This is a genomic window from Pseudomonas thermotolerans DSM 14292, assembly GCF_000364625.1.
GTDB classification, from domain to species: Bacteria; Pseudomonadota; Gammaproteobacteria; order Pseudomonadales; family Pseudomonadaceae; genus Aquipseudomonas; species Aquipseudomonas thermotolerans.
On sequence record NZ_KB822600.1, the window covers coordinates 109,392 to 221,572 of the forward strand.

Sequence of the window (112,181 nt, forward strand, 5' to 3'; positions counted from 1 at the left end):
CCGATCACCACCAGCAGGAAGTGCGGGTACTGGGCGGCCAGCATCACCGTGGCGATCTGCGTCTTGTCACCCATCTCGGCGAGGAAGAAAGCGACCAGGGTGGTGAGGAATGGACCGTGGCGACGGAAGTGGGAGAGCTCCTCATCTTCGTCGAGCTTGTCGGGAATCAGCGTCCAGACCGCCACGGCGGCGAAGCTCGCGGCGAGGATCCAGCTCAGGGTGGCGGCGGAGAAGAGGCTGGCGACCCAGGTGCCCACCGCGCCGGCGGCGAAGTGGTTGGCGATGGTGGCGGCGACGATGCCGAAGATGATCGGCCAGGGCTTGCGGAAGCGGGCGGCGAGGAGCAGGGCGAGCAGCTGCGTCTTGTCGCCGATCTCGGCGAGGGCGACGATTCCAGTGGGGACCAGCAGGGATTCCAGCATCAGGCGATTCCTAAGGGGCGGGTCGACGATCACGTATGACACGCACGCCTGCCCGCCCCGGGTCCAGGTCGTGGGTGTCATAGGTCTTGTCAAACCGCTGGCCTGTCTGGACAGGCTTGGGTCGCTCGCGCCATGGGCTGTGGACCAAGTGTGTTGACGCGAGCCAGACGAGCAGGGCGCTCGCAGGAGACTACTCCCCTAGGACGCTGCGCATTGTGCCGATGTTGCGTTGCCAGGGCAAGCCCGGGGCACCACGCCGGACGCGACGGTTCAGGCGCGGCTGGCGCGGTAGATGCGGAAGCCGTCGCGCTCGGCGAGGGTCTGGCAGGGGCCGAGGTACTCCTCGATCAGCGGCGGGTAGCGCAGGAAGTTGTTGGCCACCAGGCGCAGCTCGCCGCTGGTAACCAGATGCCCGGCGGCCTGGCGCAGCAGGTCTTCGCTGGCCTGGTAGTCGGTGTGCACGCCCTCGTGGAACGGCGGGTTGCTGAGGATCGCGGTCAGTCCCTTGGGCGCCGCGGCGATGCCGTCGCCGGCCAGCACCTCGGCGTCCAGACCGTTGGCGGCGAGGGTCAGGCGGCTGCTGGCGAGGGCGAAGGCGTCCACGTCGAGCAGGCTCACCCGGCTCTGCGGGTAGCGGCGCTTGAGCAGCGCGCCGAGCACCCCGGCACCGCAGCCGAAGTCCAGCAGATGGCCGGTGGGCAGGCCGTCCAGGTGCTCGAGCAGCAGGGCGGTGCCGCGGTCCAGGCGGCCGTGGGCGAACACTCCGGGCAGGCTGACCACCTGCAGCGGGCCGTCGGCAAGCGTCAGCTCGTAGCGGCGGGCCAGGGCCTCGAGGTTCGGTTCGGCCGGCGCCTGCTCGATGCGCACCTGCCAGAGCTGGCAGTGTCGGGCGCTGTCCAGCTTGCGCGGCGGGCCGAAGGCGCGCAGCTGCTTGGCGGCGCTCTCCACCCCGGCGCGCTTCTCGCCGACCAGGTACAGGTCGCCGCCGGGCAGGCGGGCGGCCAGGGCGGCGAGCAGGTAGCCGGTCAGCTCGCGGGACTTGGGCAAGAACAGCACGGCGGCGCGGAACGCCCCCTCCGGCGGCGTCACCCCGAACTGGCAGCGTCCCGCGAAGCGCTCGGCGAGACGGGCCTGGTCGCCGGCGTGCCAGGTCCAGCCGCAGGCCTCCGGCAGGCGACCGAGCAGGTCGTCGTCGGGCAATCCGGCGAACAGGGTCGGGCCACCGAACAGGTCGGCCTGGCGCAGCAGCACTTCGCTTCGTGGGTCCATGGGCGGGGCTCCTTGGGGCGCGAAAAGCCGCGCAGTTTAGTTCACCAGGCGGCGCGGCGCACCGGCGAAGAAGGCCTGGGCGTTCTCGACGACCTGGGTGACGATGCGCTGGCGCGCCTCGCGGCTACCCCAGGCGCTGTGCGGGGTGACGATCAGTCGCGGAATGTCGCCGGCGAGCAGCGGGTTGCCGTCGCGCGGCGGCTCCTGGCTCAGAACGTCGGTGGCGGCACCGCCCAGGTGGCCGCTGCGCAGGGCCTCGGCCAGGGCCTGCTCGTCCACCAGACCGCCACGCGCGGTGTTGATCAGGAAGGCGCCGGGCTTCATCAGGCGCAACTGCTCGGCGCCGATCAGGTTGCGGGTCTGCTCGGTGAGCGGGCAGTGCAGGCTCAGGGCGTCCACCTGGGGCAGCAGTTCGTCGAGCGGCAGGCGGTCGGGGCGCGGCGGGCGGCCCGGCAGTTGGCCGAGCAGCACACGCATGCCGAAGGCCTCGGCCAGGCGCGCCACTGCGCTGCCCAGCTCGCCGTGGCCGAGCAGGCCCAGGGTCTTGTCTGCCAGCTCGACGATGGGGAAGTCCAGCAGGCAGAATTGGCTGGCCTGCTGCCAGCGTCCGGCGCGGATCGCGGCCTGATAGTCGGGCAGGCTGGTGGCCAGGGCGAGCAGCAGCATCAGGGTATGTTGGGCCACCGAGGGGGTGCCGTAGCCCTGGCAGTTGCACACGGCGATGCCGCGGGCGCGGGCGGCGGCCAGATCGACGTTGTTGGTGCCGGTGGCGGTGATCAGGATCAGCCGCAGCTCGGGGCAGGCGGCCAGGCAGGCAGCGTCGATGGGAACCTTGTTGACGATCGCCACCTGGGCGCCGGCCAGGCGTTCGACCACCTGCTCGGGGCGGCTGGCGGGATGCAGAAGCAGTTCGCCGAAGGCCTGGTGCAGCGGGCTCAGGTCCAGATCGCCGAGGTCGAGGGAGGCGTGGTCGAGGAAGACGGCATGGGTGTTCATTGAGGCTTTCCGGTTCGTAGGAGAAACTTTCAAGGCTGCCAGCATACCCGGGATGGCGCCGTCGGGCAGGTCTGCCGGCCGCTTCAGGCGGGGGCTGATCCGCCGTGATCCCCGGCAACTGTATCTGTCCGCCCGCGCAGGCAGGCGCTAAGGTTGTCGGCTTCTAGCTTCGGGAGAAACGAGATGAACTGGGCGGAATTCGTCACCGTGGCCCTGATCCACCTGCTGGCGGTGGCCAGCCCCGGGCCCGACTTCGCCGTGGTGGTGCGCGAGAGCGTGGCCAACGGCCGCCGCGCCGGTACCTGGACGGCGCTCGGGGTGGGTACGGGGATCTTCCTGCACGTCGGCTATTCGCTGCTCGGCATCGGCCTGATCGTGTCGCAGTCGGTGCTGCTATTCAATGTCCTCAAGTGGCTGGCCGCCGCCTACCTGCTGTACATAGGCATCAAGGCGCTGCGCGCCCGCCCCGCCGCGCCGACCGACCTGGAGACCCCGGCTGGTGCCCTGGAGCGCAGCGCCCGCGGTGCCTTCGTCAGCGGCTTCGTGACCAACGGGCTGAACCCCAAGGCGACCCTGTTCTTCCTCTCGCTGTTCACCGTGGTTATCGACCCGCACACTCCGCTGTGGGCCCAGGCCGTGTACGGCATCTACCTGGCGGCGGCCACCACGCTGTGGTTCTGCCTGGTGGCGCTGCTGTTCAGTCAGCGCCGCGTGCGCGCCGGCTTCGCGCGCCTCGGTCACTGGTTCGACCGGGCCATGGGCGCGGTGCTGGTAGGGCTGGGGGTCAAGCTGGCTTTCACCCAGTTGCGCTAGTCGTGACGGTCTGCCGAGCCCAATGAAAAAGCCCCGCCGCAGCGGGGCTTTTTCGTGGCCGCAGCCTAGAGCAGTTCGATGGCCACCGCGGTGGCTTCGCCGCCGCCGATGCACAGCGAGGCTACGCCACGCTTGCCACCCTTCTTCTGCAGGGCGTTGATCAGGGTGACGATCAGCCGCGAACCGGTGGAGCCGACCGGGTGGCCCTGGGCGCAGGCTCCGCCGAAGACGTTGACCCTGGCATGCTCCAGACCGTGTTCGCGCATCGCCAGCATGGTGACCATGGCAAAGGCCTCGTTGATTTCGAACAGGTCGACGTCGTCCTTGCTCCAGCCGGTCTTCTTGAACAGGTTGGTGATGGCGCCGATCGGGGCCAGGGTGAACTCGCTCGGGTCCTGGCTCTGGGTTGCGTGGCCGACGATCCTGGCCAGCGGCTTGATACCGCGGCGGGCGGCTTCCTCGGCGGTCATCAGCACCAGTGCGCTGGCGCCGTCGGAGATGGAGCTGGCGTTGGCGGCGGTGATGGTGCCGTCCTTCTTGAACGCTGGCTTGAGGCTGGGAATCTTCTCCAGGTTGGCGGTCAGCGGCTGCTCGTCGTCCTTGACCACCACCTCGCCCTTGCGGGTGCTGACGGTGACCGGAACGATCTCTGCCTCCAGCGAGCCGTCCTGGATGGCGGCCTGGGCGCGCTTCAGCGACTCGATGGCGTAGGCGTCCATCTCCTCGCGGGTCAGGCCGTACTTGTCGGCGGTCTCCTGGGCAAAGGAGCCCATCAGCCGGCCGGTGCGGGCGTCTTCCAGGCCGTCGAGGAACATGTGGTCCTTGAGCTCTGCGTGGCCCATGCGCAGACCGCTGCGGGCCTTCTCCAGCACGTAGGGGGCGTTGGACATGCTCTCCATGCCGCCGGCGACCATCACCTGATTGCTGCCGGCCTTGAGCAGGTCATGGGCGAGCATCACCGCTTTCATGCCCGAGCCGCACAGTTTGTTGATGGTGGTGCAGCCGGTGGAGGCGGGCAGGCCGGCGTTCAGCGCCGCCTGGCGGGCCGGGCCCTGCTTGAGGCCGGCGGGCAGCACGCAGCCCATGATGACTTCCTGCACATCTTCCGCGGCGATGCCGGCACGGCTCACCGCCTCGCGGATGGCGATGGCGCCCAGGTCGACGGCGCCGACGCTGGACAGGCTGCCCTGGAAACCACCCATCGGGGTGCGGGCGCCACTGACAATGACGATCTCGGACATCACGATTTTCCTCTGTGGATGGAGGGCCGGGTTACGGCCGGAGGTCTCGAATGTTACTCCGTGACCAAAAGTGGACAAAGAGTCACGTTCGGAAATCATCCTTAGGGCTGATGCCGGAGGCGGCCAGGGCTATCTAGAGTCTGTCCGACGATCACCAACCATCAGCCCAGGTGTGCCTATGCTCCAGACCCGTCTTATCGCCCCGGCCGAGAACGCCCATCCGTATCCGCTGCTGATCAAGCGCCTGCTGCTCTCCGGCGTCCGCTACGAGAAAAGCCGCGAAATCGTCTACCGCGACCGGGTACGCCACAGCTATGCCACCTTCACCGAGCGGGTCGCCCGCCTGGCCAACGTGCTCAGCGCGGCCGGGGTCAGGGCCGGTGATACCGTCGCGGTGATGGACTGGGACAGCCACCGCTACCTGGAATGCATGTTCGCCATCCCGATGATCGGCGCGGTGCTGCATACCATCAACATTCGCCTGTCGCCCGAGCAGATCCTCTACACCATGAACCACGCCGAAGATCGCTTCGTGCTGGTCAACGAGGACTTCGTGCCGCTGTTCAAGGCGGTTGCCGGGCAACTGACCACCGTGGACAAGACCCTGCTGCTCAGCGATTCCGGGGCGCAGAGTGCCGAGCTCCCCAATCTGGTCGGCGAATATGAGAGCCTGCTGGCAGCGGCCAGTCCGCACTACGACTTTCCGGAGTTCGACGAGAACTCGGTGGCCACCACCTTCTACACCACCGGCACCACCGGCAATCCCAAGGGCGTGTACTTCTCCCACCGCCAACTGGTGCTGCATACCCTGACCATGGCGGCTACCGTCGGCACCCTGGACAGCATCCGCCTGCTGGGCAACGACGACGTCTACATGCCGATCACCCCGATGTTCCACGTGCATGCCTGGGGCGTGCCCTACTTGGCCACCATGCTTGGCGTCAAGCAGGTCTACCCGGGGCGCTACGAACCGGACATGCTGTGCCGGCTGATCCGCGAGGAGAAGGTGACCTTCTCCCACTGCGTGCCGACCATCCTGCAGATGGTGCTCAACGCGCCCACCGCCCGCGACTACGATTTCGGCGGCCTGCGCATGATCATCGGCGGCAGCGCGCTGAACCGCTCGCTGTACGAGCAGGCCAAGGCGCGCGGCATCCAGCTCACTGCCGCCTACGGAATGTCCGAGACCTGCCCGCTGGTGTCCTGTGCCTATCTCAACGAGCAGCTGCGCGCCGGCAGCGAGGACGAGCGCATCACCTACCGGATCAAGGCCGGCGTCCCGGTACCGCTGGTGGAGGCGGCGATCATGGACGAGGATGGCAACCTGCTGCCCGCCGACGGCGAGTCCCAGGGCGAGCTGGTGCTGCGCGCGCCCTGGCTGACCCAAGGCTACTTCCGCGAGCCGGAGAAGAGCGAGGACCTCTGGCGCGGCGGCTGGATGCACACCGGTGACGTGGCGACCCTGGACAGCATGGGCTTCATCGACATCCGTGACCGCATCAAGGATGTGATCAAGACCGGCGGCGAATGGCTGTCCTCCCTGGAGCTGGAGGACCTGATCAGCCGTCACCCGGCGGTGCGCGAGGTGGCGGTGGTCGGAGTGCCCGATCCGCAGTGGGGCGAGCGGCCCTTCGCGCTGCTGGTGCTGAACGAGGCAGGGGGGCTGGATGCCAAGGGCCTGAAGGAACACCTCAAGCCATTCGTGGAGCAGGGACTGATCAACAAGTGGGCGATTCCCACGCAGATCGCCGTTGTTACCGAAATTCCCAAGACCAGTGTCGGCAAGCTCGACAAGAAACGCATCCGCGCCGACATCTCCCGGTGGCAGGCCGGCGGCGATACCTTCCTTTCCACCCTCTGAGCCAGTCGGGCTGCCGGTTTCGCTCGGCAGTCCGTTGACCAAGCAAGCGCTTGGCTCATTTGTTGCGTCATTTCCGCGGGGGTGGTCTAGGGTTAATGCCGAGGGGGAGCGAAGCGATAGGAGTGAGACGCCAAGAAATCACTCTTTAGGCTGATCAAGCGGTATTGGCCCCTAGCTATAGTCCCGTCATCAATAACAAAAAACACATGGAGTAGAGTCGATGACAACACCAAGATCGCTCTGGCGACTGGCCAAACTGCCTCTGGCCGTCAGTCTGGCCTCCAGCCTCGCCTCACCGGCCTTTGCCATCAACTTCAACATCGGTGAAATCGAAGGGCAGTTCGACTCCTCGCTGTCGGTAGGTGCCAGCTGGAGCACCGCCAAGCCGGACAAGAACCTGATCGGCATCAACAACGGGGGGCGCGGCCTGTCGCAGACCTCCGACGACAGCCACCTGAACTTCAAGCGAGGGGAAACCTTCTCGAAGATCTTCAAGGGCATCCACGACCTGGAACTGCGCTACGGCGACTTCGGTTTCTTCACCCGTGGCAAGTACTGGTACGACTTCGAGCTGAAGGACGAGCATCGTCCGTTCAAGGACATCGACGACCACAACCGCAAGGAAGGGGCCCAGGCCTCCGGCGCCGAGCTGCTGGACGCCTTCGTCTACTACAACTACGCCATCGGCGACCAGCCGGGTTCCGTGCGTCTCGGCAAGCAGGTGGTGAGCTGGGGCGAGAGCACCTTCATCCAGAACGGCATCAACGCCATCAACCCGATCGACGTATCCGCCTTCCGCCGCCCCGGTGCGGAGATCAAGGAAGGCCTGATCCCGGTCAACATGTTCTATCTGTCGCAGAGCCTGACCAGCAACCTGTCCGCCGAGGCCTTCTACCAGATCGAGTGGGACCAGACGGTGCTGGACAACTGCGGCACCTTCTTCTCCCAGCCGGATGTGGTGGCCGATGGCTGTGACGACAACCTGAGGCTGCTGCGCAGCCGTTCCAGCCTGCCGGCGGGCGTACCGGAGCTGGCCGCGAACTTCGGCGTCGACGTCAACGAGGAGGGCATCCTGGTGCGCCGTGGCCCGGACCGCGACGCCCGCGACAGCGGCCAGTGGGGCGTGGCCCTGCGCTACCTGTTCGAGCCGCTGGACACCGAGTTCGGCGCCTACTTCATGAACTACCACAGCCGATTCCCGATCTTCAGTGGCTCCCCCGGCCCGCAGAGCATCTTCGATCTCGCGGCCAGCCTGCCGCCGGCCTTCTCGGCGCTCGCCCCGCTGCTGGTGGCGGGTAACTCCAACTACTTCATCGAGTATCCGGAAGACATCAAGCTGTACGGCCTGAGCTTCTCCACCACGCTGCCCTCCGGTACTGCGTGGAGCGGCGAGATCAGCTATCGTCCGAACGCGCCGGTGCAGCTCAACACCACTGACGTCCTCTACGGCGGCCTGACTCCGCTGGATCCCACCGTGTCGCTGATCTCGGCCACGCCGGGCGTCGATGCCCACGGTTACCGGCGCAAGGAAATTACCCAGCTGCAGACCACCTTCACCCATTTCTTCGATCAGGTGATGGGAGCTTCGCGCCTGACCCTGGTCGGCGAAATCGGCTGGACCCATGTCGGTGGCCTGGAAAGCGCCAAAAAGGCCCGCTATGGCCGCGACCCGGTGTTCGGCCCTGGCCCGCTGCCGACTCCCGGCCGTTGCGAGTCGCTGAACGAAAGCACCATCGCCGGCGGTCCCGCGAACAACCTCAGCCGCTACTGCGAGAACGACGGCTTTACCACCGCCGACTCCTGGGGCTATCGCGTGCGCGCCATCTGGGACTACCCGGACGTGTTCGCCGGCGTGAACCTGCGCCCGAACCTGGCCTGGTCCCATGACGTGGACGGCTACTCGCCCGGCCCCGGCGGCAACTTCGAGGAAGGCCGCAAGGCGATCAGCCTGGGCCTGGACGCGGAGTACCAGAACACCTACACCGCCAGCCTGTCCTATACCAACTTCTTCGACGGCAAGTACTCGACCGTGCATGACCGCGACTTCATCGCGCTCAGCTTTGGCGTGAACTTCTAGGCGGACCGGAACGAGGACAAGAGAAGATGAAAGCAACCAAGAGTCTGCTGCAAACCGGTGCCCTGACACTGTCCCTGCTATCCGCCGGCGTCATGGCGGCGGTATCCCCCGAGGAGGCGGCCAAGCTGGGCACCGTCCTCACCCCGATCGGCGCGGAGAAGGCCGGCAATGCCGACGGCACCATCCCCGAGTGGACCGGTGGCCTGCCGACCAATGCCGGCTCCGTGGATGCCCGCGGCTTCCTCTCCGACCCCTTCGCCAACGAGAAGCCGCTGTTCGTGATCACCGCGCAGAACGCCGAGCAGTACAAGGACAAGCTGACCCCCGGCCAACTGGCGATGTTCAAGCGCTATCCGGAAACCTACCGGATGCCGGTGTACCCGACGCACCGCAGCGCCACCGTGCCGGCCAAGGTGATCGAGGACACCAAGTACAACGCGGTCAACACCAAGCTGGTGCAGGGGGGCAACGGCCTGGAGAACTTCCGCACCGCCAACCCCTTCCCGATCCCGAAGGACGGCCTGGAAGTGATCTGGAACCACATCACCCGCTACCGCGGTGGCAGCGTGCGGCGCCTGGTGACCCAGGCGACTCCGCAGCCGAACGGTTCCTACTCGCTGGTCTACTTCCAGGAAGAGTTCACCTTCCGCACCAGCCTGAAGGACTACGACCCGAACAAGCCGAGCAACGTGCTGTTCTACTTCAAGCAGCGGGTGACCGCGCCGGCGCGTCTGGCTGGTAACGTGCTGCTGGTCCACGAGACCCTCGACCAGGTCAAGGAGCCGCGTCTGGCCTGGCTGTACAACGCCGGCCAGCGCCGCGTGCGGCGTGCCCCGCAGGTGTCCTACGACGGCCCGGGTACCGCCGCCGACGGTCTGCGTACCTCGGACAACTTCGACATGTACAACGGTGCGCCGGATCGCTACGACTGGCAGCTGATCGGCAAGCAGGAGCTGTACATCCCCTACAACAGCTACAAGCTGGACGATCCGAAACTGAAGTACAGCGACATCATCAAGGCCGGGCACATCAACCAGGACCTGACCCGCTACGAGCTGCATCGCGTGTGGCACGTCACCGCGACCCTCAAGCCGGGCGAGCGGCACATCTATGCCAAGCGTGACTTTTTCATCGACGAGGACACCTGGCAGGCCGCCGAGATCGACCACTACGACGGTCGCGGCACCCTGTGGCGCGTCGCCGAGGCCCACTCGCAGTACTACTACGACAAGCAGGTGCCCTGGTACACCCTGGAAGCCCTGTACGACATCCTGTCGGGCCGCTACCTGGCATTGGGCATGAAGAACGAGGAGAAACAAGCCTACGACTTCAACTACACCGCCTCGGAAAGCGACTACACTCCGGCGGCCCTGCGCCAGGCCGGCGTTCGCTGAAGCAGGCGCCTCGCCACCCTGAAACCGGCCTTCGGGCCGGTTTTTTCATGCCTGAAGGTTTTCTGTTACCTGTGATGAACTGCACTTCAAATGGCCGGACCAAGCGACTAGGCTGCCAACGTCCGTTAGCAAGATGACTGGCGAATGAGTGATCTTTCCCGCAGTACCAGGCTCGCCGAGCCGGCGGTGACGGTGAGCGATGGTCGCTTCTTCAGACCGCCGTTGCCCGCGGGCCATGTGCCGCGTCCCCGGCTTTGCGAGCGACTCGCGGCCGGACTCGAGGGGCGCCTGCTGCTGGTCTGCGCGCCGGCCGGCTTCGGCAAGAGCTCCCTGGCCAGCGAGTTTTGCCAGTCGTTGCCGGTGCACTGGCGTAGCCTGTGGCTCGGCCTGAGCCAGCGCGACGGCGACCCTGGGCGTTTCCTGGAGCGCCTGCTTGGCGGCCTGCGCCAGTACTTCCCCGGCTTGGGCGACGAGGCCCTGGGCCTGTTGCGCATGCGCCAGCGGCACCAGCCGTTCGCATTCGAGGAGTGGCTGGACGGTGTGCTCGACGAGCTGGCCGAGCGTCTCGATCCCGTCCGTCCGCTGCTGCTGGTACTGGACGACTACCACCTGGCGCAGGGGGCGGTGCTCGACCGCTGCCTGCAGTTCTTCCTCAACCACCTGCCGCCCGGTCTGGTGCTGCTGGTCACCAGCCGCCAGCGTCCGGACTGGCACCTGGCGCGCCTGCGCCTGTCGCGGCAGCTGCTGGAGCTGTGCGAGCAGGACCTGCGCCTGACCGCCGAGGAGCTCTCCCGGCTGCTCGCCAGCCAGGGCGCCGAGCTGGATCGCGCGGACCGGGAGGCCCTGCTGCAGCGCAGCGAGGGCTGGGTGGCCGGGCTGCGCCTCTGGCTTCTGGCCTGCGCCGACGACCCGGCCGGCCGGCTGCCCTCGCTGCATGGTGCCGACGGGCTGATCCGTGACTACCTGCTCGAGGAGGTGATCGAGCGGCAGAGCCCGGAGGTGCAGGCCTTCCTCTACGACACCGCCTGCCTGGACCGCTTCTGCGCCGAGCTCTGCGACGCGGTGCGCGAGAGCCACGACAGCGCTGCCATCCTCGAATACCTGCAGGCCCACCAGGTGTTCCTGGTGCCGCTCGACGACCACGGTCGCTGGTTCCGCTACCACCACCTGTTCTCCGACCTGCTGCGCGCCCGCCAGCCGGAAGGCTGCGGTCAGCCGCCGAGCCGCCTGTACCTGCGCGCCTGCCGCTGGTTCAGCGAGCAGGGCCTGCTCGACGAGGCCATCGACCAGGCGCTGCGCGCCGGCCAGCCGGACGTGGCGGCGAGCCTGGTGCAGAACCTCACCGAACTGCAGCTGCTCGGCGAACAGAACGTCGCCATGCTGTTGCGCTGGAAGCGCGACCTGCCGGACAGCCTGCTGATCAGCTCGCCGCGCCTGATCGTGCTGTACGCCTGGGCGCTGGCTCTGGCCTGCCAGCTGGATGCCGCCGAGGAACTGGCCAGCCATCTGGCGAATTTCCTGCCGGCGCCCTCGGCCACCGCGCAGCGCTCCATGCTCGCCCAGTGGCTGGCCCTGAGCGGAGTGATCGCCCGCGGCCGCGGTGACAGCGCCAAGGCCGAGGCCTACTGCGCCGAGGCGCTGGCCAGCATGCCACGCGAGCGCACCGGGCAGCGGCAGATGTGCCTGTCCACCCTGGCCAACCTGGCGGTGGCCAATGGCGACCTGTGGCGCGCCCGCGGCCTCAACCGCGAGTCACTGGAACTGTCGCGGCGGGTCGGCAACCCGCTGTTCGAGGCTCTGGCCCATTACGATCGGGCGCGGGTGCTGCAGGCCCGTGGCGAGGTGCTGCGCGCCTTCGACGAGGTGCGCCAGGGCCTGGAACGCCTGCACGGCCTGCCGGCGCAGCGGTTGTATGCGGTGCGCGCCCGGCTGACCCTCTACGAGGGGCTGCTGCATGCCCTGCGCCTGCGCCCGGAGCTCGCCCGTGAGCGCCTCCAGGTGGGCATCGCCGAGGCACGCGCCTGTCGCGATCCCAGCCTGCTGCTCGGCTATTACCTGCTGGCTGGCCTGGACGGCCGCGAAGGTCGTTTCGCCGAGGCCTTCGGGCACCTGGCCGAGGCCGAGCGGGTGATGCACATCTGGGACGTGCCGCCGATCTACTACCTGGCCATGCTGACCCTCGCCAAGTGCGAGCTCTGGCTGCTGCAGAGGCAGCTGGAGCAGGCCGGGATCTGGCTGGAGCGTCTGGCGGAAACCTACAGCGGCCCGCAGGCCGCCACCGCGCCGGAGTTCCACCCGCTGCTGCCGCAGTACATCGAGCTGCAGCTGGCCGTCCTGGAGCGCCTGAGCGACCGCTGGCCGCAGGCCGAACGCCGCCTGCGCGCGCTGATCCTGCGGGTGCAGAGCCACGGCGGGCAGGCCGTCGGTCTGGCCGCCCAGGTCCAACTGATCCTCCAGTGGCTGCGTCTGGGCCAGGAACGCGAGGCGCGCCAGCAACTGCTCAGCTGCCTGGAAGCGGCGGCCGGCGGCGCTTTGCAGCCGTTCCACGACCTGCTCAGGGAGCAGCCGCACTGGCTGCGCGAACAGCTGCGCGCCGCACCGGCCTGCGCGGTCAGCGAGGCGCTGCGCGGACTGCTGCCGGCCGACGACGGCCAGGCCGTGGACCTGCTCAGCGGCACTGCCGAGACGCTCAGTGCCCGCGAGCTGGCGGTGCTCAGGCTGATCGCCCAGGGCTGCTCGAACCAGGAGATCAGCGAGCAGCTGTTCATCTCCCTGCACACGGTGAAGACTCACGCCCGGCATATCAACAGCAAGCTGGGCGTCGAGCGGCGTACCCAGGCGGTGGCCCGGGCCAAGGCGTTGGGGTTGCTGGACTGAGCCGCCTGGGCTGGTGGCCGGCTACAGCTCGGCGGGCACGCTGAGGTCCAGCGGGTCGGCCGGCTTGGTCGGTGCCTGGGGCTGGGCGAGCTGGCGTTCGATGTCGTTCTGGATCGCCGCCAGCACCGGCAGCAGCTCGCCCATGCTCTCGCGCACCTGATGGTAGGGGTGCCGCTCCGCCAGTTCGCCGACCCGGGCCAGCAGCTGCGGGCGGATGCCGGCGTCCAGGTGGACGAACAGCTCCGGCAGCTGGCGGGCCATCTCGGCACCGTACAGCTCCAGATCCTCACGGTCGAACTGCTTGGTCAGACCCAGGTAGTCGAGGGCGCTGGAGGTGAGCATGGCCGCCGCCGCCTTGGTTTCCTGCAGCCCCTGCAGGCGCACCGGGTTGCTCTGCTCCTGCTGCGACAGGGTCATCCAGAACTCGGTGGTGAGGGTGAAGAGCACCGCCTGCTGGCGCAGCGAGTGGGTCATCAGGCCGAGGGCCTCGGCGCCGTAAGGCTGCCGGGCGGCGCGGAAGTCGAAGTACAGGCGCATCAGCTCCTTGAGCTGGAACAGTACCTCGCGGGCCTCGTTCTGGCGCAGCTCCAGCGGCGCGTAGATATTCAGCTGGGGGCGGAAGTTCTCCTCGCTGACCATGCGCCGGTAGATCGGCCCGGTGAACTCGCCGCTGCGCCGGGGCAGGGCGTTGACCTGGGTTTCCTCGACCTTCTTCAGCGCCTCCAGCAACTGCTGGTACTCCAGGCTGCTCCAGGGCTTGTTCGGATCGGGAATCCGCTGGCCGAGGTAGAAGAGTTCGGCTGCCGCCAGCGGGCGCCACAGAACCAGCAAAAGGATGGCCAGCGGCCAGAGTGAGTGGCGTGATAGCGTCATGGGCGGATTCCGACGGCAACGGGGCAGGTTGGAAGAGTATCGGGACTGCCACGGGACGTCACCAGGCCTTGGTTGGGGGAGAGGATGGAGGCGGGCAGCGAGCTGGGCGCAGTGCGGGCGGTGTTCGAGGAGCTTGGTGGCCACCAGGCACTGCTGCGTCAGCCGGGGCACGGGACGATCCGCTGATCGGCCATCTGCAGCGCACCAACATCCAGCTGGCGGCCATCCCGGTATTCGTCCGCAAGGGGCTGGCCGACACCACGGTGAACGACCTGCTGGACGCCGCCGGAGTGTCGCGGCGTACCTTCTACAAGTACTTCGCCAACAAGATGGAGGTGCTGGAGGGCATCTACCGCACTGCGGTGCTGCTGCTTCTGGCGCGCTTTCGCGAGCTGGAACACGGCGCTGGCAGCGTCGACGCCTGGCTGCGCGCCATGGTGGACTGCTTCTTCGACTATCACCTGTCGGTGGGGCCGATCATTCGCCTGATGCAGGAGGAGGCGCTGCGCGCCGATTCTCCGCTGGCCCGCCATCGCCTGCACGCGCACTTGGAGATGGTGCGGTTGGTGGACGAGCGCCTGTCGGGCTACGGCCTGCACCGTGACCCGCTGATCACCCGCTCGCTGATCTGGGCCATGGAATCCGCTTCCCTGGACCTGCTCGGTCGCGAGGCCAGTCGCGAGGAGATCGAGCAGGCCAAGCGGGTTCTCGGTGAGCTGGCGTGCCGCTGCCTCGCCCCGCGCTCAACCTAGGTTGGGCAGGCAAGGCGGAGAGGCCATGCTTTGCTAGGCGGCATTCCGACAAGAACGATCGCCGAGGTACGCGCATGTCCGTGTCCAGTCCTTCCCTCCATCCGCCCCTGTCCGTCGGCCTCGCCCGCCTGGGCTTCGGCCACCTGCCGCTGGAGCGGCTGAAGGCCCGCTACGCCAGCCCGGAGAGCGGTTCGCGTTTCGTCGAGCTGGAAGGCGTGCACATCCACTACCGCGACGAGGGCAGCCGCGACAAGCCGGCGCTGGTGCTGATCCACGGTGTGATGGCCTCGCTGCACACCTGGGACGGCTGGGTGCAGGCCATGGCTCCGCACTTCCGGATCATCCGCTTCGACGTGCCCGGCTTCGGCCTCACCGGCCCGGTGCCGGACGGCCAGTACAGTGCCGAGCGCATGCTGGACGCCTTCGGCCAACTGCTCGACTACCTGGGGGTGGAGAAGACGGTGATTGCCGGCAGCTCCCTGGGCGGCTACATCGCCTGGAACTATGCCCTGGCCCACCCTGAGCGGGTCAGCAAGCTGATCCTGGTGGACCCGGCCGGCTACCAGATGAAGAAGGTGCCTTGGATGATCGCCTCTGCGGCGCTGCCTGGCTCGACTTGGTTCATCCCGCTGTGGATGCCGCGCGCCCTGGTCGCCCAGGGGGTCCGCGAGGTGTACGGCGATCGCGGGCGGATCAAGCCCGGGGTGGTGGACCGCTACTACGACATCAGCCGCAGGCCTGGCAACCGCAAGGCGGCCATGGAGATCTTCCGCCTGCTGCTCAAGGTCAACCGCGAGGAGCTGCACACCACACCTCAGCGAGTGGCCCAACTGAAGGTGCCGACCCTGCTGATGTGGGGCGACCGTGACCGTTGGATTCCCCCGGCCCATGTGCCGCTCTGGCAGCGCGATGTGCCGGGCATCCAGGTCAAGGTCTATCCCGGCGTCGGGCACATTCCCATGGAGGAGATTCCTGAACAGAGCGCGGCCGACGCGCTGCGCTTCCTGCTGGGCTGATGGCGGAGGCCGGCGCGGAACAGGACCCGCCCCGAAAGCCCGGTCGTACGGCCGGAGCTTTCGGGGCTGAGTGGTTCGGGGCTCAGGCGCTGGCGGTCCCGGCCGTGGAGTCGAATTCCCTGCGGTACTGCTCGACCAGGTGCAGGTTGTCGTGCTGCCAGGGGTGGAAGTCGCGGCGGTAAAACTCCAGGTAGGCCTTGACCAGCGGACGCAGGATGCCGTCCCTGCCCCACAGCCAGCGCAGGCCGTCGCGCCACACCCGCCAGTTCCACAGCAGGCCGTCGCGGCGGAGCATGTGCACCAGGCCCAGGAAGGTGTCCTTGGTGAAGAAAATGGTGCTCTGCAGCATGGCGCGACGGCGCAGCCAGGGGCTGCCGCAGACCTGCTGGTAGACGTCGAAGGCCACCGCCTTGTGCTCGGTCTCCTCCAGCGCGTGCCAGCGCCATAGGCGTGCCATCGTCGGGTCGGCACCCTCCAGCCAGCGTGGGTTTCTCAGCAGGGCGTCGGCCATGATCGCGGTGAGGTGTTCCACCGCGGTGGTGGCGGCCAGCTGCAGCTGCGGCGAGAGGAACTTGCGGACGAAGGCCAGACGCCGACGCAGGGCTCGCTCCAGATGGTCGATGTCGTAGCCGAGGGCGCGCAGTTGGTTGTTGTAGTCGATGTGCTCGCGGCTGTGGTGACCCTCCTGGCCGATGAAGCCGCGGATCTGCTCCCTGAGCAGCGGGTCGTCGATCCGCTCGCGGAAGTGGCGCACCGAGTCGATGAAGAAGCGCTCGCCGTCGGGGAACAGCACCGACATGGCGTCGAAGAAGTGGCTCTTGAAGGCATCGCCGCCGTGCCAGTGGCGGGGCATCGGCTGCGGCAGGCCGAACTCCGGGCGGCGCGGGCGGATTTCCAAGCCTTTAGGTGTGGTGCCGGTCATCACGACTCCCTCGATAATCTGGAACGTCAGTGCCGACTATGCGCTTTGTCGACTCCGGTGACGAAGGCAGATACGGCCAAGTTGCAGGTCATATCCGGCCAATGCGATCCCGATGGCGGCCGACAGGGACAGGCATGAAGCTAGCATTCAATCTCACCGCCGAAATGGTACCCCTGACCTACGTGGAGGCCCTGCTGGGCATGGCCGAGGAGCGGGGCATCGAGCGCGGGACGCTGCTCGCCGCGGCGCGGCTGCGCCCCGACTTGCTGGCCCACGCCAACGGCCGGCTAGCCTTCGGCGACTTCCATCGGCTGGTCGGCACGTTGCTGCAGCGCTGTACGGAGCCGGCCCTAGGCCTGGAGTTCGGTCGACGCCTGAACATCTCCACTCACGGCATCCTCGGCTATGCGGTTCTGTCCAGCGCCAACCTCGGCAAGGCCATCCAGTTCGCCTTGCGCTACTACCGGGTGCTGGGGCTGGCCTTCGAGCTGGAGCTGGTGGAGGATGGCGAGCGGGTGGAGCTGCGTGCCTGCGAGTCGGTGCCGCTCGGCATGGTGGCGCGCTTCGCCGCCGAGAGCCTGCTGGCCAGCCTGTTCAGCATCGCGCGTTTCCTGGTCGGCGAGGAGCTGAGCGGACTGCAGGTCGGCTTCGCCCATGCGGCGCCGCCCCATGCGGCGCGCTACGCGGAAGTGTTCGGCGTGCCGGTAGCCTTCGATCAGCCCTGGCACTGGCTGAGCCTGCCGCGCACCTACCTGGACAGGCCAATGGCCCTGGCCAACCCGGCCACAGTGCAGATGTGCGAGCAGCAGTGCCAGGCGCTGCTGGCCAACCTGGAGGTGCAGGACGGGCTGCTTGCCCGCGTGCGCCGTTTGCTGCTGTCCCGCCCGGGGGAGTTCCCCGATCTGGACAGCGCTGCCCGGGCTCTGCACACCAGCGGGCGCAGCCTGCGCCGGCACCTGGCACAGCTGGGCACCAGCTACCAGCAGGTGCTCGACGACGTGCGCAAGCGGCTGGCCCTGGAGTACCTGGCCAATACCCAGCTGCCCATGTTCGAGATCGCCGGCCTGCTCGGCTTCAGCGACCCCTCCAACTTCCGCCGGGCCTTCAAGAAGTGGACCGGACGCCTGCCCAGTGATTTCCGCACGGAGTCCGGGGGACGGTCGCGTCTCCGTTCGCATTGCTGGACAGGTAGTGCGACTCGTCGGCAATCACCAGATCCCAGTCGCGTTCGACCAGACTCCGGTTCTGGCCGAAATTGGCATAGGTGGTAACGACCGGGCCGGACTTGCCGTTGCTGTCCTCAAGCTGCTGAAGATTGATGCCAAGCATCCGGGCGAACTTCACCCAGTCCGCCGCAATCTTGTCGCTCGGGACAACAATGATGATGTTGTCTTTGCCGTCGTTGATGAAACGCTTGGCGATGCCAAGGCCGGTCGCAGTCTTCCCGGTTCCCGTGCCGTTGGTAAACAGGATACCGTTGTTGCCGTCCAGCCGCTTCTCGGCCTTGTAGACATCCTCGCGCTGCTCGGGCAGCAGCAGCGGAAGGGAGGCGTCAATGCTGGACTTGTCGCCCCACTTGGTGGTTTTCGGAGCCTTGGCCTGAGCGGCTAGACGTTGATCGATGTCGCCGTCACTAGGGGCGTCAGCATCTTCAGCTCCTGCGTCTTGGCTATAGCGTTCCACACGCTCGGGGGCACCTGGTACATTCTGCCCTCCTTGCGAAGCCGCTTCGCGTGCCGGCGCAGATTCGGTTCTTTGTCCACCTTCGCCAGATGCTCCAGCGTCCGCGCTAGAAGCTCGCGGGCTTGCGAAGATGTCTTGTTGCTGACTGGCTTGTTGCTCTTGTCGTTCGATGCGCTCATTGACATCTCTCAAGATCTCGGCGCCGGTGACTTCCGGCTCGCCGAACATGTTGGGGCCTGGCTTAGAAAGCTGGGCCTGCTCAGTATAGTACTGCAATGCGTCAGCCACCCTATCACGGCTGCGCGCACGGGCGAAGTTCTCACCACGGTAGAAGATCCTCAGGAAAGCGGTAGTGACCGGGTCGATCTCTCCAGAGAAAAAGTCGTTCTGATTCACCAGCTCTGCGACCGGGCGGCCCTCGGCGCGGGCACGGCGCACGATATTGACGGCCTCCAGCAGGTTCGGGGTCAGATCGACGCTGGTGGAAATTACGCCTTCCCGCGCGTTCTCGCGCATTTGCGCCCAGCTGCCGGCCACGTCCAGTAGCGCCCCGCCGATAGACTTGATGTCGGTGTCGGCGCTATCCCGGTTAGCAGCCGCCGACAGGTCGCCGCCTCGGTACAGGCTCAGGATCGGCCTCAGCTTGCGCGCGTCAGCCATGGCGCGCTCGGTCGGGCTCATCTCAAGCGTGGTGCGCTCGTTTGCCTCGGTGGTGTAGGCAATGCGTTCATCCAGGCTCATCGGCGTGATGCGCTCACGCACCAGCACAGGAGCCTTTATGCCCTCGACGTTATAATCCTGCCCAGCCAGCCATTTCCGGTAATGCTCGGTATTCCCCTTGGCGTAGCTCCTCCGGCGGGATCGCGACGCGCCCGGACCGGCCGGTCCGCGGTGGACCATATTGAAAACCCCGCCGCATTGGGCGCACCCTAGTCCGACGCAACGAACCGCCCATTCCGGGCCTTCCAGCAGGACTATCCATGACCACCGCAGAACCCGCGCTGATCCGCGAAACCTTCCCCGTCGGCCCCCTGCAGTGCAACTGCACCATCATCGGCGACCCGCTGAGCAAGAAAGCCATAGTGGTCGACCCGGGCGGTAATCCGGAGCTGATCATGGCACGCCTGGAGGCCCACGGGCTGAAGGTGGTGAGCATCATTCATACCCATGCGCACCTCGACCATTTCCTCGCCGCCGGACAGATGAAGGAGAAGACCGGCGCTACCCTGCACCTGCACCAGGCCGACCAGTTCCTCTGGGACAACCTGGAGCTGCAGTGCCGCATGTTCGGTGTGCCCTACACCCCGGTGCCGGCCCCGGACCGCTGGCTGCACGACGACGAGGAGCTGGCCTGCGGCTGCGGCGTGGCCCTGCACACCCCGGGGCACACCCCAGGCTCGATGAGCTTCTGGTTCCCCCAGGTCAAGCTGCTGATCGCCGGCGACACCCTGTTCCGTCGCGGTATCGGGCGCACCGACCTGTGGGGGGGCGACTACGCGGCCATCGAGCGCTCCATCAAGCAGCGCCTGTACAGCCTCGACGAGGAGGCCATCGTGGTCGCCGGCCATGGTCCGGATACTCGACTCGGCGACGAGATGCGCGAGAATCCCTTCGTCCGCGCCTGAGACGTGGAGATACACTGAAACACCCCTACCTCCCCTGGAGACTGAAGACATGCTTCGTTCGCCGCTACTGACTCTGGGCTGCTGCGCCCTCCTGCTGAGCGGTTGCGCCGCGCAGAACCCCTACGACAACAGTCAGCCGAGCTCCAACAAGACCGCCACCTACGGTGGCATCGGCGCGGTGGCCGGCGCCGTGGCTGGGGCGCTGATCGACCACGACAACCGCGGCAAGGGCGCGCTGATCGGCGCTGCCATCGGCGGCGCGGCAGGGGCCGGCTACGGCTACTACGCCGACAAGCAGGAGGCCGAGCTGCGCCGCAGCATGCAGGGCACAGGCGTGGAGGTGCAGCGTCAGGGTGACACAATCCAACTGATCATGCCCGGCAACATCACCTTCGCCACCGACTCGGCGGAGATTGCCAGCAGCTTCTATACCCCGCTGAACAACCTGGCCAGCTCCTTCCGCCAGTACAACCAGAACAGCATCGAGATCGTCGGCCATACCGACAGCACCGGTAGCCATGCCTACAACATGGACCTGTCGCAGCGCCGCGCGCAGAGCGTGGCCAACTATCTGATCGCCCAGGGCGTGGATGCCGCGCGGGTCAGCACCCGTGGCATGGGACCGGACCAGCCCATCGCCAGCAACGCCACCCCGGACGGCCGCGCGCAGAACCGTCGCGTCGAGGTCACCCTGCGCCCGCTGCCCGGCGCCCAGGGCCCCCAGGGCGCGCAATAGCTCCCGACGCCTTACCTCTCTCGAGGCAGTCCCGTCCAGGGGCTGCCTCCCATCTTCCGTAGAGGATCGCGGACTGCCGCCGGCAGTCCTGGTAACCTTGCGCGGAACTTCGCCGCCAGGCGCGGCTCGAAGTGCCTGGCCCGGGTCGCCGAGACGCTTCGGCCGGGCGCAGCCCGGGCAACAGAAGACAGAGAAGGAAGTACCGAATGAAGAAATGGCGTAACCTGACCGCCCTGGCTGCCGGCGTCGCACTGCTGGCTGGCTGCACCACCAATCCCTATACCGGCGAACGCCAGGCCAGCAAGGCCGGCATGTACGGTGGCATCGGTGCCGTCGCCGGTGCCGCCGTGGGGGCCGCGACCGCGAGCAAGAAGGACCGCGCCAAGGGCGCGCTGATCGGCGCGGCGGTGGGCGGTGCGGCCGGTGGCGGCTACGGCTACTACGTCGACCGCCAGGAAGCCAAGCTGCGCCAGACCCTGCAGGGCACCGGCGTGCAGGTGCAGCGCGACGGCAACAACCTGACCCTGATCATGCCGGGCAACATCACCTTCGCCAGCAACTCGGCGGACATCGCCAGCAACTTCTACCCGACCCTCAACTCGCTGGTGCTGGTGTTCAAGGAGTTCAACCAGAACGGCATCGACATCGTAGGCCACACTGACAGCACTGGTTCGCTGCAGCTCAACCAGAGCCTCTCGCAGCGCCGCGCGCAGAGCGTGGCCAGCTACCTGACCGCCAACGGCATCGCTGCCTCGCGGATCAGCGCCTACGGCGCCGGCCCCAGCCAGCCGATCGCCAGCAACAGCACCGAGGCCGGCCGCGCGCAGAACCGCCGCGTGGAGATCAATCTGCGTCCTCTGCAGTAAGGCCTACCGGTAAGTTTTCCCGGGCGGGCTTGTTTCCGGCCTGCCCGGGATGGCCCCTCTCAACGGGGAGAGGGGATGGCTCCGGAGTTGCCCGAAGGTGGGGCAGGTCTGGCTTCTTTCGCCTCTGGCCCTACTTGCCTGCCGGCGGATACTCCCGGTGCAGGCGTTCCAGTTCCTCATCCGTGTCCTGCCACAGCTGGTTGACCCACTCCTGGAATGCCAGGCGGAAGGCCTCGTCCTCGTTGTAGTCGCGGCCGATGAATTCGGCGGGAATCGGCTGGCGATGGTAGCGCATCACCACCTGGCGGACCCGGCCGCAGAGGAAGTCCCAGAAGCTGGGGATGCCGTCCGGATAGTGGATGGTGATGTTGACCAGCGACTTCAGTTGGTCGCCCATGGCGTCGAGGACGAAGGCGATGCCGCCGGCCTTGGGCTTGAGCAGATAGCGGTACGGCGAGCCCTGGGCGTCGTGCTTGGCCGAGGTGAAGCGGGTGCCTTCCAGGAAGTTGAAGATCGCCACCGGCACATCGCGGAACTTCTCGCAGGCGCGGCGGGTGGTGCGGATGTCCTCGCCGCGCTTCTCCGGGTGGTGCTCCAGGTAGGCCTTGGAGTATCGCTTCATGAAGGGGAAATCCAGTGCCCACCAGCACAAGCCGATCACCGGCACCCAGATCAGCTCCTGCTTGAGGAAGAACTTGAAGAAGGGCATGCGCCGGTTGAGGGTGTGCTGTAGCGCCAGGATGTCCACCCAGCTCTGGTGGTTGCTGGTCACCAGATACCAGCCGTCGTACTTCAGTTGCTCGCGGCCTTCGAGGTTCCAATCGGTCTTCTGGGTCAGCCACATCCAGCCGCTGTTGCCGGCGATCCAGATCTCGGCGATCCAGTTGGACAGCAGGTTGCACAGCTTGCGCACCGGCCGGGCCGGAATGCACAGCTTGACCAGGGCGACGAGGAACAGGAACCAGCACCAGAACAGGGTGTTGGCGATTAGCAGCAGGAGGGCCAGGACGCCGCGCAGCGGGGCGGGAAGGAAGCTCAGCATGGGGTGTTGCGCCGTGTTGTTGTGGCCCGGAGAGGCCCGGGGTTCTTGTCGGGCGCAAATAGTTAACGCTTGTTCACTGAACTGCAAGCACGGCGACCGACCAGTCGGTCACGCCCAGGCCGCCGTGCCAGCGGGCTGCCGGCGGCCCGTCGGGCTCAGGCGCGGGTCGCCGCCTGGATGGCGGTGAGGGCGATGGTGTAGACGATGTCATCGACCCGGGCGCCCCTCGACAGGTCGTTCACCGGCTTGCGCAGGCCCTGCAGCATGGGGCCGACGCTGAGGCAGTTGGCGCTGCGCTGCACCGCCTTGTAGGTGGTGTTGCCGGTGTTCAGGTCGGGGAAGATGAACACCGTAGCGTGGCCGGCCACCGGACTGTCCGGGGCCTTCTGCCGGCCGACGCTGGCGATGGCCGCAGCGTCGTACTGCAGCGGGCCGTCGATCAGCAGGTCGGGGCGCGCGGAGCGGGCCAGACGGGTGGCCTCGCGGACCTTCTCCACGTCGGCGCCGCTGCCGGAGTCGCCGGTGGAGTAGCTGAGCATCGCCACCCGCGGCTCGATGCCGAAGGCGCGTGCCGACTCGGCGCTCTGGATGGCGATCTCGGCCAGCTCGACGGCGGACGGATCGGGGTTCACCGCGCAGTCGCCATAGACCACCACCTGGTCGGGCAGGAGCATGAAGAACACCGAGGATACCAGGCTGTAGCCGGGCGCGGTCTTGATCAGCTGCAGGGCCGGGCGGATGGTGTTGGCGGTGGTGTGCACGGCGCCGGAGACCAGGCCGTCCACTTCGTCGAGGGCCAGCATCATGGTGCCGAGGACCACGTTGTCCTCCAACTGGGCGGCAGCCATGGGCGCGTTGAGCCCCTTGTTTTTGCGCAGCTCGACCATGGGCGCCACGTAGCGCTCGCGGATCAGGTCCGGGTCGAGGATCTCCAGTCCCGGCGGCAGCTCCAAGCCCAGGGCGCGGGCCACCGCCTGCACCTCCTCGGGCTTGGCGAGCAGCACGCAGCGGGCGATGCCGCGTGCCTGGCAGATGGCTGCGGCCTGCACGGTGCGCGGCTCGCAGCCCTCCGGCAGGACGATGCGCTTGGCGGCGGCCTGGGCGCGCTTGACCAGCTGGTAGCGGAACGCCGGCGGCGACAGGCGCGGCTCGCGGGGCTCGCCGCAGCGGGCGCGCAGCCAGCCGTAGTCCAAATAGCCGGCGATGCAGTCGGCGACCCGCTCGGCGCGCTCGCGGTCGTCCACCGGGATTTCCTTGCTCAGACGGTTGAGGTTGATCGCCGTGTCGTAGGAGCCGGTGCTCACCGAGAGCACCGGCAGGCCGCTCTGCAGGGCGCCGCGGCACAGCTCCATGATCCGCGCGTCCGGCGGGAAGTCGCTGCACAGCAGCAGGCCGGCCAGGGGCACGCCGTTCATCGCCGCCAGGCAGGCGGCGAGGATGATGTCGTCGCGGTCGCCGGGGGTGACCACCAGCACCCCGGGCTTGAGCAGCGGCACCGTGTTGGCCACCGCGCGGGCGCACAGCACGATCTTGTGCATGCGTCGCTGGGCGTAGTCGCCGGCGTTGATCACCCGGGCGCCGAGCAGGTCGGCTACGTCGCGCACCCGCGGGGCGTTCAGTTCGGCCTGCCAGGGCACGCAGCCGAGCAGGCGGAAATGGTCGTTGCGCAGCAGGGGTGAGAGCTCGCGCAGACGCGTTGCGAAGGTTTCGACGCCCTCGGCGGCGCGCACCTTGTTGATGATCACCCCGAGCAGCTTGGGATCCTGAGGCCCGCCGAACAGCTGGGCCTGGATGTCCAGGCGGTCGGCCAGCTCGTCGAGGGCTTCGTCCTCCGGGGCGGAGACCAGGATCACCTCGGCGTCCAGGCTCTTGGCCAGGTGGAAGTTGATCCGCGCCGCGTAGCTGACGTGACGGGTCGGCACCAGACCCTCGACCACCACGACGTCCTTGTCCTGGGCGGCCTGCTGGTAGAGGTTGACGATCCGCTCCAGCAGCTCGTCGAGCTGGCCGTCGCCGAGCATCCGCTCCACCTCGGCGATGGGCAGCGGGCGCGGCGATTCCAGGCCGTGGGTGCGGGCGATCAGCTCGCTGGAGCGCTCCGCGCCGTGGTCGCCGGGGCGTGGCTGGGCGATCGGCTTGAAGAAGCCGACCTTGAGGCCGGTGCGTTCCAGGGCGCCGACCAGGCCGAGACTGACGGAGGTGAGGCCGACGCCGAAGCCGGTGGGGGCGAGGAAGAAGGTGTGCATGCAATCTCCAGTGGCAGGGAGCCGGACAGGCTCCCGGTCGGTGGAACTCTCTAGCGGACGTCCGCCCGGATGGCGCAGGCGTCCAACACTTCCAGGGTCTCCAGGGCGATCTGCCGCTCCTCGTTGGTCGGCACCACCAGCACCCGCGGATGGCCCGGAGCGTGGATCGCTCCGCCGACGCCGTTCACGCAACGGGCGTTGGCGGCCTCGTCCAGGGCCAGATCGAAGAGGCGCAGGTGGGCCAGGGTCTTGCTGCGGATCAGCGGAGAATTCTCGCCGATGCCGCCGGTGAAGATCAGGCCGTCGAGGCGCGGCAGGGCGCAGCTCAGTGCCGCCAGGGACTTGGCCAGGCGGTAGCAGAACACCTCGATGGCCAGAATGGCGCCGGGATGGCCCTGGTCATGGGCCTGCTGCAGGGTGCGCATGTCGTTGGACAGCCCGGACAGGCCGAGCAGGCCGCTTTCGTGGTTGAGCATCCGCTCGGTCTGCTCCAGCGGCCAGCCGAGGGTGCGTGCCAGGTGGCTGTGCAGGTTGGGGTCCACGTCGCCGCTGCGGGTGCCCATCACCACGCCTTCCAGCGGGGTCAGCCCCATGCTGGTGTCGCGGCTCCGGCCGTTGACGATGGCGCAGGTGGAACAGCCGTTGCCGAGGTGCGCGGACAGCCAGCAGCTGTCCTCTACCGGCAGCCCGGCCAGTTCCGCGGCGCGCTGCGACACGTAGTGGTGGCTGGTGCCGTGGAAGCCGTAGCGGCGTACGCCGTGCTCGCGGTACAGGGCATCCGGCAGGGCGTAGCGGAAAGCGTGCTCGGGCAGGGTCTGGTGGAAGGCGGTGTCGAACACCGCGACCTGCGGCAGCTCCGGGTAGACCGCCATGGCCGCCTCGATGCCCAGCAGGTTGGCCGGGTTGTGCAGCGGCGCCATGGGCGCCACCGCGCGGATCGCCGCCAGTACCTCGGCGTCGATGCGTCGGGCCCGGGTGAAGCGCTCGCCGCCGTGCACCACGCGGTGGCCGATGGCCTGCACTCCACCGGGGCTGGCCTCCTGCACCAGCGGCAGCAGTCGGGCGAGGGCGGCGCCGTGGTCGGCGCCGGGGATCGGCTGCTCGTGGCGTTCCCCGGCGTGCTGCCAGTGCAGCACCGCGTCCGGCTCGCCGAGACGGTCGGCGATGCCGCGCAGGGCGAAGCTTTCCTCGTGCTCGTCGACCAGGGCGAACTTGATGGTCGCACTGCCACAGTTGATCACTAGTATCTTGCGTGACGGCATGTCTCGTTCCTTGTCCATGTCCTGTAGGCACCAGCCGCAGGGAAAGCGCTGGCCGATCCGGGCGGCGCGCTGCCCGGCATCCATCACCCAGGGCCGCGACTGCCAGGGCGGCAGATGGCGCAGATGCTGAGTATGCCCGCAGGTGAGTTCCGCGACCCAGTGGCCTTCCTCATCCTGGTGGAACCCCGCGATCCGGCTACCGCTCCGTCCGTCCGCGTGCTGGTCGCATTCTTGCGGGGGCTTGGTTACACTTGTTCTTTCATCATTCTTTCGCAAAGGTTCACCCCCATGCAGATCGCCGCCAACAAGGCCGTGTCCATCGACTATACCCTGACCAACGATGCCGGCGAGGTTATCGACAGCTCCGCAGGCGGCGCTCCGCTGGTGTACCTGCACGGCGCCGGCAACATCATCATCGGCCTGGAGAAGGCCCTGACCGGCAAGCAGCCCGGTGACGAGCTGGATGTGACCATCGAGCCGGAAGAAGCCTACGGCGAATACAGCGCCGAGCTGGTCGCCGTGCTCGACCGCAGCCTGTTCGAAGGCGTCGACGAGCTGGAAGTGGGCATGCAGTTCCACGCCTCGGCCCCGAACGGCGGCATGCAGATCGTCACCATCCGCGACATCGACGGCGACGACATCACCGTCGACGGCAACCATCCGCTGGCCGGCCAGCGCCTGAACTTCAAGGTCAAGGTGGTCGCCGTGCGCGATGCCAATCCGGAAGAGATCGCCCATGGCCACATCCATGGCGAGGGTGGTCATCACCACTGATTGAGCTAAGCTCAAGCCACAGGAAAGGCGCCTTCGGGCGCCTTTTTTGTCCGCTAGGGAGAATCCACATGAGTGCCTTTCATGACATCACGTTGCGGGCGCTGGACGGCACGGACCTGCCTCTGGCGCCGTTCAAGGACAGGGTGGTGCTGGTGGTGAACGTGGCCTCGAAGTGCGGGCTGACGCCGCAGTACGCCGGTCTGGAAAAGCTCCACCAGCAGTACCGGGAGCGCGGCTTCAGCGTGCTGGGCCTGCCGTGCAACCAGTTCGCCGGCCAGGAGCCGGGCTCCGAGGAGGAGATCCGCGAGTTCTGCTCGCTCAACTATGGGGTGACCTTCCCGCTGTCCGGCAAGCTGGAGGTCAACGGCCCGGGGCGTCACCCGCTGTATCGCCTGCTGGCCGGCGAGGGGGCCGAGTTTCCCGGTGACATCACCTGGAACTTCGAGAAGTTCCTGGTCGGCAAGGACGGTCGGGTGCTGGCGCGCTTCTCGCCGCGCACCGCACCGGACGACCCGGTGCTGATCCAAGCCATCGAGAAGGCCCTGGGCTGAGCCTTCTGCTCCCGGTCCGCGGGCGGGTCGGGAGCAGGTCATTTTGGCCAAAGCAGGCCGTTTTTCCTGCTTCGCGCTTGTTGCCCGCCGCGCTAGCCGCTTTGATGGAGGCCTCGTCCGAGGAGTCCGTCGATGTCCAGTCTTTCCGCCCAGGAGTATCCCGTCCAGTCCTCGCCCGCCGCGCTGCGCGCGCTGATCGAGAGCCGCCGTGCGGTGCGCCGCTTCACCGATGAGCCGGTACCCGATGCGGTGATCCGCGACTGCCTGGAAATGGCCGTGCTCGCCCCCAGTTCCTGCAACCTGCAGCCCTGGAGCTTCCAGGTGATCCGCGATGCGCAGCTGCGCGCGCGTCTGCACCCGGTGTGCCTGGGCCAGCAAGCCGCGCGGGCGCCGTTGCTGATCCTGGTGCTGGCTCGCCCGGACACCTGGCGCGAGGCCTGCGCGGGCATCCTCGAGCACTGGCCGGAGGCGCACATCCCGGAGCCGGTGCGGCGCTTCTATTCCGGCGTCGCGCAGTTCCAGTACAACCAGGGGCCGTTTGGCCTGCTCGGCCTGTTCAAGCGCCAGCTGGTACGCCTGCTGGGGCTGCGCAAGGCGCTGATGCGTCGCCCCAACAGCCTGGCGGAGATGCGCGTCTGGGCGGTGAAGTCCACCGCGCTGGCGGCGCAGAACCTGATGCTGGCGTTCCAGAGCCACGGCTACGCCACCTGCCCGCTGGAGGGCTTCGACGAGGTGCGCCTGCGCAAGCTGCTGGACATCCCGCGTCGGGCCATTCCGGTGATGATCCTCGCCGTCGGCCGCCGGGGCGAGCGCGGCGTCTACAACCCGCGCCTGCGCTTCCCTCTGGAGCAGCACGTGCAGTGGCTGTAGGCTGCCTGCGATGGCGGTCGATCAGTGCGATCAATGATGCTGGGTGGGTGAAATAAGCCAGTCTATGCTGCCCGGCCATCATGGTCCGCGCTTCCCGGTGCTGCGGCGGACCCATTTCTTTTTTCTGCGACCGAGCTTCGGAGACCCTCATGAGCGTACGAGCCCTGTTCGAGCCCTTCCGCCTCGGCGGCCTGGAACTGCCCAGCCGTGTGGTGATGGCGCCGATGACCCGCAGCTTCTCGCCGGGTGGCGTGCCCAATGCGCAGGTGGTCGAGTATTACCGCCGGCGCGCCGCCGCAGGGGTGGGGCTGATCGTCACCGAGGGCACCACCATCGACCATCCGGCGGCCAACGGTTACCCCAACGTGCCGCGCTTCCACGGCGAGGATGCCCTGGCCGGCTGGCGCCGGGTGGTGGAGGCGGTGCACGCCGAGGGCGGGCGGATAGTCCCGCAGCTCTGGCACGTCGGCAGCGTGCGTCGGCTGGGCACCGAGCCGGACCCCAGGGTGCCCGGCTATGGCCCCACCGGCAAGGTCAAGGACGGCGTCGAGCTGGTCCACGAGATGACCCAGGCGGACATCGACGCGGTGGTCGCTGCCTATGCCCAGGCGGCCCGCGACGCCCGGGCCATCGGCATGGACGGCGTGGAGCTGCACGGCGCCCACGGTTACCTGATCGACCAGTTCTTCTGGGATGGCAGCAACAAGCGCACGGATGGCTACGGCGGCAGCCTGGCCAACCGCTCGCGCTTCGCTATCGAGGTGATCCGCGCGGTGCGTGCCGCGGTCGGCCCGGACTTCCCGATCATCTTCCGCTTCTCGCAGTGGAAGCAGCAGGACTACGGCGCCCGCCTGGTGCACAGCCCCGAGGAGCTGGGTACCTTCCTCGAGCCCCTGGTCGAGGCCGGGGTGGACATCTTCCACTGCTCGACGCGGCGCTTCTGGGAGCCGGAATTTCCTGGTTCGGAGCTCAACCTGGCCGGCTGGACCCGTCGGCTGACCGGCAAGCCGACCATCACCGTGGGCAGCGTCGGGCTGTCCGGCAGCGAGTTCCTGCAGTTCTTCGGCAAGACCGATGAGGTGGCCCAGCCGGCGGGCATCGAGGGCCTGCTGGAGCGCCTGGAGCGGCACGAGTTCGACCTGGTGGCGGTGGGCCGCGCGCTGCTGGTCGACCCCGAGTGGGCGGCGAAGATCCGCGATGGCCGCCACGCCGAGATCCTGCCGTTCAGCCGCCAGGCGCTGGCCAGCCTGGTGTGAGGCGGGGAGGACCCTCGGCAGTCCCCGGTCCGCCTCCTACTTTCGAACCCCACGACCTGCGACCCAAGTAGGATGGGGGCGTCGCGCCGGCGCTTCGTAGAATGCCTGCATCGAAATGGGTTTTCTGCGGGCGGTAGGGCGATGCAGCAGGGGCAGGGCGAGGGTGTGATCAAGGCGATGTCCAGCGCCCGGGACGCGGAGAGCGTGGCCCAGGACCTGGCGCGTCAGCTGATCCACCCGCACCTCGGCTTCGTGCTGTTCTTCTGCTCCGCCACCTACGACCTGGATGCCCTCGGTCAGGCTCTGGAGCAGTACTTCGGCGGCGTCACCCTGGTCGGCTGCACCACCGCCGGGGAGATCACCCCGCTGGGCTACGGGCGCAATTGCGTGAGCGCGGTGGGCTTCGACCACCGGCACTTCTCGGTGGCCTGCGAGCTGATCGACGAGATGGAGCGCTTCAGCCTGATCGACGCCCAGCAGTTGGTCGAGCGGCTGATCAACGACTGCCGCAGCAATTCACTGGCGCCGATCAAGGACCACAGCTTCGCCCTGACCTTGCTGGACGGCTTGTCCAGCCGCGAGGAGGTGGTGCTGGCGGCGCTGAGCGCGGCCTTCGGGCGCATCCCGCACTTCGGCGGCTCGGCCGGCGACGACAACTACCTGGCGCGCACCTACGTCTACCACGGCGGGCGCTTCCACAGCGGCTCGGCGGTGGTGGTGCTGGTCAACACCTGGCTGGACTTCGAGGTATTCACCACCCACCACATCGAGCCGCGCGAGGAGCGCCTGGTGGTGACCCGCGCCGACAGCAACGCGCGGCGGGTCCACGAGCTGAACGCCGAGCCGGCCGCCCAGGCCTACGCCGAGCTGATCGGCGTGCCGGTCGAGGCGCTGGACTTCGCCTTGTTCGCCGCCCACCCGCTGGCGGTGCGGATCAACGACCGCTACTACGTGCGCTCCATCCAGAAGGTCAACGACGACCTCAGCCTGAGCTTCTACTGCGCGGTGGAGAACGGCATCGTGCTCACCGCCATGCGCCCCGGGCCGCTGCTGCCGAACCTCCAGGCGCAGTTCGCGCGCATCGAGGCGCACCTCGGCGAGCCCCTGCTGACCATCGGCTGCGACTGCTTCCTGCGTCGTCTGGAGGCGGAGGCCAGCGGCGACCTGGACGCGGTGGCCGAATTCCTGCGCAGCCGCCAGGTGATCGGCTTCAACACCTACGGGGAACAGTGCAATGGCGTACACCTCAACCAGACCTTCACCGGGGTCGCCATCGGCCGACCCGGCAGGCATGGCCGCCGCTGACCTCCAGGCCCGCATCGAGCAGCTGGAGCGCGAGAACCACAAGCTGCGGCGCATCAACGCGGCGCTGATCGAGCGGGTCGAGTCGCGCTCCTCGCTGCCCCACGACTCCTATGCCGCTTTCCAGTACTCGGTGGAACTGGCCGAACAGGTGCGCGAGCGCACCGATGCGCTGAACCAGGCGATGGCCGAGCTGAAGGCCAGCAACCACCTGCTCAGCGAGGCGCGGCTGCGCGCCGAGACCGCTCACCAGCATCTGATCGACGCCATCGAGAGCATCTCCGACGCCTTCGTGCTGTTCGACCGCGAGCAGCGCATCGTGCTGTTCAACAGCCGCTTCAAGTCGTTCTGGGCGCACAGCCGGGTGCGCATCAGCGCCGGCACCCGGCTCTCCGAGATCCGCCGCCTGGTGGCCAGCTCCGGGCTGATCGCCGAGGAGCACCGCTCGGGCGGCGACGAGCACAGCCTCTACCGCCTGCGGGACGGCCGCTGGGTACAGGTCAGCGAGCGGCCGACCAGCGAGGGGGGGCTGGTGATCCTCTACACCGACATCACCGAGGTGAAGGTCAGCGAGACCATCCGCCGCGAGCAGGCACTGGCGCAGAAGTCCAGTCTGCTGCAGCGCGCGGTGGACAACCTGTCCCAGGGCGTGGCCATGGTCAACGCCGACGGCGTGCTGGAGCTGTGGAATCACCGCTTCCTGCAGCTCTGCGGTCTGGCGCCGATCGCCGGCAAGCGGCAGTTCGCCGAGGTGATGGCCGACAGTGCGCTGCCGCTGCTCACCCCGGATACCCGCGACGCCGAGGGGCGGCGGGTGCAGCAGATCGAGCAGCACCTGTACGGCGGCCAGGTCCTGGAGATCCGTACCCATGCGCTGCCCACCGGCGGCTTCGTCAACACCTTCACCGACATCACCGAGCGCTACCGGCACGCCGAGACCCTGCGCAAGAGCGAGGAGTGGATCCGCCTGATCACCGACCATGTGCCGGCGCTGATCGCCTACCTGTCTGCCGACCTGGTCTACGAGTTCACCAACAAGGTCTACGAGGAGTGGTACCACTGGCCGCGCGGCGCCATGCTTGGCCGCAGCCTGCACGAGGCCCATGGCGAGGAGCACTGCCGACGCCTGCAGCCCTACCTGGAGCGCGCCCTGGACGGCGAGAGCGTCAGCTTCGAGGTGGTGGAGACCAATATGGGGGGCCAAGAGCGCTGCATGCTGCGCTCCTACGTGCCGAACCGCCAGGCCGACGGCAGCGTGGTCGGCATCTTCGTGCTGATCCGCGACATCACCGAGCGGCGGCGCACCGCCGAGGCCTTGCATCAGGCCTACCAGAACCTCGAGCAGCGGGTCCGCGAGCGCACCGCCGAGCTGACCGCCCTCAACGAGCAGTTGGTCCGCGAGATCGGCGAGCGCCGCCAGGTGGAGGCGCGCTTGCGCGAGGCCAAGCACGAGGCCGAGCAGGCCAATCTGTCGAAGACCAAGTTCCTTGCCGCGGTCAGCCACGACCTGCTGCAGCCGCTGAACGCCGCCCGGCTGTTTACCAGCGCATTGCTCGAGCGCGCCCCCGGCGCGGGCGACGGACTGGTGCGCAACATCAGCAACTCCCTGGAGGATGTGGAGAACCTGCTCGGCACCCTAGTGGACATCTCCAAGCTGGACGCCGGGGTGGTCAAGCCGGACATCGCCTCCTTCGCGGTCAGCGAACTGCTCGCCAACCTCGCCGCCGAGTACCGCCAGGTGGCGGCCAGCGAGGGTTTGCAGCTGGACTTCGTGCCCAGCACGGCGCTGGTGCGCAGCGACCAGCAACTGCTCGCGCGGATCCTCCGCAACCTGCTCAGCAACGCCATCCGCTACACGCCGTCCGGGCGCATCCTGCTCGGCTGCCGGCGCCATCGGCACAGCCTGTCCATCGAGGTGTGGGATACCGGGGTGGGGATCGCCGAGGACAAGCTCGGTGAGATCTTCCAGGAGTTCAAGCGCGGCGACGCGGCGCGCGCCAACCAGGACCGCGGTCTCGGTCTGGGGCTGGCGATCGTCGACAAGATCGCCCGCATGCTCGGCCACCGCGTGCAGGTCAGCTCGGTGCTCGGCAAGGGCTCGCGCTTCGCCATCGAGGTGCCCTGCGCCAGCCGCGCGCCGCGCAGTCGCGGAGAAGAACAGGCGCGCACTCCGGACGAGCTGATCGACCGCCTGCGCGGCTCGCGGGTCTGGGTGCTGGACAACGATGCGTCGATCTGTGCCGGCATGCGTACCCTGCTGGAAGGCTGGGGCTGCCGGGTGGTTACCGCGCTGTCCGAGGAGGATCTGGCGCGCCAGGTGGACAACTTCCACGCCGAGGCCGAGCTGCTGATCGTCGATTACCACCTGGACGACGACTGCAACGGTCTGGACGCGGTGGCCGCGATCAACGCCCGGCGCGCCACGCCGCTGCCGGCGCTGATGATCACTGCCAACTACAGCAACGAGCTCAAGCAGCAGGTCCGCGAGCTGGGTCACACCCTGATGCACAAGCCGGTACGGCCGATGAAGCTGAAGACCGCCATGTGCCACCTGCTGGAGCGCGGCGGCGCGGTCTGACTCAGACGCCCGCGCGCGGCACCCCGGCTAGCCTGGGCAGGAGAACCAGGGCGATACCGTCGAGCACTGCCAGGGCCGCCGCCGGCAGGCGAGCCCCCAGAGGCTCGTCGAGCAGCAGGGCGCCGGCCAGGGCAGCGAGCACCGGCACGCTGAGCTGCACCGAGGCGCCCTGGATGGCCGTCAGTCCCGGCAGGGCGGCGTACCACAGGGCATAGCCGAGGCCCGAGGCGAGGGCACCGGAGAGCAGCGCGTAGAGCAGCCCGAGGCCGTCCAGGCGCAGCCCGGCATGGAAGGTCAGGGCCAGCAGGGCGGCGAAGGCCGCCGCACGCAGGAAGTTGCCGGCGCTCGCCGCCAGAGGGTCGCCGCCGTCGCGCCCGAACAGGGTGTAGAGCCCCCAGGCCAGTCCGGAGAGCAGCATCAGCAGGGCACCGCTCAGAGGCGGGGCGCTGGCCCCCGGCAGCAGTAGGTAGAGCAGGCCGCCGGCGGCGAGCAGGACGCCGAGCAGGGCCTGGCCGCCCAGGCGTTCGCCGCGCAGCAGGCCGGCCAGCACCAGGGTCACCTGCACCGCGCCGAACAGCAGCAGGGCGCCGGTGCCGGCATCCAGCTGCAGGTAGGCGAAGGAGAAGGCCGCCGCGTAGAGGAACAGCGCCGCGGCGCCGCGCCAGCTGCCGCGCGGCTTGGCGCTGGCACCGCGCAGGCGCAGCAGCAGGGCGAGCATCAGGGCGCCGGAGAGGATGCGCGCGGTGGTGAAGCTTGCCGCGTCGATCGCGGTGTCCTTCAGCGCCGCCCGGCAGAGCAGCGAATTGCCGGCGAAGGCCAGCATCGCCAGCAGGGTCAGCAGCAGGGTGCGCCGCTCCGGCACGTCGGGGCTCAGCGGCGCAGGTAGGCGGAGAAGTCGATGTCCCCGGCGGAGAGGATCGCCTGCACGCGGTTGTGCACGTTGAGCTTGCGCAGGATCGCCGAGACATGGGCCTTCACGGTGGTCTCGGCGATGTCCAGGTTGTAGGCGATCTGTTTGTTCGACTCGCCCTTGGCCATGCGCTCGAGGACCAGCAGCTGCTTGCGGGTCAGCGCCTGGAGCAGTTCCGGCGGGATGCTGTGCTCGTCGCTGCCGCTGCGCCGCGGCGAGCTCTTCTGGGTGCGGATGATGTCCGAGGGCAGGTAGACATTGCCGTTGAGGATCTGCTCGATGGCCTCGGTCATCTGCGCGCGCGGCGAGGACTTGGTGATGAAGCCCACCGCGCCGTAGGTGATGGCCTGCAGTACCACCTGCTTGTCCTGCTCGGCGGAGACGATCACCACCGGTATGGTCGGCGCCTCGTTGCGCAGGTTGATCAGGCCGTTGAGGCCGTGCATGCCGGGCATGTTGAGGTCGAGGAGGATCAGGTCGAGATCGTCGTGCTCGCGGGTCAGCTCCAGGGCGCTGTCCAGGTCGGCGGTTTCCATCACTTCGGAGCCGGGGAAACCGTCGCTGATGACGTTGTGGATGGCTTCGCGGAACAGCGGGTGATCGTCGGCAATCAGAATCTTGTACATGGCCTTTCACCTCGTTGTTGTCATTATGGTGCGACGGAGAGTTCTTGGGGGGTGGCGGGGTGCAGGGGCAGTCCGGCCTGTTCCCAGGCGTCGATGCCGTCACGGTACCAGTAGAGGCTGGTGTAGCCCAGGGCGTGGGCGCGCCTGACGGCGTTCCAGCTCAGCCAGCAGTCGGAGCGGCAATAGAATACCAGCGGCAGGTCGCGGCGGCCGGCGCTGATGTGCGCCAGGTTGTCGGCGAAGTAGGCCTGCCACTGCGGGGTCAGCTGGCCGTCGCCGGTGTTGGCCAGCCAGAGGCTACCGGGGATGTTGCGGTGCTCCTCGTCGTTGACGAAGCGGCCGTTCACCCAAGGGCGGCGATAGACGTCGATCAGCCGGGTCTCCGGGCGTTCCGCGAGGAGCTTCTGCAGCGCCGCGGTGTCCAGGGTCACGGCGTGCTCGGCGCGCTCGGGCGTCGGGCTGCGGTAGAGGCTCTGCCGGTAGCCGTCAGCGGTGAACAGGGTGGGATCGTCGTTGGCCGCGCCGGCCGGTAGCGGCAGCAGGGCCAGCAGGGCCAGTGCACCGAGCAGCTGGCGCGCGCCGGCAAGGCGGGATGGGAGTGACGCGGCGGCGGATGCGGGTGGGCAGGCAGACTTCGGCTGGTGGACGGACTGACGCAGAAGCGGGCGCCGTCGCGGTTGGGCCGAGACGATGGCAGGCCTTGTCGATCGTGACATTTCGGTGGTCCCGATGCTTTGTTATGGGGACCATTAGAGAGGTCCGCTTGTGCTTTGGGAATCCTACGTTGAGTGGGGAAAACCGCTACCAAAGTAGTAATTTCGCCCCGCCGGGGTGGCGAATCGACCGAAAGGTAGCGGTTTTCCAGTACCAAGGTAGGAGTCGCTCGGCGCTGGCCGGGGCCTAGGATTGCCGTCAGGAGTCCCGCCCCGCCCGGGGCGCTGCAGAAGCGGGTCCCCCATGCCATCCGTCATCCAGACCCTGAAAACCCTGGCGCTGTCCCTGCTGCTGATCCTCAGTCTGATCGGTTTCGACCGGCAGGCGCCCTCGGCTGCCGCCGAGAAGCCGATCCGCCAAGTGCTGCGCGTCGACTACCTGCTGCTGGAGCTGCAGCCATGAAGATCCTCCTGGTCGACGACCACGCCGTGGTGCGCCTGGGCTGCAGCGGCCTGCTGCGCGGCATGCTCCCGGAGGTGGAGATTGCCGAGGCCGGCAGCGGCGAGGAGGCCCTGCAGCAGGTGCAGGCGAGCATTCCCAACCTGGTGATCATGGACATCGGCCTGCCGGGGATCAGCGGCCTGGAGGCCACCCGCCGGCTGCGCCAGCGCCTGCCGCAGCTGCGTGTGCTGTTCTTCAGCATGCATGACGAGCTGCCTCTGGTGCGCCAGGCGCTGGACGCCGGGGCGGCCGGCTACGTGACGAAGGCCGCGGCGCCGGAAGTGCTGGTGGAGGCGGTGCGCCGGGTGCTGGCCGGCTATTCCTACATCGAGCAGGCGCTGGCCACCCGCCTGGCGTGCCAGCGCGGCGACGATCCCTATGGCGACCCGCGTCTGGCAGGCATGACGCCCCGGGAGATGGAAGTATTCATCATGCTCGCCCACGGCGTGCCGGTGCGGCAGATCGCCGAACGGCTGTGCATCAGCGGCAAGACGGTGTCCAACCACATGACCCTGCTGAAGAACAAGCTGGGTGTGGATTCCCTCGCCGGGCTGGTGCACCTGGCCCTGGAAACCGGCGTGCTGCGGGTCGGCGAGGCCAAGTCGGCCTGAGCCGAGCGGCCGGATGCCGGCGATGCCAGCAGCTCCAGCAGCAACAGTACCCGCAGCTTCGCCAGCGCTCCGCACCGGACACGGCTGGCGCGCAGGCGCGCGGCGTCCGGCGCCAGGCAGTGGCCGTGGCAGAGGATCTTCAGGGCCTCGCACGGCCTGCTCAGGCTGACCAGCAACGACAGCAACGGGAAGCCGAAGCACGGTCCCAGCAGGGCCAGGTAGGCCTGGTGCAGGCCGAACAGTTGGGGCGCGCAGTCCGCAGCGGGATTCAGGCGGATCCAGGGTACCGGGGCGAGGAAGGGTGGCGGGGTCCGGGGTAGCAGGCGCCTGAGAGCACGCGCGGTTGGGTGGGGATCAAGGGGCGCTCAAGCGGAAGGGTTTCGGACGAAGAAGGCCACTGACCTTAGCCGCAGCGGCCGACTTTCGTCCAGTCGGGTCAGTCCCAGCCGGGCGGACAGTCCTTGCAGCCTTCCATGTTGGCGTCCTGGAAGTTGCCGAAGCGGGTGCGGGCGCCGCTCAGGGTGGCATTCTCCAGGTTGGAGCCGCCGAGTTTGACTTCCTGCAGGTTGGCGTCGCTGAGATCGGCGCCCTTCAGGTCGGCACGGTTCAGCCAGGTCATTTCCAGGTCGGCGGCGACCAGCTTGACGCCGTGCATCTTGGAGCCGCCCAGGCGGGCGAATTCCAGGTAGGCGGCGGACAGGTCGGCGCCATTGAACTGCGCGGCCTGGGCGTACATGCCCCAGCCCTGGATGGCGACCAGCTTGGCGCCGCTGAAGTCGGCCAGGCGCAGGTTGCTCTGCTGCAGGCTGGCGCGGGTCAGGTTGGCTCCTTTCAGGTTGGCCTTCTCCAGATCGGCGAGGTCCAGGTTGGCATGTCGCAGGTCGGCCCCGGACAGGTCGGCGCCGGCCAGCTTCATGCGTCGCATGTCCTGGTTGCGCAGGTCGGCGCCCTTGAGATCGGCGCCCGGGCAACTGCTGTCCGGCTCGATGCGGCAACCGTTGATGACCAGTACGCCGTCGTCCGCGGCGAAGGCGGGGCTGCCGGCGGCGAACAGGGCCAGCGGCAGGAACAGGGACAGGTGTTTCATTGCGGTACTCCTCGGTTTGACGCAATGGAAACGCCCCTCACCCCGACCCTCTCCCGGGAGGGGAGAGGGCGGAAGTGACGGGGCGTGGGCGATCAACGGCTGGCGCTGGCCTTATCCCAGTTCGGCAGCTTGAACACCCAGAAGGAGCCGCCCTGAGCGACCGGCTTGGTCAGGTCGGCCATGTCGCCGCCCCACAGGGGCACGGCGCCACCGTAACCGGCGGTCACGCCGATGTACTGCTCGCCGTCCTGTTCCCAGGTGATCGGCGGGGAGACGATGCCGGTACCCACCTGGAAGCTCCACAGCTCCTTGCCGTTCTTGGCGTCGAAGGCCTTGAAGTAGCCGTCGCCGGTGCCGGTGAACACCAGGTTGCCCTTGGTGGCCAGCACGCCGGCCCACAGCGGCAGACGTTCCTTGTGCTCCCAGACGACCTTGCCGGTGGTCGGGTTCATCGCGCGCAGGATGCCGACGTGGTCGTCGTACAGGCGCTTGATGCGGAAGCCCATGCCCAGGTAGGCGGAGCCCTTCTTATAGCTGACCGACTCGGTCCAGTAGTCTTCCTTCCAGTGGTTGGCCGGGATGTAGAACAGGCCGGTGTCCTGGCTGTAGGCCATGGGGCTCCAGTTCTTGCCGCCGAGGAACGGCGGGGAGACCTCGACTACCTTGCCGCGGGCTTCACCCGGCTCCGGCAGCGGCGGGCGCTGGCCTTCGCGTTCCACCGGACGACCGGTCTTCAGGTCGATGTGGCTGGCCCAGGTGATGCCGTCGACGAACGGGAAGGCGTTCTGCAGCTTGCCGTTGGTGCGGTCGACGACGTAGAAGAAGCCGTTGCGGTCGGCGTGGGCAGTGGCCTTGATGGTCTTGCCGGACTTGTCCTTGTAGTCGAACAGCACCAGCTCGTTGTTGCCGGAGAAGTCCCAGGCATCGTTCGGGGTGTGCTGGTAGAACCACTTCACTTCGCCGGTGGTCGGGTCGACACCGACCTGGCCGGAGGTGTAGAGGCTGTCGTAGTCGCGCGGGTTGCCACCGTCGGCGGTGCGCGCCCAGCCGTTCCACGGTGCCGGGTTGCCCGCACCGATGATGATGGTGTTGGTTTCCGGGTCGAAGCTGGCGCTCTGCCAGGGGGCGCCGCCACCGTGGCTCCAGGCTTCCTTCTTGCCGGTTGGCGAGTTGGGGTCATCCGGCCAGGACGGAGCCTTGATGTCGCCGGTCGGGGTGCTTTCCTTGCCGTTCAGGCGGCCCATGTGGCCTTCCACGAACGGACGCATCCAGATTTCCTCGCCGGTCTCCGGGTCGCGGGCGAACAGCTGGCCGACCACGCCGAATTCGTCACCGGAGCTGCCGTGGATCAGCAGCACCTTGCCGGTCTTCTGGTCCTTCACGATGGTCGGTGCGCCGGTCATGGTGTAGCCCGCGGAGTGGTCGGCGAACTTCTTGTTCCAGACCACCTTGCCGGTGTCCTTGTTCAGGGCCACGACACGGGCGTCCAGGGTGCCGAAGTAGATCTTGTCGCCGTAGATGGCGGCGCCGCGGTTGACCACGTCGCAGCATGGACGGATGTCGTCGGGCAGGCGGTGGTTGTAGGTCCACAGGCGCTTGCCGGTCTTGGCGTCGAGGGCGAACACGCGGGAGTAGGAACCGGTGACGTAGATCACCCCGTCGTGGACGATGGCCTGGGATTCCTGGCCGCGTTGCTTCTCGTCACCGAAGGAGTACGACCAGGCCGGGGTCAGCTTGAAGACGTTGCTGTCGTTGATCTTGTCCAGCGGGCTCCAGCGCTGGGCGTTCATGCCCATGCCGTACTGCAGCACGTTGTGGGTGGTCAGGTGGTCGTTGGCGATGTCTTCCCAGGTCACGGGTTTGGCCAGGGCGGAGCCGCCGAGCGCCAGGCCGCCGGCCAGCAGCAGGCTGTTGATGGCGAAGGCCATGGGGCGAGGCTTGCTGGGTAACGATCTTGTTGTCATGGTTGTGGTTCCCATTGAGTGTGGTGGTGTTGAGGCCGCCACGATGGCGACCTGGCACTTCGATGGTGGAACCGCAAGGGTTCTGCCGAAACGGAAAAACTCCCGGCCTTGCAGGGAAAAATTCCCAATCGCCCCATGACTTGGCCTTGCTGCCAAAGGCTCCCGCGACACCCCCTAAAGCCTTGCTACCAATGGACTAGATGCGAACGACCAAAGCGGCATTCGGTGTCTGGGTCGGGCTTCCTAGCATGTGCCCAACCGTGCTCCACGCGAGCCGTCCCGCGTGCATTGAATGAGGTCCCGTCTTATGAACAAGAAGAACACCGCGGCTGCCGCCCTCCTGCTGCTGGCTGTTGCCGCCGGCAATGTCTGGGCGCATGGCGATGTCGTCCCGCAGAACGTCAACACGGACGGTCTGGAGCCTCTGGGTGAGGAGTGGCGCGACGAGAACCCCTACCGCGACAACCCCCGTGCGGTGGAGATCGGCGCTTCGGCCTACAACCAGAACTGCGCCGCCTGCCATGGCCTGGAAGCGAAGTCCGGCGGCATCGCCCCCGACCTGCGCTACCTGGAGCTGGGCGCCACCGGCGACGAATGGTTCAAGGAACGGGTCATCAACGGTTCGGTGCGCGACGGCCGGGTGTACATGCCGAAGATGGCCAACTATCTGAGCCAGGAAGCACTCTGGGCGATCCGCTCCTATCTGGAAAGCGTCCACGTCGAAGAATGAGCCCGCTGTCTGGGGCTGTCTCTCCGCAAGGAGTTGCACATGCGCCGTACACTGCTTGGTCTGCTCTTCCTTCCCTGCTTGGTCCTGGCGGCCACGTCGGAAGATCCTCTGAAGTCCTCTATGTGGGACTTCCATCGACAGCGTCTGCTCGGCACCGAGCCGGTGCTGTTCGATGAGCGGGTCCTCCTGGAGGTCCCGCCTTTCGCCGAAGACGCCCGCCAGGTGCCGATCCGCGTCGATGCCAGCGCGCTGGCCGGCCAGGTGGTGCGCATGGTCGCCTGGGCGGAGCTCAACCCTATCCCGCACATCTTCACCTTCCATCCCCATTCGCCGCAGGTGCGTCCCATGCTGGCGATCCGCATCCGCGTCGAGCAGGCGACCGCCCTGCGGGCCGCGGTGCTGACCCGCGACGGGGTCTGGCACGTTGGCTCGGCGCGCATCGAGGCGGCCGGCGGTGGCTGTACGGCGCCCAGCGTGGTGCGCAGCGAGCCGGGCTGGGAACAGCGCCTCGGTCAGGTGCATGGCGCGCGCTTCCCGCGTGGCGAGGTGAGTCGCCTGCGCCTGCGCGTCGACCACCCGATGGACAACGGACTGACCGCCGGCATTCCCGAATTCTTCCTCAACCAGGCCGAGCTGCGCGATGCCTCCGGCAAGGCGCTGGCGACCCTGGAGCTGTTCCCCGCGGTCGCCGAGAACCCCACCATCGGCCTGGAGGTCGGCGGTCAGGAAGCGACCCGGCTGTGGCTGCGCGACAACAACGGAAACGAGTTCGAGGCGAACCTCTGAGGAGGGCGGATCATGCACCTCATTCCCTTGCTGGTTCCGGGCGGCTGTCTGCTGGTCCTGCTCAGCCTGCCGTTCCTGTTGCAGTCCTAGGAGAAGCCCGATGCTGCGCTGTCTGATCACTCTCCTCGTGCTCTGCGCCGCTCCCCTGCAGGCCGCCGAGCTGGTCTACCGCCTGGAGCCTCGGCAGATCGCCGCTGGCACCTGGCTACTGGAAGGCTCCACCGACAACTTCTCCGAGCAGAACGGCGGGGACATCGTCAACGTCGCCTTCATCGAGACCTCCGCCGGCGTGGTGCTGATCGACACCGGCCCGTCGCGGCGCTATGGCGAGGCGCTGCGCCAGGCCATCGGCAAGGTCAGCGACAAGCCGCTGGTGCGCGTGCTGCTCACCCACCATCATCCCGACCACGTGCTCGGCAACCAGGCCTTCAGCGATGTGCCCATCGCCGCCCTGGCCGGCACCCGTGAGCTGCTCGCCGAGCAGGGCGATGCCATGGCCGAGAACATGTACCGGCTGGTCGGCGACTGGATGCGCGGTACCGAGGTGGTGCTGCCTACCGAGACTCTGGAGGAGGGCGTGCTGGAGATCGGCGACCACCGCCTGCGTCTGCTGGCTTTGGGCGGTCATACCGGCGCCGACCTGGCGATCTTCGACGAGACCACCGGGGTGCTATTCGCCGGCGATCTGGTGTTCCACGAGCGCGCCCTGACCACCCCGAACAGTCCCGGTCTGGACGTCTGGCTGAACGACCTCGAGCGCCTGCAGGCGCTGCCCTGGAAGCTGGTGGTGCCCGGCCACGGTCCCGTGGCCGGCGATGCCGCGCCCTTCGCGCAGATGCGCGACTACCTGGGTTGGCTGGACGGCCTGCTGCGCGACAGCGCCGCCCGGGGCGCGGAGATGACCGAGGTGATCGCCGCGCCCATCCCCGAGCGCTTCGCCAGGGTGAGCCTGAGCCGCTACGAGCTGACCCGCACGGTCACCCACCTGTACCCGCGCTACGAGCGCGAGCAGCTGCCGCGGGTGGACAGTCCGGCACCGTAGGTCACCGGGGCCTCAGTCCTTGCGGCGCTTGAGCTGATCCTTCAGCTGGGTCGGTACCTGGCGGATGATCAGCAGGTCCCGCTCCTCGTCGTACTCCACCTTGGAGCCGAGCAGGTGCGCCTCGAAGCTGATCGACAGCCCCTCGGCGCGCCCGGTGAAACGGCGGAACTGGTTGAGGGTGCGCTTGTCCGGCGGAATCTCCGGGGACAGCCCGTAGTCCTTGTTGCGGATGTGCTCGTAGAAGGCCCGCGGGCGCTCCTCGTCGATCAGCCCGGAGAGCTCCTCAAGGGTGATCGGCTCGCCCAGGCGCGCCTGGGTGGTGGCGTAGTCGACCAGCGCGTCGGTCTTCTCGCGGGCCTTCTCCTCGGGCAGGTCCTCACTTTCCACGAAGTCGCTGAAGGCCTTGAGCAGGGTGCGTGTCTCGCTCGGCGCGTCCACCCCTTCCTGGCAGCCGATGAAGTCGCGGAAGTAGTCGGAGACCTTCTTGCCGTTCTTGCCCTTGATGAAGGACACGTACTGCTTCGACTGCTTGTTGTTCTTCCACTCGCTTAGGTTGATGCGCGCCGCCAGGTGCAGCTGGGCGAGGTCCAGGTGCTTGGCGGGGGTCACCTCCAGGCTCTCGCTGACCGCCACGCCCTCGCTGTGGTGCAGCAGGGCGATGGCCAGGTACTCGGTCATGCCCTGCTGGTAGTGGGCGAACAGCACGTGGCCGCCGACCGAGAGGTTGGACTCGTCCATCAGCTTCTGCAGGTGCTCGACGGCCGCGCGGCTGAAGGCGGTGAAGTCGCGACCGCCGTCCAGATAGTCCTTCAGCCAGCCGCTGAACGGGTAGGCGCCGGATTCTTCGTGGAAGAAGCCCCAGGCCTTGCCCTGCTTGGCGTTGTAGCTGTCGTTGAGGTCGGCCAGCAGGTTCTCGATGGCCTGTGACTCCGCCAGCTCGGTGTCGCGCAGGTGCAGCACCGAGGGGCTGCCGTCGGGCTTCTTGTCGATCAGGTGGACGATGCAGTGGCGGATCGGCATGGACGTCTCGTGAAGCACTGAAGGGAAGCGCGCATGTTAACCGACCTCCGCCTCCTCGGTCGCCCGCTCACGGTACTTGCGCAGCCGTTCGATCATGTAGCGCAGGTGCAGGTGCAGCTCGTACAGCTCGTTGGAGTAGGAGAGCGGCACCTCCACCCGGCCCAGCTCGTCCTCCATGCGCTCCAGGCGGCGGATCTCGCCATCCAGGTCGAGGTCGCGCTCGCCCCGGTAGAGGCGCACGTCGATCTCCCGCAGGTGCTTGTACCAGCGATAGATGCGCGCGCGGATGCGCCACTGGTAGATCGGTCCCACCGCCTTGAACAGCGGGAACAGCAGGACCAGCAGGGGAATGGCCAGGATGATGTAGCGGTCGGCCAGGGAGGCGATGCGGAACGGCAGGTAGCGCTGCAGGATCGGTAGGCCCTTGTCGTAGTAGTAGCTGGCCTCGCGCAGGGTCTCCAGGGAGCGCGGCGGTGCGGCCGGGTACTGGCCGGCGGGGTCGAGCAGGCTGCCCTTTTCCAGCACCTTGCGTGCAGCCTCGAGAACCAGCGGAGTCAGCGAGGGATGGAAGTCCTCGCCGGCCACCAGGGTGGCCAGAGGTCCGAGAGTGACGATGTCCTGGTCCGGTACGTTGCTGGCCATGTCGAGCATGCCTTCGCCCACCTCGATGGCGTTCAGGTAGGGCAGGCGGGCCAGGTAGGCCTGGGTACGGCGCAGGCTGACCAGGCGCAGTCCGGGCTCGGTGGCCAGGCGCTGGATCAGCGGGGTCTCGGCAGGGCCGATGAAGAAGGCGGCGTCCAGCTCCCCGGCGAGCAGTGCCTCAGCGGCGCGAGTACCGCCGATGTGTTGCCAGCGTTCGGGATAGTGCACGGCGTCGAGGCCATTGGCGGCCAGCAGCGCCGCGGTGACCGCGTGGGTGCCGCTGGTTTCGGCGCCACTGGCGACGCGCAGTTCGAGCAGGTCGGCGAAGCGGTCGAAATGCACCTCCTCGCGGGTGAACAGCCAGAGCGGCTCGCGATACATCACCCCGAGCCCGGCGAGCTTGTCCCGGTCGGCCTTCTCCAAGGTCAGCTCCTGGCCGCTCTGCACCAGGGCCATCTCCACCTCGCCCTTGAGCAGTTTGTCTAGGTTATCCAGCGATCCCTGGCTGGGTACCAGCTCCAGGCTGAAGCCTTCCTGTTCCAACTCGCTACGTAGGTGTTCGGCGAAGGCGTGGTAGCCGCCCCCCGGCGAGCCGGTGGCCAGCCGCGCATGCATGGGCGGCGGCGGGGCGACGAAGTAGAACAGGGCCCCGACCAGCAGGGCCAGTACCGGCACCACCCAGAGGTTGGCCAGTAACATGATCTTCAGGTCGTTGAGGAGTCGGCGCATGGGCTATCCCTGGCAGTGGCTGGTGGCAGGGAAGGATAGCAAGGCGGAAAGGCAAAAATTCCGACTAGAGGGGAACGATGTATAAAGGCGTATTGCTATCATGCGCCAACTTGAGAAGTGGGGACAGTATGCGGTTGTTTAGGCAGTACAACGGGCAATATCCCTACAGGGTGTCCTATTCGGATCTCACCATGCAGATGGCCGAAGGTATTTCGGTCGACCTCCTCAGCCAAGTCCATGGCCTGATCCGGGGGCGTGAGCAGATCCAAGGCAAGAGCCGGGCTTCGGGGATGCTGGAAGTCGAGTCGCAGCGGCTGTTCGTCAAGACGTCGCTTCTCGAGAGCTGGCCATCCCGCCTGCGGGTGACCTTTGGGCAGCAACGTCGGCAGGGCGGTTTCGACTGGGCCGTACAGGAGGTCATCAATTCGGTGGAGGCCTACCGGCGCGGCGTGCCCACACCGCCGCTGAAGGGCTTCGGCTGTCGCTACGGCAGTCGCAGGCTGGTCAGCGAGGTCTTCATGGTCAGCGAGTGGCTGGAGGGCCACGTCGATGGCCTGACCTGGCTGCGCCGGCCCAATGTGGATGGCGAGGCCTTCCTCCGGGGCATATTCGCCCTCATCCAGCTGATGCATGACAGGAGGTCCGCCACCTGGACCTGTGGGTGGCGAATGTCATGCTGGATCCGCAGAATCCCGAGGCGCCCAAGGTCATCGACCTGGAGAACTGCGACATCGGGCGGACGGACTTCCTCGCCGAGACCCTGGGCTTCCAGTTCGGTTTCCTGTTCCGGCGCGAAGTGCACGCGAAGCTGGACGAGGCGCGCTACGATGCCCTGGTGGAGCAGGCCCTGAATGCCTACGACGGGCTCGATCGGGAACGCTTCCGGAGGGTCTACGAGGTGAGCAAGCGTCAGCACATCGGCCGCAAGGAGCGGAGCCTGATTCCGCGGCGCGGCCTGCTGGTCGTCGACTGACCGGCGGCGCGCTCAGCCCTGCGGCCGCTGCAGTGCCGCCCGTGCCTTGGGCGCGCGCCACCAGTCGAGCAGCGCCAGCGCCCCCAGCAGCCCCAACGCGTAGAGGGCGTCGCTGCCCAGGGCGAGCAGCACGCCGGCGCACAGCAAGGTGCTGAGGATCGCCAGGGCGCGCCAGACGCCGCGCAGCAGCGCCCAGCCGGCGGCCATGCTGAGCAGGTAGATGAGCACGAAGTTGCCGTTGGCGTAGCGGATCAGGTGGTCCACCGAGAGTCCGGAGAGCGCCGCCAGCGCCGCGCACAGGGCGCAGCAGGCCACCACCAGCAGGAGGGCGCGGGCCGGCACGCCGTAGCGGTTGCGCACCGCCAGCGGGGCGGGCAGCTTGGCCTCATCGGCGAGGCTCCAGATCAGCCGGGAGAAGCCCTGGATGTAGACGTTCATCGAGGCGAAGCAGGCCAGGTATCCGACCGTCGCCACCAGCCAGCGCGCCTGGCTGCCGAGCAGCAGGTCGAACAGCCGGGGCAGGGCGGTGGCGTCGCTGTGGATGTCGCCATAGGTGCCGAAGCTCAGTACCGCCACCGAGCAGGCCCAGTAGACCAGGCCGGCGAGCAGCACGCCGAGCAGCAGGGCGAGCGGGAAGTCGCGCTGCGGGCGCTTGAACTCCTCGCCCAGGTGGGTGAAGGCCTCGATGCCCACGAAGCACCAGAACATCACCCCGAGAGCCGCCGGCAGCCGCTGCCAGGAGTCGTCGGGGCGTGGCAGCAGCGGCTGGCTGTCCAGCGGCAGTCCGCCAACCCACCAGACCAGCGCCACGCTGGCGATGATGGCCAGGGCGGTCAACCCCTGCACCAGCCCGGAGGCCCGCGGCGGGCGCTGGCCGAGCAGCAGGATGGCGCCCAGGGTGAGGAACTGGACGGCCAGCGCTTCGCCGGTGCCCAACGGGAACAGCGCCTGCCAGAAGCCGGTGGCGATGAACAGCGCGGCGGGCAGACCCACAGGCAGCACGGCGAGGAACAGGAAGGCGCTGAGCCGTTCCATTCTCGCGCCGAAGGCCCGGCCGATCAGGTGCGGCGCACCGCCGGCATGGGGGAAGCGGCGGCCCAGCTGGGCGAAGGTGAAGGCCACCGGCAGCACAAGGGCGATGAGGATCAGCCAGGCCCACAGCGACGCCGCGCCGGCAGCGGTGGCGGCCAGTGCCGGGACCACGAAGATGCCGGTGCCGAGCAGGGAAGTGCTGAGCAGGCCGATGCCTTGCAGCAGGCCCAGATCCTGGTTGAGTCGGCTCATGGTGTGTCGGGCTCGGTGCGGAGTTCCTGCCCCGGCGGTGGCGGGGCGACGATTCCGTTATGGTAAGCGCTGCCCCGGGCATCGACCGCTATCAAAGCGTCGCCATTGCCCGGCAAAATGACGGAATTGATTGCCAGCTGCCGAGACACCCCGTGGACAAGTTCGACCGCCAGATAATCGCCATCCTGCGTGCCGACGCGCGCACTCCCGTCAGCCAGATCGCCCGCGTGGTCAACCTGTCGCGCTCGGCGGTCAGCGAACGCATCCACCGCCTGGAACACGAGGGGGTGATTCGGGGCTATCACGCGCAGATCGCCGAGCCCGGCAACGGCGCGGTCAAGGCCTTCCTCGAGCTGTTCTACAAGGACAACCGCTGCGCCGAGTACGTGCAGCGCATGCGCGCGTTCAGCGAGATCCGCCGTTGCTGCGGGATCAGCGGCGAGACCGACATGCTGGTCTACGTCGAGGCGCCCTCGGTGGAGCGGCTCAGCGAAATCCGCGGGGAGATCGAGCGCTACCCCGGCCTGGAGAAGATCAAGACCCACATGGTGGTCCAGGAATGGGCAATGTAACCATGCGTCTGCTGCACACCTCCGACTGGCACCTAGGCCAGCACTTCATGGGCAAGACCCGCGAGGCCGAGCACCGCGCCTTCCTCGCCTGGCTGGTGGAGCAGGTCCGCACCCATGCGGTCGACGCCGTACTGGTGGCCGGCGACGTGTTCGACACCGGCGCGCCGCCCAGCTACGCCCGCGAGTTGTACAACCACTTCATCGTCGAGCTGCGCCAGACCGGTGCCCAGCTGGTGATCCTCGGCGGCAACCACGACTCGGTGGCCATGCTCGGCGAAAGCCGCACCCTGCTGGCCGAGCTGGGCACTCGGGTGATCCCCGGCGTCGAGGCGGACCTCGAACGCCAGCTGCTGGTCCTGCGCCGCCGCGATGGCTCCCCGGGGGCGCTGCTCTGCGCCATCCCCTTCATCCGTCCGCGCGATGTGCTGCAGAGCCAGGCCGGGCAGAGCGCCGAGGACAAGCAGCAGTCCCTGCAGCAGGCCATCCAGGCCCACTACCAGCGGCTCTACCAACTGGCCGAGGCCCGTCGCGCCGAGCTGGACGCGGCGCTGCCGATCGTCGCTACCGGACACCTGACCACCGTGGGCGCCAGCGCCAGCGAGTCGGTACGGGAGATCTACGTCGGCAGCCTGGAGGCCTTCCCCGCCAGCGCCTTCCCGCCCGCCGCCTACATCGCCCTCGGGCACATCCACCGCCCGCAGCAGGTTGGCGGCCTGGAGCACATTCGCTACTGCGGCTCGCCGATCCCGCTGTCCTTCGACGAGGCGCGCCAGGACAAGGAGGTGCTGCTGGTCGACCTGGCCGAGGGCGGTCTGCGTGCGGTGACGCCGCTTACCGTGCCGCGCTTCCAGCCGCTGCAGTCCGTGGCCGGCGACCTCGGGCAGCTGGCCGTGGCCGTCGCCGAGGCGGCCGAACAGGGCAGCGCCGAGCGGCCGGTATGGTTGGAGGTGCGGGTCAGGGGTGATGACTACCTGAGCGACTTGCAGCAGCGCATCAGCGGGCTGTGCGAGGGGCTGCCGGTGGAAGTGCTGCGCATCCGCCGCGAGCGCGCCAACGGCAGCGCCAGTCTTTCCAGCGAGGCGAAGGAGACCCTCGACGAGCTGAGCGTGGAGGAGGTGTTCGCCCGGCGCCTGCAACAGGAGACGCTGGACGAGGAGGAGGCGCGGCGCCTGCGGGATCTCCATCGGCAGGTGCTGGCGGAGGTGCAGACCGGGCAGGCGTGACAGAAAGGCGACCGGGAGCGTCTACAAGGCGCTTTCGTCAACATCATCCCAGCTAAAGGAGGAGCTCGATGCACCCGTTTCTGCAGAAAACCCTGGGCGGCCTGTCCGCGCAGTATTACTTCCGCCAACTGGTGTTTGGCGTAGGCCTCGCGGCCCTGTTCATCTTCCTCGCGAGCCAGGGCGGGCACTCGCCGTCGTTCGGCCAGTTGGCGTTCGCGGTGGTCAGCACTCTGCTGTATCCCTACTCGCGCTTCGTCTACGAGAGCGTGGTCGGCTTCATCATGGGCAACAACCTGTTCCTGGTGAACGCCCTGGTCATGCTGACGGTGAAGTTCGTCACCATGCTCATGTGCTGGGCCTTCGCGCTCTTCGTCGCGCCCCTTGGCCTGGTCTACCTGTACGTCCACCACAGCCGCCAGGCGGGCTGACACCAGCCTCGCATGCAGGGCCGACCCCAGGCGGGTCGGCCCTGTCGTTTCCAGTCCGGTCCCTTCTCGTGCGGGGCGCGCCGGCGCCTGTACAAGCGCGGTGACGATGTCAGAATGGCCGTTTTCAACGGCTAGCGACCCGTGCATGAAGATCCTCAGCCTGCGCCTGAAGAACCTCAACTCGCTGAAGGGCGAGTGGAAGATCGACTTCACTGCCGAACCCTTCGCCGGCAACGGCCTGTTCGCCATTACCGGGCCGACCGGCGCCGGCAAGACCACCCTGCTGGATGCCATCTGCCTGGCGCTCTATCACCGCACCCCGCGCATGGACCGGGTCGGCGGTGAGAACGAGCTGATGACCCGGCACACCGCCGACTGCCTGGCGGAGGTGGAATTCGAGGTCAAGGGCCAGGCCTACCGGGCCTTCTGGAGCCAGCGCCGGGCCCGCGGCAAGGCCGACGGCGCCCTGCAGGCACCCAGGGTGGAGCTGGCCCGGGCCGACGGGGAGATCCTCGCCGACAAGGTCAACGACAAGCTGCGCTGCATCGAGTCGCTCACCGGCCTGGACTTCGAGCGCTTCACCAAGTCCATGCTGCTCGCCCAGGGCGGTTTCGCGGCCTTTCTGGAGGCCAACGCCAACCAACGCGCGGAACTGCTGGAGGAACTGACCGGCACTGAGATCTACGGGCAGATCTCCCAGCGGGTGTTCGAGCGCACCCGCGAGGTGAAAAGCGAGCTCGACCAACTGCGTGCCCGCGCCGAGGGCGTGGAGCTGCTCGGCGAGGAACGGCGCGCCGCCCTGCAGGCCGAGTCCGCCGGACTGGCCAGCCAGGAACGGGCGCTGCAGGAACGCCAGCAGCACCTGCAGGCGCAGCGTCTGTGGCACGAGGCGCTGGAACGGGCGCTGGCGCAGCAGCGCAGCGCCGAGGCTAGGCTGCAGGCTGCGCTGGCCGAACAGGAACAGGCGAGGCCGCAGCTGGCAAGACTGGAGGCCAGCGAGCCGGCCGAACGCCTGCGCCTGCCCCATGCCGACTGGCAGCGTGCCCGCCAGGCGCTGGTGGACAGCGAACAGAGCCTGGTGCGTCTGGCCGCCGAACGTGGCGAGGCCGAGCGCCAGGTGCAGGACAGCCTGGCCCTGGCGCGGCAGGCCAGTCGCCAGCTCGCTGACGAGTGCCAGGCCCGCCACGCGGCGCTGGAGCGCCGGCTTGGCGAGCTCGCCGCGCGCCTGGCCGCGCAGCCGAAACTGGCCCTGCTGGGCGAGCGGCTGGGCGGCTGGCGCGAGCAGTTCGAGCGGCGCCGCCAGCTGCAGGCGGAAGTTCAGGAGCTGGATAAGCAGTGCCGCGACAGCGAAGCCGGGGCCGCGCAACTGAGCGCGCGGCTCGCCGATCAGGAACGGGCCCTGGTCGAAGCCCGACAGGCCCTGGATCAGGCCCGCCATGCCGAGGCCGAGTGCCGGGCGCACTACCAGCAGCTGCTTGCCGGGCAGAGCGAGGTCGGGCTGCGCGACTCCTGGCAGCGTCTGCACGCGCGGGGCGGCCAGCTGAATCAGCTGCAGGCCCTGGAACTCAGCCGCCGCCAGCTCGCAGAGGAACTGGCCCGGCTGGCCGCCAGTCTGGGCGATCTCGACACCCAGCACGGCCAGGCGGAAACCCGCCGGCAGGCGCTGGTCGAGCAGTACCGCGAGTTGCGCGAACGTATCGCCGATCAGGAAAGGCTGCTGGAACAGGAGCGCCGCATCCAGGCCCTGGAAAGTCATCGGGCGCAGCTGCGGCCCGGCGAACCCTGCCCGCTGTGCGGCTCCCGCGAGCACCCGGCCGTCGAGCGCTACCAGGCCCTCGACGTGCCGCGCACCGAACAGCGCCTGCAGGAGCTGCGCGCCAGACAGGAACAGATCCGCGAGCAGGGCGAGGCTGCCCGCGACCGACTGACCCGGCTGGCCGCCCAGCGCGAGCAGGCCATCCGCCAACGCGAGCAGCTGGAGCGCCAGCGCGGCGAACTGGAGGCGCAGCGGCAACAGCTGTGCGCCGAACTGCAGCTGAATCCCGAAGGGCTCGACCTGCCGCAGCTGGTTCAGCAGCAGAGCAGCGAACTGAAGGCGCTGGAAGACCAGCTGAAGGCCCTGGAGCAGGCGCGCGCCGTCCTGGAGCGGGCCCGCCAGCGGTGCCAGGCGTGCGAGCAGGACTGCGCCGGGCAGGCCCATCAGCTGGAGCTCGGCCGCCAGCAGCTGGCCGGCCTGCAGAGCCAGCAGGCCGAGCTGCGCCGGCGCCTGAGCCAGCGCCAGGCCGACTGGCAGGCGGAGGGCGAGCGCCTGGCCGCGGCTCTGGGCGAGCTGGGCTACGCACTGCCGGAGGACGACCAGACTTGGCTGGCCGAGCGTGAGGCTGAGTGGCAGGCCCGCCAGGCGGACGAGCGCCAGCAGCACGCTCTGGAGCAGCAGCGGGCGAGTCTCGCCGCCGAGCTGGCCGGCAGCCAGCAAGTGGCCCTGCGCTGGCAGCGACGCTGGAGCGAACTGGCCCTGGCCGAGCGGTCGCTAGCGCCCTTCGCGGATGCCGGGGAGGCGCTGCGCCGGGCGGAGCGCGAACTACTCGGTGCCGAACAGCGCGTGCAGGCCTTGCAGGGCCGGCAGGCGGCGGAGAAGGAACGCGCCGAGCAGTTGCGCGAGCAGTTGCACCGGGCCGAGGCCGCCTGGCAGCGGGCCCTGGCCGCCAGCCCCTTCGCCGACGAGACCGGCTTTCTCGCGGCGCTGCTGGACGACGAGCAGCGCCGGGCCCTCGGCGAGCTGCGCCAGCGCCTGGAGCGGGCCAGCACCGAGGCCCGGGCGCTGCTGCACGGCAGCCTGGCCGAGGTGCAGCGCCTGCAGGCCGCGCCACCGCCGATCAGCGACCGCGCCCAGCTGGACGCCGAATGGCAGGCTCTCGGCGAGCAGCTGCGCCAGCTCGGCCAGCGCCAGGGCGAGATCCGTGCCCAGCTGCGCGACGACGACGCTCGCCGCGAGGGCCAGCAGGCGCTGTTCGCCGCCATCGCCGCGCAGGAGGCCGACTACGCGCTCTGGCAGCGCCTCAACGGCCTGATCGGCTCGGCGGACGGCGCCAAGTACCGGCGCTTCGCCCAAGGCCTGACCCTCGACCACCTGGTCTACCTCGCCAACCGCCAGCTGCAGCGCCTGCACGGCCGCTACCGGCTGGCGCGGCGCAGTGGCGGCGAACTGGAGCTGGAGGTGGTGGACACCTGGCAGGGCGACGTGGCACGCGACTGCCGCACCCTGTCCGGCGGCGAGAGCTTTCTGGTCAGCCTGGCGCTGGCTCTGGCGCTCTCCGACCTGGTCAGCCACCGCACCAGCATCGACTCGCTGTTCCTCGACGAAGGCTTCGGCACCCTGGACGGGGAAACCCTGGAAGTTGCCCTGGATGCCCTGGATGCGCTCAACGCCGGCGGCAAGATGATCGGCGTGATCAGCCACGTCGAGGCGCTCAAGGAGCGCATCCCGGTGCAGATCCGGGTGCACAAGGGCGTCGGCCTGGGCTACAGCCGTCTGGACCGCCGCTTCGCCGTGGAGGCCTGACGCCAGCGCTCAGCCCGTCCCCATTCCCGCTCCCCCAAGGGAGAAGGGGAAACCAACAAGGAGAACGCCATGCTGATCGATCCCAAGCACTCCGCTCTGCTGATCATCGACATCCAGGAGCGCCTGTTCCCCGCCATCCACGAGGGCATGGCGCTGCTCGACCACGCCGACTGGCTGCTGCAGGTGGCGCAGTGCCTCGGCGTGCCGGTGATCGCCACCGAGCAGTACCCCAAGGGGCTGGGGCCGACCCTGGCGCGGCTGCGCGAACGCCTGATGCCATCCGCCCTGGTGGAGAAGATCCACTTCTCCGCTGCCGCCGAGCCGGGGCTGTTCGCCGCGCCGGGCGGCGAGCGCCGGCAGTTCGTGGTGATCGGCACCGAGGCGCACGTCTGCGTGCTGCAGACGGCGCTGGACCTGCTCGGCCAGGGACGGGAGGTGTTCGTGGTGGCCGAGGCGGTCGGCTCGCGGCGTGCCGAGGACAAGGCTCTGGCTCTGGAGCGCCTGCGCCAGGCCGGGGCGCAGATCGTCTCGCGGGAAATGGTCGCCTTCGAATGGCTGCAGCGTGCCGGCACCGAGCTGTTCCGCGAGATCAGCCGGCAGTTCATCCGCTGACCGTTGCGGATTACTACTTTCCGCTGCTTTGAAAGTGCGGCGCAGAGGACTAACCTGAGAACTTTCCTAGTCACAAGGGGATCGTGATGAGCAAGCCCGCTGCAACGCCCAAGAAAACCGCCGCCAAGGCCAAACCGGCGGCGACCAAGAAAGTCGCTGCGTCCAAGCCGGCCGCCGGCAAGCGCCGCACGGCGGTGCTCGCCACACCGTCGGACCTGAAAAGCGACGCCACCCGTGACCTCGGCGCTGCGCTGACTCGCCTGCTGGCCGATGTCTTCGCCCTGTACCTGAAGACCAAGAACTTCCACTGGCACGTCAGCGGCCCGCACTTCCGCGACTACCACCTGCTGCTCGATGAGCAGGCCGGCGAGATCTTCGCCATGACCGATGCCATTGCCGAGCGGGTGCGCAAGATCGGCGCCACCACCATCCGCTCCATCGGCCATATCGCCCGCCTGCAGCGCATCCTCGACAACGATGCCGAGTACGTGCAGCCGCTGGACATGCTGGCCGAGCTGCAGGAGGACAACAAGAATCTCGCCGCCTACATGCGCGAAGTGCACGGCATGTGCGACGAGTACAACGACATCGCCACCGCCAGCCTGATCGAGAACTGGATCGACGAGACCGAGCGGCGCACCTGGTTCCTGTTCGAGACCAGCCGCCACTCCGACCCCAACACCGGTCACTGAGCCCCTCAGGCCCTGGAGGCGGCGGCCCAGTCGCGGCGCTGCCGTTCCTCCAGGAAGGTCCAGGCCACCAGGCGGCTCTGCTTGTTGCCCTGGGCCATGCCGATCACCCGCACCTCACGGGCGTCGGCCTTGTGCAGCGCCCGTTCCACCTGCGGCAGGTTGCCGGCCTTGGAGACCAGGCTGCTGAACCAGCAGACCTGCTCGGCGCAGGCCGCGCTCTCGGCCACCATGCGTAGCAGGAAACCCGCCTCGCCGCCCTCGCACCACAGCTCGTTGCTCTGCCCACCGAAGTTCAGTAGTGGCAGCTTGCGCTTCGGGTCGAGCTTGCCCAGGTTGCGCCACTTGCGCCGGCTGCCGCTGTGCGCTTCGGCGGCGGAGCTGTGGAAGGGTGGGTTGCAGAGCGTCAGGTCGAAACGCTCGCCGGGCTGCAGCAGGCCGGCGAAGATCCGCTTCGGCTGGTGCTGGCGGCGCAGCTCGATGACTTCCTCCAGGTGGTTTGCGCGGATGATGGCCTGCGCCGAGGCCAGGGCGGTGGGGTCTATGTCGCTGCCGGTGAAGCGCCAGCCGTACTCGCAGTGGCCGATCAGCGGGTAGATGCAGTTCGCCCCGGTGCCGATGTCGAGCACCCGCACGGTCCTGCCGCGAGGGGTCTGACCGCCGCGCTCCTCGGCCAGCAGGTCGGCCAGGCAGTGCAGGTAGTCGGCGCGGCCGGGGATCGGCGGGCACAGGTAGCCGGGCGGGATGTCCCAGAACTGAAGGCCGTAGTAGCGCCTGAGCAGGGCGCGGTTGAGTACCTTGACCGCCTCCGGGTCGGCGAAGTCCAGGCTCTGCTTGCCGTACGGGTTGATGATCAGGAAGCGCCCCAGCTCCGGGCTGGCCTTGATCAGCTGGGGGAAGTCGTAGCGGCCCTGGTGGCGGTTGCGCGGATGCAGCGTGGCAGGCGGTTTGCGCGATTGGCTCATGGTGCAGGAGGCGGTGGTGCGGGGCGCGCATTGTCCCACAGCCGCCACGCACCGGGGAGTGCACTAGGGCCGCAGCGGCAGCAGCCAGGGCACCATGAGCACGCAGACCAGCATCACCAGCAGGGTGAAGGGCACGCCCAGCCTGACGAAGTCGCCGAAGCGGTAGTGGCCGGGGCCGAGCACCAGGGTGTTGACCGGCGAGGACACCGGGGTCATGAAGGCCGCCGAGGCGGCCAGCGCGACGATCATCGCGAAAGGCGCGGGCGAAGCGCCCAGCTGCTGGGCGGTGGCGATGGCCACCGGGGCCATGAGCACGGCCGTCGCGGTGTTGGAGATGAACAGGCCGATCAGCGCGGTGACCAGGAACAGCCCGGCGAGGATCAGGTAGGGGCCGGCGCCGCCCAGCGCGGTCACCAGCCCCTGCACCGCCAGGGCGATGCCGCCGGTCTTCTCCAGAGCCAGGGCGAAGGGCAGCATGCCGACGATCAGCAGCAGGGTCGGCCAGTGGATGGCGCGGTAGGCGCTGTCCATGTCGATGCAGCGGAACAGGCCCATCAGCAGGCAGGTGATCAGCGCCGCCAGCACGTTGGGCACCAGCCCGCTGACCATCAGCACCACCATCACCAGCAGGCTGAGCAGGGCGAAGGGCGCCTGGCTGGCCGCCGGGGCCACCTCGTCCACCTCCGCCGGCAGGCTGAGTACCAGGAAGTCGCGGGAGCGGGCCTGCAGCTGGCGGATCGCTTTCCAGGTGCCGACCACCAGCAGGGTGTCGCCGAGGCGCAGCTTCTCCTCCACCAGATTGTCCTCCAGAGCCTGGCGGTTGCGCCGCAGGCCCACCACGTTGAGGTCGTGCTGGGTGCGGAAGGCCACCTCGCTGAGGCTCCGGCCGATCAGGGCGGATTCCGGCGGCAGGGTCACCTCGGCCATGCCTACCTCGTGGGACTGGTCGGTGAAGTAGTGGCCGCGCAGCGGCAGCGGCTCCAGGGCCATGTCGTGATAGAAGCCGAGCAGGTCGAGGTTCGGCGCGAACAGGTCGACCAGCAGCACGTCGCCGCTCTTCAGTTCGGTGGCCGCACTGGGGCTGATCAGCTTGCGGCGGAAGTGGCTGTAGCGCTCCACCGCCACTACGTTCATGCCTTGGTTGCGGCGCAGGTCCAGCTCGTCCAGGGTCTTGCCGATCAGCGGCGATCGGCTGCCGACCCGCAGGCGCCGCTCGCGGCCGGCCAGCCGGTAGTCCGCGATCAGTTGCTGGAAGGTGCGCCGCGCCTCGGGCTGCCCGTCGGCCGGGGCCTCGCCCAGCCAGCGCCGGGCGAACAGCATGTAGACGATGCCCAGGGCGAGGATCGCCAGGCCGAAGGGCGTGAAGGCGAAGAAGGAGAAGCCCTCCAGACCGTGGCGCACCAGCTCGGCGTGGATCACCAGGTTGGGCGGGGTGGCCACCAGGGTGAGCATGCCGCTGATCAGTCCGGCGACGCTGAGCGGCATCATCAGCCGGCGTGGCGACAGCTTGAGGCGGTTGGCCACGCTGAGTACCACCGGGATGAAGATGGCCACCACTCCGGTGGAGCTCATCACCGAACCCAGCCCGGCCACGCAGAGCATCAGCAGCACCAGCAGGCGCGTCTCGCTGTTGCCGGCCCGCGCCACCAGCCAGTCGCCGAGCCGGTAGGCCACGCCGGTGCGCACCAGGCCGTCGCCGATCACGAACAGCGCGGCGATCAGCACCACGCTGGGGTCGGCGAAGCCGGCCAGGGCCTCCTGGGCGGTGAGCACGCCGGACAGCGGCAGGCCGAGGATCACCAGCAGCGCCACCACGTCCATGCGTGGTCGGTTGCAGGCGAACATCAGCACGGTGGCCAGCAGCAGGCCGAGCACCCAGAGCAGTTCGAGCGTCACGCGGCAGTCTCCTGATCGGCGGAGGAATGGGCGGGCCAGTCTACTCAGGGATAGCCGAGCAGCGCCTTGATCTGCGGCAGATGCCCTGCCACCCAGCGCGGGTCGATCGGCCCCCAGTCGCGGATGCGGTAGCGGCCGGCGTTGTTGCGCTCGCCCTCGGCCTGCTCGAACGCGCAGTCGATGTCCAGCTCGCCCAGGGCGTTCAGGGTGTCCTGGGCGGTGCGCCGCGGCATGCCGGTGACGCTCATCAGTTCGGGGACGTTGCTGGCGGTGCCGCTGTCGATCAGCCAGGCGACGTAGAGACGGCGGTAGAAGCTGGTGCGGGTCTTGCTGATGTCCATGTCGAAGGTCCGTGGCCAGAAGCTGGGGCGTTCCCGGACCGCGCGCTCCTCTTCGTCCTGCGATGCGCAGCACAGAATCGTGCACGGGGCGGGTCGGGCGAAGTCCGGCGGTTTGCGGCGAACAACCCGGGGTTTTCCCGGAAGTTGCCCAATATCCGCTACTTCCGAACGATGGTCGAATACTCCCTTGGTCGGCTTGCTCATGGACCAAGGTTGACCGGCGGAAATTTCTGCCTCGGGTAAGTTCTTCGCGTCAGCAGCTACCCAGGACAGACCCGTGAAGGACAACGAAATCTTCCGCCATCTGCTCGATATTACTGCTCCCTGGCAAATCAGCCATATCCGGGTCGACGCCCCGGTCCGGGAGGTACATGTCTATCTGGACTACGGCAAGACCTGGTTCGGGCGCCGCCTGCTCGACAAGGCCAGGACCCGCTGGCGGCACGTCAACCTCGGCAGTTACCTGAGCTACGTCTACGCGCCGGTGGAGGAACTCGCCAGGACGCCCCGGCAGCCGTTCCTCGGCCGGCCGGGCAGCGACTTCACCTTCGGGCTGGCCGAGGACTTCGCCCGTCACCTGCTCTCCGGCCTGGATCACCGCCAGGTCGGCGAAATTCTGCTGATCGACCCGCACCTGACCTGGCAGATCCGCCACAGCCTGGAGGCAGGGCGGGCAGGCAACGCCGCCCAGACTGCCTTTGCCGAGGGTTCTCCGGACGAGGCCTTCCTGCCGCCGGCCCAGCATCCGGTCTGGCTGGAGCTGCTGGAGAACGAGGAGCTGTGGGAAATCCGCCAGCTGGGCCTGAAGCTGCTGCTGTCCCGGGCCCGCCAGAACCTAGCCCGCCTGAACGACGAACAGGCCCGGCTGCTCAAGGCCAGTGAGATCCGGCGCTTCTTCATCAAGCACCAGTCCCACCTGCGCCACGAGATCGAGCAGCTACGGAAGCACATTCGCCAGGGTGTATCGTCATGAAACCATTCTCCGGATTGCTGTCGCCCGCAGAGACCAGCGAACTCATCCGGCAGGGCCGGGCTCTGATCATCTCCGGCACCGCCGAGCTGCTGAGCCAGTTGCCCAGCGGCAACTGGATCGGCGGCACCACGCCCTACGCCATGACCCGGCAGGGCGCCGGGCAGTTCCCCGACAGGCTCTTCGTGCAGTCCCTGGGCCTGGCCGTGGCGCGGATCCGTGCCTACGACCGGGAAGAACTGCCCGGCTTCCTCTACGACGCCCCGGAGCACGGGCTGAGCGTGCTGATCCTGCCCTCGGCCAGCGACATCCTCGAGGACTACGCCCAGCAGGCCCCGGACTATCCGGAGATGTACCTCAAACCGGTGGTCGGCTGGGTGGCCGGAGTGCCCCTGGAGCAGCTGGGCAGGGCGCCGGCGTTGACCTTCGATGGCAGTACCGGCCGGCATTTCAGCGACCAGGCAGTAGTTCTGCATCATGCCCTGGAGCACGGCCAGCAGGTGGATATCGACATCATCAATCCCTTCGAGCCGGGGGAGGGGCCGGCGGTGCGCTTCGAGCAGACCGGCTTCCAGGTGGAGTCCTGCCTGGTCGACGGCCAGCCTGCCAACTTCGCCCGCTTCATCGAGCAGCAGGGGATCGACCCGCGCTGGCCGCTGGTGGCCGACTACTGCGGAGCCATGATCAACGTCAGCATCCAGAAGGTGGAGGCGGACCGGGTGCAGTTCTACGCGCCGGTGTTCGCCGGTGTGGAATACCGCTTCGCCAGGCCGATCGAGCACTTCCGCGAGCGCTTTCTGGCCGAGCTGAGTGAACAGCGGGAGGAGCCGCTGTTCGGCTGCAACTGCATCCTTAATTACCTGCACGCCGGACTGGAATTACCTGCACGCCGGACTGGAGGGCAGCCGCACCGCCGCCCTGAGCGGCCCCATCGCCTTCGGCGAGATCGCCTGGCAGCTGCTCAACCAGACCGTGGTGCTGGTCAGGCCGGTGGAGTGAGGCACGGCATCACGGCCGGGCCAAGGCGCCGGCGGGGCCGCCGAGTCCGTCAGGCGGTCTGCAATCCGGAACGCTTGAGCAACTGCCTGCAGCGCGCCGAGAGGTTGTGCACGCGTAGCTGCTTGCCGGCGCGCAGGGTCTTGAGCGCGGCGATGGCCGAGTAGTCGACCAAGCTCAGGTGGCGGCAGTCCAGCACCACCTGTTCGGGATCGCCGGCCGGGTCGAACTGGTTGAGGAAGGGCGTGGTGGAGGCGAAGAACAGGGTGCCGTGCACCTGGTAGAGCTCGCTGTCGTCGGCCTGCAGATGGCTGTCGGCGTACAGCTCGCGGGCGTGCTGCCAGGCGAAGTTCAGCGCGGCGATGACGATGCCGCAGAGCACCGCGGTGGCCAGGTCGGTGGCCACGGTGATGGCGGTCACCGCGACTATCACCAGCACGTCGTTGAAGGGCACTCCAGCGTCCAGGGCACTTCCGGCAGGGCGAAGCCTGGCAGGCCGCCGGCGATCTCGGCCATGTCGCCCAGGGTGCGGGTCGGCAGGTCGAGCAGATAGACCGCCAGCCCGACGCTCAGGATCGCCACCAGCGCCGGCGGCACGCTGCGCGTCAGCTTCGGCAGCAGGTAGACGATGGCCATGGTCGCCGCCACCAGGCCGAGCATCAGATACAGCTCGCTGCCTGCAGCCAGCCGGTTTCCGTGCGGAAGTGCTCCAGCTGCGACAGAGCGATGATGATCGCCAGGCCGTTGACGAAACCGATCATCACCGAATGCGGGACCATCCGCACCAGCTTGCCCAGGCGCAGCAGCCCGAAGGTCATCATCACCAGTCCGGCCAGCACCACGGTGGCGAAGAAGTACTGCACGCCATGCTCGGCCACCAGTGCCACTATCACCACCGCCATGGAGCCCGCCGCCCCGGAAATCATCCCCGGTCGCCCGCCGAACAGCGCGGTCAGCGTGCAGATGATGAAAGCGCCATATAGACCCATCAGCGGATTGAGCTGCGCCAGCAGGGCAAAGGCGAGGCACTCGGGAACCAGGGCAAAGGACGTAGTCAGGCCGGCCAGAGCGTCGGCGCGGAGGCGTTGGAGCTTCATTGGTGGGGGGACCGTACAGCGGGGAGGGAAAAAAGGGGCGGATATTACGCAAGCCGGCACTGGAGGACCAGTGTGGGCCTGAATGAGTGTCGCAGGGGGATCTTGGGGCCGGGAGTGCGAAGTGATTTCGAAAGAGACAGGGAGGGGCGTCCTTATTCTTTCGCCGTGGCTGGCGGCTCAGTCTGTTTGGCCGGTGGCCAGGTCGGCTTGAGGCATGTTGGCGCCGCTGCTCTGGAGCCTTTTGCCTGGTCGACAGGCTTCAGCCCGGTGAGTCATGTCTCTGGAGCCTTCTTTACATTGGGCGTCGGAAGCTATGGGGCGGCTCGCTGGAAAATCGAGTCCGGTGACAGTGCCCCTTTGGGGCTGATCCGATCCCATAAAGCGACGCCCCGCACAGTGAAGGTGCGGGGCGTCGTTTGTAGCGCTTCTGGCTAAGGCTTAGAGCGCGGCTATCTTCTCGCGCTGCTCGACCAGCTTGGTCAGCGCCAGTTCGGCTTCGGCCAGCTTGGCCCGTTCCTTCTCGATCACCGCGGCCGGGGCCTTGGCGACGAAGCCTTGGTTGGAAAGCTTGCCGCCGACGCGCTTGACCTCGCCGTCCAGGCGGGCGATTTCCTTGTCCAGGCGGGCCAGTTCGGCAGTCTTGTCGATCAGTCCGGCCATCGGTACCAGCACCTGCATCTCGCCCACCAGGGCGGTGGCGGACATCGGCGCTTCCTCGCCGGGCTGCAGCACGCGGATGCTTTCCAGCTTGGCCAGCTTCATCAGCAGCGGCTGGTTCTCGGCCAGGCGGCGCAGGTCTTCCGAGTTGGCGTTGGCCAGTACCAGGTCGATGCGTTTGGCCATGGAGATGTTCATCTCCCCGCGGATCTGGCGGACGCCGAGCATCAGGGCCTTGACCCATTCGATGTCGCCTTCGGCGGCGGCGTCGATCTTGCTCTCGTCGGCCACCGGCCAGGGCTGCAGCATCAGGGTGGCGCCGCTCTTGCCGGCCGAGGCCTTGATGCGCTGCCAGATTTCCTCGGTGATGAACGGCATGAACGGGTGGGCCAGGCGTAGGGCCACTTCCAGCACGCGCACCAGGGTGCGGCGGGTGCCGCGCTGGCGTTCGGGGTTGGCGTTCTCATCCCAGAGTACCGGCTTGACCAGTTCCAGGTACCAGGCGCAGTACTCGTCCCAGATGAATTCGTAGAGGGTCTGGGCGGCCAGGTCGAAGCGGAAGGCCTCCAGGTGGCGGGTGACGTCCTGCTCGGCGCGCTGCAGGCGGGAGATGATCCAGCGGTCCACCGAGGACAGTTCCACCGGCTCGCCGTTGACCCCGCAGTCCTTGCCGTCGGTGTTGTCGATGACGAAGTTGGCGGCGTTCCAGATCTTGTTGCAGAAGTTGCGGAAGCCTTCGACGCGGCCCATGTCGAACTTGATGTCGCGGCCGGTGGAGGCCAGCGAGCAGAAGGTGAAGCGCAGGGCGTCGGTGCCGTAGCTGGCGATGCCTTCGGGGAATTCGGCGCGGGTCTGCTTGGCGATCTTCTCGGCCAGCTTGGGCTGCATCATGCCGCTGGTGCGCTTGGCCACCAGGGACTCCAGGTCGATGCCGTCGACGATGTCCAGCGGGTCGAGCACGTTGCCCTTGGACTTGGACATCTTCTGGCCCTGGCCGTCGCGTACCAGACCGTGGACATAGACGGTCTTGAACGGGATCTGCCCGGTCAGGTGCAGGCTCATCATGATCATCCGGGCGACCCAGAAGAAGATGATGTCGAAGCCGGTGACCAGCACGTCGGTGGGGTGGAAGGTCTTGAGGAACTCGGTCTGCTCGGGCCAGCCGAGGGTGGAGAAGGTCCACAGCCCGGAGCTGAACCAGGTGTCCAGCACGTCGTCGTCCTGGCGCAGCGGTTTATCACCGAGGCCGTACTTGGCGCGCACTTCTTCTTCGCTACGGCCGACGTAGACGTTGCCGGCCTCGTCGTACCAGGCCGGGATGCGGTGGCCCCACCACAGCTGGCGGCTGATGCACCAGTCCTGGATGTCGCGCATCCAGCTGAAGTACATGTTCTCGTACTGCTTGGGCACGAACTGGATCTGCCCGCTTTCCACCGCGGCGATGGCCTTCTCGGCCAGGGGCTTGGTGGAGACGTACCACTGGTCGGTCAGCCAGGGCTCGATCACGGTGCCGGAGCGGTCGCCCTTGGGTACCTTGAGGGCGTGGTCTTCGATCTTCTCCAGCAGGCCGGCGGCCTGGAGGTCTTCGACGATCTTGCGGCGCGCGTCGAAGCGGTCGAGGTTGGCGTAGGCGGCCGGCAGGCTGGTGTCGATTTGCTCATTGACGCTGCCGTCGAAGTTGAACGCCTGGGCCTTCTCCAGCACCGCGGCGTTCTTGTCGAAGATGTTGATCAGCGGCAGGTTGTGGCGCTTGCCCACTTCGTAGTCGTTGAAGTCGTGGGCCGGGGTGATCTTCACGCAGCCGGTGCCGAACTCGCGGTCGACGTATTCGTCGGCGATGATCGGGATCAGGCGGCCCACCAGGGGCAGCACGATGTGCTTGCCGATCAGGCCCTTGTAGCGCTCGTCCTCGGGGTGCACGGCCACCGCGGTGTCGCCCAGCATGGTTTCCGGGCGGGTGGTGGCAACCACCAGGTAGTCCTTGCCTTCGGCGGTGGTGGCGCCGTCCGCCAGCGGGTAGCGCAGGTGCCAGAGGTGACCCTTCTCGTCGTGGTTCTCCACCTCCAGGTCGGAGATGGCGGTGTGGAACTTGGTGTCCCAGTTGACCAGGCGCTTGCCGCGGTAGATCAGGCCGTCCTCGTGGAGGCGCACGAAGGCTTCCTTGACGGCGTTGGACAGGCCCTCGTCCATGGTGAAGCGCTCGCGGCTCCAGTCCACCGAGGAGCCCAGGCGGCGGATCTGCCGGGTGATGGTGCCGCCGGACTGTTCCTTCCATTCCCAGACCTTCTCCAGGAACTTCTCGCGGCCGAGGTCGTGGCGGCCGATACCCTGGGCGGCCAGCTGACGTTCCACCACCATCTGGGTGGCGATGCCGGCGTGGTCGGTGCCCGGCTGCCAGAGGGTGTTGCGCCCCTGCATGCGGCGGAAGCGGATCAGCGCGTCCATGATCGCGTTGTTGAAACCATGCCCCATGTGCAGGCTGCCGGTGACGTTGGGCGGCGGCAGCATGATGGTGTAGGGCTTGCCGGAGCCCTGCGGGGCGAAGTAGTTCTTGGACTCCCACTCGGAGTACCAACGGGATTCAATGGCGTGCGGCTGGTAGGTCTTGTCCATGTGTGGTGGGACCGGAGGCTGAATAGATGGGAAAGCCCGCGAGTATACCAAGGCCGGGCGGCCTGCGGGGCATCGCGGGCGCGCTTGGGGCGCGTGTGCCTGGGCGGCAGGGGATCAGGAGCGGCGGGCGGCGAGCAGACGGCCGAGGCGGGCTTCCAGGCGGCGCTTCAGCTCGGCCTCGATCTGCGGCACGAAGTCGTCGATCACGTCCTGGAGGATCAATTGGGCGGCGGCGCGTAGTTCGCTCTCCAGGCGCTGATGTTCGCGGTCCGGCAGGCCGGCTTCCGGCGCCGGCGCGGCGGGCGCGGCCTGCGGGGCGGGCTCGATGACCTCGGAGAGCAGGGGGATGTCGTCGGTGTCGATCTGCTCGGTCAGCAGGGGCGGTTCCAGCCCTTCCTCGTCGAGCAGCTGGCGGATCGACTCGAGATCGTCGAGCAGGTGCGAGGGCGTGATGGGCGGCTTGGGGGTATCCATGGTGGCGGTTTTCGGCTGTTCGGTATCGCGGGTGGCAGGGGCGGCGAGCCGGAAGGGCGCAGGCCGCGGGTGCCGGTCGGTGCGGCCGTGCCTGGCCGACATGCTGCTGATCGCCGGAAGCGCTCAGAGTTCCACGCGACGGGGATCATAGCCCCGCTTGCGGTAAAGGAGGAAATTGTTCCGGCAGGCGGCGAGCAGCGGCGGGTCTTGGTTGACGATCTCGATCACCCGGGCGAAGCGCTCGACGTGGGGGGAGATGTCCGGCTGCAGGTTGACCAGCAGGCCCTGGGTGGCGGCCGGCTCCTCGTCGCGGCCGATCACCACCGGCGCCCGGGGATCGCTGGCAGCCAGGTCGTGGGGAATGAAGGCGTCGGCCTTGAAGCGCCAGAGCAGGTCGTCCAGCTCGCGGGCCTGGGCCTCGTCCTGGCAGCGCAGGAATACCGGCATCCCCGCCCGCCAGCCCTTCATCGCCAGCTTGCAGGCGGCCAGCAGGCGGCTGGCCTGGTCGCTGGAGGAGAGGACGTAGAACTCGATTCTCGGCATGGGGGATTCCGCCGCGGGTGGCTCCGGGCTGCGCGGGGCAGGTCCGGAGCCTGGGCGCGGGCATCAGGCCTTGCTGCGGTCCAGCAGGTACTGGGTGAGCAGGGGCACCGGCCGGCCGGTGGCGCCTTTCTCCTTGCCGCCACTGATCCAGGCCACGCCGGCGATGTCCAGGTGCGCCCAGTGGTAGTTCTTGGCGAAGCGCGACAGGAAGCAGCCGGCGGTGATGGTGCCGGCCTTGGGGCCGCCGGTGTTGGTCATGTCGGCGAAGGGGCTGTCCAGCTGTTCCTGGTATTCCTCGAACAGCGGCAGCTGCCAGGCGCGGTCGTCGGCCTGCTCACCGGCCTTGAGCAGCTGGCGTACCAGGCTGTCGTTGTTGCCCATCAGGCCGGCGGTGTTGCTGCCCAAGGCGACGATGCAGGCGCCGGTGAGGGTGGCGATGTCGATCACCGCCTGGGGCTTGAAGCGCTCGGCGTAAGTGAGGGTGTCGCACAGCACCAGGCGGCCTTCGGCGTCGGTGTTGAGGATTTCCACGGTCTGCCCGCTCATGGTGGTGACGATGTCACCCGGACGGCTGGCGTGCCCGCTGGGCATGTTCTCGGCACAGGCCAGCAGACCCACCACGTTGATCGGCAGCTGCAGCTCCAGTACCGCGCGGAGGGTGCCGAGTACGCTGGCGGCGCCGCACATGTCGTACTTCATCTCGTCCATGTTGGCCGCCGGCTTGATGCTGATACCGCCGGTGTCGAAGGTGATGCCCTTGCCGACCAGCACGTAGGGACGCTCGTCCGTCTTCGCCGCGCCCTGGTAGTTGAGGACGATCAGCCGCGGCGGCTGCTCGCTGCCCTTGGCCACGGCGAGGAAGGCACCGGCGCCCAGGGCTTCCAGCTTCTTCTCGTCGAGTATCTCGACCTTGAGGTTCTTGTGGGCCTTGCCCAGCTCCCTGGCCTGTTCGGCGATGTAGCTGGGGTGGCAGATGTTCGGCGGCAGGTTGCCCAGGTCCTTGGTGAAGGCCATCCCGGCGACGATCGCCAGGGCGTGCCGCACGCCGCGCTCGACTTCGGCCTGCTGGGCCTTGTCGGTGAGCAGGGTGATCTTCTGCAGGGCGCGCGGGTCGGCCTTCTTGCTCTTGAAGCGGTCGAACTGGTAGCTGCCGTCGGCCAGGGTCTCCACGCTCAGGCGGGTCTTGGCGTAGCTGTCGCGGCCTTTCACCGCCAGGTCGCCGAGGGCCAGGCTGGCGTCCTTGCCGCCGAGATTCTTGAGGGTCGCCAGCACGGCGGAAACCACCTTGCGGTACTGGCGGTCAGAGAGTTCACCCTTGCCGCTGCCGACCAGCAGCACGCGCTCCGCCTTGACCCCCGGCAGGCTGTGCAGCAGCAGGGTCTGGCCGACCTTGCCGGCCAGATCGCCGCGTTTCAGCAGGCTGCTGATGGCACCGCCGCTGGCTTGGTCCACGGCCTTGGCGATATCGCCCAGTTTGCGGCCTTCGCTGACGGCGAGGACCAGGGTGGCGGTTCTGATAGTTTCCGGGCGAGCGCTTTTGACGAGGAATTCCATGGCGTGTGTCCCCAAGACAACGAGTCGGTATTACGGGATAATGCCGGGCATTTTTCCGGTGTCCGCCGCGGCGGACCGGCAGCAGGCGGCTAGTTTGAGCGTAGCTGCCCGAGCCTGACAACCCTGGAGCTTCCGGTTTGATCGTCTTCCGTTATCTGTCCCGCGAGTTGCTGGTGACCCTCAGTGCGGTGAGTGCCGTGCTGTTGGTGATCATCATGAGCGGTCGCTTCATCAAGTATCTGGCCCAGGCGGCCCAGGGCGCCCTGGACCCAGGCGTGCTGTTCCTGATCATGGGCTACCGCATCCCCGGCTTCCTGCAGCTGATTCTGCCGCTCGGTCTGTTCCTCGGCATCCTCCTGGCCTACGGACGGCTCTACCTGGACAGCGAGATGACCGTGCTCTCGGCCACCGGCATGAGCCAGCAGCGACTGTTCCTCTATACCCTCGGCCCGGCCACCCTGGTGGCCCTGCTGGTGGCCTGGCTGAGCCTGGGCCTGGCGCCCCAGGGCGTGGCCCAGGTGGAGCGTATCCTCAACGAGCAGGACGCCCTCACCGAGTTCGATACCCTGGTGCCGGGGCGCTTCCAGTCCATGAAGGGCGGCAGCCGGGTGACCTACGTGGAGCAGCTCTCCGGCGACCGCAGCGAGCTGGGCGGCGTGTTCATTTCCGACAAGCGAGTGTCCCGTGACGGCAAGAAGGAGCGCGGCATCGTGGTGCTGGTGGCCGAGTCGGGGCGCCAGGAGATCCAGCCGGACGGCAGCCGTTACCTGATTCTCGAGAATGGCTTCCGCTACGACGGCAACCCCGGCCAGGCCGATTACCGGGCGATCCAGTACGACACCTACGGCATGCTCCTGGAGCGGCCGCAGGTGGCCGCCGACATCGGCGAGCGCGAGGCGATTCCCACCTCCGAGCTGTGGAGCAGCGACGACCAGCGTCATCGCGCCGAGTTGCAGTGGCGGCTGTCCATTCCGCTGCTGGTCTTCGTGGTGACCCTCCTGGCGGTGCCGCTGGCCCGCGTCAACCCGCGCCAGGGCCGCTTCCTCAAGCTGCTACCGGCGATCCTTCTGTACATGGGCTACCTGTCCCTGCTGATCGCCATGCGTGGCGCCTTGGACAAGGGACGCATTCCCGCCGGGCTGGGGCTCTGGTGGGTGCACGGCATCTTCCTGGTCATCGGCCTGCTGCTGCTGTTCTGGGAACCGCTGCGCCTGAAGCTGGCCAGCCGTCGCGCGCTGCGGGAGGTGGCCCATGCTTAAGCTGGACAGATACATCGGCATCAACGTATTCCTCGCCATCCTCGCGGTGCTCGGGGTGATCGTCGGCCTGGCGCTGCTGTTCGCCTTCATCGACGAGCTGGGCGACGTGGAGGGCGGCTACGGCCTGCTCGACGCTGCCTGGTACGTGCTGCTCACCGCCCCGCGGCGGCTCTACGAGATGCTTCCGATGGCGGCGCTGATCGGCTGCCTGATCGGCCTCGGCAACCTGGCCAGCCACAGCGAGCTGACCATCATGCGCGCTGCCGGCGTGTCGGTCGGGCGCATCGTCTGGGCGGTGATGAAGCCCATGCTGGTGCTGATGCTGGTGGGCATCCTGATTGGCGAGTACGTGGCGCCCTGGACCGAGAACCACGCCCAGGCCAGCCGCTCCATGGCCCAGGGCGGCGGCGAGGCGCAGAGCGCCAAGCGTGGTCTCTGGCACCGCCAGGGCAACGAGTTCGTGCACATCAACTCGGTGCAGCCCAACGGCCTGCTGGTCGGCGTGACCCGCTACCAGTTCGACGCCGAGCGCCGTCTGCTGTCGGCCAGCTTCGCCCGTCGCGCCGAATACCAGGGCGACCACTGGGAGCTCAACGACGTGGCCACCACCCATTTCCAGGAGCGCAGCACTGAGGTGGTCAAGGTGCCCAGCGAGCGCTGGGACGTCGAACTCAGCCCGCAGCTGCTCGGCACCGTGGTGATGGAACCCGAGGCGCTGTCGATCACCGGTCTGTGGCGTTACATCCACTACCTGGGCGAGCAGGGCCTGAACAACGCCCGCTACTGGCTGGCGTTCTGGACCAAGGTGCTGCAGCCGCTGGTCACCGCGGCCCTGGTGCTGATGGCGATTTCCTTCATCTTCGGCCCGCTGCGTTCGGTGACCCTCGGCCAGCGGGTGTTCACTGGCGTGCTGGTGGGCTTCGTATTCCGCATCGCCCAGGACCTGCTGGGGCCCTCCAGCCAGGTGTTCGGCTTCCCGCCGCTGCTAGCGGTGCTGATCCCCAGCGCCGTCTGCGCCCTGGCCGGGCTCTGGCTGCTGCGCCGGGCGGGCTGATCCGCCGCTTCTTCAGGCGCGATAAAAAACGGCTCCCGAACGGATGGCGCGGGAGCCGTTTTGCATTTCTGGGGGCGGGAAAGGAGGGCGAAGGGCCGGGCAGCTCGAGCGCGGCGGCCTATTTCTTGTGGATGCCCTTGGGCAGCCGGACCAGGCGGCTTTCCGAATAGATGTCGTGCCAGCAGCGCTTCTGCTTGTCCCACAGCGACCAGAAGAAGCCCAGTCCCAGGCACAGCCAGGAGGCGATGGCAATCAGGAAGCGCAGCAGCGCCTGCCACAGGTCGATGGCGGTGCCGTCGGCGTTCTGCACGCGCACGCCCCACACCTGCATGCCCAGGGTCTGGCCGTTGTGGGTCCAGAACTTGGCGAAGAACGCGAACAGGCTGATGAGCAGGATGGTGCTGAGCAGCGGGTCGCCGTCCAGGGCTCCGGAGTCGCTCAGCTGGCGCAGGCGCTGCTCGCCGACGATGGCCATCTGGATCAGCTTGTAGATCAGCGTCACCACCATCAGCAGGGCGATGCATAGCAGGCTGTCGTAGAAGATCGCGGCCAGGCGGCGCAGCAGGCCGGCGGGAGGGAAGTCGCCTTCGGGGCGCAGTCGGTGGTGTTTGGCCATTGCAAAAGTTCCAGGCATAAAAAAGCCTCTGATGTCCCCATCAGAGGCTCTTCGTTCGGCGGCAAATCAGCCCAGGATCTGTACCTGGTCGGCTTGCATGCCTTTTTGACCTTGGACGGCTACGAAGCTGACTTTCTGGCCTTCTTTCAGGCTCTTGAAGCCGTTGCCTTCGATGGCGCGGAAGTGTACGAACAGATCCGGACCGCTCTCGGGAGTGATGAAACCGTAACCTTTCTCGTCGTTAAACCACTTGACGGTGCCGTTCTGACGATTCGACATATCTTGTTTCCTTGAAGCTTGAGTTGATGACAGCCTCTTCTTCAGCGTTTCGTTGACAGCGAAGGAAGAGGTCTGGACTGGTTTTGCAGAGATAAATACGTCGATCGGGAACGGGATGAAGCAAATCTCGCGATCTGCCGCACCAGGCCACGGTTCAAAGCGACCCATGCAAACACAGCTGAGGGCACTCTACGCCATGTTCGCGCGAAATTACAAGCCTCGTTGGACACAGGGAGGCGACTGCGACGGGCGGCAGGGGCGGAAGGGCTCTGGAATCGGCTCTGTCGAGCGGTAGGGAATGCCGTTCGGCATGAAGATGGTGCCCCGGGGGAGACTCGAACTCCCACTCCTTTCGGAAACGGATTTTGAATCCGCCGCGTCTACCGGTTCCGCCACCGGGGCATGATGGCGGCGGAGTATAGGGGGCCCCTCCGGGGATGGTCAATCGGCCCGCGTGGCCAAAATACGCGCATTCCGCTAAACTTCGCCGCCCTGCGAAACGACCCTTCATCATGCGTGTTGCCGACTTCCATTTCGACCTGCCAGAGGCCCTGATCGCGCGTCATCCTCTGGCCGAACGCCGTGCCAGCCGCCTGTTGGTGCTGGACGGTCCCACCGGCTCACTGGCCCATCGTCACTTCACTGACCTGCTCGAGTACCTGCGCCCCGGCGACCTCATGGTGTTCAACAACACCCGGGTGATCCCGGCCCGGCTGTTCGGCCGCAAGGCCAGCGGCGGACGAGTCGAGGTGCTGGTCGAGCGGGTGCTGGACGGCCACCGGGTGCTCGCCCACGTGCGTGCCAGCAAACCACCGAAGCCCGGCACCGTGATCGACATCGACGGCGGCGCCAGGGCCGAGATGCTGGCCCGCCACGACAGCCTGTTCGAGCTGAGCTTCGCCGAGGAGGTGCTGCCGCTGCTCGAACGGGTCGGCCACATGCCGCTGCCGCCCTACATCGACCGGCCCGACGAGGATGCCGACCGCGAACGCTACCAGACCGTCTACGCCGAGCGTGCCGGCGCCGTGGCGGCGCCCACTGCCGGGCTGCACTTCGACGAGGAGATGCTCGCGGCGATCCGCGCCAGAGGCGTCGAGCAGGCCTTCGTGACCCTGCACGTCGGCGCCGGTACCTTTCAGCCGGTGCGCGTCGAGAAGGTCGAGGAGCACCGCATGCACCACGAGTGGCTTGAGGTCGGCCAGGACGTGGTGGACGCGGTGGCCGCCTGCCGGACCCGCGGTGGCCGGGTGATCGCGGTCGGCACCACGAGCGTGCGCTCCCTGGAGAGCGCGGCACGGGATGGGGTGCTCAAGGCCTTCAGCGGCGACACCGACATCTTTCTCTACCCAGGGCGGCCGTTCCACGTGGTGGACGCTCTGGTCACCAACTTCCACCTGCCTGAGTCCACGCTGCTGATGCTGGTCTCGGCCTTCGCCGGCTACCCGGAAACCATGGCGGCTTACGCGGCGGCCGTGGCGGAAGGCTATCGCTTCTTCAGCTACGGCGATGCCATGTTCATCACTCGCAATCCCGCGCCGCGCGGGCCGGAGGAACGCCCATGAGTCGCACCTGCCGCATGACCTTCGAGCTGCTCGCCACCGACGGCAAGGCCCGGCGCGGGCGCCTGACCTTCCCCCGCGGGGTGGTCGAGACCCCGGCCTTCATGCCGGTGGGCACCTACGGCACCGTCAAGGGCATGCTGCCGCGCGACATCGAGGCCATAGGTGCGCAGATCATTCTCGGCAACACCTTTCATCTCTGGCTGCGCCCCGGCACCGAGGTGATCAGGCGCCACGGCGACCTGCACGACTTCATGCAATGGCAGGGACCGATCCTCACCGACTCCGGCGGTTTCCAAGTGTTCAGCCTGGGCGCGCTGCGCAAGATCAAGGAGGAGGGGGTGTACTTCTCCTCTCCGGTGGACGGCGCCAAGGTGTTCATGGGCCCCGAGGAGTCCATGCAGGTGCAGCGCGACCTAGGCTCGGACATCGTGATGATCTTCGACGAGTGCACTCCCTATCCGGCCGACTTCGCGACCGCGCAGCGCTCCATGGAGCTGTCGCTGCGCTGGGCGGCGCGCTCCAAGGCTGCCCACGGCGACAATAGCGCCGCGCTGTTCGGCATCGTCCAGGGCGGCATGCACGAGGAGCTGCGCCTGCGCTCCCTGGCCGGGCTCTGCGACATCGGCTTCGACGGTCTGGCCATCGGCGGCCTGTCAGTGGGCGAGCCGAAGGAGGAGATGATCCGCGTGCTGGACTTCCTGCCGCCGCAGATGCCGGCCGACAAACCGCGCTACCTGATGGGCGTCGGCAAGCCGGAGGATCTGGTGGAGGGCGTGCGCCGCGGGGTGGACATGTTCGACTGCGTGATGCCCACCCGCAACGCCCGCAACGGCCACCTGTTCATCAAGGGCGGGGTGCTGAAGATCCGCAATGCGGTGCACCGCCACGACGATTCGCCGCTGGATCCGAGCTGCGACTGCTACACCTGCAAACATTTCTCCCGCGCCTATCTCCACCATCTGGACAAGTGCGGCGAAATGCTCGGCAGCATGCTGAATACCATCCACAACTTGCGCTATTACCAGCGCCTGATGGCTGGTTTGCGCGAGGCAATTCAACAGGGTACATTGGCCGCCTTTGTCGACGCCTTCTATGCCCGACGCGGCCTGCCGACGCCCCCGTTGGCCTAAAGAAAGAACAACTACCCACGATCTTGTCACAGGAGTCCACTATGAGCTTTCTGATCCCCGCTGCCTACGCGGATGCCGCAGCCCCGGCCGCAGCCCCTGCCGGTACCGGTTTCGAATGGATATTCCTGATCGGCTTCCTGGTGATCTTCTATCTGATGATCTGGCGCCCGCAGGCCAAGCGTGCCAAGGAGCACAAGAACCTGCTGGCCAGCCTGCAGAAGGGTGACGAGGTGGTGACCTCCGGCGGCATCGCTGGCAAGGTGACCAAGGTGGCCGACGACTTCGTGGTCGTCGAGGTGTCCGACAACGTCGAACTGAAGTTCCAGAAGGGCGCGATTGCCGCCACCCTGCCGAAAGGCACGCTGAAAGCGATCTGATCCATACATTGTCAACAATCGACGGGGCGCAAGAGCGCCCCGTGTCATAAGCGGACGGCGTATGCTGAACAAATACCCCCTGTGGAAATACCTGCTGATCCTGGCGGTGCTGGCGATCGGCCTGGTCTATTCCGCTCCCAACCTTTTTCCGGATGATCCGGCCATCCAGATCAGCGGCGCCAGCACGGCGCTGCGCATCGAGCAGGCCGATGTCGAGCGCGTCGGCAAGGCCATCGCCGAGGCGGGCATCACCGTCAAGTCGCAGGGTCTCAGCGAGGACGGCAAGAGCGGCCTGGTCCGCCTGACCCGCCTGGAAGACCAGCTGCCGGCCAAGGACATCGCCCGCCGCCTGCTCGGCGACGACTACGTGGTGGCCCTGAACCTGGCGCCGACCACTCCGCAGTGGCTGCGCAACCTGAGCGCCTCGCCGATGAAGCTGGGCCTCGACCTCTCCGGCGGCGTGCACTTCCTCCTCGAGGTGGACATGGACAAGGCTCTGGATGCCCGCCGCAAGGTCTACGAGGGCGAGATCAAGAGCCTGCTGCGCAAGGAGCGGGTCCGCTACCGCAGCATGCCGCAGGCCGGTGGCGCCATCCAGCTGGGCTTCGCCGACAGCGAATCCCTGGAGAAGGCGCAGAGCCTGATCCGCAAGGATTACCAAGACTTCGACATGACCACTGCCGAGCGCAATGGTCTGCAGGTGCTGCGCCTGAGCCTGACTCAGGCCAAGCTGGCGGAGATCCGCGAGTACTCCATCAAGCAGAACCTCACCACCGTGCGCAACCGCGTCAACGAACTGGGCGTGGCCGAACCGCTGGTGCAGCGCCAGGGCGCCAACCGCATCGTGGTCGAGCTGCCCGGGGTGCAGGATACCGCCGAAGCCAAGCGCATCCTCGGCAAGACCGCCAACCTGGAGTTCCGCCTGGCGGCCACTCCGGACGCGCCGCGGGCCACCACCGAATACTTCGAGTTCCGCGAGCCGGGCCGTGCCCCAGTGGCTCTGGAGCGCAGCCTGATCATCACCGGTGACCAGGTGACCGACGCCCAGGCTAGCTACGACGAGAACGGCCGCCCGCAGGTCAACATCCGCCTCGACGGCCACGGCGGCGAGCTGATGAACCGCGCCACCCGCAACAACGTGGGGCGCAGCATGGCGGTGATCTTTATCGAGCAGAAGCCGGTGACCCGTTACGTCAAGCAGGTGGTCGACGGCGTCGAGAAGGAGGTGCCGGTATCGGCCTTCAAGGAAGAGAAGAAGATCATCAGCCTGGCGACCATCCAGTCGCCGCTCGGCAGTCAGTTCCGCATCACCGGCCTGAACGGCCAGGGCGAGTCCTCCGAGCTGGCCCTGCTGCTACGCGCCGGCGGCCTGGCGGCGCCCATGTACTTCGCCGAGGAACGCACCATCGGCCCGAGCCTGGGCGCCGAGAACATCGCCAAGGGCATCGAGTCCACCTGGTGGGCGATGATCTTCGTGTCCGTGTTCATCCTGGTGATCTACAAGTTCTTCGGCTTCCTAGCCACCGTCGCGCTGGCCTTCAACCTGGTCCTGCTGGTCGGCTTGATGTCGATCATCGGTGCCACCCTGACCCTGCCGGGCATCGCCGGCATCGTGCTGACCCTGGGCATGGCGGTGGACGCCAACGTGCTGATCTACTCGCGCATCCGCGAGGAGCTGAAGAATGGCCTGTCGGTGCAGCGGGCGATTCACGAGGGCTTCGACCGCGCCTACACCGCGATCATCGACTCCAACCTCACCACCCTGCTGGTGGGCGGCATCCTCTTCGCTCTGGGTACCGGCCCGGTGAAGGGCTTCGCCGTCACCCTGTCGCTGGGGATCCTGACCTCGATGTTCACGGCGATCATGTTCACCCGTGGCATGGTCAACCTGATCTTCGGTGGCCGTAACTTCAAGAAGCTGTGGATCTGAGGCAAGGCCATGATCAAGAAAACCATTCCCTTCATGGCGATCCGCAACCTCGCGTTCGCCGTCACCGTGGTCCTGACCCTGATCGGCATCGGTGAGCTGATCGTCAAGGGCCTGAACTTCGGCCTGGACTTCACCGGCGGCACCCTGATCGAGCTGCAGTACGAGCGGCCCGCCGACCTGGAACGGATCAAGGCCGAGCTGGGGCAGGCCGGCTACACCGATGCCGTGGTGCAGAGTTTCGGCGCCTCCACCGACGTGCTGGTGCGTCTGGCCAGCGACGACCCGCAGCTGGGCAGCAAGGTGGCCGAGGCGCTGCACAAGCTCGACCCGGACGTCGCCTTCGAGCTCAAGCGCGTTGAGTTCGTCGGCCCGCAGGTCGGCGAGGAGCTACGCGACCAGGGCGGCCTGGCCATGCTCCTGGCCCTCGGCGGCATCCTCGTCTACCTGGCCTTCCGCTTCCAGTGGAAGTTCGGCGTTGGCGCCGTGGCATCGCTGTTCCACGACACCGTGATCACCCTGGGGGTGCTGGCGCTCTTCGAGATCCCCTTCGACCTCACCGTGCTGGCTGCGGTGCTGGCGATGATCGGCTACTCGCTGAACGACACCATCATCATCTACGACCGCATCCGCGAGAACTTCCGGGTGCTGCGCAAGGCCAGCCTGATCGAGAACATCGACATTTCGATCACCCAGACCCTGCTGCGCACCATGGCCACCTCGTTCTCCACCGCGCTGGCGCTGATCGCCCTGCTGCTGTTCGGCGGCGACACCCTGGCCAACTTCGCGCTGACCCTGCTGGTCGGCGTGGTGGTGGGTACCTACTCCTCGGTCTACATCGGTGCCACCGTGCTGGTCTGGCTGAAGCTCACCTCCGAAGATCTCATCCCCCCGGCCGTCAACGAAGAGGTGGATGGCCGTCCCTGAGGCCTTGCGCCTCGTCACATGCCGTTCACCTGCGGCGGCGGCCGAGGAACTTGGCCGCCGCCCGCCAGTCCAAGGCCAGGAATGCGCGCTCATGGATGTTTCATGAGTGCCGTGACTGACAGCCAGGAGGTGCAAGTGAACAAATCTATGCTCGTTGGTGCTGTGCTGGGGGCGGTAGGCGTTACCGCAGGCGGTGCCGTGGCCACCTACAACCTGGTCGGCAGTGGCCCCGAGTACGCGGAAGTGCTTGCTGTGCAGCCGGTCAAGGAAACCATCAAGACCCCGCGGGAAGTCTGCAAGGAAGTGGCGGTCACCCGGCAGCGCCCGGTGAAGGACCAGCACCAGATCGCCGGCACGGTGATCGGCGCGGTCGCCGGCGGTCTGATCGGTAGCCAGATCGGTGGCGGTACCGGCAAGAAGATCGCCACCGTGGCCGGTGCCGTGGGTGGCGGCTATGCCGGCAACAAGGTCCAGGAAGGCATGCAGCAGCGTGACACCTACACCACCACCGAAACCCGCTGCCAGACGGTGACCGACACCAGCGAGAAGGTGGTCGGCTACGACGTCAAATACCAACTGGACGGTAAGGTCGGCCAGGTGCGCATGGACCACGATCCGGGCCGGCAGATCCCGGTGGCCAACGGCCAGCTGGTGCTGACCCGCGCCGACGCCCAGTAACACCCATCCCCTCAAGCCGGACGCCTGCCAGTCCCCCGCGCGGCAGGCGTCTGCGCTCTTCGCCGCTTTCCCGTGGGCCCCGCGGCCTGCTCTAGACTGCAAGATGCGCGTTCCCGGCGCCGGAAGGCGGCCTTGCCCGTGGCGGGGCCGCTTGATCCAGGTCAAGGGACGCGGCGCCCGAGCCGTGACAATGTCCCCAACAGTCATTCAGCAATTACGGCGACGAGAGGGTCTTCCATGCGCAACATCCTGCTTCCCTTCGACGGATCGGAACCGGCCAAGCGAGCTATTCACTACCTCGGCAGGCTGGTCGAGGACTATCCGCAGCTCCAGGTGCATGTGCTCAACGTGCAGTCGCCGGTGAAGATCTACGGCGACTACGTGCCCAGCGACATGCTGGAGCGTATGCGCGAGGGTGCCATGGCCCACGCTAGGGGCATCATCGACGAGGCGAGCGCGCTGCTCGGTGACTGCGGCATCCGCTTCGATACCCACGCGGTGTTCGGCGAGGTGGTCCACGAGATCGTCCAGGCGGTGAAGGCCTACGGGTGCGACACCGTGGTGATGGGCACGCGCGGGATGAGCAATCTGGGCAACCTGCTGATGGGCTCGGTGGCTACCCGGGTGGTGCACGAGTCGCCGGTGCCGGTGCTGCTGGTGAAGTGACAGTGACTCGCTAGGGCGAGGGTGCGGCAGGCCGGGGAGGGGCCTGCCGCGCGGGAGGGGTGGTGGCGGGGGTCAGCGCTTCATCGAGGGCGCCAGGTGGGGCTGGATGGCGGTCAGTACGGCCTTGAAGCACTTGGTGTTGCCGGCGACGATCTGGCCCTTCTCGAGGAACTCGTGACCGCCGCTGAAATCGCTCACCAGACCGCCGGCCTCCTGAACCAGCAGGGCGCCGGCCGCCATGTCCCACTCGGACAGGCCGAATTCCCAGAACGCATCGAAGCGACCCGCCGCGACGTAGGCGAGGTCCAGGCTGGCGGCGCCGGCGCGGCGGATGCCGGCGGTCTGGCCGACCAGGCTGCGGAACATGCCCAGATAGTTGTCCAGGTGGTCGAGCTGCCCGTCGCGGAACGGGAAACCGGTGCCCAGCAGGGCGCCGTCCAGGCTCTTGCGGTTGCTGACCCGCAGGCGGCGGCCGTTCAGCGCGGCGCCGTTGCCGCGGCTGGCGGTGAATTCCTCCTGACGCACTGGGTCGACCACCACGGCGTGCTCCAGGCGGCCGCGGTACTTGCAGGCGATGCTCACCGCGAAGTGCGGTACGCCGCGCAGGAAGTTGGTGGTGCCGTCCAGGGGGTCGATGATCCACTGGTAGTCGGCGCCTTCGCCGCTGCCCTGGATCAGGCCGCCTTCCTCGCCGAGGAAGCTGTGGGTGGGGTAGGCCTTGCGCAGCACGTGGATGATGGTCTGCTCGGCGGCGCGGTCGACTTCGCTGACGTAGTCTTTGGCTTCTTTCTCGTTGACCGAGAGGGTATCCAGGCGTTCGATGGAGCGGAAAATCAATTCTGACGCGCTGCGTGCCGCGCGCAGCGCGATATTCAGCATGGGCTGCATGGACAATCTCACCTGGGTCGTTAAAGAAAGCCGCTCATTCTAGCAGAAAAGCCGGCGGCCAGAAGCTCCGCTCGTGCGATGCGTGGCGTTCGTTCCGGGGCTTCTGTAAGCTTTACGCCCTTTTTCGATGTCCCCACGGGTGCTCGCGTGCTGCAGAACATTCGCGTCGTTCTGGTCAATACCAGCCATCCCGGCAATATCGGCGCCACCGCGCGTGCCATGAAGAACATGGGCCTCGCGGAACTGGTGCTGGTGGAACCGCGCAGTTTCCCCCATCCCGACGCGACCGTGCGTGCCTCGGGCGCCGACGACATCCTCGCCGCCGCCCGGGTGGTCGCTACCCTGGAGGAGGCCATCACCGGCTGCGCCCTGGTGATGGGCACCAGCGCCCGTGACCGGCACATCCCCTGGCCGCTGCTCGATCCGCGCGAATGCGGGCAGCAGGCGGTGCGCCAGGCCGCCGAAGGCGGTCGCGTGGCGCTGGTGTTCGGTCGCGAATACGCCGGGCTGACCAACGAGGAGCTGCAACGCTGCCACTATCACGTGCACATCCCCGCCGATCCGGAGTTCAGCTCGCTGAACCTGGCGGCGGCCGTCCAGGTGCTGACCTACGAGGTGCGCATGAGCTGGCTGGCGGCCGAGCAGCTGCCGGCGATTCCGGAGAAGATGCAGAGCAACCTGCGCGGCGACCAGAAGGTCACCGCCGATGAGCTGGAATTGTTCTATGCCCATCTGGAGAGCACTCTGGTGGAGATCGGCTTCCTCGATCCCGCGCGTCCGCGTCATCTGATGTCGCGTCTGCGCCGCCTGTACGGTCGTGCGGGGATCGAGCGGAAGGAGCTGAACCTGCTGCGCGGCATTCTGACCGAGACCCAGGCGGTTGCTCGCGGACTGCCCCACAAGAGGAGAGACAAGTGATGTTCGAGCGTATGCGGGAAGACATTCAGAGCGTGTTTCATCGCGACCCGGCAGCGCGCAACGCCTTCGAGGTGTTGACCTGCTACCCGGGCCTGCATGCGGTCTGGCTGCATCGCGTCGCTCACGCCCTGTGGAACTTCGGCTGGAAGTGGCTGGCCCGCCTGGTCTCCAACTTCAGTCGCTGGCTGACCGGCATCGAGATCCATCCCGGGGCGAAGATCGGTCGGCGCTTCTTCATCGACCACGGCATGGGCATCGTGATCGGCGAGACCGCCGAGATCGGCAACGACGTCACCCTCTATCAGGGTGTCACCCTGGGCGGTACCAGCTGGAACAAGGGCAAGCGCCATCCGACCCTGGAGGACGGCGTGGTGGTCGGCGCTGGAGCCAAGGTCCTCGGCCCCTTTACCGTGGGGGCCGGGGCGAAGATCGGCTCCAACGCGGTGGTTACCAAGGCGGTGCCGCCGGGGGCCACCGTGGTCGGCATCCCGGGGCGGATCATCGTCAAGCCGGATGCCGAGCAGGAAGCCAAGCGCCAGGCGATCGCCGAGAAGTTCGGCTTCGACGCCTACGGCGTCAGCCAGGACATGCCCGATCCGGTGGCGCGGGCCATCGGCCAGCTGCTCGATCACCTGCATTCGGTGGACGACCGTCTGGAAGGCATGTGCGCCGCCCTCAAGGCGCTCGGCAGCGACTACTGCGCCAAGGAGCTGCCGGCGCTGCGCGACGAGGACTTCGCCGAGGTCAAGGACGCCTCGGACGGCAAGCCGGCGGCCTGATGCGCGCAGGCCGGAGGGTCTGCTATCATTAGCTCCCTCTCGATTTCAATCCTGAGTAAAATAATCGGTCTTATAGTTGACTCAAATACTCGGGAAATAGGATACTCGGATCGAGTCTGAGACCTGCCGGTAACTAGCCATGCGATTGACCACAAAGGGCCGGTACGCTGTGACCGCGATGCTCGATCTGGCGCTGCATGCCCAGAACGGTCCGGTGTCCCTGGCTGACATTTCCGAGCGTCAGGGGATCTCCCTGTCCTATCTGGAGCAGCTGTTCGCCAAGCTGCGTCGCAGCAACCTGGTTTCCAGCGTGCGTGGCCCCGGGGGCGGCTATCAGCTGTCCCGGGACATGCGGGGCATCCAGGTGGCCCAGGTCATCGATGCGGTCAACGAGTCCGTGGATGCCACCCGTTGTCAGGGCATGGGGGACTGCCACGGCGGTGATACCTGCCTGACCCACCACCTGTGGTGCGATCTCAGCGAGCAGATCCACGAGTTTCTGAGCGGTATCAGTCTGGGCGACCTGGTGGCCCGTCGTGAGGTCCAGGAAGTCGCCCAGCGTCAGGATCAGCGCCATTGCCATCCCCAGCCGAATGGCCATGCGTCGGCGCCGCGCCTGGACAAGATTGAAGCGTCCGCCGTCGAATGAGCGAGCGCCAGCCTGATAGGAGAGTTGTAATGAGATTGCCGATCTACCTCGATTACTCCGCGACGACGCCGGTTGACCCCCGGGTGGCGCAGAAGATGTGCGAATGCCTGACCCTGGACGGCAATTTCGGCAATCCGGCGTCGCGCTCCCACGTGTTCGGCTGGCGCGCCGAGGAGGCGGTGGAGAATGCCCGCCGTCAGGTGGCCGACCTGGTAAACGCCGACCCCCGCGAGATCGTCTGGACCTCCGGTGCCACCGAGTCCGACAACCTGGCCATCAAGGGCGTCGCGCACTTCTACGCGACCAAGGGCAAGCACATCGTCACCTCGAAGATCGAGCACAAGGCGGTGCTGGACACCTGCCGGCAGCTGGAGCGCGAGGGTTTCGAGGTCACCTACCTGGAGCCGGGCGAGGATGGCATCATCACTCCGGCGATGGTCGAGGCCGCGCTGCGCGATGACACCATCCTGGTGTCGATCATGCACGTCAACAACGAGATCGGTACCGTCAACGACATCGCCGCCATCGGCGAGATCACCCGCGCCCGCGGCGTTCTGTTCCACGTGGACGCCGCCCAGGCCACCGGCAAGGTGGAGATTGACCTGGAGAAGATGAAGGTCGACCTGATGTCCTTCTCCGCCCACAAGACCTACGGCCCGAAAGGCATCGGCGCCCTCTACGTGCGCCGCAAGCCGCGCGTGCGCCTGGAGGCCCAGATGCACGGCGGCGGTCACGAGCGTGGCATGCGTTCCGGCACCCTGGCGACCCACCAGATCGTCGGCATGGGTGAGGCCTACCGCATCGCCAAAGAAGAGATGGCCAAGGACCGTGCCCATGTGCAGGCCCTGCGCGACCGATTCCTCAAGCAGGTCGAGGACATCGAGGAGCTGTACGTCAACGGCAGCATGAGCCAGCGCGTGCCGCACAACCTGAACCTCAGCTTCAACTACGTGGAGGGCGAGTCGCTGATCATGGCGCTCAAGGATCTGGCGGTGTCCTCCGGGTCCGCCTGTACCTCCGCCTCCCTGGAGCCGTCCTACGTGCTGCGCGCCCTGGGACGCAACGACGAGCTGGCCCACAGCTCCATCCGCTTCACCTTCGGTCGCTTCACCACCGAGGAAGAGGTGGACTACGCCGCGCAGAAGGTGCGTCAGGCGGTGGCCAAGCTGCGCGAACTTTCCCCGCTGTGGGATATGTACAAAGAGGGCATCGACCTGAACCAGGTCGAATGGCAGGCGCACTAAGACGCCGCCCGCACGTGATCCTAGAGGAGTTGCACCATGGCTTACAGTGACAAGGTCATTGACCATTACGAGAATCCCCGCAACGTTGGCAAGCTTGATGCCAATGACCCCAACGTTGGCACCGGCATGGTCGGCGCACCGGCCTGCGGTGACGTGATGCGCCTGCAGATCAAGGTCAATGAGCAGGGCGTGATCGAAGACGCCAAGTTCAAGACCTACGGCTGCGGTTCGGCGATCGCCTCCAGCTCCCTTGCTACCGAATGGATGAAGGGCAAGACCCTGGAGGAGGCCGAGGCCATCAAGAACACCCAGCTTGCCGAGGAGCTGGCCTTGCCGCCAGTGAAGATCCACTGCTCGGTGCTCGCCGAGGACGCCATCAAGGCGGCCGTGCGCGACTACAAGCAGAAGAAAGGTTTGCTCTGAAGCCACGCCTGACGTTTAAGGAGTCGTTGCTATGGCCATCACCATGACCGAAGCAGCCGCGAACCATGTCCGTCGCTCCCTGGAGGGGCGCGGAAAGGGCGAGGGCATCCGTCTGGGCGTGCGCACCACTGGCTGTTCCGGGCTGGCCTACGTGCTCGAGTTCGTCGACGAACTGACGGCCGAGGATCAGGTGTTCGAGAGTCATGGCGTGAAGGTGTTCATCGACCCGAAGAGCCTGGTCTACCTTGACGGCACCGAGCTGGATTTCGTGCGCGAAGGCCTCAACGAGGGTTTCAAGTTCAACAACCCCAACGTGCGCAGCGAGTGCGGCTGCGGCGAAAGCTTCAACGTCTGAGGCCATGGGCAGTCCCTGTCATTTCGCCCTGTTCGGCCTGCAACCCGACTTCCGAGTGGATCTCGCTCAGCTCGCGGCGCGTTACCGCGAGCTGGCCAAGGCCGTGCATCCCGACCGCTTCGCCCACGCCAGCGAGCGCGAGCAGCGCCTGGCGCTGGAACAGTCGGCGCAACTGAACGAGGCCTACCAGACGCTCCGCAGCGCGCCGCGCCGGGCTCTGTACCTGCTGTCGCTGAGCGGCGAGGCACTGCCGCTGGAGGCGACGGTGCAGGACCCCGAGTTCCTGCTCCAGCAGATGCACTGGCGCGAGGAGCTGGAAGAGCTGCAGGACAGCGCCGACCTGGATGGCGTGGCTGCCTTCAAGCAGCGCCTGAAGGGCGCACAGAACGAGCTGGACGAGCGTTTCGCCGAATGCTGGAACGACCCGGCGCGGCGCGAGGAGGCCGAGCGGCTGGTCCGCCGCATGCAGTTCCTCGACAAGCTGGCCCACGAAGTGCGCATCCTCGAAGAGCGCCTCGACGATTAACCGCCGCGCGGCCCGCGCCGCGCATCTGATTAGCAGAGCACCATGGCCCTATTGCAGATCGCCGAGCCCGGGCAGAGCCCCAAGCCACACCAGCGCCGTCTGGCGGTGGGCATCGACCTGGGTACTACCAATTCGCTGGTCGCTGCCGTGCGCAGCGGCCTGGCCGAGCCGCTTCCCGACGCCGAAGGACGGGTGATCCTGCCCTCCGCGGTGCGCTATCACGCCGACCGCGTCGAAGTCGGCCAAGCCGCCAAGGCGGCTGCCGCCAGCGACCCGCTGAACACCGTGCTGTCGGTCAAGCGCCTGATGGGGCGGGGTGTCGAGGATGTCAGCCACCTGGGCGAGCACCTGCCGTACCGTTTCGTCGAGGGCGAGTCGCACATGCCCTTCATCCAGACCGTGCAGGGGCCGAAGAGCCCGGTGGAGGTTTCCGCGGAGATCCTTCGCGTGCTGCGCGAGCGTGCCGAGGCCACCTTGGGCGGTGAGCTGGTCGGTGCGGTGATCACCGTGCCCGCCTACTTCGACGATGCCCAGCGCCAGGCTACCAAGGATGCCGCGCGCCTGGCCGGCCTCAACGTGCTGCGCCTGCTCAACGAACCGACCGCCGCGGCGGTGGCCTATGGCCTCGACCAGCAGGCCGAGGGCGTGGTGGCCATCTACGACCTGGGTGGCGGCACCTTCGACATTTCCATCCTGCGCCTGACCCGCGGGGTCTTCGAGGTGCTGGCCACCGGCGGCGACAGCGCCCTGGGCGGCGACGATTTCGACCACGCGGTGGCCGCCTGGATCATCGATCAGGCCGGGCTGTCCCGCGACCTGGATCCGGCCGCCCAGCGCCAGCTGTTGCAGGCCGCCTGCGCCGCCAAGGAAGCCCTGACCAACGCGGACAGCGTGGAAGTGGTCCACGGCGACTGGCGCGGCACCCTGAGCCGGGACATCTTCGACGCGCTGATCGAGCCGATGCTGGCGCGCAGCCTCAAGGCCTGCCGCCGCGCGGTGCGCGACGCCGGCATCGAGCTGGAAGAGGTCGAGGCGGTGGTCATGGTCGGCGGCTCGACCCGCGTGCCGCGGGTCCGCGAAGCGGTGGGCGAGCTGTTCGGCCGAACCCCGCTGACCGACATCGATCCCGACCAGGTGGTGGCTATCGGCGCCGCCATCCAGGCCGACACCCTGGCCGGCAACAAGCGCGGCGCCGGCGACGAGCTGCTGCTGCTCGACGTGATCCCGCTATCCCTGGGCCTGGAGACCATGGGCGGCCTGATGGAGAAGATCATCCCGCGCAACACCACCATCCCGGTGGCCCGTGCCCAGGACTTCACCACCTACAAGGACGGTCAGACGGCGATGATGATCCACGTGCTGCAGGGCGAGCGCGAGCTGGTCAGCGACTGCCGCTCGCTGGCGCGCTTCGAGCTGCGCGGTATCCCGCCGATGGTCGCCGGTGCGGCGAAGATCCGCGTGACCTTCCAGGTGGACGCCGACGGCCTGCTCAGCGTATCCGCCCGCGAGCTGAGCTCCGGGGTGGAGGCGAGCATCCAGGTCAAGCCGTCCTACGGGCTGACCGACGGCGAGATCGCCCGCATGCTCCAGGACTCCTTCCAGCACGCCGGCGGCGACAAGGCTGCGCGTGCCCTGCGCGAGCAGCAGGTGGAGGCCCAGCGTCTGCTCGAGGCGGTACAATCGGCCCTGGATGCCGACGGTGAGCGCCTGCTCGGCGAAGATGAGCGCCTGGCCATCCTCGCCGCCATGGACGAGCTGCGCGCGCTGGCGGCTGGCGAGGATGCCCATGCCATAGAGCGGCAGATCAAGCGCCTGACCCAAATCACCGACGCCTTTGCCGCACGGCGGATGGACGCCAGCATCAAGGCGGCCCTTGCCGGACGCCGGCTCAACGAACTCGAGGAATGACCGAAGAATGCCGCAGATCGTCTTTCTGCCACATGCCGAACACTGTCCCGAAGGCGCGGTGATCGAAGCGCAACCCGGCGAATCCATCCTGGACGCCGCCCTGCGCAACGGCATCGAAATCGAGCATGCCTGCGAGAAATCTTGTGCCTGCACCACCTGCCACGTGGTGGTCCGCGAGGGCTTCGAGTCGCTGGAACCCTCCGACGAGCTGGAGGACGACATGCTCGACAAAGCCTGGGGCCTGGAGCCCACCTCGCGGCTGTCCTGTCAGGCCGTGGTGGCCGACGAGGATCTGGTCGTCGAGATTCCCAAGTACACCATCAACCAGGTATCCGAAGGGCATTGAGGGGGCCTGCCATGACGCTGAAGTGGACCGACGTGCAGGAAATCGCCATCCAGCTGGCCGAGCGCAAGCCGGAGGTCGATCCGCGCTACGTGAATTTCGTCGATCTGCATCGCTGGGTCCTGGAGCTGCCGGAGTTTTCCGACGACCCGCAGCGCGGCGGCGAGAAGGTGCTCGAAGCTATCCAGGCCGCCTGGATCGAAGAGGCCTGAGCCGCCTTCGGGCGCTGCGTTCGGGCGGGCGCGCCTTGCCGTCGAGCCGCCCGCGGCATCCCCGACCGGCAGCCCGGCGTTCGCCGTTGCTGGCTGCCCATCCGTAACCCGCGTATAATTCGCGGGTTTACTTTTTCGCTTTACTTCCAATCCCTCTGGAGCTTCTCATGGCTGTTCAACGCACTCTTTCCATCATCAAGCCCGATGCCGTCGCCAAGAACGTGATCGGCGAGATCATCAGCCGTTTCGAAAAGGCCGGCCTGCGCGTCGTCGCGGCCAAGATGGTCCAGCTGTCCGAGCGCGAGGCTGCCGGCTTCTACGCCGAGCACAAGGAACGCGGCTTCTTCAAGGACCTGGTGGCCTTCATGACCTCCGGCCCGGTCATCGTCCAGGTTCTGGAAGGCGAGAACGCCATCGCCAAGAACCGCGAGCTGATGGGCGCCACCAACCCGAAGGAAGCGGCTCCGGGCACCATCCGCGCCGATTTCGCCGTGTCCATCGACGAGAACGCCGTACACGGTTCCGACTCCGAGGCCTCCGCGGCCCGCGAGATCGCCTACTTCTTCTCCGCCACCGAGCTGTGCGAGCGCATTCGCTAAGGTAGTGGAAGGCGAGGGTGAATCCATGAACGAGGTTGCCAAGACCAATCTGCTGGGGTTGACCCAGCCGCAACTGGAAGCTTTCTTCGAGTCCATCGGGGAAAAGCGTTTCCGCGCCGGTCAGGTGATGAAATGGATTCACCACTTCGGCGTCGATGACTTCGATGCCATGACCAACATCGGCAAGGCCTTGCGCGAGAAGCTCAAGGCCTGTGCCGAGATCCGCGGCCCGGAAGTGGTCAGCCAGAGCATCTCCAGCGACGGCACCCGCAAGTGGGTGGTGCGCGTCGCCTCCGGCAGCTGCGTGGAAACCGTGTACATCCCGCAGAACGGCCGCGGTACCCTGTGCGTGTCCTCCCAGGCCGGCTGCGCTCTGGACTGCAGCTTCTGCTCCACCGGCAAGCAGGGCTTCAACAGCGACCTGACCGCCGCCGAGATCATCGGCCAGGTGTGGCTGGCCAACAAATCCTTCGGCACCGTGCCCGGCAAGGCCGACCGTGCCATCACCAACGTGGTGATGATGGGCATGGGCGAGCCGCTGCTGAACTTCGACAACGTGGTCGCCGCCATGACCATCATGATGGACGACCTCGGCTACGGCATCTCCAAGCGCAAGGTGACCCTTTCCACCTCCGGCGTGGCGCCGATGATCGACAAGCTCGGTGAGGTCACCGACGTGGCCTTGGCCCTGTCGCTGCACGCGCCGAACGACGAGCTGCGCAACAAGCTGGTGCCGATCAACAAGAAATACCCGCTGGCCGTGGTGCTGGACGCCTGCCGACGCTACATCGACCGGCTCGGCGAGAAGCGCTCGCTGACCGTCGAGTACACCCTGCTCAAGGACGTCAACGACCAGCCCGAGCATGCTGCGCAGCTGACCGCATTGCTCAAGGATTTTCCTTGCAAAATCAATCTGATTCCCTTTAATCCTTTTCCTCACTCGGGGTATGAGCGACCCAGCAACAATGCCATACGCCGATTCCAGGACCTGCTCCATCACGCCGGCTTCAACGTCACCGTGCGTACCACCCGCGGCGACGACATCGACGCCGCCTGCGGCCAACTGGTCGGGCAGGTGATGGACCGTACGCGCCGTAGCGAGCGCTACATCGCCGTGCGGCAACTGAACGGCGAGGCGGATGCGCCGCGCTCTGCCGCGAGTCGAACCTGAAGAGAGGATGTTCATGACCCTGCGCCCTGCGCTTTTCCTGCTGTTCGCCGCTTTGCTGGCTGGTTGTGTGAGCTCTGGGAACGTCGATCCGCTGAAAACCGAAAAGGGGCGTACCGAGGCACGGGACGCTTACATCCAGCTGGGGCTCGGTTATCTGCGGCAGGGTGAGACCGGCAAGGCCAAGGTGCCGCTGAAGAAGGCCCTGGAGCTCGATCCCTCCAGCGTCGACGCCCATGCCGCGCTGGGCCTGGTGTTCCAGGTCGAGCTGGAGCCGCAGCTGGCCGACCAGCACTTCCGTCGTGCGCTGAGCATCGATCCCCGGGATACCCGGGTGCGCAACAACTACGGCAGCTTCCTGTTCGAGCAGGGGCGCTACCCGGAGGCCCTCGAACAGTTCCGCCTGGCTTCCGAGGACAACCTCTATTCCGAGCGCTCCTGGGTGTTCGAGAACTTGGGCATGACCGCCCTCAAGATGAACGACCGCGAGCAGGCCCGTCAGTACTTCGAGCGCGCCCTGCGCCTGAACCGCCGCCAGCCGCGCTCCCTGCTGGAGCTCGCGCTCCTGGCCTACGAGCGCGGGGAATACGTGCCGGCGCGCAGCTACTACGAGCGCTTCAGCGAGGTCAGCGAGCAGAATTCCCGCAGCCTGCTGCTGGGCATCCGCCTGGCGAAGATCTTCGATGATCGTGACAAGGCCGCCAGCCTCGGGCTGCAACTGAAACGACTCTACCCCGGTACGCCGGAATATCAGCAATACCTGTCGGAGCAATGATGAAAGCGGTGCATACCGAGGACGTGGCGACGGCTAGCGGCAATCCGGGCGAGAGCCTGCGCCAGGCCCGCGAAGCCAGGGGCTGGAGCCTGGCCCAGGTGGCCGCCCAGCTGAACCTCACCAACCAGCGCCTCACCCAGCTGGAGGCGGGCGAGTTCGACAAGCTGCCGGGCCACACCTTCGCCCGCGGCTACGTGCGCGCCTACGCCAAGCTGCTGGGCCTGGACGCCGACACCATGGTGCGTCAGTTCGACCAGTTCACCGGTACCGACGCCTCGGGCAGCGAGGTGCATGATCTGGGCCGCGTCGACCAGCCGGTGCGCCTGTCGCAGAACCTGCTGCGCATGGTCAGTTTCGCCCTGCTGGTCGGCCTGGCCGGGGTCGGCTTCGTCTGGTGGCAGAGCCAGTCGGATGGGCGTGGCGAGCAGGATCAGGTGGCCCTGGAGCATGTCGAGGTGGAAAGCGCCGACGGCACCGTGCAGATCCACCCGCTCGACGAGCCGGAAGACCAGGCGGTGGCCAATGCCCGGGAAGAGGGCCAGGTGGTGCCGAGCGAGGTATCGCCGGCGGTGGCCGCCCAGCCGGAGCCGGAAAGCCCGCCGGTGGCCGCCCAGGCCGCCGCGTCGCAGGCTGCCGTCGCCCCGGCGAGCACGACCCCGGCCGCTCCAGCCGGTGAGGCTCCGGCGGCCCCGGAACCCCCTGCCGTGCCTGCGCCGTCCGTTGCCGCGACTGAACAGCCCGCTCCCGCGCAGACGGTTCAGCAACCGGCCCAACCGCCGGTGGCCGCCACCTCTGCACCGACGCCCGCGGCCGGTGAGGGCGTGGTGAGCCTCGGCTTCACCGCCGACTGCTGGATCCAGATCACCGATGCCAGCGGCAAGGTGCTGGTCAGCGGTCTGAAACGTTCCGGCGAGCGCGTCGAACTGACCGGCAAGGTCCCGATGGAAGTGCGCCTCGGCTACGCCCGCGGCGCCCAGTTGAGTTACAACGGCCAGGCAGTGGACGTGACGCCCCACATCAGTGGCGAGACTGCCCGCCTGAAAGTGGGGCAATGAGCCATGCACGGTGAATCTCCCATCAAGCGCCGAGTCTCCCGCAAGATTTGGGTCGGCTCGGTCCCGGTCGGCGGCGATGCGCCCATCTCGGTGCAGAGCATGACCAACACCGACACCCATGACGTGGCCGCCACCGTGGCGCAGATCCAGCGTCTGGAAGCCGCCGGCGCCGACATCGTGCGCGTATCGGTGCCGGACATGGACGCCGCCGAGGCGTTCGGCCAGATCAAGCGGCAGGTCCGTGTGCCGCTGGTCGCCGACATCCACTTCGACTACCAGATCGCCCTGCGGGTGGCCGAGCTGGGCGTCGATTGTCTGCGCATCAACCCCGGCAACATCGGCCGCGAGGACCGGGTCCGCGCGGTAGTGGACGCCGCCCGCGACAAGGGCATCCCGATCCGCATCGGGGTCAACGCCGGCTCCCTGGAGAAGGACCTGCAGAAGAAGTACGGCGAGCCCACCCCGCAGGCCCTGGTGGAGTCCGCGCTGCGCCACGTGGAGCACCTGGACCGTCTGGACTTCCAGGATTTCAAGGTCAGCGTGAAGGCCTCCGACGTGTTCATGGCGGTGGAGGCCTACCGCCTACTCGCCGGGCAGATCGAGCAGCCCCTGCACCTGGGCATCACCGAGGCTGGCGGGCTGCGCTCCGGCACCGTGAAGTCGGCGGTGGGCCTGGGCATGCTGCTGGCCGAGGGAATCGGCGACACCATCCGCATCTCCCTGGCCGCCGATCCAGTCGAGGAGGTCAAGGTCGGCTATGACATCCTCAAATCCCTGCACCTACGTTCCCGCGGCATCAACTTCATCGCCTGCCCGAGCTGCTCGCGGCAGAACTTCGACGTGGTCAAGACCATGAACGAGCTGGAGAGCCGCCTGGAGGACCTGCTGGTGCCCATGGACGTGGCGGTGATCGGCTGCGTGGTCAATGGTCCCGGAGAGGCCAAGGAGGCGCACATCGGCCTGACCGGCGGCACCCCGAACAACCTGGTTTACATCGACGGCAAGCCGGCGCAGAAGCTGACCAACAGCAATCTGGTGGACGAGCTGGAGCGCCTGATCCGCGAGAAGGCCGCCGAGAGAGCCGCGGCCGAGGCCGCGGTGATCGCCCGCAGTTGAGATTCCCTAAGGATTTTTCGTGAGCAAATCGTTGCAAGCCATCCGTGGCATGAATGACATCCTGCCGGAGCAGACGCCGCTCTGGCGCTATTTCGAAGGCGTGGTCGCGAGCCTGCTGGACGAGTACGGCTACCGGCAGATCCGCATGCCGATCGTCGAGGTCACCGAGCTGTTCAAGCGCTCCATCGGCGAGGTCACCGACATCGTCGAGAAGGAGATGTACACCTTCGACGACCGCAACGGCGACTCCCTGACCCTGCGTCCTGAAGGCACCGCCAGCTGCGTGCGCGCGGTGCTCGAGCACGGCCTGTCCAACAACGGCCAGGTGCAGAAGCTCTGGTACATCGGCCCGATGTTCCGCTACGAGCGCCCGCAGAAGGGTCGCTACCGGCAGTTCCACCAGATTGGCGTGGAGGTCTTCAATCTCGCTGGTCCGGACATCGACGCCGAGCTGATCGCCCTGACCTGGCGCCTCTGGCAGCGCCTCGGCCTGCGTGACGCGGTGACCCTGGAGCTGAACAGCCTGGGTACCAGCGAGTCCCGCGCCCGCTACCGCGAGGCTCTGGTGACCTATCTGGAGGCGCGCAAGGAGCAACTGGACGAAGACAGCCAGCGCCGCCTGGGCAGCAACCCGCTGCGCATCCTCGACAGCAAGGTGCCGGAAACCCAGGCCCTGCTGGTGGACGCGCCCAAACTCAGCGACTACCTGGACGACGAATCCCGCGCCCACTTCGAGGGCCTCAAGGCGCGCCTGGACGCCCTGGGCATCCGCTACGTGGTCAATCCCAAGCTGGTGCGTGGCCTCGACTACTACAGCAAGACGGTGTTCGAATGGGTGACCGACAAGCTCGGCGCCCAGGGCACCGTGTGCGCCGGCGGTCGCTACGACGGTCTGGTGGAGCAGATGGGCGGCCGGCCGACCCCGGGGGTCGGCTTCGCCATGGGCATCGAGCGGCTGATCCTGCTGCTGGAGACCTTGAACTTGGTGCCGGCGGAAATCGCCCGGCAGATCGACGTCTACTTCTGTACCCTGGGCGAGGCCGCCGAGCTGGCCGCCATCCGCCTCGCCGAGCAGCTGCGCGACCAGCTGCCGGGGCTGCGTCTGCAGGTCAACGCCGGCGGCGGCAACTTCAAGACCCAGTTGAAGAAGGCCGACCGCAGCGCGGCACTGTTCGCTCTGGTGCTGGGTGAAGACGAACTGGCCCGACAAGTGATAGGTTTCAAACCCCTGCGCGGCCAGGGTGAACAACAAGAGATCGCCTGGTCGGCCCTGGCCGAGCACCTGGCGAGCCGCCTGTCCCAGGCGTGAGCATTGACTGAAAGGAGTATTGGGGTGTCGCGTACCGAAGAAGAACAGCTTGCGCTGATCCAGGACTGGTGGAAGCGCAACGGCAAACCCCTGCTGACCGGGGGCGTCCTGGCGCTGGCCGCGGTGTTCGGCTGGGAGGCCTGGCAGAAGTACCAGACCAACCAGGCCCAGGCGGCCTCGGCGCTCTATCAGCAGCTGCTGGAAACCACCCTCGGTGCCTCCGACAAGCCCGACGTGGCCAAGGTCAGCGAGCTGGCCGGCAAGTTGAAGAGCGACTACGGCAATACCGCCTATGCCCAGTACGCCAGCCTGTTCGTGGCCAAGGTGGCGGTGGAGGCCGGCAAGCTGGACGACGCTGCCGCCGAACTGCAGCCTGTGGTCGCCAAACCGGTCAACGAAACCCTCGGCGAGCTGGCCCGCCAGCGTCTGGCGCGGGTACTCTCCGCCCAGGACAAGACCGAGGAGGCCCTCAAGCTGCTCGACGGCCAGGGTCCGGCCGCCTTCCAGGCCAGTCGTCTGGAACTGCGTGGCGACCTGCTGGCCAAGCTGGGCCGTAGCGACGAGGCGCGTGCAGCCTACGAGCAGGCCAAGGCGGCGATGGCCGAGGATGCCGCCGTAGGGGCGCTGCAAATGAAGCTCGACGACTTGGCGAAAGGGGATGCCTGACGTGAAGCGATGGAAATATGCCGCATTGCTGGCCTGCGCCGTACTGGCCGCGGGTTGCAGCAGCGATAGCAAGAAGGAGCTGCCACCGGCCGAGCTGCCCGACTTCACCGCGGAAGTCGAGCTGAAGACCGAATGGAGCCGCTCCATCGGCGACGGCCAGGGCGAGACCTGGAACGTGCTGGTGCCGGCGGTGGACGGCGAGCGCATCTTTGCCGCCGACGTCAACGGCGTGGTCAAGGCCATGGACCGGCTGACCGGCAAGGTGCTCTGGTCCCAGGATCTCGACCGCCCGGTGTCCGGTGCGGTGGGGGCCGGCTACGGCCTGGTGTTGCTCGGCACCCTGCGCGGCGAGGTGATCGCCCTGGATGCCGGCACGGGCGACGAGAAGTGGCGTGCCCGGGTGACCAGCGAGGTGCTGGCACCCCCGGCGACCAACGGTGACGTGGTGGTGGTGCAGACCCAGGACGACCGGCTGATCGCCCTGGAGGCCAGCGACGGCAGCCAGCGCTGGGTGTACGACAACACCCCGGCGGTGCTGACCCTGCGCGGCACCAGCTCGCCGCTGCTGACCAGCCGCCTGGCCATCGCCGGGCTGTCCACCGGCAAGGTGATCGCCGTCGACACCCAGCGCGGCCTGCCGGTCTGGGAGCAGCGCGTGGCCATACCGCAGGGGCGTTCCGAGCTGGACCGCATCGTCGACATCGACGGCGGTCTGCTGCTCTCCGGCAACACCGTCTACGTGGTGACCTATCAGGGGCGCGTCGCCGGGCTGGACCTGGATTCCGGGCGCATCCTCTGGCAGCGTGAAGCGTCCAGCTACGCCGGCGTGGCGGAAGGCTTCGGCAACGTCTACGTGAGCGCCGCCAGCGGGGCCATCGAGAGCATCGACGAGCGCTCCGCCTCGGTGCTCTGGAGCAACGATGCCCTGGCCCGTCGCCAGCTCTCCGCGCCGGAGGTGCTCTCCAGCTACGTGGCGTTCGGCGATCTGGAAGGCTACCTGCACTTGCTCAGCCAGGTGGATGGCCGCTTCGTGGCGCGCAAGCGCATCGACAGCGCCGGCCTGCGCGCCCGTCCGGTGGTGGTCGGCGACTGGCTGTACGCCTACGGCAACGGCGGGAAACTGGTCGCCCTGACCATCCGCTAAGCTGGTGCCAACTGTCCGGCCGCTGCCGTATCCCCGGCAGCGGCCGTTGTGTTTTCTGCAAGTTCTGCAAGTACTGGAGGAGCCTCATGGTTCCGGTAATCGCCCTGGTGGGCCGTCCCAATGTGGGCAAGTCGACGCTCTTCAACCGTCTGACCAAGACCCGGAATGCCATCGTCGCCGAGTACGCCGGCCTGACCCGTGACCGCCAGTACGGCGAGGCCAAGTGGCAGGGCCGTACCTACATCGTCATCGATACCGGCGGCATCTCCGGCGACGAGGAAGGCATCGATGCCAAGATGGCTGAGCAGTCCCTGCAGGCCATCGAGGAAGCCGATGCGGTGCTGTTCTTGGTCGACTCGCGTGCCGGCCTGACCGCCGCCGACCAACTGATCGCCGAGCACCTGCGCAAGCGCAACAAGCGCAGCTTCCTGGTGGCCAACAAGGTGGACACCGTGGACCCGGACATCGCCCGCGCTGAATTCAGCCCACTCGGCCTTGGCGACACCTATCCCATTGCCGCCGCCCACGGCCGCGGTCTCAACCCGCTGCTCCAGGACGTGCTGGGGGCCTTCCCGAAGGACGAGGGCGAGTCGGAGGAGGGCGAGGCCGAAGAGCACGTAGCGGAGGGTGAGGAGGCCAAGCGCATCCCCGGGCCCAGCGAGCGCGACGGGGTCAAGATCGCGGTGATCGGCCGGCCCAATGTCGGCAAGTCCACCCTGGTCAACCGCATGCTCGGCGAGGAGCGGGTGATCGTCTACGACCAGGCCGGCACCACCCGTGACAGCATCTACATCCCCTTCGAGCGCAACGGCGAGAAGTACACCCTGATCGACACCGCCGGTGTGCGCCGGCGCGGCAAGATCTTCGAGGCAGTGGAGAAGTTCTCGGTGGTCAAGACCCTGCAGGCCATCCAGGACGCCAACGTGGTGATCTTCGTAATGGACGCCCGCGAGGGGGTGGTGGAGCACGACCTCAACCTGCTCGGCTTCGTGCTGGAGACCGGTCGCGCCCTGGTGATCGCCCTGAACAAGTGGGACGGCATGGAGCAGCGCGAGAAGGAGTACGTGAAGAACGAGCTGCAGCGCCGCCTGCTGTTCGTTGATTTCGCCGACATCCACTTCATCTCCGCGTTGCACGGCACCGGCGTCGGCCACCTCTACAAGTCGGTGCAGGAGGCCTTCCGCTCGGCGGTGACCCGCTGGCCCACCAGCCGCTTGACCCGCATCCTCGAGGACGCCGTGCAGGAGCACCAGCCGCCGCTGGTCAACGGTCGGCGCATCAAGCTGCGCTACGCCCACCTGGGCGGTGCCAACCCGCCCCTGATCGTCATCCACGGCAATCAGGTGGACGAGGTGCCCAAGTCCTACACGCGCTACTTGGAGAACACCTTCCGCCGGGTGCTCAAGCTGGTGGGCACGCCGATCCGCATCGAGTACAAGGGCGGCGAGAACCCCTACGAGGGCAAGAAGAACAAGCTCACCGAGCGGCAGGTGAACAAGAAGCGCCGGCTCATGGCCTTCCACAAGAAGGCCGAGAAGAAGCGCAAGGACAAACGCAAGTAGCCCGCGCTACGGGCCGCAGGCCGGGACCGCCGCGTCCTTGTCTGCCGCCTGTGGCCCGTAGCCTGGGCATCCCCTCTGGCTATCAGGAGCGCGCCATGCTTGCCAGCAAGCTGCCCAACGTCGGCACCACCATCTTCACCCGCATGTCCCAACTGGCCGCCGAGGTGGGCGCGCTGAACCTCTCACAGGGCTTTCCCGATTTCGACAGCCCGGCGCCGCTGCGCGAGGCGGTGAGCCGGCACATCGCCGCTGGGCACAACCAGTACGCGCCCATGACCGGTCTACCGGCGCTGCGCCAGCAGGTGGCGGCGAAGATCCGGGGCCTCTACGGCCGGGAGGTGGATGCCGACAGCGAGGTGACCATCGTCCCCGGCGCCACCGAGGCGATCTTCTGCGCGGTGCAGGCGCTGATCCGCGCTGGCGACGAGGCCATCGTCCTCGACCCCTGCTACGACAGCTACGAGCCCTCGGTGGAGCTGGCCGGCGGGCGCTGCGTGCACGTGCCCCTGTCCCTGCCGGACTTCGCCATCGACTGGCAGCGCCTGGCCGATGCCATCGGCCCGCGCACCCGGCTGATCTTCCTCAACTCGCCGCACAACCCCAGCGGCGCGCTGATCGCCCGCGAGGGCCTGGACCGTCTGGCGGCGCTGATCCGCGACCGCGACATCTACGTCATCAGCGACGAGGTCTACGAGCACCTGGTCTACGACGGCGTGGCCCACGCAAGCGTGCTGGCCCACGAGGAGCTCTACCAGCGGGCCTTCGTGGTCAGCTCCTTCGGCAAGACCTACCACGTCACCGGCTGGAAGACCGGCTATGTGGTGGCGCCGCCGGCGCTGTCCGCCGAGTTGCGCAAGATCCACCAATACGTGACCTTCTGCGGCGTGACCCCGCTGCAGCATGCCCTGGCCGACTTCATGGCCGAGCACCCCGAGCACATCGCCGAGTTGCCGGCCTTCTACCAGCGCAAGCGCGACCTGTTCTGCGACCTGCTGGCCGGCTCGCGCTTCCGCTTCCGGCGCGCCGCCGGCACCTACTTCCAATTGGCCGACTACTCGGCGATCCGTCCCGATCTGGACGATGTGGCCATGGCCGAGTGGCTGACCCGCGAGCACGGCGTAGCGGCCATCCCGGTGTCGGTGTTCTATCAGGAACCGCCCAGGGAACTGCGCCTGGTGCGCTTCTGCTTCGCCAAGCGCGAGGACACCCTGCGCCAGGCCGCCGAACGGCTGTGCCTGGTGTGAGCATTCGCGGAGACCAGCCATGCGTGACCTGACGACCTTGCCCGACCTTCGCCTGGCCCTGGTGCAGACCGCCCCGGTCTGGCAGGACCCGGCGGCCAGCCATGCCCATTTCGCCCGCCTGCTGGAGCAGGCCAGGGGCGCCGACCTGGTGATACTGCCGGAGATGTTCAGCACCGGCTTCTCCATGGATGCCGCGGCCCTGGCCGAGGAAGAGCAGGGGCCGAGCCGCGCCTGGATGCTGGAGCAAGCGGCGCGCCTGGATGCCGTGGTGGTGGGCAGCGTGATCACCCGCGCCGCCGACGGCAGCTACCGCAACCGCCTGTACTGGGCGCGTCCGGACGGCAGCTGCGCGCACTACGACAAGCGCCACCTGTTCCGCATGGCCGGCGAGCACGAGCACTACGCGGCCGGCAGCGAGCGGGTGCTGCTGGAAGTCAAGGGCTGGCAGGTGCGCCCGCTGGTCTGCTACGACCTGCGCTTCCCGGTGTGGAGTCGCGACCCGCACCACACCGATCTGCTGCTGTACATCGCCAGCTGGCCGGCGGCGCGGCGCAACCAGTGGAACCGCCTGCTGCCTGCGCGAGGCATCGAGAATCTCTGCTATGTGGCCGCGGTGAACCGCATCGGCGCCGACGGCAATGGCTACCCGCATGCCGGGGACAGCCAGGTGCTCGACTTCCTGGGCGACAGCCTGCTGGCCGCCGGCGATGCCGAGGGGGTGTTCCAGGTCAGCCTCTCGGCTCAGGCGCTGGCCAGGTTCCGCATGCGCTTCCCGGCCTACCGGGATGCCGACGAGTTCGAGCTGAAGGTCTGAGCTGGTCAGTCTCTACCAGGCCCGGGGCCGTCCGTCGTTGCCTTGACGTGAGCAGGCGGCGCCTCGCAGCTCCCGGTGCCGGCAGCTCGGCTGCGCCGAGCTGTACCAGCGCCAGCCGGGCTCGAAGATAGCCAGGCCCACGGTGACGCCGCCGATGCTGATCAGCTCCAGGCGCCCTTGGGAATTTCCCGGACCTCGTTCGGCGTGCCGAAGTGCTTGATCGTTGCCCTATGCATCGCCCGCCTGCCGGTGCCGACCCTACGAGCTGAGGCAGGCTGCCATCTCCGCCTCGGCGAAGCGGATAGGGGCGGCAGGGATGGGCTGGCGGGACGGCTAGTCCTCCGGACGGCGCTCGGCCTGCAGTGCGGCGATCTGCCGGTCCTGCAGGCGGGTGAGGCACAGCAGCGCACAGCTGGCGCCGAGCAGCGCGCAGAACATGTCGGATTGGGTGTCCCAGGGATCGCCCTGGGTACCGAGGAAATCGACGGCCCCGCCACCGGCGATCAGTGCCACTGCCCATTCGATCAGCTCGTAGACCGCGCTGATGGCCATCGCCACGCACAGCGACAGGAAGGCCAGCATCCGCCCGGGGGCGACGAAGCCGCCGCGCAGGAGAATCTCCCGGGCGATCAGCGTCGGCACCAGGCCCTGCATGAGGTGGCCGAGCTTGTCGTAGGGGTTGCGCGACAAGTCCAGCAGTTCCTGGACCCAGAAGCCGGCCGGCACCCGCGCGTAGGTGTAGGCGCCGCCGAGGATCAGCACCAGGCAATGCAGGGCGATCAGCCAGTAGAGGAGGTCGCTGAGTGGGAAGCGCCGGTAGCTGGCCAGCAGCACTGGGGCGGCGAGCAGCACCGGGGATACTTCCAGCCACCAGGTGGCGCGGTCGTAAGGGGCGATGCCGGAGACCAGCAAGGCGGCGAGGACGATCAGGGCTAGGGTGGCATGCAGCGGCGTACGGCGCATCCGGTTCTCCGCAGGAGGACATTGCAGCGTCACCTTAGCCCTTGGCGGCGGGCGGCGTCCATGCCGGCTGCCGAACGAAAAACGCCCCGGCGTTGCCGGGGCGTTTGGGGTGACGTCAGATGCCGGTCAGGCTGCTTCGGCCTTGGCCTGGCCGACGGCACGATTGAGGGCGCTGAACAGGGCGCGGAAGGTCGCCGTGGTCAGGTTCTCGTCGATGCCGATGCCGTGCAGCGGCCGGCTGCCGTTGACGCGCAGCTCCACGAAGGCCGCGGCCTTGGCGGTGGTGCCGGCGCCGATGGCGTGCTCGTGGTAGTCCATGATCTCCACCTGCAGCGGCAGGGCGGCCACCAAGGCCTCCAGCGGACCGTTGCCGGTACCGTGCCAGCGCTGCAGCTGGCCGTCGACCACGACTTCCACGTCCACCGCGCTGGTGCCGTTCTCCTCCTGCAGGCGATGGCTCTTCAGCGCATACGGCGAAGTGGCCTTCAGGTACTCGTTCTCCAGCAGTTCGTAGATCTGCTGGGCGGTCATCTCCAGGCCCAGACGGTCGGTCTCGCGCTGCACCACCTGACTGAACTCGATCTGGGTGCGCCGCGGCAGGCTGATGCCGTATTCCTGCTCGAGCAGGAAGGTGATGCCGCCCTTGCCGGACTGGCTGTTGACGCGGATCACCGCCTCGTAGCTGCGGCCGATGTCGGCCGGGTCGATCGGCAGGTAGGGCACTTCCCAGATGGCATCCTCTTTCTGCTGGGCGAAGCCCTTGCGGATGGCGTCCTGATGCGAGCCGGAGAAGGCGGTGTGGACCAGATCGCCAACGTACGGATGGCGCGGATGCACCGGCAGCTGGTTGCATTCCTCGACCACCTTGCGCACGCCGTCGATGTCGGAGAAGTCCAGCTTGGGATCCACGCCCTGGGTGTAGAGGTTCAGCGCCAGGGTCACCAGGCAGACGTTGCCGGTGCGCTCGCCGTTGCCGAACAGGCAGCCTTCCACGCGGTCCGCGCCGGCCATCACCGCCAGCTCGGAGGCAGCCACGCCGGTGCCGCGGTCGTTGTGGGTGTGCACGCTGATGATCACGCTGTCGCGCTTGTTCACGTGGCGGCAGAACCACTCCACCTGATCGGCGTAGTTGTTCGGCGTGGCGCACTCGATGGTCGCCGGCAGGTTGAGGATCAGCTTGCTCTCCGGGGTCGGCTGGAACACGTCGATCACTGCGTTGCAGACCTCGACGGCGAAGTCCGTCTCGGTGCTGCTGAACACCTCAGGCGAGTACTCGAAGCCCCACTGGGTTTCCGGCGCGGCCTCGGCCAGGCGCTTGATGGTCTTGCCGGCGGCCACGGCGATGGCCTTCACGCCTTCCTTGTCCTGGTTGAAGACGATCTTGCGGAAGGTCGGCGCGCAGGCGTTGTAGTAGTGGACGATGGCACGCTTGGCGCCTTTCAGCGACTCGAAGGTGCGCTCGATCAGGTCGTCGCGGGCCTGGGTCAGCACCTGGATGGTCACGTCGTCGGGAATGTGGTTGCCCTCGATCAGCTCGCGGACGAAGTCGAAGTCGGTCTGCGAGGCGGAGGGGAAGCCCACCTCGATCTCCTTCAGGCCCACGGCCACCAGGCACTTGAAGAAGCGCAGCTTCTTCTCGGCGTCCATCGGCTCGATCAGCGACTGGTTGCCGTCGCGCAGGTCGGTGGACAGCCAGATCGGCGCCTTGTCGATGATCTTGTCCGGCCAGGTACGGTCGGGCAGGTGGACCGGGGTGAACGGGCGGTATTTCTTCGAGGGGTCTTTCAGCATGCTCATGGGAAAAATCCTGAATTCGTCGGGCCTGGAGCCCGGGGACAGTCGGCGATGGCGGCGAGTGTGCGTTCAGCACCGCAGTCGGAGGCTGACCAGGGTCAGGCAGACGTGCTGCCGCAGCAGGAAGAGGGTTTGCGCGTTTTGCATGACGCAAACCCTAAGCCTTGCGGTAGAAGCTGGCAAGTATTTCCTGAAAATTGGTAGAAACCACCGAAATGGTGGTTTCTAGCGAAATTTATTGCGTGATTTCGGCTGCCTCTTGCCGATGATTGCGCAGGCTTTCCGGACCCTGAAGCAGTCGCTGGCCAAGGCCACGCATGTCCGCTCCGCTGGGGTGCTGGAACACCCGCAGGCCGAATTCCGGGAGGATTGCCAGCAGGTGGTCGAAGATGTCCGACTGGATGGCTTCGTAGCGGGCCCAGGCAGTGGTGGCGGTGAAGCAGTAGAGTTCCAGGGGCAGGCCGTCCGCGGTGGGGGACAGCTGGCGCACCAGCAGTGTCATGTCCTGGCGGATGTCCGGATTCTGGCGCAGATAGTTCTCTACGTAGGCGCGGAAGGTGCCCAGGTTGGTCAGCCGGCGGGTGTTGGCCGGGTCGCGGGCGTATTCGGCCAGGCGGCTGTTCCAATCCTGCAGCTCGTGCTGCTTGCCGGACAGGTAGCTGTCCAGCAGACGCAGGTGGCGCAGGCGCTCGATCTGCTCGGGGGTGAGGAAGGCCACGCTGGTCTGGTCCAGGTACAGGCTGCGCTTGATGCGCCGTCCGCCGGATTCCTGCATGCCGCGCCAGTTCTTGAAGGGGTCGGTGATGAAGCGCTTGGTGGGAATGGTGGTGATGGTCATGTCCCAGTTCTGCACCTTGACGGTGTGCAGGGCGATGTCGATCACGTCGCCGTCGGCGTTGAGCTGGGGCATCTCCACCCAGTCGCCGACGCGGATGATGTCGTTGGAGGTGATCTGCACGCTGGCGACCAGGGACAGCAGGGTGTCCTGGAAGATCAGCATGAGCACCGCGGCCATGGCGCCCAGGCCGGAGAGCAGGATCAGCGGCGAGCGGTCGATGAGGATGGCCACCATGAGTACCGCGGTGATGGCGAACAGGGCGATCTTGACCACCTGTATGTAGCCCTTGATGGGCTTCAGGTGGGCGTTGGGGCGGCGCATGTAGAGAGTGTTGACCAGGTTCAGCACGCCGCTGATCGCCAGGGCGATGGTCAGCACCACGAACGCGCTGCAGACGTTGCGCACCACGGTCACCGCGGCCTCGGGAAGGCCGGGCACCAGGGCGATGCCGGAGGAGAGGATCAGCGCCGGGACTATGTTGGCCAGGCGGGCGATGATCTTGGAGCGGCTCATTTCCGGATCCTGCCCCAGGGGGCTGGCCTGCAGCAGACGGTACAGACCGCGCACCAGGATGCGTTTGACCACCCAGTTGCCTATCCAGGCGACCAGGACCAGCAGGCCGAGGCTGATCAGGGTATGGAGTTCGGGGTGCAGTTCGAGCCATTCCAGGGCTGCTTGATACTGTGCTTTCACGGCAATCCTCATTTGTGGAGCAGGGGGCAACGCGCGGCACCGGCAGGTGCATGCGCGCAGGTGAAGCGGGCACCCTGGCAAGGCCGGGGCCCTCGGGACGTCTCGCACACGGGCGGACTCCCGGACTTTACAGGTTTTGTATGACCGTTCGTCGTATGGAATCGTTGCTTATTGGCTCCGACCGGGCGATCTCAGGGCTCGAAGGCACCGATGAAGATCGCTGGATCGACCCTCGCGTCGTTAAGGCTGACGTTCCAGTGCATATGCGGTCCGGTAGCACGGCCGGTGGCGCCGACCCGCCCGATCACGCCGCCGCGAGGCAGCTGCTGGCCGAGCCGCACCTCCACCTTGGACAGGTGGCAGAACATGCTGATCAGTCCCTGGCCGTGGTCGACGAATACCGTCTTGCCGTTGAAGAAGTAGTCGCCGATCAGGATCACCTTGCCGGCCGCCGGCGATTTGATGGGGGTGCCTGCCGGCACCGCGAAGTCCAGCCCGGCGTGGGGGTTGCGCTCCTCGCCATTGAAGAAGCGGCGTACCCCGAAGCGGCTGGACAACGGGCCGTTGACCGGCTTGTCGAACAGCAGGTTGCTCGGCGTGCCGGGACTGAAGGTGCGATAGGCGCGGGTCTGCTCCTCCAGCTCGCGCTCGATGCGCCTGAGGTTGGCCGGGCTGGGGTTGACCTGCTCCTTGTTCTTCAGGGTGATGTGCTGCTCCTTGTAGCGCTTGCTGCCCACCGTGAAGCTCAGCTCTCGGCCGTCCGCCTCCAGGCTCTGGCGCCCCGGCTTGACGCTGAGGGGGATGCCGACCACGGCGATCCAGCGCTTGCCGTCTTCCTTGACCACCAGCACCGGCTTGCCCTGGTAGCGCGCCTGGGGCCTTTGCGGACCATCGCCCAGCGGCACCACGGCGACGCCGCCGGGCACCGGCTTGTTGAGCAGGCGGGTGAGGAAGCCTTCGGCCTGAACGGGCAGGGCGAGGCAGAGCAGGAGCAGGGCGAGCAGGCGCATGGCGGGATTCCGGGGATCAGTCGAGCAGGGAGAGATTCACGGGGTCCTGGTGGTTGTCCTCGACCCGCAGGCTCAGCCGGCCTTCGCCGAGCCGGGCCTCGAGCTTCTGCCCCGGGCGGGTCTGTGAGGCGCGGCGGATCGCCTGGCCCTGCTCGTCGAGGAGGATGCTGTAGCCGCGCCCCAGGGTGGCCAGCGGGCTGACCAGGTGCAGGCCCTGGGCCAGGTTCTCGAGGCGCTGGCGCTGCTGGCGCAGTTGCAGCTGGATGGCCCGCGGCAGGCGTTCGCCCAAGGCCTCCAGGCGCTGGCGCAGCAGGGCGAGCAGGCGCCCGGGGTGCTGAGCGGCGAGCCGCGCCTCCAGGCGCGCCAGCTGTTCGTGGCGGGCGTTCAGGCGCAACTGCCAGGCGCGGCGTAGGCGTAGGTCCAGCTCGTCGAGGCGCTGCGCGTGCTGGCGCAGGCGCTCGCCGGGATGGCGCAGGCGCCGGGCCAGGCTGTCCAGGCGCAGGCGCTCGCGGGCCAACTGGTCGCGCATGCGCAGCAGCAGGCGGCGCTTCAGGCTGTCCAGGCGCTGCTGCAGATCGGTGCTGTCCGGGGCGAGCAGTTCGGCGGCGGCCGAGGGGGTAGGGGCGCGCACGTCGGCGACGAAGTCGCAGATGGACACGTCGGTCTCGTGGCCCACCGCGCTGACGATCGGCGTCTTACAGGCGGCCACGGCGCGGGCCACGGCCTCCTCGTTGAAGCACCAGAGGTCCTCCAGGGAGCCGCCGCCACGGGCCAGGATCAGCGCGTCGAAGCCGCCGGCGTCGGCCAGCTCAAGGGCGCGGACGATCTGCGCAGTGGCCTCGCGGCCCTGCACCGCGGTGGGGATCAGGGTCAGGTGCACCTGGGGCGCGCGGCGGCGGAACACGCTGATGATGTCGCGGATCACCGCCCCGGTGGGCGAGGTGACGATGCCGACGCGCCGAGGATGGACCGGCAGCGGGCGCTTGCGTTCGGTGGCGAACAGTCCCTCGGCGGCGAGCTTCTCCTTGAGCGCCTCGAAGGCCAGGCGCAGGGCGCCGTCGCCGGCCGGCTCGACGCTGTCGAGGATCAGCTGGAAGTCGCCGCGCCCCTCGAACAGCGAGACCTTGCCGCGCACCCGCACCGCCAGGCCGTCGCGCAGCACCTGACGGACCCGCGCGGCGTTCTGCCGGAACAGCGCGCAGCGCACCTGGGCCTGGCTGTCCTTGAGGGTGAAGTAGACGTGCCCGGAGGCCGGGCGGGCGAGGTTGGAGATTTCCCCCTCGACCCACACCTGGGCGAACACGTCCTCCAGCAGCAGCCGGGCGCGGTTGTTGAGCTGGCTGACGCTGAGGATCTCGCGGTCCAGCCCGAGGCGGGCGAAGGGATCGTTGAGCATCGGCGCTTGGTGGTTCATTCCCAGCCGTAGTGGGCGTCGAACAGGGCGCTGGTCTCCACGCTGGCGACTTCCGGGCGGGTCTTCAGCCAGGCTTCGACGGCCTGGCGGTCCGCCTCGCTGGGCGACTGGTAGCGCTTGGCGGCAACCAGGGTGCCGTCCAGCCACTCGGCGTCGAAGCCGCCGATGAAGCACAGCTGGCGGTCTTCCACGCTGTCGATGAAAGCATCCAGGAAGGCGTCCAGGGCCTCGTCGGCCAAGGCAGTCTTGAAGCTCACCTTGAGTTCGAAGGCGTGCTCCTGGAATTCGCCGAGGTACAGCTTCTTGCGCAGTCGGCGCTTCATCCGGCGCAGGCGTTCTTCGTTGCTGGTGAGCTTGACCATGGTGCTTCTCCGTGAGCGGGCAGGGCGCCCATTATTCCCGTCCGCTGCCTCCATGGCCAACGCTTTGCGCTGGGCGGGCGGCTTTCCGGCGTTTCCGGGGCGCGCTGGAGCGGCGCCGGCAAGGCTTTTCCGGCGCTGGGAGCTGGTCAAATCGAATTGAGGCGCCGGGCCTGGCTGGGTATAATGCCGCGCTTCTTAATTTTCCCCTCCCGGGAGCCCCGCCATGCTGCGTATCAGCCAAGAAGCCCTCACTTTCGACGACGTCCTCCTCATCCCCGGTTACTCGAACGTCCTGCCCAAGGACGTCAGTCTCAAGACCCAACTGACGCGCGGCATCAGCCTGAACCTGCCGCTGGTCTCCGCGGCGATGGATACCGTCACCGAGGCGCGCCTGGCGATCGCCATGGCCCAGGAAGGCGGCATCGGCATCATCCACAAGAACATGACCATCGAGCAGCAGGCTGCCGAAGTCCGCAAGGTCAAGAAGTTCGAGGCCGGCGTGGTCAAGGACCCGATCACCATCGACGCCGACGCCACCGTCCGCGACCTGTTCGAGCTGACCCGCCAGCACAATATCTCCGGCGTGCCGGTGCTCTCCGAAGGTGACCTGGTGGGCATCGTCACCTCCCGCGACGTGCGCTTCGAGACCCGCCTGGACGCCAAGGTGCGCGACGTGATGACCCCGAAAGAGCGCCTGGTCACCGTCAAGGAGGGCGCCGACAAGGAGACCGTGCGCGCCCTGCTGCACAAGCACCGCATCGAAAAGGTGCTGATCGTCGACGATGCCTTCAACCTGCGCGGCATGATGACCGTGAAGGACATCGAGAAGGCCAAGGCCTACCCGCTGGCCAGCAAGGACGAGCAGGGCCGCCTGCGCGTCGGCGCCGCGGTGGGCACCGGTGCCGACACTCCCGAGCGGGTCGCCGCGCTGGTCGCCGCGGGTGTCGACGTGATCATCGTGGACACCGCCCACGGCCACTCCCAGGGCGTGCTCGACCGCGTGCGCTGGGTCAAGCAGAACTTCCCCGACGTGCAGGTGATCGGCGGCAACATCGCCACCGCCGAAGCCGCCAAGGCGCTGGTCGAGGCCGGCGCTGACGGCGTCAAGGTAGGCATCGGCCCGGGCTCCATCTGCACCACCCGTATCGTCGCCGGCGTCGGCGTGCCGCAGCTCTCCGCGGTGGCCAACGTCGCTGCCGCCCTGGCCGGCACCGGCGTGCCGCTGATCGCCGACGGCGGCATCCGCTTCTCCGGCGACCTGGCCAAGGCCATCGCCGCCGGCGCCTACTGCGTGATGATCGGCTCCATGCTGGCCGGCACCGAGGAGGCTCCGGGCGAGGTCGAGCTGTTCCAGGGCCGCTCCTACAAGGCCTACCGCGGCATGGGCTCGCTGGGCGCCATGGCCCAGGCCCAGGGCTCCTCGGACCGCTACTTCCAGGACTCCTCGGCCGGTGCCGAGAAGCTGGTGCCGGAAGGCATCGAAGGCCGCGTGCCTTACAAGGGCCCGCTGAGTGCCATCGTCCACCAGCTGATGGGCGGCCTGCGCGCCTCCATGGGCTACACCGGCTGCGCGACCCTCGAGGAGATGCGCACCAAGCCGCAGTTCGTGCGCATCACCGGTGCCGGCATGGCCGAGTCCCACGTGCACGACGTGCAGATCACCAAGGAAGCGCCGAACTACCGCGTCGGCTAAGCCGTCGCCCGGCTGCACGCCTCAGGCTGCCCGCCGCACTGCCGGCGCGGCGGGCAGCGCAACCTTCTTCAGCGAGAGCCCCAGCATGTCCCAGCCCGATATCCACGCCCATCGCATCCTGATCCTCGACTTCGGTTCCCAGTACACCCAGCTGATCGCCCGCCGGGTGCGCGAGATCGGTGTGTACTGCGAGCTGCACCCGTTCGACATGAGCGATGACGAGATCCGCGCCTTCGCGCCGCGCGGCATCATCCTCGCCGGCGGGCCGGAGTCCGTGCACGAGGAAGGCAGCCCGCGCGCCCCGCAGGCGGTGTTCGACCTCGGCGTGCCGGTGCTGGGCATCTGCTACGGCATGCAGACCATGGCCGAGCAGCTGGGCGGCAAGGTGGAAGGCTCCAGCCTGCGCGAGTTCGGCTATGCGCGGGTCGACGTGGTCGGCAAGAGCCGCCTGCTCGACGGCATCGAGGACCACGTGGACGCCGACGGCCTGCTCGGCCTCGACGTATGGATGAGCCACGGCGACAAGGTCACCAGCCTGCCGGAGGGCTTCCACATCCTGGCCAGCACTCCGAGCTGCCCGATCGCCGCCATGGCCGACGACGCCCGCGCCTACTACGGCGTACAGTTCCACCCGGAAGTCACCCACACCAAGCAGGGCGGCCGCATCCTCTCCCGCTTCGTGCTGGAAATTTGCGGCTGCGAGGCCCTCTGGACCCCGTCAAACATCGTCGAAGACGCCATCGCCCAGGTACGCGCCCAGGTCGGCGACGCCAACGTGCTGCTCGGCCTGTCCGGCGGCGTGGACTCATCGGTGGTCGCCGCGCTGCTGCACAAGGCGATCGGCGACCAGCTGACCTGCGTGTTCGTCGACAACGGCCTGCTGCGCCTCAACGAGGGCGACCAGGTGATGGCCATGTTCGCCGAGAACATGGGCGTCAAGGTGATCCGCGTCAACGCCGAGGAGCAGTTCCTGGCCAACCTGGCCGGGGTCAGCGATCCCGAGCAGAAGCGCAAGATCATCGGCCGCACCTTCATCGACGTGTTCGATGCCGAGGCCAGCAAGCTGACCAACATCCAGTTCCTCGCCCAGGGCACCATCTACCCGGACGTCATCGAGTCGGCCGGCGCCAAGAGCGGCAAGGCCCACGTGATCAAGAGCCACCACAACGTCGGCGGCCTGCCCGAGGAGATGAACCTCAAGCTGGTCGAGCCGCTGCGCGAGCTGTTCAAGGACGAAGTGCGCAAGATCGGCCTGGAGCTGGGCCTGCCCTACGACATGGTCTACCGCCACCCCTTCCCCGGTCCGGGCCTGGGCGTACGCATCCTCGGCGAGGTGAAGAAGGAATACGCCGACCTGCTGCGCCGCGCCGACCACATCTTCATCGAGGAACTGCGCAAGGCCGACTGGTACCACAAGGTCAGCCAGGCCTTCGTGGTGTTCCAGCCGGTGAAGTCGGTCGGCGTGGTCGGCGACGGCCGCCGCTATGCTTGGGTCGTGGCCCTGCGCGCGGTGGAAACCGTGGACTTCATGACCGCCCGCTGGGCGCACCTGCCCTACGAACTGCTGGAGACCGTCAGCAGCCGTATCATCAACGAGATCGAGGGGATCTCCCGAGTCACTTACGACGTGTCGAGCAAGCCGCCGGCAACCATCGAGTGGGAGTGAGGTGTGCCTCCGGTGCAACCGCAGCCACGGCCAATCACGCAGAGGACGCCCGCGTCGTAGCTCCGCCCGACGGCAGGACCTGGACACCGCTGGCCGTCAACCGGCGTGACCGACTCGACCGTCGGCGTCCAGCCCGGCCACTGAGCCACCTGCGACAGCACCGCCCACACCCGGGCGGGTGGGGCGGAGATCGAGGTGGTGGTGGAGAAGCAGGGCATGGTTCGCTCCACAGGCAAGCAAGAGGAAACCCGCGCGGAGGCGGGCTTCCTTGGAACTAGCTGGTCGTCTCCAGCAGGATGCGGATGTAGGTATCCCTGTCTTCCTCCTGAAACAGGATGTGTTTCTTCTGCATCTCGCCCTTGGTGATGCCCCAAAGCTTGCTCATTTCATGCGAGGGCGTGTTCGAGACGATGAAGGACTCAAGCACAACATCAGGCTGCCCCAGTCGCTTCTCGATGTCCTTGACCGTTTCGTAGAAGCTGATCTTGGGATCCTGGAGGCCGACGTTGCGGATGCCTTTGGGGTCGACAAAGGTCACGCGCTGCCGTTTGCCTTCGAGCTGCCAGATGATGAAGTCCGGGTGGAAGTTTCCGGCCTCGAAGAAGCCGACGCCACGGCCCTTGCTGAGGTTGCGCAGCAGGTAGAGTTCCTGTTCCGCAAAATAGCCGGGGTTGGCGTCGTGGAACGCCTTCAGGTCCTCGATGAACCGGCGCTCGCCCTTGTTGAGAGGCGCGGGTGAGATCTCGACTGCACTGCCGTCCAGGAACAGCAACGGCTGGTAGAGGTGTCGCCCGAACCAGATCGCCTTGAGGCCCCGGAACTCCCAGTCCTTCAGATTCTCCTGTTCGATGGCCTCTTTCAGCTCTTTCAGTTTTGCGACGATTTCCTGCTGCGATTCCTCGATCAGGATCCGGTAACCGTATTCGGCGCCATCCTCGTTCAGCATGGATGGGAAGTTGGGATCGTCCTCGGCGAGGTCGCGGTACTCCAGGTGTGGCAGTTCCCACTCTTTCTTGCGGAAGGTGTAGTAGCGCTCCACGTACTTGCGCAGCAGGGCCTGGGCAATTTCCTGCCAAATGCGCGTTTTCGCGAATGAGTCGAAGGCCAGCTCCGATGCAGGGATGAGCAGTCGGTACCAGCTGGTGTCCACCAGCAATGCAGCGATGCCGGAACGGGGCAGGTTGAGGTTGTGCCAGCCACGCTCGGCCTTGAAACGTTCGAGGTCGAAGTACAGCTGGTCGAGGTCCAGGAAGGCGATGTGCTGCCCCGTCAAGTGCGCCTCATTGGGGGCGCCTTCATCCTCGCTGCCCGATACCCCGTCGGACTTCAGGGCCTGGATCTTCGGGTACCAGTTCAGCACCACCTGGTTCTTCTGCAGGTAGGCCGTGGTGGGCTCAAGGTCGGGGCGCGGGGGCTGGAGGGTCGGAACCGGCCCCAACTTGCGGAAGGCGTCGCCAAACTCGGTCTTGATGCCGTTGATCTCCTTCTTGAGGCGGATCGTCTTGAGCGGCTTCGTGCCCAGGTTCCGGATGACCGGCAGGATGAATTCGATGCGTTCTTCGTTGGCGGGTAATCCTTCATCTTCCAGGAACTTCCGGAACTGTTCCATGTAGTCGGCACGGACACCGAAGATGTGCAGCGTTTCGAGCAGGTCGATGTGCCTAGGCCGCTTCAGCCCCGTGGGGAGGGTCGCTCGCACGCTGCGCTTGAGGCTCATGCCGTAACCCTTCAACCGCACGCCGCGGCCGAAGAGCTGGATGATCTGCGCGCCCTCGCTGCGCCCAACGTTCATCAGCCCCATGGTGCTCACGCGCCAGCTGCTCCATCCCTCGGTGAACTTTTTTGAACCAATGAGCACGTTGATGGCGGAGTGCGGCTTGTCCAGCTCGTGGAACAACGAGCCGGAGAATTCCCGTTCGGCGACATGCAAGCCGCTGGTTTCGCACAGCTTCACCAGCTTGGCGTCGTCACCGACGTTGATGACGCCAAAGAACGCGTTGTCGCCCACGCGCACGCCGATTTCGCCGGCGGCGCCCTTCAGGTTCTCGACGTGCAGCAGGCCGCCTGCGGGAGCGTTGAACAGGGTCGCCAGTGTTTCGTCGAAGATCTGCTCCGGCGACAGACCGCAGGTGTTCAGGTAGGCGAAACGGCCCGCGAACAGGTTCTTGCCGGTGGCCGTCAGCAACCCTTCGTTCAGCACGCGCCGGATGCGCTCGGTGCTGTCCTTGCGATTCGCCACGTAGGTGGCCAGGAACTTCAGGATGGCCACCACGTCCGACACATCCTTTTTGTCCTCCTTGCGCACGGCGTTGACGCTGCCGCCCACGAAGACCCACAACGGCTTTTCGATGTTGAACGGGCGCAGGCTCGCTTCCTGTTCCCGGTACAGCCGCTGCTGCTGGAAGAACGACAGCAGGCAGGCGGTGAGGTAGGTCCTCATCCATTCCTCGTTGCGGTCGTCCTCCAGGTTGAGGATGTGGTAGTCCTTGCCGAAACCGTCGCCGTAGAACCAGCGATAGGAATAGTCGAACAGCGTGCTGCGCGCGTAGAGGTCGGTCAGGTCCCGGTTACCGGCCACGGCCTGGCCGAAGGTGGCGGAATATTCGAACGAGAAGCCCTTTTCACACAGCGCGTTGCGGAACTTCATCCAGGCCCCGTCGCCGCCTGCCGAAGCACCGCGGTGCCCTTCATCGACGAGGACAAGGTTGTTGCCCTCGAAGGCATCCACCGCCACTGTCTTCTCGCCCATCTCCTCCTTCAGCTTGGTGACCTCCAGGATTTCCACCGCACGGCCGGCGAACAGGCCGCGTCCGTCCTTGTTGAAGATCTCCGCCTCGATGCCCGACTTCTGGAACTCGCGCAGGTGCTGCTGCGACAGCCCTTCGTTGGGCGTGAGCAGGATGATCCGGTTCAGCTCGCGCGAAAGACCATGTGTTTCCAGAAACCTCTGGTACTGGAGGATGTTGGCATGCATGAGCAGCGTCTTGCCGCTGCCGGTGGCCATCCAGAAGGCGATCTTGTTGAGCTGGAGGCGAGGGTCCTCGGACTCCTCCAGTGCCGCGATCCGGTCCGCTTCCGGGAGCGTCTCGTTCAGCGCCGCAATGCGCGCGTTGAGCGCCTGCCGCAGGCCGGCGGGGTCGCGGAAGTAGCGGTCGAGGTAGATCTCCGTGAACAGCAGCGCCAGGTACTGGAAGTACTTCCAGACGATCGGCTCTTCGCCCCGGGTGATGCGCCGGTCGTTGAGGCGCTGCGTGACCGAAACGATGGCCTGGTCGTACTCCAGCAGCTGCTCGTCCGTCAGCTCCGGCCTGTTCTCCGGGGGCAGGTGCAGGCACAGGGCGTGGTGGAAGCGGTGGATGTTGTCCGCGTCCAGTCCTTCCAGCGACTCGTCTTTCAAGTGAGCGGCGAGTTGGTCGAAGCGCTCGACACCGAACAGACCGAGCAGCCACTGGTTGAGGGCGAGCTTGCGGTTGAACGGCAACGACGCGCGGGCCGCGGCGGCCCGGCCGCGCGCAGCCGCCCTGGGCGAAGCTGCATCGTTCTTGCGAGGACGTCCGCGCGGCATCACACGCCCTCCATTTCGAACATCAGGCGGAAGAAGTCCTCCTCGATCAGACGCACCTTCCAGGTGTCATCCGGGGCCTTGAGGTTTTCCAGGTTGTTGTCACCGTTCACGTAGATCAGGTCGAACTCGCTGTCCTTGCTGGAGTAGCCCTGCTTGCGGAACCACTCGTCCAGCACCAGGTTGTCGCGTTCGATGCCTTCCGGGGCCTCGCCGCCCGGGCGCTTGCGCCAGATGACGAGCGTGCGGCGGCCGTCCGGCGTGGTGCCGGTCACGGTGCGGAACCACCACGGGCCTTCCGGCTCCTCCTTCAGGCGGCCGTCCAGCAGCAGTCGGCGCGGCGCATCCGCCGGCAGGTCCGGATCGTCGTCGCGGCGGAACGCGGCGCTGTAGGTGCGCGGCGCGGCGATGTGGTCCACCTTCAGGCCGATCAGCCAGTTGAAGGTCTCCAGCAGGTCGACATTCACCTCGCGGGACTCGTCCGAACCCGGGCGCTTGACCTTCAGCTTGTAGGCCGTGGGGTCCATGAAGGCGGACACGTTCAGCAGCGACTGGCTGCCGCGCGTTTCCACGTCCAGCATGTAGCGCAGCAGGTACTGCTCCCGGAAACCGTCCGCCCCCTGGGCCTGCGGGCTGTCGAGCAGGCTTTGCTGCGCCTCGGTGCGGCGCAGTTCCAGGTTGTTCAGCGTGTCCTCGTAGGACTCGAGGCGGATCACCTTCATGATCCGCGGGCTGCGCTCGGCCTCCTCAGCGGTGGCGAGCCGCTTGGGCTTACCGTCCTTCCACTCGGGGGTGTAAGAGACCTTCTTCTGGCGAGGAAGGAGAACTGTGTCGAAATGCTCTCCCTGTTCAACAAGGACGTATTTTCTGTTTCCTCCATCTTTGCGGTTCAGGCTGATTACTGCGTGACCAGTGGTTCCGGAACCCGCAAAGAAGTCAAGCACGCAGCCAGTCGAGGTCACGCTAGACCCAATGAGGTGCTCATATAGGGATACTGGGTGGCAATACGGAAACTCCAGTCCCAACTTGTCTACATCATTTTTACCCCGCCCGGCCTCTTGAAGAACGGACGACATCTGTCGTCTTGATTCCTCTGTCAGGAACAGCTTTCGCCTTGGTTGTGTCGTTTCATCCGGGCCAAAAAGGATCATGTTGGCCTTAATCAATTCCTGCATGGTTTCGGGTGACCGTGACCATCCGTTAGGAGGAACCGGGCATGGCTTCTTGGTTACCGGATGAATTAGAGGGACAAAGAACTTTGGGTCCGTGCGTGGTTCTGGAGCCGCCAGCCCTGCGCTCTGGTAAACGCGCCCGTCATCGTCTAAGAAGCAATAAGCCCGTTCGCCTCCTGTAAGGCCATCTACGCTCTTAATCCAGCTCGAAAACTCCCTCTTGGCCTTCTCAGTGACGCCTTCGTGCGTTGCGATGATCTCCTTAGCGCGATCAAGGATCATGCGTTGAGCGTCGTTTCGCACATAGACCGATGCTACAGATTTTGAGCACCACAGGACATATTCGTGCTGAGTTGCAATTCCTTGGCGACCCAGCATTGGATTCTTCTTGTCCCAAATGATGGTGCCAAGAATGTTTAGGTCCAGAGCGTTACAGAGCACTGCGAGGCGCTCATATTCGTTCTCGTCTATATGGCAATGCAAGTGCCCTGGGTCGCCAAGAAGAGACCAACCCATCAGCAGGCGGTCTCCCATCATTGTGAGCCAGCTCGAATGCTGATAATTGTTCTTGTAAGGAAAGCCGCTCGTTAACGTGTTGTAGGGTGGGTCGATGTGTATACAGTCAATAGACTCGTGATAACGATGACGAAGAAGATTGAGACAGTGGAAATTCTCGCTATGAACCAGCAGACCATCCATCCATTGGTCAAGATTGCTGAGGCTGTCTAGCAGACGTGAAGTGAGGCTGTCATCAAAATATCGCGTGTCGACTATCAGCGTCGGATGC

General features: G+C 67.1%; 98 protein-coding genes, 1 tRNA gene, 4 pseudogenes and 1 riboswitch (2 of these 104 cut by a window edge). Of the genes and pseudogenes, 63 read left to right on the top strand and 40 right to left on the bottom strand.

The features are described from left to right. The 3 genes from H165_RS0102095 to H165_RS0102105 all read right to left on the bottom strand — a co-directional run. Positions 1–422, bottom strand: the 5' portion of a protein-coding gene (locus tag H165_RS0102095; RefSeq protein ID WP_017937247.1) for a TMEM165/GDT1 family protein. Its footprint begins 166 nt before the window's first position; only the first 422 of its 588 coding nucleotides appear in the window; it begins with the start codon at positions 420–422; the stop codon falls past the left edge of the window. Between the two features lie 91 nt (positions 423–513). Further along, positions 514–633: riboswitch (yybP-ykoY riboswitch) on the bottom strand. A 59-nt stretch (positions 634–692) separates the two neighbouring features. Next, complete coding sequence (locus tag H165_RS0102100) at positions 693–1,691, bottom strand: class I SAM-dependent methyltransferase (protein WP_017937248.1); 999 nt, start codon at positions 1,689–1,691, stop codon at positions 693–695. 36 nt (positions 1,692–1,727) lie between these two features. Continuing rightward, positions 1,728–2,687: a 2-hydroxyacid dehydrogenase gene (locus H165_RS0102105; protein WP_017937249.1), complete on the bottom strand. Its 960-nt coding sequence runs from the start codon at positions 2,685–2,687 to the stop codon at positions 1,728–1,730. Between the two features lie 183 nt (positions 2,688–2,870). Here H165_RS0102105 and H165_RS0102110 point away from each other — a divergent pair, with 183 nt between their 5' ends. Then, on the top strand, positions 2,871–3,500 hold the full coding sequence (locus H165_RS0102110) for a LysE family transporter (protein WP_017937250.1): 630 nt from the start codon (positions 2,871–2,873) through the stop codon (positions 3,498–3,500). Positions 3,501–3,565: 65 nt separating this feature from the next. Here the strand turns inward: H165_RS0102110 and H165_RS0102115 are convergent, their stop codons facing one another. Next, positions 3,566–4,741 (bottom strand): acetyl-CoA C-acyltransferase, encoded by a 1,176-nt coding sequence (locus H165_RS0102115; RefSeq protein ID WP_017937251.1) that lies wholly within the window; start codon positions 4,739–4,741, stop codon positions 3,566–3,568. A 178-nt stretch (positions 4,742–4,919) separates the two neighbouring features. On the opposite strand from H165_RS0102115, the gene H165_RS0102120 reads away from it, so the two are divergent. From H165_RS0102120 to H165_RS0102135, 4 genes are all read left to right on the top strand, one after another. Further along, positions 4,920–6,602 (top strand): fatty acid--CoA ligase, encoded by a 1,683-nt coding sequence (locus H165_RS0102120; RefSeq protein ID WP_017937252.1) that lies wholly within the window; start codon positions 4,920–4,922, stop codon positions 6,600–6,602. A 220-nt stretch (positions 6,603–6,822) separates the two neighbouring features. Continuing rightward, positions 6,823–8,679, top strand: a complete 1,857-nt coding sequence (locus tag H165_RS0102125) for a DUF1302 domain-containing protein (protein ID WP_017937253.1) — start codon at positions 6,823–6,825, stop codon at positions 8,677–8,679. A gap of 26 nt (positions 8,680–8,705) precedes the next feature. Continuing rightward, the gene (locus tag H165_RS0102130) at positions 8,706–10,073 is read left to right on the top strand and encodes a DUF1329 domain-containing protein (RefSeq protein ID WP_017937254.1); all 1,368 of its coding nucleotides are present in this window, start codon (positions 8,706–8,708) and stop codon (positions 10,071–10,073) included. 144 nt (positions 10,074–10,217) lie between these two features. Then, positions 10,218–12,950, top strand: a complete 2,733-nt coding sequence (locus H165_RS0102135) for a winged helix-turn-helix domain-containing protein (RefSeq protein WP_017937255.1) — start codon at positions 10,218–10,220, stop codon at positions 12,948–12,950. A gap of 21 nt (positions 12,951–12,971) precedes the next feature. Here H165_RS0102135 and H165_RS0102140 read toward each other — a convergent pair whose 3' ends face one another. Next, positions 12,972–13,823 carry a hypothetical protein gene (locus H165_RS0102140; RefSeq protein ID WP_017937256.1) on the bottom strand — a complete coding sequence of 284 codons (852 nt, stop codon included), beginning with the start codon at positions 13,821–13,823 and terminating at the stop codon, positions 12,972–12,974. Positions 13,824–13,907: 84 nt separating this feature from the next. Between H165_RS0102140 and H165_RS18265 the strand changes: the two are divergent. Together H165_RS18265 and H165_RS0102150 are read left to right on the top strand one after the other, a co-directional pair. After that, positions 13,908–14,575 (top strand): annotated as a pseudogene (locus H165_RS18265) (TetR/AcrR family transcriptional regulator). A gap of 74 nt (positions 14,576–14,649) precedes the next feature. Then, on the top strand, positions 14,650–15,591 hold the full coding sequence (locus H165_RS0102150; protein ID WP_017937259.1) for an alpha/beta fold hydrolase: 942 nt from the start codon (positions 14,650–14,652) through the stop codon (positions 15,589–15,591). A gap of 82 nt (positions 15,592–15,673) precedes the next feature. Here H165_RS0102150 and H165_RS0102155 read toward each other — a convergent pair whose 3' ends face one another. Further along, on the bottom strand, positions 15,674–16,513 hold the full coding sequence (locus tag H165_RS0102155; protein WP_026146290.1) for a metal-dependent hydrolase: 840 nt from the start codon (positions 16,511–16,513) through the stop codon (positions 15,674–15,676). Positions 16,514–16,647: 134 nt separating this feature from the next. On the opposite strand from H165_RS0102155, the gene H165_RS0102160 reads away from it, so the two are divergent. Next, positions 16,648–17,784 carry an AraC family transcriptional regulator gene (locus H165_RS0102160; RefSeq protein WP_017937261.1) on the top strand — a complete coding sequence of 379 codons (1,137 nt, stop codon included), beginning with the start codon at positions 16,648–16,650 and terminating at the stop codon, positions 17,782–17,784. Here H165_RS0102160 and H165_RS20140 read toward each other — a convergent pair. Next, positions 17,750–19,096 (bottom strand): annotated as a pseudogene (locus tag H165_RS20140) (DEAD/DEAH box helicase family protein); the annotation flags it as partial. The gene H165_RS0102160 and the pseudogene H165_RS20140 sit on opposite strands and share 35 nt — an antisense overlap. An 80-nt stretch (positions 19,097–19,176) precedes the next feature. Here H165_RS20140 and H165_RS0102180 point away from each other — a divergent pair. The 3 genes from H165_RS0102180 (at position 19,177) to H165_RS0102190 (ending at position 21,423) form a co-directional block, all read left to right on the top strand. After that, the gene (locus H165_RS0102180) at positions 19,177–19,821 is read left to right on the top strand and encodes an MBL fold metallo-hydrolase (protein WP_017937265.1); all 645 of its coding nucleotides are present in this window, start codon (positions 19,177–19,179) and stop codon (positions 19,819–19,821) included. A gap of 49 nt (positions 19,822–19,870) precedes the next feature. Then, on the top strand, positions 19,871–20,557 hold the full coding sequence (locus H165_RS0102185; RefSeq protein ID WP_017937266.1) for a YiaD family glycine zipper/OmpA-like lipoprotein: 687 nt from the start codon (positions 19,871–19,873) through the stop codon (positions 20,555–20,557). 206 nt (positions 20,558–20,763) lie between these two features. Further along, positions 20,764–21,423, top strand: coding sequence for a YiaD family glycine zipper/OmpA-like lipoprotein (locus H165_RS0102190; RefSeq protein WP_017937267.1), 660 nt, complete (start codon positions 20,764–20,766; stop codon positions 21,421–21,423). A 130-nt stretch (positions 21,424–21,553) separates the two neighbouring features. Here H165_RS0102190 and H165_RS0102195 read toward each other — a convergent pair whose 3' ends face one another. The 4 genes and pseudogenes from H165_RS0102195 to H165_RS19900 all read right to left on the bottom strand — a co-directional run. After that, entirely contained in the window at positions 21,554–22,465 is a 912-nt protein-coding gene (locus H165_RS0102195) for an acyltransferase (protein ID WP_017937268.1), read from the bottom strand. Between the two features lie 155 nt (positions 22,466–22,620). Beyond that, positions 22,621–24,711: a phosphate acetyltransferase gene (gene pta / locus H165_RS0102200; RefSeq protein WP_017937269.1), complete on the bottom strand. Its 2,091-nt coding sequence runs from the start codon at positions 24,709–24,711 to the stop codon at positions 22,621–22,623. A 50-nt stretch (positions 24,712–24,761) separates the two neighbouring features. Continuing rightward, entirely contained in the window at positions 24,762–25,973 is a 1,212-nt protein-coding gene (locus tag H165_RS0102205; protein ID WP_017937270.1) for an acetate kinase, read from the bottom strand. A gap of 81 nt (positions 25,974–26,054) precedes the next feature. Beyond that, positions 26,055–26,369, bottom strand: a pseudogene (locus H165_RS19900) (DUF3565 domain-containing protein); the annotation flags it as partial. Here H165_RS19900 and H165_RS0102210 point away from each other — a divergent pair. The 6 genes from H165_RS0102210 to nahK all read left to right on the top strand — a co-directional run bounded on the left by H165_RS0102210 (position 26,262) and on the right by nahK (position 33,304). Further along, complete coding sequence (locus H165_RS0102210) at positions 26,262–26,747, top strand: FKBP-type peptidyl-prolyl cis-trans isomerase (RefSeq protein WP_017937271.1); 486 nt, start codon at positions 26,262–26,264, stop codon at positions 26,745–26,747. The pseudogene H165_RS19900 and the gene H165_RS0102210 overlap by 108 nt on opposite strands. Positions 26,748–26,815: 68 nt before the next feature. Further along, positions 26,816–27,298 carry a glutathione peroxidase gene (locus H165_RS0102215; RefSeq protein ID WP_017937272.1) on the top strand — a complete coding sequence of 161 codons (483 nt, stop codon included), beginning with the start codon at positions 26,816–26,818 and terminating at the stop codon, positions 27,296–27,298. A 132-nt stretch (positions 27,299–27,430) separates the two neighbouring features. Next, positions 27,431–28,168, top strand: coding sequence for a nitroreductase family protein (locus H165_RS0102220; protein ID WP_017937273.1), 738 nt, complete (start codon positions 27,431–27,433; stop codon positions 28,166–28,168). 149 nt (positions 28,169–28,317) lie between these two features. Continuing rightward, entirely contained in the window at positions 28,318–29,424 is a 1,107-nt protein-coding gene (locus H165_RS0102225) for an NADH:flavin oxidoreductase (protein WP_017937274.1), read from the top strand. 141 nt (positions 29,425–29,565) lie between these two features. After that, the gene (gene nosP, locus H165_RS0102230) at positions 29,566–30,729 is read left to right on the top strand and encodes a nitric oxide-sensing protein NosP (protein ID WP_017937275.1); all 1,164 of its coding nucleotides are present in this window, start codon (positions 29,566–29,568) and stop codon (positions 30,727–30,729) included. After that, the gene (nahK, locus tag H165_RS0102235) at positions 30,659–33,304 is read left to right on the top strand and encodes a hybrid sensor histidine kinase/response regulator NahK/ErcS' (RefSeq protein WP_081609315.1); all 2,646 of its coding nucleotides are present in this window, start codon (positions 30,659–30,661) and stop codon (positions 33,302–33,304) included. Before nosP ends, nahK begins: the two co-directional genes overlap by 71 nt. A gap of 1 nt (position 33,305) precedes the next feature. Here the strand turns inward: nahK and H165_RS0102240 are convergent, their stop codons facing one another. From H165_RS0102240 to H165_RS18270, 3 genes are read right to left on the bottom strand one after another with little or no spacing between them, the layout of a single operon-like run. After that, entirely contained in the window at positions 33,306–34,166 is an 861-nt protein-coding gene (locus H165_RS0102240) for an EamA family transporter (protein ID WP_017937277.1), read from the bottom strand. An 8-nt stretch (positions 34,167–34,174) separates the two neighbouring features. Further along, positions 34,175–34,840: a response regulator AgmR gene (gene agmR, locus H165_RS0102245; protein ID WP_017937278.1), complete on the bottom strand. Its 666-nt coding sequence runs from the start codon at positions 34,838–34,840 to the stop codon at positions 34,175–34,177. Positions 34,841–34,863: 23 nt separating this feature from the next. Then, positions 34,864–35,556 carry a PQQ-dependent catabolism-associated CXXCW motif protein gene (locus H165_RS18270; RefSeq protein ID WP_017937279.1) on the bottom strand — a complete coding sequence of 231 codons (693 nt, stop codon included), beginning with the start codon at positions 35,554–35,556 and terminating at the stop codon, positions 34,864–34,866. A gap of 241 nt (positions 35,557–35,797) precedes the next feature. On the opposite strand from H165_RS18270, the gene H165_RS19545 reads away from it, so the two are divergent. Together H165_RS19545 and H165_RS0102260 are read left to right on the top strand one after the other, a co-directional pair. Then, positions 35,798–35,956, top strand: coding sequence for a hypothetical protein (locus tag H165_RS19545; protein ID WP_017937280.1), 159 nt, complete (start codon positions 35,798–35,800; stop codon positions 35,954–35,956). Then, positions 35,953–36,606 carry a response regulator transcription factor gene (locus H165_RS0102260; protein ID WP_017937281.1) on the top strand — a complete coding sequence of 218 codons (654 nt, stop codon included), beginning with the start codon at positions 35,953–35,955 and terminating at the stop codon, positions 36,604–36,606. Before H165_RS19545 ends, H165_RS0102260 begins: the two co-directional genes overlap by 4 nt. A 436-nt stretch (positions 36,607–37,042) precedes the next feature. Here the strand turns inward: H165_RS0102260 and H165_RS0102265 are convergent, their stop codons facing one another. Together H165_RS0102265 and exaA are read right to left on the bottom strand one after the other, a co-directional pair. Next, positions 37,043–37,693 (bottom strand): pentapeptide repeat-containing protein, encoded by a 651-nt coding sequence (locus tag H165_RS0102265; RefSeq protein ID WP_017937282.1) that lies wholly within the window; start codon positions 37,691–37,693, stop codon positions 37,043–37,045. Between the two features lie 92 nt (positions 37,694–37,785). After that, positions 37,786–39,621, bottom strand: coding sequence for a quinoprotein ethanol dehydrogenase (exaA, locus tag H165_RS0102270; protein ID WP_017937283.1), 1,836 nt, complete (start codon positions 39,619–39,621; stop codon positions 37,786–37,788). A gap of 343 nt (positions 39,622–39,964) precedes the next feature. Here exaA and pedF point away from each other — a divergent pair, with 343 nt between their 5' ends. From pedF to H165_RS0102285, 3 genes are all read left to right on the top strand, one after another. Continuing rightward, positions 39,965–40,387: a cytochrome c-550 PedF gene (gene pedF / locus H165_RS0102275; protein WP_017937284.1), complete on the top strand. Its 423-nt coding sequence runs from the start codon at positions 39,965–39,967 to the stop codon at positions 40,385–40,387. Between the two features lie 39 nt (positions 40,388–40,426). Continuing rightward, positions 40,427–41,173, top strand: a complete 747-nt coding sequence (locus H165_RS0102280; protein WP_040640565.1) for a quinoprotein dehydrogenase-associated SoxYZ-like carrier — start codon at positions 40,427–40,429, stop codon at positions 41,171–41,173. Between the two features lie 100 nt (positions 41,174–41,273). Next, positions 41,274–42,215, top strand: coding sequence for a quinoprotein relay system zinc metallohydrolase 1 (locus H165_RS0102285; RefSeq protein WP_017937286.1), 942 nt, complete (start codon positions 41,274–41,276; stop codon positions 42,213–42,215). 12 nt (positions 42,216–42,227) lie between these two features. On the opposite strand, the gene yejK is transcribed toward H165_RS0102285, so the two are convergent. After that, positions 42,228–43,235, bottom strand: a complete 1,008-nt coding sequence (gene yejK / locus H165_RS0102290; protein WP_017937287.1) for a nucleoid-associated protein YejK — start codon at positions 43,233–43,235, stop codon at positions 42,228–42,230. A 36-nt stretch (positions 43,236–43,271) separates the two neighbouring features. Continuing rightward, on the bottom strand, positions 43,272–44,606 hold the full coding sequence (locus H165_RS0102295; protein WP_017937288.1) for a TAXI family TRAP transporter solute-binding subunit: 1,335 nt from the start codon (positions 44,604–44,606) through the stop codon (positions 43,272–43,274). A 673-nt stretch (positions 44,607–45,279) separates the two neighbouring features. Between H165_RS0102295 and H165_RS18925 the strand changes: the two genes are divergently transcribed. Then, a complete protein-coding gene (locus H165_RS18925) occupies positions 45,280–45,579 on the top strand; it encodes a hypothetical protein (protein ID WP_017937290.1) in 300 nt (99 codons plus the stop codon). 12 nt (positions 45,580–45,591) lie between these two features. Here the strand turns inward: H165_RS18925 and yjeH are convergent, their stop codons facing one another. Further along, positions 45,592–46,863, bottom strand: a complete 1,272-nt coding sequence (gene yjeH, locus H165_RS0102310; protein WP_017937291.1) for an L-methionine/branched-chain amino acid transporter — start codon at positions 46,861–46,863, stop codon at positions 45,592–45,594. A 152-nt stretch (positions 46,864–47,015) separates the two neighbouring features. Between yjeH and H165_RS0102315 the strand changes: the two genes are divergently transcribed. From H165_RS0102315 to H165_RS0102340, 6 genes are all read left to right on the top strand, one after another. Further along, on the top strand, positions 47,016–47,435 hold the full coding sequence (locus H165_RS0102315; RefSeq protein WP_017937292.1) for an Lrp/AsnC family transcriptional regulator: 420 nt from the start codon (positions 47,016–47,018) through the stop codon (positions 47,433–47,435). Positions 47,436–47,437: 2 nt separating this feature from the next. After that, entirely contained in the window at positions 47,438–48,658 is a 1,221-nt protein-coding gene (sbcD, locus tag H165_RS0102320; RefSeq protein ID WP_017937293.1) for an exonuclease subunit SbcD, read from the top strand. Between the two features lie 68 nt (positions 48,659–48,726). Continuing rightward, entirely contained in the window at positions 48,727–49,086 is a 360-nt protein-coding gene (locus tag H165_RS0102325; RefSeq protein WP_017937294.1) for a hypothetical protein, read from the top strand. A 145-nt stretch (positions 49,087–49,231) separates the two neighbouring features. Then, positions 49,232–52,648 (top strand): AAA family ATPase, encoded by a 3,417-nt coding sequence (locus H165_RS0102330; RefSeq protein WP_017937295.1) that lies wholly within the window; start codon positions 49,232–49,234, stop codon positions 52,646–52,648. A 69-nt stretch (positions 52,649–52,717) separates the two neighbouring features. After that, a complete protein-coding gene (locus tag H165_RS0102335) occupies positions 52,718–53,260 on the top strand; it encodes a hydrolase (protein ID WP_017937296.1) in 543 nt (180 codons plus the stop codon). Between the two features lie 86 nt (positions 53,261–53,346). Continuing rightward, the gene (locus H165_RS0102340; protein ID WP_017937297.1) at positions 53,347–53,952 is read left to right on the top strand and encodes a Dps family protein; all 606 of its coding nucleotides are present in this window, start codon (positions 53,347–53,349) and stop codon (positions 53,950–53,952) included. Between the two features lie 5 nt (positions 53,953–53,957). On the opposite strand, the gene rlmF is transcribed toward H165_RS0102340, so the two are convergent. From rlmF to H165_RS0102355, 3 genes are all read right to left on the bottom strand, one after another. After that, positions 53,958–54,914: a 23S rRNA (adenine(1618)-N(6))-methyltransferase RlmF gene (gene rlmF, locus H165_RS0102345; protein WP_017937298.1), complete on the bottom strand. Its 957-nt coding sequence runs from the start codon at positions 54,912–54,914 to the stop codon at positions 53,958–53,960. 63 nt (positions 54,915–54,977) lie between these two features. After that, complete coding sequence (locus H165_RS0102350; protein WP_017937299.1) at positions 54,978–56,810, bottom strand: SLC13 family permease; 1,833 nt, start codon at positions 56,808–56,810, stop codon at positions 54,978–54,980. A gap of 44 nt (positions 56,811–56,854) precedes the next feature. Next, positions 56,855–57,151, bottom strand: a complete 297-nt coding sequence (locus tag H165_RS0102355; RefSeq protein WP_017937300.1) for a winged helix-turn-helix domain-containing protein — start codon at positions 57,149–57,151, stop codon at positions 56,855–56,857. A gap of 277 nt (positions 57,152–57,428) precedes the next feature. On the opposite strand from H165_RS0102355, the gene H165_RS18930 reads away from it, so the two are divergent. Both H165_RS18930 and H165_RS19550 read left to right on the top strand, forming a co-directional pair. Next, positions 57,429–58,124 carry a hypothetical protein gene (locus H165_RS18930; RefSeq protein ID WP_017937301.1) on the top strand — a complete coding sequence of 232 codons (696 nt, stop codon included), beginning with the start codon at positions 57,429–57,431 and terminating at the stop codon, positions 58,122–58,124. Then, positions 58,121–59,284, top strand: a complete 1,164-nt coding sequence (locus H165_RS19550) for a DUF6976 family protein (protein WP_155943571.1) — start codon at positions 58,121–58,123, stop codon at positions 59,282–59,284. The genes H165_RS18930 and H165_RS19550 overlap by 4 nt, the downstream gene beginning before the upstream one ends. On the opposite strand, the pseudogene H165_RS18290 reads toward H165_RS19550, so the two are convergent. The 5 genes and pseudogenes from H165_RS18290 to H165_RS0102400 all read right to left on the bottom strand — a co-directional run bounded on the left by H165_RS18290 (position 59,170) and on the right by H165_RS0102400 (position 66,055). Further along, a pseudogene (locus H165_RS18290) lies at positions 59,170–60,214 on the bottom strand (SulP family inorganic anion transporter). The gene H165_RS19550 and the pseudogene H165_RS18290 overlap by 115 nt on opposite strands. A 438-nt stretch (positions 60,215–60,652) precedes the next feature. Continuing rightward, positions 60,653–63,484, bottom strand: a complete 2,832-nt coding sequence (locus H165_RS0102385) for a valine--tRNA ligase (RefSeq protein ID WP_017937305.1) — start codon at positions 63,482–63,484, stop codon at positions 60,653–60,655. A 114-nt stretch (positions 63,485–63,598) separates the two neighbouring features. Further along, positions 63,599–63,958 (bottom strand): hypothetical protein, encoded by a 360-nt coding sequence (locus tag H165_RS0102390; RefSeq protein WP_026146297.1) that lies wholly within the window; start codon positions 63,956–63,958, stop codon positions 63,599–63,601. A gap of 123 nt (positions 63,959–64,081) precedes the next feature. Then, positions 64,082–64,501 carry a DNA polymerase III subunit chi gene (locus H165_RS0102395; protein WP_017937307.1) on the bottom strand — a complete coding sequence of 140 codons (420 nt, stop codon included), beginning with the start codon at positions 64,499–64,501 and terminating at the stop codon, positions 64,082–64,084. Positions 64,502–64,564: 63 nt separating this feature from the next. After that, the gene (locus H165_RS0102400; RefSeq protein WP_017937308.1) at positions 64,565–66,055 is read right to left on the bottom strand and encodes a leucyl aminopeptidase; all 1,491 of its coding nucleotides are present in this window, start codon (positions 66,053–66,055) and stop codon (positions 64,565–64,567) included. 137 nt (positions 66,056–66,192) lie between these two features. Between H165_RS0102400 and lptF the strand changes: the two genes are divergently transcribed. Beyond that, positions 66,193–67,314, top strand: coding sequence for an LPS export ABC transporter permease LptF (lptF, locus tag H165_RS0102405; protein ID WP_017937309.1), 1,122 nt, complete (start codon positions 66,193–66,195; stop codon positions 67,312–67,314). Next, positions 67,307–68,368 carry an LPS export ABC transporter permease LptG gene (gene lptG, locus H165_RS0102410; protein WP_017937310.1) on the top strand — a complete coding sequence of 354 codons (1,062 nt, stop codon included), beginning with the start codon at positions 67,307–67,309 and terminating at the stop codon, positions 68,366–68,368. Before lptF ends, lptG begins: the two co-directional genes overlap by 8 nt. Before the next feature lie 118 nt (positions 68,369–68,486). Here lptG and H165_RS0102415 read toward each other — a convergent pair whose 3' ends face one another. The 3 genes from H165_RS0102415 to H165_RS0102425 all read right to left on the bottom strand — a co-directional run bounded on the left by H165_RS0102415 (position 68,487) and on the right by H165_RS0102425 (position 69,665). Continuing rightward, positions 68,487–68,984, bottom strand: a complete 498-nt coding sequence (locus H165_RS0102415) for an RDD family protein (RefSeq protein ID WP_017937311.1) — start codon at positions 68,982–68,984, stop codon at positions 68,487–68,489. Between the two features lie 66 nt (positions 68,985–69,050). Beyond that, positions 69,051–69,263 carry a cold-shock protein gene (locus tag H165_RS0102420; protein WP_017937312.1) on the bottom strand — a complete coding sequence of 71 codons (213 nt, stop codon included), beginning with the start codon at positions 69,261–69,263 and terminating at the stop codon, positions 69,051–69,053. 317 nt (positions 69,264–69,580) lie between these two features. Next, positions 69,581–69,665, bottom strand: a tRNA-Leu gene (locus tag H165_RS0102425). 110 nt (positions 69,666–69,775) lie between these two features. On the opposite strand from H165_RS0102425, the gene queA reads away from it, so the two are divergent. The 7 genes from queA to H165_RS0102460 all read left to right on the top strand — a co-directional run bounded on the left by queA (position 69,776) and on the right by H165_RS0102460 (position 76,530). Then, on the top strand, positions 69,776–70,825 hold the full coding sequence (gene queA, locus H165_RS0102430; RefSeq protein ID WP_017937313.1) for a tRNA preQ1(34) S-adenosylmethionine ribosyltransferase-isomerase QueA: 1,050 nt from the start codon (positions 69,776–69,778) through the stop codon (positions 70,823–70,825). A gap of 14 nt (positions 70,826–70,839) precedes the next feature. Beyond that, on the top strand, positions 70,840–71,955 hold the full coding sequence (gene tgt, locus H165_RS0102435) for a tRNA guanosine(34) transglycosylase Tgt (RefSeq protein ID WP_026146298.1): 1,116 nt from the start codon (positions 70,840–70,842) through the stop codon (positions 71,953–71,955). A 41-nt stretch (positions 71,956–71,996) separates the two neighbouring features. Further along, the gene (gene yajC / locus H165_RS0102440) at positions 71,997–72,332 is read left to right on the top strand and encodes a preprotein translocase subunit YajC (protein WP_017937315.1); all 336 of its coding nucleotides are present in this window, start codon (positions 71,997–71,999) and stop codon (positions 72,330–72,332) included. A 61-nt stretch (positions 72,333–72,393) separates the two neighbouring features. Next, positions 72,394–74,262: a protein translocase subunit SecD gene (secD, locus tag H165_RS0102445; RefSeq protein ID WP_017937316.1), complete on the top strand. Its 1,869-nt coding sequence runs from the start codon at positions 72,394–72,396 to the stop codon at positions 74,260–74,262. Positions 74,263–74,271: 9 nt separating this feature from the next. After that, the gene (secF, locus tag H165_RS0102450) at positions 74,272–75,186 is read left to right on the top strand and encodes a protein translocase subunit SecF (RefSeq protein ID WP_017937317.1); all 915 of its coding nucleotides are present in this window, start codon (positions 74,272–74,274) and stop codon (positions 75,184–75,186) included. A 135-nt stretch (positions 75,187–75,321) separates the two neighbouring features. After that, positions 75,322–75,864 (top strand): glycine zipper 2TM domain-containing protein, encoded by a 543-nt coding sequence (locus H165_RS0102455; protein ID WP_026146300.1) that lies wholly within the window; start codon positions 75,322–75,324, stop codon positions 75,862–75,864. A 237-nt stretch (positions 75,865–76,101) separates the two neighbouring features. Then, a complete protein-coding gene (locus tag H165_RS0102460) occupies positions 76,102–76,530 on the top strand; it encodes a universal stress protein (RefSeq protein WP_017937319.1) in 429 nt (142 codons plus the stop codon). Between the two features lie 72 nt (positions 76,531–76,602). Here the strand turns inward: H165_RS0102460 and suhB are convergent, their stop codons facing one another. Then, positions 76,603–77,418 (bottom strand): type III secretion system regulator SuhB, encoded by an 816-nt coding sequence (gene suhB / locus H165_RS0102465; RefSeq protein WP_017937320.1) that lies wholly within the window; start codon positions 77,416–77,418, stop codon positions 76,603–76,605. A 147-nt stretch (positions 77,419–77,565) separates the two neighbouring features. Here suhB and trmJ point away from each other — a divergent pair, with 147 nt between their 5' ends. The 21 genes from trmJ (at position 77,566) to H165_RS0102570 (ending at position 96,227) form a co-directional block, all read left to right on the top strand. Then, entirely contained in the window at positions 77,566–78,336 is a 771-nt protein-coding gene (gene trmJ / locus H165_RS0102470; RefSeq protein ID WP_017937321.1) for a tRNA (cytosine(32)/uridine(32)-2'-O)-methyltransferase TrmJ, read from the top strand. After that, a complete protein-coding gene (gene cysE / locus H165_RS0102475; RefSeq protein ID WP_017937322.1) occupies positions 78,336–79,115 on the top strand; it encodes a serine O-acetyltransferase in 780 nt (259 codons plus the stop codon). The genes trmJ and cysE overlap by 1 nt, the downstream gene beginning before the upstream one ends. Before the next feature lie 139 nt (positions 79,116–79,254). Next, the gene (gene iscR, locus H165_RS0102480) at positions 79,255–79,764 is read left to right on the top strand and encodes a Fe-S cluster assembly transcriptional regulator IscR (protein ID WP_026146301.1); all 510 of its coding nucleotides are present in this window, start codon (positions 79,255–79,257) and stop codon (positions 79,762–79,764) included. 29 nt (positions 79,765–79,793) lie between these two features. Beyond that, complete coding sequence (locus tag H165_RS0102485) at positions 79,794–81,008, top strand: IscS subfamily cysteine desulfurase (RefSeq protein WP_026146302.1); 1,215 nt, start codon at positions 79,794–79,796, stop codon at positions 81,006–81,008. Between the two features lie 36 nt (positions 81,009–81,044). Continuing rightward, positions 81,045–81,431 carry a Fe-S cluster assembly scaffold IscU gene (gene iscU / locus H165_RS0102490; RefSeq protein WP_017937325.1) on the top strand — a complete coding sequence of 129 codons (387 nt, stop codon included), beginning with the start codon at positions 81,045–81,047 and terminating at the stop codon, positions 81,429–81,431. A 31-nt stretch (positions 81,432–81,462) separates the two neighbouring features. Next, positions 81,463–81,786: an iron-sulfur cluster assembly protein IscA gene (gene iscA / locus H165_RS0102495; protein ID WP_017937326.1), complete on the top strand. Its 324-nt coding sequence runs from the start codon at positions 81,463–81,465 to the stop codon at positions 81,784–81,786. A gap of 4 nt (positions 81,787–81,790) precedes the next feature. Then, positions 81,791–82,312, top strand: coding sequence for a co-chaperone HscB (gene hscB, locus H165_RS0102500; RefSeq protein ID WP_017937327.1), 522 nt, complete (start codon positions 81,791–81,793; stop codon positions 82,310–82,312). Positions 82,313–82,354: 42 nt separating this feature from the next. Next, positions 82,355–84,220, top strand: a complete 1,866-nt coding sequence (hscA, locus tag H165_RS0102505) for a Fe-S protein assembly chaperone HscA (RefSeq protein ID WP_017937328.1) — start codon at positions 82,355–82,357, stop codon at positions 84,218–84,220. Positions 84,221–84,227: 7 nt separating this feature from the next. Beyond that, on the top strand, positions 84,228–84,566 hold the full coding sequence (gene fdx / locus H165_RS0102510) for an ISC system 2Fe-2S type ferredoxin (RefSeq protein WP_017937329.1): 339 nt from the start codon (positions 84,228–84,230) through the stop codon (positions 84,564–84,566). A gap of 11 nt (positions 84,567–84,577) precedes the next feature. Then, entirely contained in the window at positions 84,578–84,775 is a 198-nt protein-coding gene (iscX, locus tag H165_RS0102515) for a Fe-S cluster assembly protein IscX (protein ID WP_017937330.1), read from the top strand. Positions 84,776–84,942: 167 nt separating this feature from the next. After that, entirely contained in the window at positions 84,943–85,374 is a 432-nt protein-coding gene (ndk, locus tag H165_RS0102520; protein WP_017937331.1) for a nucleoside-diphosphate kinase, read from the top strand. A 25-nt stretch (positions 85,375–85,399) separates the two neighbouring features. Beyond that, the gene (gene rlmN / locus H165_RS0102525; RefSeq protein WP_017937332.1) at positions 85,400–86,545 is read left to right on the top strand and encodes a dual-specificity RNA methyltransferase RlmN; all 1,146 of its coding nucleotides are present in this window, start codon (positions 85,400–85,402) and stop codon (positions 86,543–86,545) included. Positions 86,546–86,558: 13 nt separating this feature from the next. After that, complete coding sequence (gene pilW / locus H165_RS0102530; RefSeq protein ID WP_026146303.1) at positions 86,559–87,317, top strand: type IV pilus biogenesis/stability protein PilW; 759 nt, start codon at positions 86,559–86,561, stop codon at positions 87,315–87,317. Next, positions 87,314–88,372 carry a RodZ domain-containing protein gene (locus H165_RS0102535; RefSeq protein WP_026146304.1) on the top strand — a complete coding sequence of 353 codons (1,059 nt, stop codon included), beginning with the start codon at positions 87,314–87,316 and terminating at the stop codon, positions 88,370–88,372. The genes pilW and H165_RS0102535 overlap by 4 nt, the downstream gene beginning before the upstream one ends. Before the next feature lie 3 nt (positions 88,373–88,375). Beyond that, positions 88,376–89,488, top strand: a complete 1,113-nt coding sequence (ispG, locus tag H165_RS0102540; RefSeq protein ID WP_017937335.1) for a flavodoxin-dependent (E)-4-hydroxy-3-methylbut-2-enyl-diphosphate synthase — start codon at positions 88,376–88,378, stop codon at positions 89,486–89,488. A gap of 19 nt (positions 89,489–89,507) precedes the next feature. Beyond that, on the top strand, positions 89,508–90,797 hold the full coding sequence (gene hisS / locus H165_RS0102545; RefSeq protein WP_026146305.1) for a histidine--tRNA ligase: 1,290 nt from the start codon (positions 89,508–89,510) through the stop codon (positions 90,795–90,797). A gap of 24 nt (positions 90,798–90,821) precedes the next feature. Next, on the top strand, positions 90,822–91,463 hold the full coding sequence (locus H165_RS0102550) for a YfgM family protein (RefSeq protein WP_017937337.1): 642 nt from the start codon (positions 90,822–90,824) through the stop codon (positions 91,461–91,463). Next, positions 91,456–92,607, top strand: coding sequence for an outer membrane protein assembly factor BamB (gene bamB, locus H165_RS0102555; RefSeq protein WP_040640566.1), 1,152 nt, complete (start codon positions 91,456–91,458; stop codon positions 92,605–92,607). Before H165_RS0102550 ends, bamB begins: the two co-directional genes overlap by 8 nt. A gap of 86 nt (positions 92,608–92,693) precedes the next feature. Beyond that, positions 92,694–94,169 (top strand): ribosome biogenesis GTPase Der, encoded by a 1,476-nt coding sequence (gene der / locus H165_RS0102560; RefSeq protein WP_017937339.1) that lies wholly within the window; start codon positions 92,694–92,696, stop codon positions 94,167–94,169. A gap of 95 nt (positions 94,170–94,264) precedes the next feature. After that, positions 94,265–95,413 (top strand): pyridoxal phosphate-dependent aminotransferase, encoded by a 1,149-nt coding sequence (locus H165_RS0102565; RefSeq protein WP_017937340.1) that lies wholly within the window; start codon positions 94,265–94,267, stop codon positions 95,411–95,413. Between the two features lie 19 nt (positions 95,414–95,432). Further along, complete coding sequence (locus tag H165_RS0102570) at positions 95,433–96,227, top strand: amidohydrolase (protein WP_017937341.1); 795 nt, start codon at positions 95,433–95,435, stop codon at positions 96,225–96,227. Positions 96,228–96,560: 333 nt separating this feature from the next. On the opposite strand, the gene H165_RS0102575 is transcribed toward H165_RS0102570, so the two are convergent. The 6 genes from H165_RS0102575 to H165_RS0102600 form a co-directional block, all read right to left on the bottom strand. Continuing rightward, positions 96,561–97,190 carry a DUF2238 domain-containing protein gene (locus H165_RS0102575; RefSeq protein WP_017937342.1) on the bottom strand — a complete coding sequence of 210 codons (630 nt, stop codon included), beginning with the start codon at positions 97,188–97,190 and terminating at the stop codon, positions 96,561–96,563. A 126-nt stretch (positions 97,191–97,316) separates the two neighbouring features. Beyond that, positions 97,317–98,987, bottom strand: a complete 1,671-nt coding sequence (leuA, locus tag H165_RS0102580; RefSeq protein ID WP_017937343.1) for a 2-isopropylmalate synthase — start codon at positions 98,985–98,987, stop codon at positions 97,317–97,319. Positions 98,988–99,219: 232 nt separating this feature from the next. Beyond that, positions 99,220–100,515, bottom strand: a complete 1,296-nt coding sequence (locus tag H165_RS0102585) for a mechanosensitive ion channel family protein (RefSeq protein WP_017937344.1) — start codon at positions 100,513–100,515, stop codon at positions 99,220–99,222. 191 nt (positions 100,516–100,706) lie between these two features. Further along, on the bottom strand, positions 100,707–101,525 hold the full coding sequence (locus tag H165_RS0102590) for a peptidoglycan DD-metalloendopeptidase family protein (RefSeq protein ID WP_017937345.1): 819 nt from the start codon (positions 101,523–101,525) through the stop codon (positions 100,707–100,709). Positions 101,526–101,541: 16 nt separating this feature from the next. Then, a complete protein-coding gene (gene xseA / locus H165_RS0102595; protein ID WP_017937346.1) occupies positions 101,542–102,921 on the bottom strand; it encodes an exodeoxyribonuclease VII large subunit in 1,380 nt (459 codons plus the stop codon). A gap of 14 nt (positions 102,922–102,935) precedes the next feature. Continuing rightward, entirely contained in the window at positions 102,936–103,301 is a 366-nt protein-coding gene (locus H165_RS0102600; RefSeq protein WP_017937347.1) for a YggL 50S ribosome-binding family protein, read from the bottom strand. Between the two features lie 223 nt (positions 103,302–103,524). On the opposite strand from H165_RS0102600, the gene guaB reads away from it, so the two are divergent. Together guaB and guaA are read left to right on the top strand one after the other, a co-directional pair. Further along, positions 103,525–104,994 carry an IMP dehydrogenase gene (guaB, locus tag H165_RS0102605; protein ID WP_017937348.1) on the top strand — a complete coding sequence of 490 codons (1,470 nt, stop codon included), beginning with the start codon at positions 103,525–103,527 and terminating at the stop codon, positions 104,992–104,994. 85 nt (positions 104,995–105,079) lie between these two features. Beyond that, positions 105,080–106,660: a glutamine-hydrolyzing GMP synthase gene (gene guaA / locus H165_RS0102610; protein ID WP_017937349.1), complete on the top strand. Its 1,581-nt coding sequence runs from the start codon at positions 105,080–105,082 to the stop codon at positions 106,658–106,660. Here guaA and H165_RS20205 read toward each other — a convergent pair. The 3 genes in view from H165_RS20205 to H165_RS0102620 are tightly spaced (at most 56 nt apart) and all read right to left on the bottom strand, a layout consistent with a single transcriptional unit that may run on beyond the window. Next, positions 106,615–106,878 (bottom strand): SRPBCC family protein, encoded by a 264-nt coding sequence (locus tag H165_RS20205; protein ID WP_081609317.1) that lies wholly within the window; start codon positions 106,876–106,878, stop codon positions 106,615–106,617. The genes guaA and H165_RS20205 overlap by 46 nt on opposite strands. Before the next feature lie 56 nt (positions 106,879–106,934). Further along, complete coding sequence (locus tag H165_RS0102615; RefSeq protein ID WP_017937350.1) at positions 106,935–110,225, bottom strand: DEAD/DEAH box helicase family protein; 3,291 nt, start codon at positions 110,223–110,225, stop codon at positions 106,935–106,937. Then, positions 110,225–112,181, bottom strand: the 3' portion of a protein-coding gene (locus H165_RS0102620; RefSeq protein WP_017937351.1) for a site-specific DNA-methyltransferase. Its footprint extends 1,280 nt past the window's final position; the window shows 1,957 of its 3,237 coding nt (coding positions 1,281–3,237); its start codon lies off the right edge, out of view; the stop codon is at positions 110,225–110,227. Before H165_RS0102620 ends, H165_RS0102615 begins: the two co-directional genes overlap by 1 nt.

Bases quoted from the DNA above. Each gene is read 5' to 3' on its own strand.
- H165_RS0102615 (WP_017937350.1), bottom strand. From the start codon at position 110,225: ATGCCGCGCGGACGTCCTCGCAAGAACGATGCAGCTTCGCCCAGGGCG.
- H165_RS18925 (WP_017937290.1), top strand. From the start codon at position 45,280: ATGCTGGATCCGCAGAATCCCGAGGCGCCCAAGGTCATCGACCTGGAG.
- H165_RS0102205 (WP_017937270.1), bottom strand. From the start codon at position 25,973: ATGCCGTCACGCAAGATACTAGTGATCAACTGTGGCAGTGCGACCATC.
- H165_RS18270 (WP_017937279.1), bottom strand. From the start codon at position 35,556: ATGTCACGATCGACAAGGCCTGCCATCGTCTCGGCCCAACCGCGACGG.
- H165_RS0102295 (WP_017937288.1), bottom strand. From the start codon at position 44,606: ATGCGCCGACTCCTCAACGACCTGAAGATCATGTTACTGGCCAACCTC.
- H165_RS0102340 (WP_017937297.1), top strand. From the start codon at position 53,347: ATGAGCAAGCCCGCTGCAACGCCCAAGAAAACCGCCGCCAAGGCCAAA.
- H165_RS0102285 (WP_017937286.1), top strand. From the start codon at position 41,274: ATGCTGCGCTGTCTGATCACTCTCCTCGTGCTCTGCGCCGCTCCCCTG.
- fdx (WP_017937329.1), top strand. From the start codon at position 84,228: ATGCCGCAGATCGTCTTTCTGCCACATGCCGAACACTGTCCCGAAGGC.
- H165_RS0102460 (WP_017937319.1), top strand. From the start codon at position 76,102: ATGCGCAACATCCTGCTTCCCTTCGACGGATCGGAACCGGCCAAGCGA.
- bamB (WP_040640566.1), top strand. From the start codon at position 91,456: ATGCCTGACGTGAAGCGATGGAAATATGCCGCATTGCTGGCCTGCGCC.
- H165_RS0102330 (WP_017937295.1), top strand. From the start codon at position 49,232: ATGAAGATCCTCAGCCTGCGCCTGAAGAACCTCAACTCGCTGAAGGGC.
- lptG (WP_017937310.1), top strand. From the start codon at position 67,307: ATGCTTAAGCTGGACAGATACATCGGCATCAACGTATTCCTCGCCATC.
- H165_RS0102385 (WP_017937305.1), bottom strand. From the start codon at position 63,484: ATGGACAAGACCTACCAGCCGCACGCCATTGAATCCCGTTGGTACTCC.
- H165_RS19545 (WP_017937280.1), top strand. From the start codon at position 35,798: ATGCCATCCGTCATCCAGACCCTGAAAACCCTGGCGCTGTCCCTGCTG.
- ndk (WP_017937331.1), top strand. From the start codon at position 84,943: ATGGCTGTTCAACGCACTCTTTCCATCATCAAGCCCGATGCCGTCGCC.
- secD (WP_017937316.1), top strand. From the start codon at position 72,394: ATGCTGAACAAATACCCCCTGTGGAAATACCTGCTGATCCTGGCGGTG.
- yjeH (WP_017937291.1), bottom strand. From the start codon at position 46,863: ATGAGCCGACTCAACCAGGATCTGGGCCTGCTGCAAGGCATCGGCCTG.
- H165_RS0102185 (WP_017937266.1), top strand. From the start codon at position 19,871: ATGCTTCGTTCGCCGCTACTGACTCTGGGCTGCTGCGCCCTCCTGCTG.
- H165_RS0102415 (WP_017937311.1), bottom strand. From the start codon at position 68,984: ATGGCCAAACACCACCGACTGCGCCCCGAAGGCGACTTCCCTCCCGCC.
- H165_RS0102575 (WP_017937342.1), bottom strand. From the start codon at position 97,190: ATGCGCCGTACGCCGCTGCATGCCACCCTAGCCCTGATCGTCCTCGCC.
- exaA (WP_017937283.1), bottom strand. From the start codon at position 39,621: ATGGCCTTCGCCATCAACAGCCTGCTGCTGGCCGGCGGCCTGGCGCTC.
- H165_RS0102355 (WP_017937300.1), bottom strand. From the start codon at position 57,151: ATGGACATCAGCAAGACCCGCACCAGCTTCTACCGCCGTCTCTACGTC.
- H165_RS0102155 (WP_026146290.1), bottom strand. From the start codon at position 16,513: ATGACCGGCACCACACCTAAAGGCTTGGAAATCCGCCCGCGCCGCCCG.
- H165_RS0102280 (WP_040640565.1), top strand. From the start codon at position 40,427: ATGCGCCGTACACTGCTTGGTCTGCTCTTCCTTCCCTGCTTGGTCCTG.
- H165_RS0102400 (WP_017937308.1), bottom strand. From the start codon at position 66,055: ATGGAATTCCTCGTCAAAAGCGCTCGCCCGGAAACTATCAGAACCGCC.
- H165_RS0102140 (WP_017937256.1), bottom strand. From the start codon at position 13,823: ATGACGCTATCACGCCACTCACTCTGGCCGCTGGCCATCCTTTTGCTG.
- hscA (WP_017937328.1), top strand. From the start codon at position 82,355: ATGGCCCTATTGCAGATCGCCGAGCCCGGGCAGAGCCCCAAGCCACAC.
- H165_RS0102395 (WP_017937307.1), bottom strand. From the start codon at position 64,501: ATGCCGAGAATCGAGTTCTACGTCCTCTCCTCCAGCGACCAGGCCAGC.
- H165_RS0102195 (WP_017937268.1), bottom strand. From the start codon at position 22,465: ATGCTGAGCTTCCTTCCCGCCCCGCTGCGCGGCGTCCTGGCCCTCCTG.
- H165_RS0102150 (WP_017937259.1), top strand. From the start codon at position 14,650: ATGTCCGTGTCCAGTCCTTCCCTCCATCCGCCCCTGTCCGTCGGCCTC.
- yejK (WP_017937287.1), bottom strand. From the start codon at position 43,235: ATGCCGATCCGCCACTGCATCGTCCACCTGATCGACAAGAAGCCCGAC.
- H165_RS0102115 (WP_017937251.1), bottom strand. From the start codon at position 4,741: ATGTCCGAGATCGTCATTGTCAGTGGCGCCCGCACCCCGATGGGTGGT.
- H165_RS0102100 (WP_017937248.1), bottom strand. From the start codon at position 1,691: ATGGACCCACGAAGCGAAGTGCTGCTGCGCCAGGCCGACCTGTTCGGT.
- rlmF (WP_017937298.1), bottom strand. From the start codon at position 54,914: ATGAGCCAATCGCGCAAACCGCCTGCCACGCTGCATCCGCGCAACCGC.
- yajC (WP_017937315.1), top strand. From the start codon at position 71,997: ATGAGCTTTCTGATCCCCGCTGCCTACGCGGATGCCGCAGCCCCGGCC.
- rlmN (WP_017937332.1), top strand. From the start codon at position 85,400: ATGAACGAGGTTGCCAAGACCAATCTGCTGGGGTTGACCCAGCCGCAA.
- ispG (WP_017937335.1), top strand. From the start codon at position 88,376: ATGCACGGTGAATCTCCCATCAAGCGCCGAGTCTCCCGCAAGATTTGG.
- secF (WP_017937317.1), top strand. From the start codon at position 74,272: ATGATCAAGAAAACCATTCCCTTCATGGCGATCCGCAACCTCGCGTTC.
- H165_RS0102220 (WP_017937273.1), top strand. From the start codon at position 27,431: ATGTCCAGTCTTTCCGCCCAGGAGTATCCCGTCCAGTCCTCGCCCGCC.
- H165_RS0102105 (WP_017937249.1), bottom strand. From the start codon at position 2,687: ATGAACACCCATGCCGTCTTCCTCGACCACGCCTCCCTCGACCTCGGC.
- suhB (WP_017937320.1), bottom strand. From the start codon at position 77,418: ATGCAGCCCATGCTGAATATCGCGCTGCGCGCGGCACGCAGCGCGTCA.
- pedF (WP_017937284.1), top strand. From the start codon at position 39,965: ATGAACAAGAAGAACACCGCGGCTGCCGCCCTCCTGCTGCTGGCTGTT.
- iscR (WP_026146301.1), top strand. From the start codon at position 79,255: ATGCGATTGACCACAAAGGGCCGGTACGCTGTGACCGCGATGCTCGAT.
- H165_RS0102325 (WP_017937294.1), top strand. From the start codon at position 48,727: ATGCACCCGTTTCTGCAGAAAACCCTGGGCGGCCTGTCCGCGCAGTAT.
- H165_RS19550 (WP_155943571.1), top strand. From the start codon at position 58,121: ATGAAACCATTCTCCGGATTGCTGTCGCCCGCAGAGACCAGCGAACTC.
- guaA (WP_017937349.1), top strand. From the start codon at position 105,080: ATGTCCCAGCCCGATATCCACGCCCATCGCATCCTGATCCTCGACTTC.
- H165_RS0102160 (WP_017937261.1), top strand. From the start codon at position 16,648: ATGAAGCTAGCATTCAATCTCACCGCCGAAATGGTACCCCTGACCTAC.
- tgt (WP_026146298.1), top strand. From the start codon at position 70,840: ATGACCTTCGAGCTGCTCGCCACCGACGGCAAGGCCCGGCGCGGGCGC.
- pilW (WP_026146303.1), top strand. From the start codon at position 86,559: ATGACCCTGCGCCCTGCGCTTTTCCTGCTGTTCGCCGCTTTGCTGGCT.
- iscX (WP_017937330.1), top strand. From the start codon at position 84,578: ATGACGCTGAAGTGGACCGACGTGCAGGAAATCGCCATCCAGCTGGCC.
- H165_RS0102570 (WP_017937341.1), top strand. From the start codon at position 95,433: ATGCGTGACCTGACGACCTTGCCCGACCTTCGCCTGGCCCTGGTGCAG.
- guaB (WP_017937348.1), top strand. From the start codon at position 103,525: ATGCTGCGTATCAGCCAAGAAGCCCTCACTTTCGACGACGTCCTCCTC.
- iscU (WP_017937325.1), top strand. From the start codon at position 81,045: ATGGCTTACAGTGACAAGGTCATTGACCATTACGAGAATCCCCGCAAC.
- H165_RS0102590 (WP_017937345.1), bottom strand. From the start codon at position 101,525: ATGCGCCTGCTCGCCCTGCTCCTGCTCTGCCTCGCCCTGCCCGTTCAG.
- H165_RS0102135 (WP_017937255.1), top strand. From the start codon at position 10,218: ATGAGTGATCTTTCCCGCAGTACCAGGCTCGCCGAGCCGGCGGTGACG.
- H165_RS0102225 (WP_017937274.1), top strand. From the start codon at position 28,318: ATGAGCGTACGAGCCCTGTTCGAGCCCTTCCGCCTCGGCGGCCTGGAA.
- cysE (WP_017937322.1), top strand. From the start codon at position 78,336: ATGTTCGAGCGTATGCGGGAAGACATTCAGAGCGTGTTTCATCGCGAC.
- H165_RS0102265 (WP_017937282.1), bottom strand. From the start codon at position 37,693: ATGAAACACCTGTCCCTGTTCCTGCCGCTGGCCCTGTTCGCCGCCGGC.
- H165_RS0102215 (WP_017937272.1), top strand. From the start codon at position 26,816: ATGAGTGCCTTTCATGACATCACGTTGCGGGCGCTGGACGGCACGGAC.
- leuA (WP_017937343.1), bottom strand. From the start codon at position 98,987: ATGAGCATGCTGAAAGACCCCTCGAAGAAATACCGCCCGTTCACCCCG.
- H165_RS0102390 (WP_026146297.1), bottom strand. From the start codon at position 63,958: ATGGATACCCCCAAGCCGCCCATCACGCCCTCGCACCTGCTCGACGAT.
- nahK (WP_081609315.1), top strand. From the start codon at position 30,659: ATGGCGTACACCTCAACCAGACCTTCACCGGGGTCGCCATCGGCCGAC.
- queA (WP_017937313.1), top strand. From the start codon at position 69,776: ATGCGTGTTGCCGACTTCCATTTCGACCTGCCAGAGGCCCTGATCGCG.
- H165_RS20205 (WP_081609317.1), bottom strand. From the start codon at position 106,878: ATGCCCTGCTTCTCCACCACCACCTCGATCTCCGCCCCACCCGCCCGG.
- H165_RS0102260 (WP_017937281.1), top strand. From the start codon at position 35,953: ATGAAGATCCTCCTGGTCGACGACCACGCCGTGGTGCGCCTGGGCTGC.
- H165_RS0102535 (WP_026146304.1), top strand. From the start codon at position 87,314: ATGATGAAAGCGGTGCATACCGAGGACGTGGCGACGGCTAGCGGCAAT.
- xseA (WP_017937346.1), bottom strand. From the start codon at position 102,921: ATGCTCAACGATCCCTTCGCCCGCCTCGGGCTGGACCGCGAGATCCTC.
- agmR (WP_017937278.1), bottom strand. From the start codon at position 34,840: ATGTACAAGATTCTGATTGCCGACGATCACCCGCTGTTCCGCGAAGCC.
- H165_RS0102335 (WP_017937296.1), top strand. From the start codon at position 52,718: ATGCTGATCGATCCCAAGCACTCCGCTCTGCTGATCATCGACATCCAG.
- H165_RS0102110 (WP_017937250.1), top strand. From the start codon at position 2,871: ATGAACTGGGCGGAATTCGTCACCGTGGCCCTGATCCACCTGCTGGCG.
- H165_RS0102120 (WP_017937252.1), top strand. From the start codon at position 4,920: ATGCTCCAGACCCGTCTTATCGCCCCGGCCGAGAACGCCCATCCGTAT.
- iscA (WP_017937326.1), top strand. From the start codon at position 81,463: ATGGCCATCACCATGACCGAAGCAGCCGCGAACCATGTCCGTCGCTCC.
- H165_RS0102180 (WP_017937265.1), top strand. From the start codon at position 19,177: ATGACCACCGCAGAACCCGCGCTGATCCGCGAAACCTTCCCCGTCGGC.
- der (WP_017937339.1), top strand. From the start codon at position 92,694: ATGGTTCCGGTAATCGCCCTGGTGGGCCGTCCCAATGTGGGCAAGTCG.
- nosP (WP_017937275.1), top strand. From the start codon at position 29,566: ATGCAGCAGGGGCAGGGCGAGGGTGTGATCAAGGCGATGTCCAGCGCC.
- H165_RS0102190 (WP_017937267.1), top strand. From the start codon at position 20,764: ATGAAGAAATGGCGTAACCTGACCGCCCTGGCTGCCGGCGTCGCACTG.
- H165_RS0102420 (WP_017937312.1), bottom strand. From the start codon at position 69,263: ATGTCGAATCGTCAGAACGGCACCGTCAAGTGGTTTAACGACGAGAAA.
- H165_RS0102210 (WP_017937271.1), top strand. From the start codon at position 26,262: ATGCAGATCGCCGCCAACAAGGCCGTGTCCATCGACTATACCCTGACC.
- pta (WP_017937269.1), bottom strand. From the start codon at position 24,711: ATGCACACCTTCTTCCTCGCCCCCACCGGCTTCGGCGTCGGCCTCACC.
- H165_RS0102125 (WP_017937253.1), top strand. From the start codon at position 6,823: ATGACAACACCAAGATCGCTCTGGCGACTGGCCAAACTGCCTCTGGCC.
- H165_RS0102565 (WP_017937340.1), top strand. From the start codon at position 94,265: ATGCTTGCCAGCAAGCTGCCCAACGTCGGCACCACCATCTTCACCCGC.
- H165_RS0102600 (WP_017937347.1), bottom strand. From the start codon at position 103,301: ATGGTCAAGCTCACCAGCAACGAAGAACGCCTGCGCCGGATGAAGCGC.
- hscB (WP_017937327.1), top strand. From the start codon at position 81,791: ATGGGCAGTCCCTGTCATTTCGCCCTGTTCGGCCTGCAACCCGACTTC.
- H165_RS0102130 (WP_017937254.1), top strand. From the start codon at position 8,706: ATGAAAGCAACCAAGAGTCTGCTGCAAACCGGTGCCCTGACACTGTCC.
- H165_RS0102485 (WP_026146302.1), top strand. From the start codon at position 79,794: ATGAGATTGCCGATCTACCTCGATTACTCCGCGACGACGCCGGTTGAC.
- sbcD (WP_017937293.1), top strand. From the start codon at position 47,438: ATGCGTCTGCTGCACACCTCCGACTGGCACCTAGGCCAGCACTTCATG.